92 protein-coding genes, 1 pseudogene and 1 riboswitch (2 of these 94 cut by a window edge) are annotated in these 115343 nt (G+C 73.4%); of the genes and pseudogenes, 36 read left to right on the top strand and 57 right to left on the bottom strand.

Features of this window, described 5'->3' with window-relative positions:
- The 3 genes from aceB to OG553_RS05455 all read left to right on the top strand — a co-directional run.
- A protein-coding gene (gene aceB / locus OG553_RS05445; protein ID WP_405977881.1) for a malate synthase A crosses the window boundary here: on the top strand, positions 1–532 show its final stretch. The gene continues 1088 nt to the left of window position 1, outside the view; 532 of the gene's 1620 nt are visible here — the last part of the coding sequence; its start codon lies beyond the left edge, outside the window; its stop codon occupies positions 530–532.
- A 351-nt stretch (positions 533–883) separates the two neighbouring features.
- Positions 884–2074 carry a GDSL-type esterase/lipase family protein gene (locus tag OG553_RS05450; protein WP_405977882.1) on the top strand — a complete coding sequence of 397 codons (1191 nt, stop codon included), beginning with the start codon at positions 884–886 and terminating at the stop codon, positions 2072–2074.
- Between the two features lie 40 nt (positions 2075–2114).
- Positions 2115–2717: a 3'-5' exoribonuclease domain-containing protein gene (locus tag OG553_RS05455; RefSeq protein ID WP_405977883.1), complete on the top strand. Its 603-nt coding sequence runs from the start codon at positions 2115–2117 to the stop codon at positions 2715–2717.
- A gap of 13 nt (positions 2718–2730) precedes the next feature.
- Here the strand turns inward: OG553_RS05455 and OG553_RS05460 are convergent, their stop codons facing one another.
- Together OG553_RS05460 and OG553_RS05465 are read right to left on the bottom strand one after the other, a co-directional pair.
- Positions 2731–3801, bottom strand: a complete 1071-nt coding sequence (locus tag OG553_RS05460) for a saccharopine dehydrogenase (RefSeq protein ID WP_405977884.1) — start codon at positions 3799–3801, stop codon at positions 2731–2733.
- 132 nt (positions 3802–3933) lie between these two features.
- Positions 3934–5958, bottom strand: a complete 2025-nt coding sequence (locus tag OG553_RS05465; protein ID WP_405977885.1) for an ATP-binding protein — start codon at positions 5956–5958, stop codon at positions 3934–3936.
- Between the two features lie 128 nt (positions 5959–6086).
- On the opposite strand from OG553_RS05465, the gene OG553_RS05470 reads away from it, so the two are divergent.
- Positions 6087–7184, top strand: coding sequence for an Lrp/AsnC family transcriptional regulator (locus OG553_RS05470; RefSeq protein WP_405977886.1), 1098 nt, complete (start codon positions 6087–6089; stop codon positions 7182–7184).
- 157 nt (positions 7185–7341) lie between these two features.
- On the opposite strand, the gene OG553_RS05475 is transcribed toward OG553_RS05470, so the two are convergent.
- The 7 genes from OG553_RS05475 to OG553_RS05505 form a co-directional block, all read right to left on the bottom strand.
- Entirely contained in the window at positions 7342–8733 is a 1392-nt protein-coding gene (locus tag OG553_RS05475; protein ID WP_405977887.1) for a nucleobase:cation symporter-2 family protein, read from the bottom strand.
- A 348-nt stretch (positions 8734–9081) separates the two neighbouring features.
- Positions 9082–10485 (bottom strand): 8-oxoguanine deaminase, encoded by a 1404-nt coding sequence (locus tag OG553_RS05480; protein ID WP_405977888.1) that lies wholly within the window; start codon positions 10483–10485, stop codon positions 9082–9084.
- Between the two features lie 187 nt (positions 10486–10672).
- Positions 10673–11596 (bottom strand): factor-independent urate hydroxylase, encoded by a 924-nt coding sequence (pucL, locus tag OG553_RS05485; RefSeq protein WP_405977889.1) that lies wholly within the window; start codon positions 11594–11596, stop codon positions 10673–10675.
- Position 11597: 1 nt separating this feature from the next.
- Complete coding sequence (gene uraH / locus OG553_RS05490) at positions 11598–11987, bottom strand: hydroxyisourate hydrolase (RefSeq protein WP_007267387.1); 390 nt, start codon at positions 11985–11987, stop codon at positions 11598–11600.
- 2 nt (positions 11988–11989) lie between these two features.
- On the bottom strand, positions 11990–12505 hold the full coding sequence (uraD, locus tag OG553_RS05495; protein WP_405977890.1) for a 2-oxo-4-hydroxy-4-carboxy-5-ureidoimidazoline decarboxylase: 516 nt from the start codon (positions 12503–12505) through the stop codon (positions 11990–11992).
- A gap of 154 nt (positions 12506–12659) precedes the next feature.
- Entirely contained in the window at positions 12660–13055 is a 396-nt protein-coding gene (locus OG553_RS05500) for a helix-turn-helix domain-containing protein (RefSeq protein WP_405977891.1), read from the bottom strand.
- Positions 13052–13303: a hypothetical protein gene (locus tag OG553_RS05505; RefSeq protein ID WP_405977892.1), complete on the bottom strand. Its 252-nt coding sequence runs from the start codon at positions 13301–13303 to the stop codon at positions 13052–13054. Before OG553_RS05505 ends, OG553_RS05500 begins: the two co-directional genes overlap by 4 nt.
- A gap of 125 nt (positions 13304–13428) precedes the next feature.
- Here OG553_RS05505 and OG553_RS05510 point away from each other — a divergent pair, with 125 nt between their 5' ends.
- From OG553_RS05510 to OG553_RS05520, 3 genes are all read left to right on the top strand, one after another.
- A complete protein-coding gene (locus OG553_RS05510) occupies positions 13429–14262 on the top strand; it encodes a TIM barrel protein (protein WP_125598712.1) in 834 nt (277 codons plus the stop codon).
- A gap of 75 nt (positions 14263–14337) precedes the next feature.
- Positions 14338–15228: a 2-hydroxy-3-oxopropionate reductase gene (locus OG553_RS05515; RefSeq protein ID WP_405977893.1), complete on the top strand. Its 891-nt coding sequence runs from the start codon at positions 14338–14340 to the stop codon at positions 15226–15228.
- Between the two features lie 233 nt (positions 15229–15461).
- Entirely contained in the window at positions 15462–16919 is a 1458-nt protein-coding gene (locus OG553_RS05520; protein WP_405982965.1) for a catalase, read from the top strand.
- 347 nt (positions 16920–17266) lie between these two features.
- Here OG553_RS05520 and OG553_RS05525 read toward each other — a convergent pair whose 3' ends face one another.
- Together OG553_RS05525 and gcl are read right to left on the bottom strand one after the other, a co-directional pair.
- Entirely contained in the window at positions 17267–17755 is a 489-nt protein-coding gene (locus tag OG553_RS05525) for a hypothetical protein (protein WP_405977894.1), read from the bottom strand.
- Positions 17756–18311: 556 nt separating this feature from the next.
- Entirely contained in the window at positions 18312–20099 is a 1788-nt protein-coding gene (gene gcl, locus OG553_RS05530) for a glyoxylate carboligase (RefSeq protein WP_405977895.1), read from the bottom strand.
- A 425-nt stretch (positions 20100–20524) separates the two neighbouring features.
- Here gcl and OG553_RS05535 point away from each other — a divergent pair, with 425 nt between their 5' ends.
- A complete protein-coding gene (locus OG553_RS05535; protein WP_405982966.1) occupies positions 20525–21253 on the top strand; it encodes a hypothetical protein in 729 nt (242 codons plus the stop codon).
- A gap of 100 nt (positions 21254–21353) precedes the next feature.
- The gene (locus OG553_RS05540) at positions 21354–21842 is read left to right on the top strand and encodes a glutathione peroxidase (protein ID WP_405977896.1); all 489 of its coding nucleotides are present in this window, start codon (positions 21354–21356) and stop codon (positions 21840–21842) included.
- An 83-nt stretch (positions 21843–21925) separates the two neighbouring features.
- Here OG553_RS05540 and OG553_RS05545 read toward each other — a convergent pair whose 3' ends face one another.
- Both OG553_RS05545 and OG553_RS05550 read right to left on the bottom strand, forming a co-directional pair.
- The gene (locus OG553_RS05545; protein WP_405977897.1) at positions 21926–23605 is read right to left on the bottom strand and encodes an AMP-binding protein; all 1680 of its coding nucleotides are present in this window, start codon (positions 23603–23605) and stop codon (positions 21926–21928) included.
- 45 nt (positions 23606–23650) lie between these two features.
- Positions 23651–24781, bottom strand: a complete 1131-nt coding sequence (locus OG553_RS05550; RefSeq protein WP_405977898.1) for a winged helix DNA-binding domain-containing protein — start codon at positions 24779–24781, stop codon at positions 23651–23653.
- Positions 24782–24868: 87 nt separating this feature from the next.
- Between OG553_RS05550 and OG553_RS05555 the strand changes: the two genes are divergently transcribed.
- Positions 24869–26011: a magnesium and cobalt transport protein CorA gene (locus OG553_RS05555; RefSeq protein ID WP_405977899.1), complete on the top strand. Its 1143-nt coding sequence runs from the start codon at positions 24869–24871 to the stop codon at positions 26009–26011.
- Positions 26012–26090: 79 nt separating this feature from the next.
- Here OG553_RS05555 and OG553_RS05560 read toward each other — a convergent pair whose 3' ends face one another.
- Positions 26091–26447, bottom strand: coding sequence for a DUF4190 domain-containing protein (locus OG553_RS05560; protein ID WP_405977900.1), 357 nt, complete (start codon positions 26445–26447; stop codon positions 26091–26093).
- A 136-nt stretch (positions 26448–26583) separates the two neighbouring features.
- Here OG553_RS05560 and OG553_RS05565 point away from each other — a divergent pair, with 136 nt between their 5' ends.
- Positions 26584–27822, top strand: a complete 1239-nt coding sequence (locus OG553_RS05565) for a sensor histidine kinase (protein ID WP_405977901.1) — start codon at positions 26584–26586, stop codon at positions 27820–27822.
- Positions 27819–28556, top strand: coding sequence for a response regulator (locus OG553_RS05570; RefSeq protein ID WP_405977902.1), 738 nt, complete (start codon positions 27819–27821; stop codon positions 28554–28556). Before OG553_RS05565 ends, OG553_RS05570 begins: the two co-directional genes overlap by 4 nt.
- Positions 28557–28624: 68 nt before the next feature.
- Here OG553_RS05570 and OG553_RS05575 read toward each other — a convergent pair whose 3' ends face one another.
- The 4 genes from OG553_RS05575 to OG553_RS05590 are packed head-to-tail and all read right to left on the bottom strand — an operon-like array spanning position 28625 to position 34410.
- Complete coding sequence (locus OG553_RS05575) at positions 28625–30352, bottom strand: protein kinase domain-containing protein (protein ID WP_405977903.1); 1728 nt, start codon at positions 30350–30352, stop codon at positions 28625–28627.
- Between the two features lie 31 nt (positions 30353–30383).
- Positions 30384–31568 carry an NAD(P)/FAD-dependent oxidoreductase gene (locus OG553_RS05580; RefSeq protein WP_405977904.1) on the bottom strand — a complete coding sequence of 395 codons (1185 nt, stop codon included), beginning with the start codon at positions 31566–31568 and terminating at the stop codon, positions 30384–30386.
- On the bottom strand, positions 31565–32968 hold the full coding sequence (locus OG553_RS05585) for an FAD-dependent oxidoreductase (RefSeq protein WP_405977905.1): 1404 nt from the start codon (positions 32966–32968) through the stop codon (positions 31565–31567). Before OG553_RS05585 ends, OG553_RS05580 begins: the two co-directional genes overlap by 4 nt.
- A complete protein-coding gene (locus OG553_RS05590) occupies positions 32965–34410 on the bottom strand; it encodes an FGGY family carbohydrate kinase (RefSeq protein WP_405977906.1) in 1446 nt (481 codons plus the stop codon). The genes OG553_RS05585 and OG553_RS05590 overlap by 4 nt, the downstream gene beginning before the upstream one ends.
- Positions 34411–34863: 453 nt before the next feature.
- On the opposite strand from OG553_RS05590, the gene OG553_RS05595 reads away from it, so the two are divergent.
- Both OG553_RS05595 and OG553_RS05600 read left to right on the top strand, forming a co-directional pair.
- Entirely contained in the window at positions 34864–35850 is a 987-nt protein-coding gene (locus tag OG553_RS05595; protein WP_405977907.1) for a hypothetical protein, read from the top strand.
- A gap of 241 nt (positions 35851–36091) precedes the next feature.
- A complete protein-coding gene (locus OG553_RS05600) occupies positions 36092–37516 on the top strand; it encodes an amino acid permease (protein WP_405982967.1) in 1425 nt (474 codons plus the stop codon).
- A 42-nt stretch (positions 37517–37558) separates the two neighbouring features.
- Here OG553_RS05600 and OG553_RS05605 read toward each other — a convergent pair whose 3' ends face one another.
- From OG553_RS05605 to OG553_RS05620, 4 genes are all read right to left on the bottom strand, one after another.
- The gene (locus tag OG553_RS05605) at positions 37559–38845 is read right to left on the bottom strand and encodes an NAD(P)/FAD-dependent oxidoreductase (protein WP_405977908.1); all 1287 of its coding nucleotides are present in this window, start codon (positions 38843–38845) and stop codon (positions 37559–37561) included.
- A 197-nt stretch (positions 38846–39042) separates the two neighbouring features.
- Positions 39043–40413 carry an MFS transporter gene (locus tag OG553_RS05610; protein ID WP_405977909.1) on the bottom strand — a complete coding sequence of 457 codons (1371 nt, stop codon included), beginning with the start codon at positions 40411–40413 and terminating at the stop codon, positions 39043–39045.
- A gap of 102 nt (positions 40414–40515) precedes the next feature.
- Positions 40516–40821, bottom strand: coding sequence for a metal-sensitive transcriptional regulator (locus OG553_RS05615; protein WP_405977910.1), 306 nt, complete (start codon positions 40819–40821; stop codon positions 40516–40518).
- 109 nt (positions 40822–40930) lie between these two features.
- Positions 40931–41911: a hypothetical protein gene (locus OG553_RS05620; RefSeq protein WP_405977911.1), complete on the bottom strand. Its 981-nt coding sequence runs from the start codon at positions 41909–41911 to the stop codon at positions 40931–40933.
- A gap of 192 nt (positions 41912–42103) precedes the next feature.
- Here OG553_RS05620 and OG553_RS05625 point away from each other — a divergent pair, with 192 nt between their 5' ends.
- From OG553_RS05625 to OG553_RS05665, 9 genes are all read left to right on the top strand, one after another.
- A complete protein-coding gene (locus tag OG553_RS05625) occupies positions 42104–42394 on the top strand; it encodes a cation transporter (RefSeq protein ID WP_405977912.1) in 291 nt (96 codons plus the stop codon).
- Between the two features lie 95 nt (positions 42395–42489).
- Entirely contained in the window at positions 42490–44748 is a 2259-nt protein-coding gene (locus OG553_RS05630; protein WP_405977913.1) for a heavy metal translocating P-type ATPase, read from the top strand.
- Between the two features lie 9 nt (positions 44749–44757).
- Positions 44758–45039 carry a metal-sensitive transcriptional regulator gene (locus tag OG553_RS05635; protein ID WP_405977914.1) on the top strand — a complete coding sequence of 94 codons (282 nt, stop codon included), beginning with the start codon at positions 44758–44760 and terminating at the stop codon, positions 45037–45039.
- Between the two features lie 159 nt (positions 45040–45198).
- On the top strand, positions 45199–45588 hold the full coding sequence (locus tag OG553_RS05640; RefSeq protein WP_405977915.1) for a BlaI/MecI/CopY family transcriptional regulator: 390 nt from the start codon (positions 45199–45201) through the stop codon (positions 45586–45588).
- Positions 45585–46493 (top strand): M56 family metallopeptidase, encoded by a 909-nt coding sequence (locus OG553_RS05645; RefSeq protein ID WP_405977916.1) that lies wholly within the window; start codon positions 45585–45587, stop codon positions 46491–46493. The genes OG553_RS05640 and OG553_RS05645 overlap by 4 nt, the downstream gene beginning before the upstream one ends.
- Positions 46494–46641: 148 nt before the next feature.
- On the top strand, positions 46642–47121 hold the full coding sequence (locus OG553_RS05650; RefSeq protein WP_405977917.1) for a GNAT family N-acetyltransferase: 480 nt from the start codon (positions 46642–46644) through the stop codon (positions 47119–47121).
- 169 nt (positions 47122–47290) lie between these two features.
- Entirely contained in the window at positions 47291–48172 is an 882-nt protein-coding gene (locus OG553_RS05655; RefSeq protein WP_405977918.1) for an SAM-dependent methyltransferase, read from the top strand.
- Between the two features lie 176 nt (positions 48173–48348).
- Complete coding sequence (locus OG553_RS05660; RefSeq protein WP_405977919.1) at positions 48349–48789, top strand: Fur family transcriptional regulator; 441 nt, start codon at positions 48349–48351, stop codon at positions 48787–48789.
- 226 nt (positions 48790–49015) lie between these two features.
- Positions 49016–50068 (top strand): LuxR C-terminal-related transcriptional regulator, encoded by a 1053-nt coding sequence (locus OG553_RS05665; protein ID WP_405977920.1) that lies wholly within the window; start codon positions 49016–49018, stop codon positions 50066–50068.
- 435 nt (positions 50069–50503) lie between these two features.
- Here the strand turns inward: OG553_RS05665 and mshA are convergent, their stop codons facing one another.
- The 3 genes from mshA to OG553_RS05680 all read right to left on the bottom strand — a co-directional run bounded on the left by mshA (position 50504) and on the right by OG553_RS05680 (position 55614).
- Positions 50504–51820 (bottom strand): D-inositol-3-phosphate glycosyltransferase, encoded by a 1317-nt coding sequence (gene mshA / locus OG553_RS05670; protein WP_405982968.1) that lies wholly within the window; start codon positions 51818–51820, stop codon positions 50504–50506.
- Between the two features lie 204 nt (positions 51821–52024).
- Entirely contained in the window at positions 52025–53596 is a 1572-nt protein-coding gene (locus OG553_RS05675) for a class I tRNA ligase family protein (protein WP_405977921.1), read from the bottom strand.
- Positions 53597–53814: 218 nt separating this feature from the next.
- A complete protein-coding gene (locus tag OG553_RS05680; protein WP_405977922.1) occupies positions 53815–55614 on the bottom strand; it encodes an asparagine synthetase B family protein in 1800 nt (599 codons plus the stop codon).
- Positions 55615–55759: 145 nt separating this feature from the next.
- Here OG553_RS05680 and OG553_RS05685 point away from each other — a divergent pair, with 145 nt between their 5' ends.
- On the top strand, positions 55760–56503 hold the full coding sequence (locus OG553_RS05685) for a PIG-L deacetylase family protein (RefSeq protein WP_405977923.1): 744 nt from the start codon (positions 55760–55762) through the stop codon (positions 56501–56503).
- A 79-nt stretch (positions 56504–56582) separates the two neighbouring features.
- Here OG553_RS05685 and OG553_RS05690 read toward each other — a convergent pair whose 3' ends face one another.
- From OG553_RS05690 to OG553_RS05780, 19 genes are all read right to left on the bottom strand, one after another.
- On the bottom strand, positions 56583–57260 hold the full coding sequence (locus tag OG553_RS05690; protein ID WP_405982969.1) for a maleylpyruvate isomerase family mycothiol-dependent enzyme: 678 nt from the start codon (positions 57258–57260) through the stop codon (positions 56583–56585).
- A 14-nt stretch (positions 57261–57274) separates the two neighbouring features.
- Entirely contained in the window at positions 57275–58681 is a 1407-nt protein-coding gene (ahcY, locus tag OG553_RS05695; protein ID WP_405977924.1) for an adenosylhomocysteinase, read from the bottom strand.
- Between the two features lie 35 nt (positions 58682–58716).
- A complete protein-coding gene (gene metH, locus OG553_RS05700) occupies positions 58717–62172 on the bottom strand; it encodes a methionine synthase (protein ID WP_405977925.1) in 3456 nt (1151 codons plus the stop codon).
- On the bottom strand, positions 62169–63152 hold the full coding sequence (locus tag OG553_RS05705; protein WP_405977926.1) for a carbohydrate kinase family protein: 984 nt from the start codon (positions 63150–63152) through the stop codon (positions 62169–62171). Before OG553_RS05705 ends, metH begins: the two co-directional genes overlap by 4 nt.
- Before the next feature lies 1 nt (position 63153).
- On the bottom strand, positions 63154–64362 hold the full coding sequence (gene metK, locus OG553_RS05710) for a methionine adenosyltransferase (RefSeq protein ID WP_405977927.1): 1209 nt from the start codon (positions 64360–64362) through the stop codon (positions 63154–63156).
- A complete protein-coding gene (gene acpS / locus OG553_RS05715) occupies positions 64359–65129 on the bottom strand; it encodes a holo-ACP synthase (RefSeq protein ID WP_405977928.1) in 771 nt (256 codons plus the stop codon). The genes metK and acpS overlap by 4 nt, the downstream gene beginning before the upstream one ends.
- 1 nt (position 65130) lies before the next feature.
- The gene (locus OG553_RS05720; RefSeq protein WP_405977929.1) at positions 65131–65997 is read right to left on the bottom strand and encodes a hypothetical protein; all 867 of its coding nucleotides are present in this window, start codon (positions 65995–65997) and stop codon (positions 65131–65133) included.
- 32 nt (positions 65998–66029) lie between these two features.
- Complete coding sequence (locus tag OG553_RS05725) at positions 66030–66923, bottom strand: diiron oxygenase (protein WP_405977930.1); 894 nt, start codon at positions 66921–66923, stop codon at positions 66030–66032.
- Between the two features lie 85 nt (positions 66924–67008).
- On the bottom strand, positions 67009–68055 hold the full coding sequence (locus OG553_RS05730; protein WP_405977931.1) for a class I SAM-dependent methyltransferase: 1047 nt from the start codon (positions 68053–68055) through the stop codon (positions 67009–67011).
- Positions 68052–68891, bottom strand: coding sequence for a class I SAM-dependent methyltransferase (locus OG553_RS05735; RefSeq protein ID WP_405977932.1), 840 nt, complete (start codon positions 68889–68891; stop codon positions 68052–68054). Before OG553_RS05735 ends, OG553_RS05730 begins: the two co-directional genes overlap by 4 nt.
- A gap of 36 nt (positions 68892–68927) precedes the next feature.
- Entirely contained in the window at positions 68928–69434 is a 507-nt protein-coding gene (locus OG553_RS05740) for a MaoC family dehydratase (RefSeq protein WP_362469520.1), read from the bottom strand.
- A 102-nt stretch (positions 69435–69536) separates the two neighbouring features.
- Entirely contained in the window at positions 69537–70706 is a 1170-nt protein-coding gene (locus OG553_RS05745) for a trans-sulfuration enzyme family protein (protein ID WP_405977933.1), read from the bottom strand.
- A gap of 180 nt (positions 70707–70886) precedes the next feature.
- Entirely contained in the window at positions 70887–72335 is a 1449-nt protein-coding gene (locus OG553_RS05750) for an MFS transporter (protein WP_405977934.1), read from the bottom strand.
- 211 nt (positions 72336–72546) lie between these two features.
- Positions 72547–74586, bottom strand: a complete 2040-nt coding sequence (fusA, locus tag OG553_RS05755) for an elongation factor G (RefSeq protein ID WP_405977935.1) — start codon at positions 74584–74586, stop codon at positions 72547–72549.
- Positions 74587–74917: 331 nt separating this feature from the next.
- Positions 74918–75658 carry a tyrosine-protein phosphatase gene (locus OG553_RS05760; RefSeq protein ID WP_405977936.1) on the bottom strand — a complete coding sequence of 247 codons (741 nt, stop codon included), beginning with the start codon at positions 75656–75658 and terminating at the stop codon, positions 74918–74920.
- Positions 75659–75704: 46 nt separating this feature from the next.
- On the bottom strand, positions 75705–79769 hold the full coding sequence (locus OG553_RS05765; protein ID WP_405977937.1) for an SAV_2336 N-terminal domain-related protein: 4065 nt from the start codon (positions 79767–79769) through the stop codon (positions 75705–75707).
- Positions 79766–80833 (bottom strand): AAA family ATPase, encoded by a 1068-nt coding sequence (locus OG553_RS05770; RefSeq protein WP_405977938.1) that lies wholly within the window; start codon positions 80831–80833, stop codon positions 79766–79768. The genes OG553_RS05765 and OG553_RS05770 overlap by 4 nt, the downstream gene beginning before the upstream one ends.
- Positions 80834–80885: 52 nt before the next feature.
- Positions 80886–83000: a hypothetical protein gene (locus tag OG553_RS05775; protein ID WP_405977939.1), complete on the bottom strand. Its 2115-nt coding sequence runs from the start codon at positions 82998–83000 to the stop codon at positions 80886–80888.
- The gene (locus OG553_RS05780) at positions 82997–84226 is read right to left on the bottom strand and encodes a hypothetical protein (protein WP_405977940.1); all 1230 of its coding nucleotides are present in this window, start codon (positions 84224–84226) and stop codon (positions 82997–82999) included. Before OG553_RS05780 ends, OG553_RS05775 begins: the two co-directional genes overlap by 4 nt.
- 138 nt (positions 84227–84364) lie before the next feature.
- On the opposite strand from OG553_RS05780, the gene OG553_RS05785 reads away from it, so the two are divergent.
- Positions 84365–84889 (top strand): hypothetical protein, encoded by a 525-nt coding sequence (locus OG553_RS05785; protein WP_405977941.1) that lies wholly within the window; start codon positions 84365–84367, stop codon positions 84887–84889.
- Between the two features lie 39 nt (positions 84890–84928).
- Here the strand turns inward: OG553_RS05785 and OG553_RS05790 are convergent, their stop codons facing one another.
- On the bottom strand, positions 84929–85597 hold the full coding sequence (locus OG553_RS05790) for an O-methyltransferase (RefSeq protein WP_405977942.1): 669 nt from the start codon (positions 85595–85597) through the stop codon (positions 84929–84931).
- A gap of 29 nt (positions 85598–85626) precedes the next feature.
- A complete protein-coding gene (locus OG553_RS05795; RefSeq protein ID WP_405977943.1) occupies positions 85627–86409 on the bottom strand; it encodes a hypothetical protein in 783 nt (260 codons plus the stop codon).
- Between the two features lie 522 nt (positions 86410–86931).
- Here OG553_RS05795 and OG553_RS05800 point away from each other — a divergent pair.
- From OG553_RS05800 to OG553_RS05810, 3 genes are all read left to right on the top strand, one after another.
- The gene (locus OG553_RS05800; RefSeq protein WP_405977944.1) at positions 86932–87153 is read left to right on the top strand and encodes a hypothetical protein; all 222 of its coding nucleotides are present in this window, start codon (positions 86932–86934) and stop codon (positions 87151–87153) included.
- 244 nt (positions 87154–87397) lie between these two features.
- Positions 87398–89656 (top strand): immune inhibitor A domain-containing protein, encoded by a 2259-nt coding sequence (locus tag OG553_RS05805; protein ID WP_405977945.1) that lies wholly within the window; start codon positions 87398–87400, stop codon positions 89654–89656.
- 151 nt (positions 89657–89807) lie between these two features.
- On the top strand, positions 89808–90695 hold the full coding sequence (locus tag OG553_RS05810; protein ID WP_405977946.1) for a trypsin-like serine peptidase: 888 nt from the start codon (positions 89808–89810) through the stop codon (positions 90693–90695).
- Here the strand turns inward: OG553_RS05810 and OG553_RS05815 are convergent, their stop codons facing one another.
- From OG553_RS05815 to OG553_RS05825, 3 genes are all read right to left on the bottom strand, one after another.
- On the bottom strand, positions 90696–92105 hold the full coding sequence (locus tag OG553_RS05815; protein WP_405977947.1) for an NAD(P)/FAD-dependent oxidoreductase: 1410 nt from the start codon (positions 92103–92105) through the stop codon (positions 90696–90698). It lies immediately after the preceding gene.
- Positions 92106–92257: 152 nt separating this feature from the next.
- On the bottom strand, positions 92258–93184 hold the full coding sequence (locus tag OG553_RS05820) for an oxidoreductase (protein WP_405977948.1): 927 nt from the start codon (positions 93182–93184) through the stop codon (positions 92258–92260).
- Positions 93185–93214: 30 nt separating this feature from the next.
- A complete protein-coding gene (locus OG553_RS05825; RefSeq protein WP_405977949.1) occupies positions 93215–94255 on the bottom strand; it encodes an ArsR family transcriptional regulator in 1041 nt (346 codons plus the stop codon).
- A gap of 329 nt (positions 94256–94584) precedes the next feature.
- Here OG553_RS05825 and OG553_RS05830 point away from each other — a divergent pair, with 329 nt between their 5' ends.
- Both OG553_RS05830 and cbiE read left to right on the top strand, forming a co-directional pair.
- Positions 94585–95805 (top strand): MFS transporter, encoded by a 1221-nt coding sequence (locus OG553_RS05830; protein ID WP_405977950.1) that lies wholly within the window; start codon positions 94585–94587, stop codon positions 95803–95805.
- Positions 95802–97052, top strand: a complete 1251-nt coding sequence (cbiE, locus tag OG553_RS05835; RefSeq protein WP_405977951.1) for a precorrin-6y C5,15-methyltransferase (decarboxylating) subunit CbiE — start codon at positions 95802–95804, stop codon at positions 97050–97052. The genes OG553_RS05830 and cbiE overlap by 4 nt, the downstream gene beginning before the upstream one ends.
- Before the next feature lie 50 nt (positions 97053–97102).
- Here the strand turns inward: cbiE and OG553_RS05840 are convergent, their stop codons facing one another.
- The gene (locus OG553_RS05840; protein ID WP_405977952.1) at positions 97103–98308 is read right to left on the bottom strand and encodes an RNA-guided endonuclease InsQ/TnpB family protein; all 1206 of its coding nucleotides are present in this window, start codon (positions 98306–98308) and stop codon (positions 97103–97105) included.
- Positions 98309–98440: 132 nt separating this feature from the next.
- Here OG553_RS05840 and cobM point away from each other — a divergent pair, with 132 nt between their 5' ends.
- The 4 genes from cobM to OG553_RS05860 all read left to right on the top strand — a co-directional run bounded on the left by cobM (position 98441) and on the right by OG553_RS05860 (position 101150).
- Complete coding sequence (gene cobM, locus OG553_RS05845) at positions 98441–99190, top strand: precorrin-4 C(11)-methyltransferase (protein WP_125603409.1); 750 nt, start codon at positions 98441–98443, stop codon at positions 99188–99190.
- A complete protein-coding gene (locus OG553_RS05850; RefSeq protein WP_405977953.1) occupies positions 99180–99995 on the top strand; it encodes a cobalt-precorrin-6A reductase in 816 nt (271 codons plus the stop codon). Before cobM ends, OG553_RS05850 begins: the two co-directional genes overlap by 11 nt.
- A gap of 4 nt (positions 99996–99999) precedes the next feature.
- Entirely contained in the window at positions 100000–100512 is a 513-nt protein-coding gene (locus OG553_RS05855; protein ID WP_405977954.1) for a hypothetical protein, read from the top strand.
- Positions 100513–100796: 284 nt separating this feature from the next.
- Entirely contained in the window at positions 100797–101150 is a 354-nt protein-coding gene (locus OG553_RS05860) for a hypothetical protein (protein WP_405977955.1), read from the top strand.
- A 60-nt stretch (positions 101151–101210) separates the two neighbouring features.
- Here the strand turns inward: OG553_RS05860 and OG553_RS05865 are convergent, their stop codons facing one another.
- From OG553_RS05865 to OG553_RS05875, 3 genes are read right to left on the bottom strand one after another with little or no spacing between them, the layout of a single operon-like run.
- Complete coding sequence (locus tag OG553_RS05865) at positions 101211–102719, bottom strand: precorrin-2 C(20)-methyltransferase (RefSeq protein WP_405977956.1); 1509 nt, start codon at positions 102717–102719, stop codon at positions 101211–101213.
- Positions 102716–103363, bottom strand: a complete 648-nt coding sequence (locus OG553_RS05870; RefSeq protein ID WP_405977957.1) for a precorrin-8X methylmutase — start codon at positions 103361–103363, stop codon at positions 102716–102718. The genes OG553_RS05865 and OG553_RS05870 overlap by 4 nt, the downstream gene beginning before the upstream one ends.
- 4 nt (positions 103364–103367) lie before the next feature.
- The gene (locus OG553_RS05875) at positions 103368–104639 is read right to left on the bottom strand and encodes a cobalamin biosynthesis protein CobG (RefSeq protein ID WP_405982970.1); all 1272 of its coding nucleotides are present in this window, start codon (positions 104637–104639) and stop codon (positions 103368–103370) included.
- Between the two features lie 323 nt (positions 104640–104962).
- Positions 104963–105121: riboswitch (cobalamin riboswitch) on the top strand.
- A 30-nt stretch (positions 105122–105151) separates the two neighbouring features.
- Here OG553_RS05875 and cobN point away from each other — a divergent pair.
- Positions 105152–108772, top strand: coding sequence for a cobaltochelatase subunit CobN (cobN, locus tag OG553_RS05880; RefSeq protein WP_405977958.1), 3621 nt, complete (start codon positions 105152–105154; stop codon positions 108770–108772).
- Between the two features lie 245 nt (positions 108773–109017).
- Positions 109018–111222: pseudogene (locus OG553_RS05885) on the top strand (germacradienol/geosmin synthase); the annotation flags it as partial.
- 5 nt (positions 111223–111227) lie between these two features.
- Here the strand turns inward: OG553_RS05885 and OG553_RS05890 are convergent.
- The 4 genes from OG553_RS05890 to OG553_RS05905 form a co-directional block, all read right to left on the bottom strand.
- A complete protein-coding gene (locus OG553_RS05890) occupies positions 111228–112466 on the bottom strand; it encodes a GNAT family N-acetyltransferase (RefSeq protein ID WP_405977959.1) in 1239 nt (412 codons plus the stop codon).
- A 115-nt stretch (positions 112467–112581) separates the two neighbouring features.
- Complete coding sequence (locus tag OG553_RS05895) at positions 112582–113847, bottom strand: YncE family protein (RefSeq protein ID WP_405977960.1); 1266 nt, start codon at positions 113845–113847, stop codon at positions 112582–112584.
- 115 nt (positions 113848–113962) lie between these two features.
- Positions 113963–115114 carry an XdhC family protein gene (locus OG553_RS05900; RefSeq protein ID WP_405977961.1) on the bottom strand — a complete coding sequence of 384 codons (1152 nt, stop codon included), beginning with the start codon at positions 115112–115114 and terminating at the stop codon, positions 113963–113965.
- 74 nt (positions 115115–115188) lie between these two features.
- A protein-coding gene (locus OG553_RS05905) for an NCS2 family permease (protein WP_405977962.1) crosses the window boundary here: on the bottom strand, positions 115189–115343 show its 3' end. The gene runs 1309 nt beyond the window's last position; only the last 155 of its 1464 coding nucleotides appear in the window; its start codon lies beyond the right edge, outside the window; the stop codon is at positions 115189–115191.

Consider the following 115343-nt stretch of genomic DNA (forward strand, 5'->3'; position numbering starts at 1 on the left):
CGGCTTCGACGGCTCCTGGGTCGCCCACCCCGACCTGGTCCCGATCGCCATGGCGTCCTTCGACGCCGTCCTCGGCGAGAAGCCCAACCAGAAGGACCGCCTCCGCGAGGACGTCTCGGTGGCCCCCGGCGACCTGATCGCGATCGACTCGCTGGACGCCAAGCCCACCTACGAGGGCCTGCGCAACGCGGTCCAGGTCGGCACCCGCTACATCGAGGCCTGGCTGCGCGGCCTCGGCGCCGTCGGCATCTTCGGCCTCATGGAGGACGCCGCCACCGCCGAGATCTCCCGCTCCCAGATCTGGCAGTGGATCAACGCCGGAGTCGTGTTCGAGAACGGCGAGCTCGCCACCGCCGAACTGACCCGCAAGATCGCCGCCGAGGAGCTCGACGCGATCCGCGCCGAGGTCGGCGAGGAGGCCTTCGCGGCCGGGAAGTGGCAGCAGGCGCACGACCTCCTGCTCCAGGTCTCCCTGGACGCCGACTACGCGGACTTCCTCACCCTCCCCGCGTACGACCAGCTGGTCGGCTGACCCATCACCAAGACCCGCACCACCCACTTCGGCTGAATCGCACAGCAGTCGAGCACAGCTCCGCCCCCGAAGCCCCAACGGCACCGGGGGCGGAGCCGTTTCCATGCCCGGAGCGTGCGCACGCGCGAATCCGGACGGCGGCCTTCACTCCCCGCCGCCCCGGCCCCGCACGCCCTCCACGCCCGACCGACCGGTCGGACGTTACTGCATCGTAACGTGACTGTACCTAGCGGTAACAAGCGGGCGCGTGCCACCTTTCCGATGCCACCGGCGCCGGCGGTACCCCCACTTTCCAAGCCACGCACCGAAGTTGTCGGCAACTTCGGCGTGGCCGACCGCAGGAGTTCCGCAGTGATCGGATTCCGAAAGGCCGGCGAGGGCCGGGCCGCCCCCCGTCGTGTGCGACGACTGGCCGGCGCCGGGATGGTACTGCCGCTCGCGGCCGCGCTGCTCGCCGGCGGGGCCGGGACGGCAATGGCCGGGCCCGGGACGGGACCCACCGCCGTGGTGTCCATGGGCGACAGCTACATCTCCGGCGAGGCCGGACGCTGGAAGGGCAACAGCCTGACCAACAGCGGGAGCAGGAACGGCACCGACCGGGCGTGGGTCAGCGGCAGTTCCTACGATCCCGCCAAGGTCTACGGCACCACCGCGGGCGGGTGCCACCGCTCCGACTCGGCCGAGGTGCTGAGCGCCGGCGCCATCGCCGAGACGGCGGTGAACCTGGCCTGCTCCGGGGCCGTTTCGCAGAACGTCTTCCGCGCCTCCAACGGGGGCGTGGCCTACAAGGGCGAGGCTCCGCAGGCCGACCAGCTGGCGGCGGTGGCCGCGAGCCGCAACGTCAAGGTCATCGCGCTGTCCATCGGCGGCAACGACCTCGGCTTCGCCGACATCATCAAGGACTGCGCGTACGACTTCGTCCTGTGGGGCTCGTACTGCTACGACGACCAGCAGGCCGGGGTCGACCAGAAGATCGACGGCGTGATGGCCAACGTCGGCAAGTCGGTCGACGAGATCCGGGCGGTCATGCGCCAGGCCGGGTACACGGACTCCTCGTACCGGATCGTGCTCCAGTCCTACCCGTCCCCGATCCCGCGGGGCGCGGAGAACCGTTACACCCAGAGCGACTGGAGCCGGCTCAACACCGGCGGCTGCCCCTTCTGGAACCGGGACTCCGACTGGGCCCGGGACTCCCTCGTGCCGCAGATCGCGAACCGCCTCAAGGGGGTCGCGGCGGCCAAGGGCGTGCAGTTCCTGGACCTGCGGGACATGCTCCAGGGCCGTGAGGTCTGCGCGAAGGCAAGCAAGCAGGTCAGCTCCACCGTCCCCGCCTCGGGGAAGACCAGCGAGTGGGCGCGCTGGATCGACAACAACGAGTCCCAGGGCCTGATCCAGGAGTCCATGCACCCGAACTACTACGGGCAGCTGGCCGTCGGCCGCTGCCTGGCCCTGGCCGTGGCCCAGTCCGCGGACTCGGCCTCCAGCTGCAAGAACACCGCCGGGGGCGACCACACCGGCATGTTCCTGGCGGCCGCTCCGTAATTCGGAGGAGGACCGCGGGGCGGACTGTCATGATCAGGCCATGGCAGTCCGTCCCGCACGTCCCAGTCTCTACATCTCCGTCGACATCGAGGCCGACGGCCCGATCCCCGGCCCCTATTCGATGATCAGCTTCGGCGCGGCCGTCGCAGGCCGCCAGGACGGGGCCGTGTACACGGCCGCCGACCCGGAGCGGCAGACCTTCTACCGGGAGCTGCGCCCCATCAGCGACCGGTACGTGGAGGCCGCCCTCGCCGTCAGCGGCCTGGACCGCGAACGCCTCCTCCGCGAGGGCGCCGACCCGGCGGCGGCGATGGCGGAGTTCCGGACCTGGGTCCGGGAGGTCTCCGCCGGGGCGCAGCCCGTGATGTGCGGCTACCCCGCCTCCTTCGACTGGACCTTCCTGTACTGGTACCTGATCGAGTTCGGTGACGACAGCCCCTTCGGCCACTCCGGCTGCCTGGACATGAAGACCCTGTACGCGGCCAAGGCCCGGGTCCCGCTGCGCGCGGCCGTGAAGGGCCGGATGCCCCGCGAACTGCGCTCGCAGCGCCGCCACACCCACCACGCGCTGGACGACGCGGTCGAGCAGGCGGAGCTGATGAGCAACCTGATGCTCTGGCAGCCGGACCCCGAAGCCCCTTAGGCCGCGAAGCCCCTCAGGCCGCCTGCTCCGGCCCCTCCAGGGCCGCCAGGGCCGTGGTGAAGGCGGCGCGGCAGCGGAGCCAGTCCGGGTCCGGGGACGGCGCGTGCAGGTCGACGAGCTTGGGCAGGAGGTCCGCCGAGAAGGCGCGGGCCGCCTCGGCCGGGAGGAGGGACGGGAGGTTGTCGATGGCGATCACGTCCACCGGCGGGCCCCCGGCCGGCAGCCGCCGTGCCGGGGCCGTCCAGTCGGTCAGCCGGTCGTAGACGGGGAGCAGGTGCAGCTCCGATCCGGTGTCACAGGTGATGTCGGCGATCACCGAGAGCCGCCGGGGGCCCGGCGCCTCCAGGTCGGCCGGGGTCAGGAAGGGCGGCACCGGCCGGGTGGTGAGCACCGCGTTGACCAGGATGTCGTGGCCGAGCAGCACGGCCCGGTCCAGGTCCCGGGTCGCGGTGCGGTCCCAGCGGGTGACCGGTATCCCGGCGGTGGTCAGCGCGTCGCAGGCACCCCGGCCGCTGCGGCCGCCCGCGCCGATGACCAGTGCCCGCAGCCCGTCGGGGGCCGCCGCGCGCAGCCGGGCGTCGAGCTCCGGCCGGGGCAGCGGGACCAGCGGTGAGGTGAGGGCGCCGCGGGCGTGCAGCGCGGCCAGGGCGGCTCCCGCGTACCCGGCCCAGTAGCCGAAGGCGGCCAGCCTGCGGCCCTGCGCGTCGGCGAGGTACTCCAGGTCGAGCAGGGTCCCGCCGCCCGCCGCGAACCGGCGCAGCAGCTCGGGGGCCTGCGCCTGGCCCTTGTAGGCGTGCCCGAAGTAGACGTGCCGGTGGTGCAGGAGCTCGGGCGTCGGGGGGAGTTCCTTCAGACCGAGGACGTACGCGGACCCGGGCGCGGCCCGCGACCAGGAGCCGGCCGGTGCGGTGCGGCAGCCGGCCGCCTCGTACGCGTCGAGCGGGAAGACCCGGTGGGCGGAATCCTCCACGGTGATCCGTACGCCCTGCCGGACGAGCCGTAAGGCGTCCTCGGGGGTCAGGGGGGCGCGCCGTTCGGTGGGCCGGGTCTCGGTGCGCATCCAGAGCTGCGGTGTTTCGGGCATCGCTTTACCACCTGTCCGGTCGGAAGGGGTGGGCTCATGCGATGTCTTTCCGCGTCCTTGACGCGGTACGCCGGGCGGGTGCCGCAACTCCGGGCCCGGTGGCACCTCGTGCCCCAGCCGGTGACCCGCGGCTCAGAGTTCGGGCAGCAGGTCCCTCAGCGTGCTCCGGCAGCCCTCCTCGTGTGCCGTCCGGTAGGCCTCCGGGCTCATGCAGGCCCGCAGGGTCCGCTCGGCGCGCGGGGGGAGGGCGGCGACCGGGCGGTGGCCGGAGACCGCGCCGAGCAGCCTCGCGGACTCCTCGTAGTGGCCGAGGCCCGCCTCCAGTTCGGCCAGCAGCTCCGCCGAGAGGGCCTGCCCGAGCCGGTCCCCGAGGGCCAGCTGGATCTCCAGGGCGGCCACCAGCCTTGTGCGGGCCAGCGCCGGGCGGTCCTTGCGGCGCTGCACGATCGCCTGGGCGTAGTCGGACCAGGACCGGGCCCACAGGTCGGCGGGGGCGCCCGGTTCGCCGTCCCCGACGGGTACGGCCGCCGGGCCGGTGTGCGCGAGCGCCATCTCCAGGGCGGCCCGCAGCGCCTCGTGTCCCGGCCCGAACTCCGGCTCCGGCGGGAGCTGTCCGAGGGCGTCGCGGAACTCGTCGGCGGCCTCGCCGGGCCGGTCCTGCCACAGGGCCGCGGTGCCCCGGGCGTGCGCCAGGTAGGCCAGCGCGGCGTCCTCGCCCTCCAGTACGGCCGCGGTCCAGGCCTCCACCAGCAGCGGATCGGCGGCCCCGGCCCGGCCGAAGGCGGCGGCCAGCCAGGCCGCCAGGCACAGCGCGCGGGCCGGCCGGGGCTCCGGGTGCAGGGCGAGGGCCCGCTCCAGGTGGCGGCGCCCCTCCGCCTCCAGCCCGCAGGCCGACCAGAGGAACCAGAGGGACACCGCCACCTCCAGCGCCCCCGCCGGCCCGGCCTCCGCGAGCGGGTCCATCGCCCGGCGCAGCTCGGGCAGTTCCCGCAGGGCCAGGGCGCGGGCCTGCGGCTGCGCCCCCGACCGCCACAGCCAGGCCGCCCGTTCGGCGATGACCCGGCACCGCTCGTGGTGGCGGCGCTCGGCCAGTGCCGCTTCGGTGCCGGGGGCGTGGGCCAGCCGCCGGGCCTCGTAGGCCCGTACGGACAGGGGCAGCCGGTAGCGGCCCGGTTCCCCGGGCTCCGCGAGCAGCGCGGGGGCGAGCCGGCGCAGGGCCTCGGCGGCGTCCTCGGGGCCGAGTTCGCCGAAGCCGCAGACCTGGGCGACGGCGGCCTCGTCGAAGGAGCCCGCGAAGACGGACAGCCGGGTCCACAGGAGCCGCTCGCCGGGCGAGGACGGCCGGTGCGCGTGCAGGACGTCGGCGCCGTCGGCCCGGCCCGCTCCCCCGGTGAGGAAGCCGAGCGGGTCGGCGGTCAGCCGGCGCAGCGCCTCGGCCGGGCCGTAGCGGCCGGCCCGTCCGGCGGCCAGCTCCAGCGCGCCGGGGATCCCGTCGAGGGCGCGGCACAGGGCGGCGACGGCGCCGGCGTTGCGGTCGGTGAGTTCGAAGGAGGGGTCGGCTCCGCGCGCCCGCTCCGCGTAGAGGCGTACGGAGGCGTAGCCGGAGACCCCGGCGGCGTCGGCGTCCTCGGCGGCGATGGCGCGAGCGGTGTCCTCGGCGGTGTCGCCGGTGGAGCGGCGACTGGCCGGATCCTGCGGTTCCGGAGGCAGCGGAAGCGGGCCCACAAAGACCTCGACCCCTTTCCGGAGCCCCAGAGTCCGCTGCGAGGTGGCCAGAATTCGCACCCGGGGCAATCGAGCCAGCAGCCTGCCCGCGAGCGCCCCCGCCCGTTCCCCGAGCTGCTCGCAGCCGTCGAGGACCAGCAGTGCCCCGCGGCCTTCGAGCCGCCGCTCAAGCTCCTGCGCCAGGGTGTCCCGCAGCGCTCCGGGCAGACCCGCGAGATCGGCCCACACCACGTCGGCGCCCTCGCTGCGGCGCAGGGTCCGGACCGCCCGAAGGGCGAGCCGCGTCTTGCCTATTCCCGCAGGTCCGACCAGGCTGACCAGGCGTTCCGCGCCGAGCAGGGCAGCGGTGCGCGCGAGCTCGCGCTCCCGCCCCACGAAACTCGACAGTTCGGCCGGCACCGTGTGGCGCAGGCTCGAGCCGAGGTCCCCCACACGTCCTCCTCCCGATCTCCTCAAGGCCCGCTCGACCGCCGGGTGGCGTGCCGGGGCCCACGAGGAGAGATGATCAGCCGAAAGCAGGGTTGACCGGCCGATGGCCGGGAGAACCACCAGGGGAAGGTATGAACTCGGCCATTTCCGCCATCGACGACACCGACCGGGCGCTCGTCCACGCACTCCAGCTCGCCCCCCGCGCGAGCTGGGAGCGCCTGGCCCAGGTCCTCGCCGTGCGTCCCGAGACCCTCGCCCGCCGCTGGGAGCGGCTGACCTCCGCCGGCGACGCCTGGGTCTCCGGCCTCGGGCTGCGCACGGGCAACCAGGCGCCCTGCATGGCGTGGGTCGAGGTGACGTGCGCGGCGGGCGCCGCCCCGGCGGTGGGCGCGGCCCTGACCGGCGACGCCCACACCATGGGCGTGGAGCACACCACGGGCGACCGCGACCTGCTGGCCTTCGTCGCCGTGCCGAACCTGCACATGCTGTACCAGTACCTCTCCTTCCGGGTGCAGCGGATACCGGGGGTGGTCGGCACCCGTTCCTCGATGGTCACGGCCGTGCACGCTTCCCCCGACCGCTGGCGGCTGGACCAGCTGACGCCCGCCCAGGCCGACCTGCTGACCGGGCGCGGCCGCCGCAAGGGGGCCGCGGCCTCCACGGCGCCGGTCGCCCCGATGCCGGAGGAGGACCGGGCGCTGGTGCTGGCGCTGGCCTCGGACGCGCGGCGCAGCGTGGCCTCGCTGGCCCGGGAGTCGGGGATGAGCGAGTCGACCGTACGCCGCCGCCTGGGCCGCCTGGAGGCGGGGCACAGCCTGCGCTACAGCTGCGCGATGGCCTCGGGGCTGACCGGCTGGCCGGTGTCCGCGACGGTGTGGGCGGAGGTGCCCGAGCACGAGGTGGCCGACTGCGCGGCGGTGGCCTCGGGGCTGCGCGAGACCCGGACCTGCATGTCCGTCAGCGGCCGCTGGAACTTCATGATCGGCGCCCGGCTGCGCACCGTGGAGGACCTGTCCCGGTACACCGCCGACCTGACGCGGCGGCTGCCGGGGCTGCGGGTGACCGACACGGTGGTGGCCCTGCACGTGCGCAAGTCGGAGGCGCAGGAGCTGGACCGGACGGGCCGCCGGGTGCGGACGGTCCGGCCGGACATCTGGACGGACACCACGCCGGTGCCCTGGGACGAGGCCCTGCCGTACGGAACGGGCCGCCCGCACGGGACGGCGTGACGGCGCGCGGGGCGCCGAGGGGGGCCGTGCCGCGCGGGGGTACGCCGACGCGGGGTACGCCGACGCGCGGCGGCGCGCACGCCACACCCGCAGTGGGTGACGTACGCGCCGCCGCGCGCGGCGTCCGGTCCCGCCCCGGAGGGCCGGGGCGCCGGACTCAGTGGACGAAGGCGGGCTCCGCCGCGGCTTCCGCGGCCGCGTCGCGCTTCGCCCCGAGGTGGTTGAAGGCCAGGTTGAGCAGGATCGCCACGACGCACCCGGTGCTGATGCCGGAGTCGAGGACGACCAGCAGGTCCTTCGGGAAGGCGTGGTAGAACTCCGGCGCGGCGATCGGGATCAGGCCGATGCCCACCGAGGCGGCGACGATCAGGGCGTTCTCGCCCTTCTCCATGGCCGCGCCCGCCAGGGTCTGGATGCCGCTGGCCGCGACCGAGCCGAAGAGGACCACGCCGGCGCCGCCGAGGACGGGCAGCGGGACCACGCCGATGACGGAGGCGGCCATGGGGCACAGGCCGAGCAGGATCAGGATCCCCCCGCCGGCGGCGACCACGAAGCGGCTGCGCACCTTGGTCATCGCGACGAGCCCGATGTTCTGGGCGAAGGCGCTGCACATGAAGCCGTTGAACAGCGGGCTGAGCGCGCTGCCGAGGGTGTCGGCGCGCAGGCCGCCCTCGATGGTCTTCGCGTCCGCGGGCCGGCCGACGATCTTGCCGAGGGCCAGGATGTCGGCGGTGGACTCGGTCATGCACACCAGCATCACGATGCACATCGAGATGATCGCGGCGACCTGGAACTGCGGGGCGCCGAAGTGGAAGGGGGTCGGGAAGCCGACGACGGAGGCGTTCTTGACGGCGTCGAAGCTGGTCATGCCCAGCGGGAGGGCGATCAGCGTGCCGGCGACCAGGCCCAGCAGGATGGAGATCTGCTGGAGGAAGCCGCGCAGGAACTTCCGCATCACCAGGACGATCGCCAGGGTGAGGGCCGCCATGCCGATGTTCTCCATCGAGCCGTAGTCGGCGGCGGCGCGGTTGCCGCCCTGCGACCAGTTGAAGGCCACGGGGAGCAGTGACACGCCGATCAGGGTGATCACGGTGCCGGTGACCACGGGCGGGAAGAACCGGACGAGTTTGCCGAAGTAGGGGGCGGCTATGAAGCCGACCAGTCCGGCGACGATGATCGCGCCGAAGATGATGGGGATGGCGTCGTCGCCCTCACCCTTGCCGATGGCGATCATCGGGGTCACACCGGCGAAGGAGACGCCGTTGACGAAGGGGAGCTTGGCGCCGATCTTCCAGAACCCGAGGGTCTGGAGGAGGGTGGCGAGCCCTGCGGTGAAGAGCGAGGCGCCCATCAGGAAGGCGGTCTCGGTGGCGGAGAGGCCGACCGCCGGACCGACGATCATGGGCGGGGCGACGACACCCGCGTACATGGCGGCCACGTGCTGGAGACCGCTCGTGAACATCTTCAGCGGAGGCAAGGTCTCGTCGACCGGGTGCTTCTCCTCCGGTACTGCGACTGCATCTTTGCGAAACCTGGGCGTTGCGGCCACGGCTTCCTCCGGTCGGTTAGACACGTCGGCAGGGACGTGGGTGTCATGGAGGTGGTGCAAAAGCGTGCTGGTCCAGCCTGTATGGAGTTGTGGGTGCTGCGACTTCTTGTCCCAAGGGGTGCGGAATCGATTCGCCCAAAATCGGCTCCACGCGGTGGCGGCCCCACCCCGTTAGGGGCTGGGGGTGCCGTGGCGAGCGGTGACCGCTCCCGGGGGCGCCCTCGGATCTCTCCTCGGGCGCTTCCCGGGAACGGCTGCCGCGGACCCCGCTCGGGTCCGCGGCCGCCGGCCGGGGGCCGTCCCCCCCGGCCGGACTTCTGGGGTTCCCCCCAGCGGTCGCTGGGGAGATCAGCCCTGCGCGGAGATCCGCGCCAGGCGCTGGGCCTCCTCGCGGGTGGACACCGCGATGGCGTCCTCGTCCGCGAAGAGCAGCCGGTTGTTCTCGACGATCTGCTTGCCGTTGACGAACGAGGCGGTGACCGGGGCGGCCGCACCGAAGACGAGCGCGGTGACCGGGTCGGCGATCGAGGAGTGCAGGAAGGTGTTCAGGTTCCACAGGACCAGGTCGGCGTTCTTGCCGACCTCCAGCGAACCGATGTTGTCGGCGCGGCCGAGGACCTGGGCACCGCCGTAGGTGCCGAGGCGCAGCGACTGGCGGGCGTTGAGCGCGGCCTCGCGGTGCACCGGGTTCAGACGGTTGATCAGCAGCGCGTTGCGCAGCTCGGTGTGCAGCTCACCGGACTCGTTGGAGGCGGTGCCGTCCACGCCGAGGCCGACCGGGACGCCGGCGGCCAGCATGTCCGGGACGCGGGCGATGCCGGCGGCCAGACGGGCGTTGGAGGACGGGCAGTGCGCGACACCGGTCTTGGTGCGGGCGAACGCGGCGATGTCGGAGTCGTTCATGTGGACGCTGTGCGCCATCCACACGTCCTCGCCGAGCCAGCCGGTCGACTCGAAGTAGTCGGTCGGGCCCATGCCGAAGAGCTCGTGGCAGAACTTCTCCTCCTCGACGGTCTCCGAGCCGTGCGTGTGCATGCGCACGCCCAGGCGGCGGGCCAGCTCGGCGCCCTGCTTCAGCAGCTCGGTGGAGACCGAGAAGGGGGAGCACGGGGCGACCGCGACCTGCGTCATCGAGTCGGCGGAGGCGTCGTGGAACTTCTTGATGGTCGCCTCGGTGTCGGCCAGGGCGCCCTCAAGGGTCTCGACGGCGTGGTCCGGCGGCAGGCCGCCGTCCTTCTCGCTGCGGTCCATGGAACCGCGGGCGAGGGTGAAGCGGACGCCCATCTCGGACGCGGCGCGGATGATCGCGCCGGAGAGGTCGCCGGAGTTCTTGGGGTAGACGTAGTGGTGGTCCATCGCGGTGGTGACACCGCCGCGGGCCATCGCGGCCAGCGAGCCCTGGGCCGCCGTGTACGCCATCTGCTCGTCGATGCGCGCCCACGTCGGGTACAGCGCGACGAGCCAGTTGAAGAGGTTGTGGTCGGTGGCCAGGCCACGCGTGATCCACTGGTAGAAGTGGTGGTGCGTGTTGACCAGACCGGGAGTCACGAGGTGCCCGGTGCCGTCGATCCGGCGGACTACGTTGTCGAGGTTCTCGGGGGCTTTGCCCGCGCCGATGGACTCGATCTTGTTGCCGGCGATGACGATGTGACCCGAGGCGTACTCGGTGTCGTTCGCGTCGACGGTCGCGATCGCACAGTTTTCGATGACGGTGCGCTCTACGGCGCTGTCATGGGCTGCCGATGCTGCCATGGGACTTCCTCGTGCTTTCAGTGGCGGTGCGGGCACGGCAAAACCCAGGGGATTTGAGTGCCGGAGCCGGGGGTCTGACAGCTGACAGTACTGCCGCCCCGTGTGCTGGTCCGGGTGCCGATTCAGGAAGTTGTGGGGGTGTCGCGCCCCGGGGCCACTGCGGAGCCCCGGGACGCGCGCGCCGTGCTCAGAGGTTGGTCATGTCCACGGGAATACGGGCGTCAGCGCCGTCGCGGAGGACCGTCGCCTCGATCAGACCGTACGGGCGGTCCGCGGCGAAGTAGACCTCGTTGTCGTTCTTGAGGCCGAAGGGCTCCAGGTCGACGAGGAAGTGGTGCTTGTTCGGGAGCGAGAAGCGGACCTCGTCGATCTCCGAACGGTGGTTGATGATGCGCGAACCCATCTGGTACAGGGTCTGCTGCAGCGACAGGGAGTAGGTCTCCGCGAAGGCCTGGAGCATGTGCTTCTTGGTCTCGGCGTAGGACTTCTCCCAGTTGGGCATCCGCTGCTCGTCGTCGGTCCAGTTGAACCGCCAGCGGCCCGACACCTGGGTGGCCAGGATGCGGTCGTACGCCTCCTGCAGGGTCGTGTACTTGTCCTTCACGTAACCCCAGAACTCGGAGTTCGTGGAGTTCATGACGATCAGGTCCTTGAGGCCGGAGACGACCTCCCAGTTCTGGCCGTCGTACGTGATCTGGGTGACGCGGGTCTCCATGCCCTTGCGGACGAAGGAGTGGTTGACCTCGTCGGCGCCGATGAACTTGGAGTTCGCGTCCGAGGTGGCGATGCGGTCCCAGCCGTACTCTTCGATCCGGATGCGCGCGCGCTGGATCGGCTCCTGGCTGTTGACGAACCAGCGGGCCAGGTGGATGCCGAACTGCTCGGCGGACTCGATGCCGTACTCCTTGGCGAACGCGTACACCGTGTTCTTGGTGGTGTCCGTCGGGAGGACGTTGGCGTTCGAGCCGGAGTAGTGGACGTCGTCCATGTCGCCGGAGAGGGCGACCGAGACGTTCAGGTCCTTGATGTGGTGGGTGTCGCCGTCCCGCGTGATCTTGACGACGCGGTTCTCTGCCTTGCCGTACTGGTTCTGGCCCAGAATCGTGGCCATGCTAGCTCCCTCGGTAAACGGAGTAGCCGAACGGGTTGAGCAGCAGCGGTACGTGGTAGTGCTCGCCCGGGTTCACCGCGAAGGTGATGGTTACCTCGGGGAAGAACGCACCGCTGTCCCTTACGCGGGGGGCGTCCTGCTGCGCCTCGGCTTGCTTCTTCGAAAAGTACGTCTCGGTCTCGAAGTCGAGACGCACGTGTGTGGTGCCCTCCGGCAGGGCCGGCAGGTCCTTGCAGCGCCCGTCGGCGTCGGTGGCGCTGCCGCCCAGGGCCGCCCACTCGCCGTCGAGGCCCGCGCGGGCCGACAGGGAGATGGCGACGCCCTCGGCGGGACGGCCGATGCTGGTGTCCAGGATGTGGGTGGACACCGACGCGGTGGTCTCGGTGCTCATGGTCACTCTCCTTCTGCGAGTTCGGCGAGGCGGGTCAGGCGGATCCGGTTGATCTTCACGAGCTCGCCGCGGGCGATCTCGCGCTCCTGCTCGGCGGAGTTTTCGATCCGGACCTTGACCGCGTCCCGCATGAACTCACCGGTCGCACCGGTGGCGCAGATGAGGAAGACGTGGCCGAACTTGTCCTGGTAGGCCAGGTTCAGTTCCAGGAGCTCGGTCTTGAGCTCCTCCGAGGCACCGGCCATGCCACGCTGCTCGCGGGCGGAGGTCGGGTCTCCCGGCTTCGGCCGGCCGATCGGCGCGTGGCCTCCCATCGCCTCGCCGAGGTCCTCCGCGGTGAGCTCCGCCATGGCGGACTCGTTGGCGGAGAACAGGGCGTCGACGGTGGTGAAGGGGCGCTGGGCGAGCATCTTGCTCCCCCACGCCGAACTGGCGCACACCTCGTGCAGCTCGGCCGTGGCCGCGCTGTCGTCCAAGGCGTTGAACCGGGTGAGACCCGGGGTCGGACTCGAAGTCACGGTAGGCCTCCGTGGCCTGTTGTTGCTTTGACGGGCTGCGCATAGCTAACGCCCTCGACAACACGGCGTCAACACTTTGTTGAAACTTCCCGTACACAAAAGCCGCCGCCCGGGTGAATTGGGCGGCGGCTCGTCACCTGGAGTGAATCGACCCTCACTCCTGGCTGTTCTGCTTGGCTGTCTTGTTGGGGTTTTCCCGGTTCAAATAGTTGTAGACGGTGAAGCGGCTCACGCCCAGGGCGCCCGCGACCGTCTCCACGCCGTGCCGTACCGAGAAGGCGCCCCGCGCCTCCAGTATGCGCACCACGTCCTGCTTGGCCTTGCGGTCCAGCTGTGCCAACGGTACGCCGTGCCGGCGCTCGAGCGCGGCAAGGATGTGGTCCAGCGAGTCGGACAGCTGGGGCAGGCGCACGGCCAGCAGCTCCCGACCCTCCCACGCGAGCACGACGTCGTCGGGCTCCGCCTGGGCGGGATCCATCATCTCGCCGCCCATCGCGTCCACCAGCGGCTTCACCGCGGCGACGAAGGGGTGGTCGCGGGGCTCGGTCATGCGCCCTCCTCCCCGATCACGTTGACCTGGAGCGAGACGCGCGTCGCGCCGGCCTCCAGGGAGTCGCGCAGCAGCGCGGCCACGGCGGTCAGCACCCGGTCCGAGTCGCCCTCGGCGGTGTTTCCGAACGGGCCGACGTCGACCGCGTCCAGCGCGGCCTTCTGGATGACCTCGCGGGCGGCCACGGCGTGGGCGGGAGCCTCTTCGAGGTCGAAGGGCTCGGTCGTGAACTCAACTCTCAATCGCACGTCGTCAAGCTACCGGGCAGTCCTGAGATTCCGGGAGTCCGCACTTGACAAGTGCGACGCTCGGCTTGCAGTCTTCCATCAAGCAGAATATAACTTCCGCAATACGGAAGGAGCGCACACCCCTCATGGGATACACGGACCAGCGCTTCGATGTGAACCTGTCGATCCTCTTCACGGAACTCCCGCTCCTGGAGCGCCCCGCGGCCGCCGCTGCGGCGGGCTTCACCGCGGTCGAGCTGTGGTGGCCCTGGATCGAAACCCCCACCCCCGCTCAGGAGGAGCTGGACGCCCTCAAGAAGGCTCTTGAGGACGCCGGCACCCAGCTGGTGGGCCTGAACTTCTACGCCGGCCAGCTGCCGGGACCGGACCGCGGTGCGGTATCCGTCCCCGGCGAGGAGTCGGACCGCTTCAACGCCAACATCAACGTGGCGGCCGACTTCGCCGCCTCGGTGGGCTGCAAGGCGCTCAACGCCCTGTACGGCAACCGCGTCGAAGGCGTGGACCCGGCCGTCCAGGACGAGCTGGCCCTGAAGAACCTGGTCGTCGCGGCCCAGGCCGCGGACCGCGTGGGTGCGATCCTCCTGATCGAGACCCTCAACAAGCCCGAGTCGCCGCTCTACCCCCTGGTGAGCGCCCCGGCCGGCATCGAGGTCGTGGACAAGGTGAACGAGGCCACCGGTCTCGGCAACGCCAAGTTCCTCCTCGACCTGTACCACCTGGCGATGAACGATGAGGACCTCTCCGAGGTCATCGAAAAGTACGCCGCCAAGACCGGGCACGTCCAGATCGCGGACAAGCCCGGACGCGGTGCCCCCGGCACCGGCGAGCTGCCCCTCGAGGACCTCCTCGACCAGCTCAAGAAGGCCGGCTACCAGGGCTTTGTCGGCCTGGAGTACAAGGCCGCCGACGCCGCCGCGTCCTTCGACTGGCTGCCGGCCGAGGCCCGCGCCGCCAAGTAAGAGGACAAAGTCCGGGCGATCAGCCAGGCACCTCACGCACTTTTCGTACAAAGCATTAAGAGAAGGACCCTCATCATGAGCAACCTCCCCAAGATCGCCTGGATCGGTCTCGGAATCATGGGCTCCCCCATGGCCGAGAACCTCCTGAAGGCCGGCTACTCGGTCACCGGTTTCACCCTGGAGCAGGACAAGCTGGACCGCCTGGCCGCCGCCGGCGGTACCGCGGCCGGCTCGATCGCCGAGGCCGTGGCGGACGCCGACGTCGTCATCACGATGGTGCCCGCCTCCCCGCAGGTCGAGGCCATCAACTACGGCCCCGCCGGCATCCTGGAGAACGCCAAGTCCGGCGCGCTGATCATCGACATGTCGTCGATCACCCCGCAGACCTCCGTCGACCTGGCGAAGAACGCCGCCGAGAAGGGCATCCGCGTCATCGACGCCCCGGTGTCCGGCGGCGAGGCCGGCGCCATCGAGGCCGTCCTGTCGATCATGGTGGGTGGCGAGCAGGCCGACTTCGACTCGGCCCTGCCGATCCTCGAGACCCTCGGCAAGGTCATCGTCCTGTGCGGCCCGCACGGCTCCGGCCAGACGGTGAAGGCCGCCAACCAGCTCATCGTGGCGGTTAACATCCAGGCGTGCGCCGAGGCCGTCGTCTTCCTCGAGAAGTCCGGCGTGAACCTCCAGGCCGCCCTGGACGTCCTCAACGGCGGTCTGGCCGGCTCCACGGTCCTGACCCGCAAGAAGGACAACTTCCTGAACCGCGACTTCAAGCCCGGTTTCCGGATCGACCTGCACCACAAGGACATGGGCATCGTCACCGACGCCGCCCGCAACGTCGGTGCGGCCCTGCCGGTCGGCGCCGTCGTCGCCCAGCTGGTCGCCTCGCTGCGCGCCCAGGGTGACGGTGGCCTGGACCACTCCGCGCTGCTCCGCGCGGTCGAGCGCCTCTCCGGCGCCCAGGTCTGATCCGCCGCGGCCCGATCCCCCGGGCCGCCCCTCCCCCTCACGGGGGCCTGAGTTTCCGGATGGTGCCGGTGCTGACACCTGTCCTGTCGCGCCCAAGCGCCGGCACCGTCCGGATCACCTCTCCACTCTCTTTCTTTTAAACAAACTGTTGACGTCGCGTTCACGCCGAAATTAGGCTGTTCCGCATGACGGAAGACGATTTCCGTCAGCAGTTCCCCGTACGGAAGGTCACCATGTCGAAGCGCACGCTGACGACCGAGTCCGGCGCCCCGGTCGCCGACAACCAGAACTCCGCCACCGCCGGCGTCGGTGGCCCGCTCCTGATCCAGGACCAGCAGCTCCTGGAGAAGCTCGCCCGCTTCAACCGCGAGCGCATCCCGGAGCGCGTCGTGCACGCCCGCGGCTCTGCCGCGTACGGCTACTTCGAGGTGACGGACGACGTCACCGCGTACACGAGCGCGGCGTTCCTGAACACGGTCGGCAAGAAGACCGAGACCTTCCTGCGCTTCTCCACCGTCGCCGACTCCCTCGGTGGCGCGGACGCCGTCCGCGACCCGCGCGGCTTCGCCCTGAAGTTCTACACCGAAGAGGGCAACTACGACCTCGTCGGCAACAACACCCCGGTGTTCTTCATCAAGGACCCGATCAAGTTCCCCGACTTCATCCACTCCCAGAAGCGCGACCCCTTCACGGGCAAGCAGGAGCCGGACAACGTCTGGGACTTCTGGGCGCACGCCCCCGAGGCCACGCACCAGATCACCTGGCTGATGGGTGACCGCGGCATCCCGGCGTCCTACCGCCACATGAACGGCTACGGCTCCCACACCTACCAGTGGACCAACGCCCAGGGCGAGGCCTTCTTCGTCAAGTACCACTTCAAGACGAACCAGGGCATCCGCTCCCTCTCGGGCGAGCAGGCCGCCGAGCTCGTCGGCAAGGACGCCAACTCGCACCAGACCGACCTGCTCCAGGCGATCGAGCGCGGCGTCAACCCGAGCTGGACCCTCTACGTCCAGATCATGCCGGCCGCCGAGGCCGCGGACTACCGCTTCAACCCGTTCGACCTCACCAAGGTGTGGCCGCACTCGGACTACCCGCTGCAGCGCGTCGGCCGTCTGGTCCTGGACCGGAACCCCGACAACGTCTTCGCCGAGGTCGAGCAGTCCGCGTTCTCCCCGAACAACTTCGTCCCGGGCATCACCGCCTCGCCGGACAAGATGCTCCAGGGCCGCCTGTTCGCGTACGCCGACGCCCAGCGCTACCGCCTCGGTGTGAACCACACCCTGCTGCCGGTCAACGCCCCGAAGGCGACGAAGGCCGACAACTACGGCCGCGACGGCGTCATGGCGCTGCGCAACGGTTCGCGCACCGACAAGAACTACGAGCCCAACTCGTACCAGGGCCCGGCCGAGACCGGCATAGCCCTCGGCGCACCGAAGGCCGTCTCCGGCTACACGGGCACCCACGAGGCCCCGGCCCACACCAAGGACGACGACTTCTTCCAGGCCGGTGAGCTCTACCGCCTGATGTCGGAGGCCGAGAAGCAGCGTCTGGTGGCGAACATCGCCGGCGGCCTGTCTCAGGTCACCCTCGAGGACGTCATCGAGAAGAACCTGGCTCACTTCCACGCCGCCGACGCCGACTACGGCAAGCGCGTCGAGGAGGCCGTCCGCGCCCTGCGCGACGCCTGAGCCCAAAAGCTGCACCGGGGGCCTGACGGGAGGTCAGGCCCCGGGTGCCGAGCCCGCACCGCGGACCCGGATGAGGGGTGGTACGCGGTGGGGGCAGGACGAGGACCGTGGCGGGCGAGCGAGCCAGTGCGGTGGTAATGGGTTCCGAGGCCCGTCTCTTGACCTGAGGGAGACGATGCCGGAGTTCTCGTCGCCCGACCGCCACGGTCCCAGCCACTCCTCTATATGGAGGGGCCACGCACAGGGCCCCCTCTATATAGAGGAGAACCTTCCGACTCCGCCCGGCGGTGCGAACGTCCTGTCGCGCCAGCCTCGCTCCGTCGGGCGGTAACAACCAGAGAGCCGAGTCACGGACGGTCCCGTGACTCGGCTCTTTGCCGTTCCCGGCGGCTCGCCGCGTTGCGGACGCGCCGGGTGCGCCCCTGCTCGGCCAGCAGACCGAGAACGGCGGACGAAGTGACGAGCTCGGCTCCGGCGACGGTCCGCTGGAACCAGTCGGACGCGCTCAACAGTTCCTCGTCACTCCAGGCCTCGTCCAGCACGACGGCCCTGAACAAGATCCACTCACGCAGCCGACGGGCAAGGAAGACCCTCTCCCCCACCACCGCGGCCATCATCGCGGCCCAGGCGGGAAACCCGGGGCCGGTCAGCTGCTCGGCCGCCCGGCGTTCGAGGTGATGGTTCACGGCACTCTCGGCCATGCCCGCGTGTTCGTCACGGAGGACGTCGGCCACCAGCGCGGCCTCCTCCGCCTCCCCGACGCCGTCCAGGGCCGCCAGGTACCGGGCGTACCGCCGGTGCTCGGGCGGCTCGCCGTCCACTTCGAATCCAGCCATGCGCCCATCACACCACTCCCCCCACCGAACGGGCAGCCGTTCGGATCAGCTGCCAGGACCGCCTCGGGCTCGGCCGGCTCTTCGAGCCCGGAGCCCAGACCCTCCGCGTGCAGGGCGCCCTGCGCCTCGTACGGGTATCAGCCCCAGACGGCGGCCAGACGCCACGACCAGAGGAGCGCGTAGCGATCTGACGCGCCCGGGTGCCCCCTACGCCGCTCCGATCGACCTCTCGTGCGGGCAGCCGCACCCCCGGCCCGAAATCCGGTCCATTGAGCGCCCGGATGCCCGGCGGGCCGGCCCCCGGCCCCTCGCCACATCACTGACGGGGCCGCCCCTCCCCCCTCCCGCCCCGTGACCGTTCCTTCGGGGGTTTCCCGGCAGTCTCTCTGAGGCCGCCCAAGGGCATCCGGCCCCCGGCCCCCGCCCCCGCCGGGCCGTCGGCCACCGCCGCACGGAGCCGCGTACGCACCCACCCGCACCCGCACCCCCCAACGCCCAACGGCCCCCACCCCTCCTTCCGGAGGGGCGGGGGCCGCAGGCTGCGTACGGGGTGCGATCAGACCTGGAGGGCCTTGATCGCGGTCGGGGCGTGGCCCGGCTCGGTCGCGAGCTCTTCGAACTCGGTGACGTCGCTCATGTCGACCGTCTTGCTCATCGCGATGTTGGTGACGCGCTCCAGGATGGCCTCGACGACGACCGGGACCTGGAACTCCTGCGCCAGCTTCTTGGCCTCCTCGAAGGCCTCGCCCAGCTTGTCCGGGTCGGTGACGCGGATGGCCTTGACGCCCAGGCCCTCGGCGACCTTGACGTGGTCGACGCCGTAGGCGCCGATCTCCGGGGTGTTGATGTTCTCGAACTCGAGGTTGACCTCGAAGTTGATGCCGAGGCCGCCCTGCGCCTGGCGGATCAGACCCAGGTAGGCGTTGTTCACGAGGACGTGGACGTAGGGGACCTTGTGCTGGGCGGCGACCGCCAGCTCCTCGATCATGAACTGGAAGTCGTAGTCGCCCGAGATCGCGACGATCGGGGTCTCGCGGTCCGCGGTGGCGGCACCGATGGCGGCCGGGATGGTCCAGCCGAGCGGGCCGGCCTGGCCGCAGTTGATCCAGTGGCGCGGCTTGTAGACGTGCAGGAACTGCGCGGCCGCGATCTGGGAGAGGCCGATGGTGGTGACGTAGCGGGTCTCCGGGCCGAACGCCTTGTTCATCTCCTCGTAGACGCGCTGCGGCTTCATGGGGATGTTCTCGAAGTGCGTGCGGCGCTGCAGGGTGGCCTTGCGCTCCTGCGCGGAGGCGGCCCAGGCGGAGAAGTCGGGGAGCTTGCCCTCGGCCTTCCACTCCTTGGCGACCTCGATGAAGAGCTCCAGGGCGACCTTGGCGTCGGAGGCGATGCCGAAGTCGGGGGCGAAGATCTTGCCCAGCTGGGTGGGCTCGATGTCGACGTGGACGAACTTGCGGCCCTTGGTGTAGGCGTCCAGGTTGTAGCCGGTGTGACGGTTGGCCCAGCGGTTGCCGATGCCGATGACCGTGTCCGACTCCAGGAAGGTCGCGTTGCCGTAGCGGTGCGCGGTCTGGACACCGACCATGCCGGCGGCCAGCTCGTGGTCGTCCGGGATGGTGCCCCAGCCCATGAGGGTGGAGATGACCGGGATGCCCGTCAGCTCGGCGAACTCGACCAGCAGGTCGGAGGCGTCGGCGTTGATGATGCCGCCGCCGGCGACGATCAGCGGACGCTCGGCCTCCAGCAGGAAGCCGAGGGCCTTCTCGGCCTGGGCGCGGCTGGCCTGCGGCTTGTAGACCGGCAGCGGGGTGTAGGTCTCGGGGTCGAACTCGATCTCGGTCAGCTGGACGTCGATCGGCAGGTCGATCAGGACCGGGCCCGGACGGCCGGAGCGCATCAGGTGGAAGGCCTGCTGGAAGACGCCGGGGACCTGCGCGGCCTCCAGGACGGTGGTCGCGGCCTTGGTGACGGGCTTGGCGATCGTGGCGATGTCGACGGCCTGGAAGTCCTCCTTGTGGAGCTTCGAGACCGGAGCCTGACCGGTGATGCAGAGGATCGGGATCGAGTCCGCGATGGCGGAGTACAGGCCGGTGATCATGTCGGTGCCGGCCGGGCCCGAGGTACCGATGCAGACGCCGATGTTGCCCGCCTTGGCACGGGTGTAGCCCTCGGCCATGTGCGAGGCGCCCTCGACGTGGCGGGCCAGCGTGTGCGCGATGCCGCCCACGTTCTTGAGCTCGCGGTAGAACGGGTTGATCGCAGCACCGGGCACGCCGAACGCTTGTTCGACACCCTCGAGCTTGAGGATCTCAACTGCGGCAGCGGCGGCTGTCATACGAGGCATCAGGTTCTCCTGCGGGTCTGGCGGTCAGACTTTTTCCGTCATCCGGAATTCTTGTTCTGCTATACGGAACAAGCTAAGGCGCGACTTCCCGCACGTCAAGGCGGCGAGGCACCCCGGAACCCACCAAAAGCCGCATTGCGTTCGGTGAGTTGTACAAATGACCGAGGCCCGGAACCGGATCGGCGTGAATCGGCCGGTCCGCGTCGCCCCGTCGTCGCCGGTGGTGGAGCATGGACCCACGCACGGCGACGGAGGGGGTCCAGGTCATGGCGGAAGCGGTACCGGTGCGCTGTCCTTCGTGCCGGCGCGAGAACGGCTACAGCGTCCCGGTCTACCCCTGCGCCTGCGGGAGCCCGGTCGCGCCGCCGCTGGACCTGGCCGCACCGCCCGTCCCCCTCACGCACCGCAACTGGTCGGAGGCCTGGGTGACGGTGCGCTGCGGGTCCTGCGGTCGGGAGAGCGAGTGGCCGCACCCGGAGGTGGGCTGCGGCTCCTGCGGGATGGTCGTACGCGTACCCGTGCATCCGGTGGAGCAGCCGCCCGGGCACAGCGGGAGCACCGGGCCCGCCGGGGCCGCGGGCGCGCGGGACGGCGTACGGGACGGCGTACGGCAGGACCCGGCAGGGACGGAATCCGGCCACGACACGGGCGGCAAGGGCGGCGGCCCCGGCGAGGGCTGCGCGGGCGGCGGCCCCGGCGCGGCCGGCGCGGGGCCGGGTACGGGCCCGGCGGCCAAGCATTCCGCGGCGTCCCGGCCGCCGATGTCACGGCCGGCGTTCCGGCCCGTGACCATCCGTACCGCCCGGGACGCGGTGGTCACGGCCGCGCTGTACCTGCGCTGGCTCGGCTTCCAGGACGTGCGCCAGCCCGACGCGGTGCCGATCCCCTCGGCGGTGGTGGACCTGCGGGCTCCCGGGGTGGTGGCGCAGGTGGACCCGACCACGGCTCCGGCCGGGCTGCGGGCGGTGGAGTGCGTGTGGCTGAACGGGCTGACGGCCTCGGCGACCAGCGTCTACTTCTCGCTGGCCGGGTACACGGAGGAGGCCCGGGGCCGGGCGGACGACCTGGGGATACCGCTGTTCGTGATGGACCTGACGGGCATGCCGCAGCCGGTCAACGACCCGGCGGACCGGCTGGTGGGAATGGGGGCCTAGGCTCGGAGGCTGTTGATATGCGTATCAACTTCTTTGGATCAGCGTCTTGGGCGTCCCGAACACCACCGCCCCGACGCCCCTTCCCGCCGAGGAGAGCCCGATGAGCCTGTACGACATCCCGCTGACGACCCTGGACGACGAGCCCACCAGCCTGGCGGCCCACCGGGGCAAGGCCATCCTGCTGGTGAACACCGCCTCCCAGTGCGGGCTCACCCCCCAGTACTCGGGACTGGCCCGGCTGCAGTTCAAGTACGAGGAGAAGGGCTTCACCGTCATCGGTGTGCCCTGCAACCAGTTCGGCGGGCAGGAGCCGGGCAACGCGGAGGACATCCAGACCTTCTGCGCGGCCGGCTTCGGCGTGACCTTCCCGATGCTGGAGAAGTCCGAGGTGAACGGTGAGAACCGGCACCCGCTGTACCAGGAGCTGGTGAAGACCCCGGACGCCGAGGGTGAGGCGGGGGACATCCAGTGGAACTTCGAGAAGTTCCTGATCTCCCCCGCCGGCGAGGTCGTCGCGCGCTTCCGCCCGCGCACCGAGCCCGAGGCCCCCGAGGTCATCGCCGCGATCGAGGCGCAGCTGCCGGGCTGAGGCCCGTACGCCGCCGCGCCCGGCGGCGGGCCGCAGGCGCTGACGCCCGTAGGCGCGCAGGCCCTGACGCCCGTACGCCGTCCCTAGCCCAGGTCGGCCTCGTCGTACTCCCCCGCCGAGCCGGCCGCGGTGAGCTCCCTGAGCTCGACCCGGCGGATCTTGCCGGAGACGGTCTTGGGGAGCTCGGCGAACTCGATGCGCCGGATCCGCTTGTACGGGGAGAGGACCGCCCGGGAGTGCTCGAAGAGCGCCCGGGCGGTCTCCTTCCCGGGCTCCCAGCCGGCGGCGAGGGTGATGTACGCCTTCGGCACCGCCAGGCGCAGCTCGTCGGGGGCCGGGACGACGGCCGCCTCGGCCACGGCCTCGTGCTCCAGGAGGGCGCTCTCCAGCTCGAAGGGGCTGATCTTGTAGTCGGAGGCCTTGAAGACGTCGTCGGCCCGGCCCACGTAGGTGAGGTACCCGTCGGCGTCGCGGGAGGCGATGTCGCCGGTGCGGTAGAGCCCGTCCGCCATGGCCTCGGCGGTGCGCTCGGGGTCGTCGCGGTAGCCGGTCATGACGCCGGCGGGGGCGTGGCGCAGGTCCACGCACAGCTCTCCCTCGACGGGGGACTCCTTGCCGGTGACGGCGTCCAGCAGGACGATCTCGTACCCGGGCGCGGGGCGGCCCATGGACCCGGGCTTGACCTCGGCTCCGGGGAAGTTCCCCACCTGGAGGGTGGTCTCGGTCTGGCCGAAGCCGTCGCGGATGGTGATGCCCCAGGCGTCCCGCACCCGCTCGATGACCTCGGGGTTCAGCGGCTCGCCGGCGGCGACGGCCTCGCGCGGGGGCCTGCGCAGCTTGGTGAGGTCGGACTGGATCAGCATCCGCCAGACGGTGGGCGGGGCGCAGAAGGTGGTGACGCCGCCGCGGTCCATCTCGGCCATGAGGCGCTCGGCGTCGAAGCGGGCGTAGTTGTGGACGAAGACGGTCGCGCCGGCGTTCCAGGGGGCGAAGAGGTTGGACCAGGCGTGCTTGGCCCAGCCGGGCGAGGCGATGTTGAGGTGGACGTCGCCGGGGCGCAGCCCGAGCCAGTACATGGTGGAGAGGTGCCCGATGGGGTACGAGGCGTGCGTGTGCTCGACGAGCTTGGGGCTGGCGGTGGTGCCCGAGGTGAAGTAGAGCATCAGGGGGTCGGTGGCGAGGGTGATGCCGTCCGGGGTGAAGTTGCAGTCGGTCGCGTACATGTCCTCCAGCCGCCGCCAGCCGGTGGGGACCTCGGTGCCGGCGGCGATGCGGGTGTAGGTGCCGGGGACCTCGTCGAACTTCTGGGTGTCCTCGGCGCGCGCGATGACGTGGCGTACGTGGCCGCGGTCGACGCGGTCGCGCAGGTCGGCGGGGCCGAGCAGCGGGGTGGCGGGGATGACGACGGCGCGCAGCTTCATGGCGCCGAGCATCACCTCCCACAGCTCTCTCTGGTTGCCGAGCATGACGAGGATCCGGTCGCCGGCGGCGACGCCCTGGGCGCGCAGCCAGTTGGCGGCGGAGTCCGATCGGTTCGCCATCTCACCGAAGGAGACGGAACGAGTGGCCCCGTCCTCCTCGACGATGCGCAGGGCGTCGGCGCCGTTCCCGGTGGCGATGTGGTCGAACCAGTCGAGGGCCCAGTTGAAGCGCTCGGGGCGGGGCCAGGTGAAGCCGGCGTGGGCGGCGTCGTACTTCCCGCGGTGTTCGAGCAGGAAGTCCCGCGCGGCCTGGAAGCTTTCGGTGGCGCTGTTCTCCGTCATGAGAGGCATCGTGCCGCGCCGGGCGGGGCCTCCACCAGGGCGGCGTCAGCCGTGGATTGACCCGAAGCGCACGTCTCCGGGCGCGCCGCCCATCGCGGCGAGCAGGGCTTCGCCCTCGGCGGCGATCTCGTCCTTCCGCGCCGGTGTCTGCGTACCGAAGAGCTCGACGGTCAGCCGGGGCCGTGCGCCGGTGCCACCGGTGCCGCCGGCGTCGTCCATCCGCCAGAGACCGGCGAGGAATCCGTCGACGAGGAGGGTGCAGTGGGCCTGGTTCCCGGTCCAGCTGCGGCCCTTGATCTCCGGCGGGACCACGCGGGAGCGGTCGGCGTGCGACAGCAGCAGGTTGTCGAACTCGGGGAGGAAGCGGGGCGGCGCCGGCGTGTCGGCGTCGGGGCGCGGCGCGTCGGGGAGGTCGAAGAGCTCGACGCCGTTCTCGTCGCGGAAGGTGAGCAGCCGCGGGCGGAGCCGCTCGAAGGCCTCGCGCAGCCGGGTGAGCCCGGCCCAGGTCTGCATGTCCTTGACGGAGGCGGGCCCGAAGGCACCGAGGTAGCGCAGCACGACGTCGTCGATCCCCTCCTCCTCCACCCGTCCGGCGGCATCGCCCACCCAGCACTCCACGGTCGTCAGCCGCACCTGCCCGCTCCGGCCCCACACCCCGCGCGGGGTGACCTGCACGAGCGGCAGCAGGCAGCGGGCGGCGACGGCCAGCGACTGCGGGTCGGCGGCCGGCCACTCCCGCAGCAGTTCCTCGCGGATCTCCCCCATGGTGCGCGGCTCGGCCTCGACGAAGGCCCGGGCCCGGCAGGCGAGCCGCTCCAGGTCCACTCCCACGAGCCCCTTGCGGAAGTAGTTCACCTCCCGGTCCCGGGCGCCCTGCACGAGCGGCCGCAGGACGAGCGCGTCGCGGACGGTGTGAGTATGGATGGTGGACCGCATGGTCACCATCCGCACCACCTTCCGCTCCTCCATCAGCCGGCCCAATGCCTCCGGCCCGAATCCGGCGAGCCGGGCGTGCAGCTGGAAGTACGGGGGCTTCACGTTCTGCGCCTGGAGCCCGAGCAGGTGCGCGACGGCGTCCTCCGGGGACATCTCGGCGCGGCTCAGCAGCAGCTGGCGGGCGAGCGTGGCACGGTTCAGAGCACGGGTGCCGAGTACGGGATGCGTCGTGGAGGCCATACCGCCAACCTATCCCCACTAGCGGACACCCCCTGTCCTAAATCCACACCACCTCCCCCACCCCACCCCACCCGGAGGCTGACCGCGATGTCGTCGGAGCGACCGAACCGCCGCCCCTCCTCGCCTTCGCGGCGCTCGGGCTGGCTCCGCCCACCCGGCCCCGCCGCCACTCCCCCGTCGGCGGCCCCCAGCCCGGCACCCCCGGACCGCGAGAGCGTGATCGACTCCGCCGTCTACCGCGACGGCCGCCGGGTCGCCTCCCCCACCACCCTGGCGGACACCTTCCGCCTGCTGCGCGAGCAGCCGGAGGGCATGGCCTGGATCGGCCTCCACCGCCCCACGGAGTCCCAACTCCACTCCCTGGCAGCCGAATTCAATCTCCACCCGCTCTCCATCGAAGACGCCCTGGAGGCCCACCAGCGCCCCAAGCTGGAGCGCTACGGCGACACCCTCTTCGTGGTCCTGCGCGCGGCCCGCTACCTGGACGCCCTGGAGGAGGTGGACTTCGGCGAGCTCCACATCTTCGTCGGCCCGGACTTCCTGATCACGGTCCGCCACGGAGCCGCCCCGGACCTCACCACCGTCCGCCGCCGCATGGAGGAGACCCCGGACCTCCTCTCCCTCGGCCCCGAGGCCGTCCTGTACGCGATCCTCGACGCGGTGGTGGACGGCTACGCCCCGGTCGTGGCGGGGGTCCAGACGGACATGGACGAGATCGAGACGGAGGTCTTCCGCGGCGACCCGGAGGTCTCGCGCCGCATCTACGAACTCTCCCGTGAAATGGTCGAGTTCCAACGCGCGACCCGCCCCCTGGTCGGCATGCTCCACGGCCTGATGGCGGGCTTCGCCAAGTACGGCACGGACGAGGAACTCCAGCGCTACCTCCGCGACGTGGCCGACCACGTGACCCACACCAGCGAACGCGTAGACGGCTTCCGCCAGGCCCTCACCGACATCCTCACGGTGAACGCCACCCTGGTCTCCCAACAACAGAACGCCGAAATGCGCGCGTTGGCGGAAGCCGGCTTCGAACAGAACGAGGAGATCAAGAAGATCTCCTCGTGGGCCGCCATCCTGTTTGCACCCACCCTGGTCGGGACGATCTACGGCATGAACTTCGAGACCATGCCCGAGTTGAGTTGGAGTTTCGGGTATCCCTTCGCGATCGGCTTGATGGGGATGGTCTGCGTCAGCTTGTACGTGATCTTCAAGCGGAGGGACTGGCTCTGAGAGACCAGTGCACGGGCCCTCGCGGAGGACGTGGGCCTCAGGCGCGTGGGCGGCCGGTTGCCCGGTGAGGGGCGGCCGGTCAGTGGCCGGTGAGTTGTTGGTGGACGCACTGGCGGTACTGGCGGAAGCTGCCGGGGTCGTAGCACTCCTGCGTCTCGTTGGCGTACCAGGTCATGAAGAGGGTGACCAGGATGGACACCGCGATCGCGAGGCACGACGTCACCAGGCCGGTGAGGGACATGCCCCGGCCGGTGCCGGTCCGTTTGGCCTTCCGCAGGGCGGCGACGCCCAGGATCAGGCCTATGACACCGAGCAGGCCGCCGATGAAGACGATCGAGGTGATCCAGCCGATGACCCCGAGCACCATGGCGGCCAGCGCCAGGCCGTTCCTGTGTGCCGTGTGCTGCGGCGGGGTCTCGGTTCCTTGCGTGTTCATCGGCGGTCCTCTCGTCGGCTGTGCGGGACACGATCATGGGTTCGGGGGGCTTGGGTGCGCATCGCGGAAGAAGGGGAAGAAGTGCTCCCTCGATCGGGGGAGGGCGCTGGTGGGACACCGGGTCATACTGGCCAGCGTGATCAGGGCAATGCGGCCGTTTCTGTGCGGCTCCACGTATTCGGGCATGCTGTTCGCCTATGGGGGCGCGCTGGCGAGCCTTCCGCTGCTGCCTTTCGCCCTGCTGCCGGCGCTGGCGTGGCACCCCGCTCCGCAGGGAGCGCGGATCGCCCTGGTCCTGCTGGTCTGGGCAGCACTGGTCGGCGCGGTGGGGCTGGCCCGCCCTGCGCGGCGGGCGTTGATCGTGTCCGCCCGCCGGCTGCTGGGGGTGAGGTTGCCGGATCCCGCGGCGGCTCCCCGGCCCGCGAGTCCGCCCGGCGCCGACCGCTGGCAGACGCCGGTCTGGCTGCTCCTGCACGTGGCGCTGGGGTGGACGGGCGGTCTGGTCAGCGGCGCGCTGCTCTTCGCGGGCCTGGCTCTGCCGGGGGGTTGGACCGGTGTCTGGGCGGGGCTGGATCTGCCCGGCCGGGAGGTGCGGGTGAACGGCGGCTGGCCCAGCTGGGTGCTCGCGCTCGGCTGCGTGCTGCTGGCGGCGGTGGTGTGCGTGGTCGTGACGAACGCCCTGCGGTGGCTGGCCCCACGGCTGCTGGGGCCGTCGTCGGCCGAGCGGCTCGCGCTCGCGGCCGAGCGGGAGCGGGTGCTGGCCGAACGGAACCGGCTCGCCCACGAGTTGCACGACTCGATCGGGCACACGTTGACGGCGGCCACGATCCAGGCGGCGGTGGCGGGCGAGCTGCTCACCGCCGACCCGGTGGCGGCGCGGGCCGCCCTGAGCAGCATCGAGGAGTCGGCCCGGGCCGCGCTGGAGGACCTGGACTACGTGCTGGGCGTGTTGCGCGAGGAGGAGGCGGGGACGGCGCCGACCCGGACCCTGGCCGACCTGCCCGAGCTGCTGAACGGGGTGCGGCACGCGGGAGCGGTGGTGGAGCCGGAGCTGACGGGCGAGCCTGCGCAGATACAGGGGACGCTCTCCCGGGCGGCGTACCGGATCCTGCAGGAGGGGTTGACGAACGCGTTGCGGCACGGGGCGGGCGGCCCGATAGAGGTCCGGGTGGCGGCCACGCCGGACGGGCTGGAGCTCGGTGTGGTCAACCGGACCGGTACGAGCACGGGTACGGGTACCTTCCCGACGTCCGGCCACGGCCTGCCCGGGCTGGCCGAGCGCGTACGGTTGCTGCACGGCGAGTTCGAGGCCGGCCCGGACGGGCCGCAGCACTGGCGGCTGGCGGTCCGGCTGCCGGTACGGTTGTCGGCATGATCGGCTCTGAGACGAGCGAGGCCCACGCCGTCCGCCCCGCCGCTACCGGCACCCCCCTCACCCTCCTGATCGCGGACGACGACGAGGTGACCCGCAGCGGTCTGCGCGTGCTCCTCGCGGCTCAGCCGGGGATCGCGGTGGTCGGCGAGGCCGCCGACGGCGTCGAGGCGGTGGAGCGGGCGCGGCAGCTCCGGCCGGACGTGGTCCTCATGGACGTGCGGATGCCGCGCCGCAACGGGATCGAGGCCACCCGGCAGTTGCTGGCCGAGTCGGCCCGGCCGCCGAAGGTCGTGGTGATCACCACCTTCGAGAACGACGACTACGTCACCACCGCGCTCAGCGCGGGGGCCAGCGGGTTCGTGCTCAAGCGGCTTCCGGTCCGGCAGATCGCGGAAGCCGTGCGGGTGGTGGCGGCCGGGGAGGCGATCCTCTTCCCGGCGGCACTGCGCCGGATGGTCGCCGCCCGCCCTCGGGGCTCCGTCGAGGCACTGCCGAACGCGGCGCTGACGGGCCGCGAGGAGGAGGTGCTGCGGCTGATGGCCACCGGCCGGTCCAACCCGGAGATCGCGAAGGCGCTCACGCTGAGCCTGGAGACGGTGAAGACGCACGTCGGGAACGTCCTGACCAAGCTCGGCGCGCACAACCGGACCCACGCGGTGGTGATCGCGTACGAGTCCGGCCTGGTGGCCCCGGGATTCACCGGCTACGGCGACCCGAGCCGGTCGTCCACTTGACCGGAGTCCGGCGTCGTCGCCCGCGATCCGGGTCGACGAAACGGTCGTGGGCCTCTGCCGCTGACGGCTCAGGGGTGGAGGGGTTCCCGTAGGTCCCACCAGCGGGTGTCCCACTGCCAGCGTCCGGTGGTGTCCCGCTCGGCCCAGGTGTGCACGAGCCGCCCGCCGTCCTCGCCGAGAACGAGTTCGAGGTGGCCGTTGTGGCGTGAAGTGCCGCCGAGGGCCGTGTAGTGGCCCGGTGGGGGTTCGGGGAAGGGGCCGGACACCAGGCCGCCGGGGTGGAGGAGGCAGCGGTGGGTCTCCGTGAGGACCACCAGGCCCTCGTCCGGGAGCGGCACGACGGCGCGTACCGGCGGGTGGTCCTCGGGGAGGGGGCGGCGCCAGCGGGCGGCGCGGAGGCCCGGGCTGTGCCACACGGTGCCCGAGCGGTCGAGGGCGGCCAGGGCGCCGCAGGACACCCCGGGACGCAGGGCCACGAGATCGGCGGGAGCGCCCGGGACGGGTGGCCAGGCCTGCGGCTGCCGGAAGTCCTGGGGGTCGCAGTGGTGGGCGCTTCCGTCCTGGTCGACGGCGTACAGGCGGTGCGCGGTCCACGGCGCGCCGGCGGATGCGATGTCGGTCAGCGCCAGCCGGCCGGGCAGGGGGACGTGCGACCAGGGCGACCAGTCCTCGATCGGCGCGAAGGTCTTCGGGTCGACGGTGAGCCCCCGCCGCCACAGCCGTCCTTCGTGGTCGAGGAGCCACAGGTTCTGCCGGTAGCTCTGCGGGGAGCCGGCCGCGAGTGCGCGCGCCGGCCCCGGGCCGGGTGCGTTCAGCGGGTGCCAGCCGCTCCACTTGTCGACGGTCCAGCCGTGTTCCAGCCCCCGGGCGTCGGCGGCGAAGACCTCCAGGTGCGGCTCCCCGTACGAGGTGACCGTGAACACCGTGCGCGGGAGCGGCCGGGTGGGCGCGGAAGCCGCTCCCGCCGCCAGTTCACGCAGCCGGTTCGCGACGGTGCCCGCGGTGGGCCGGAGCGCGGGCTCGGGCGAGAGCAGCTCCCTCACCAGGTTGAGGGTCCGTGGGTCGGTGTCGGTCGTGGCGAGCGCGGACAGCACCGCGTCCGCCAGTCTCAGGGCTTCCTCCTCCGACACGTGCTCGACGCGTGCGGGCAGTTCACCGAGCAGGCATTCGCCCAGGACCATGCCGAGTGCCCACAGGTCGTCGACCGGCCGTACCTCGCGCCGACCGACCCGTGCCGACCACATCCGTCGCGGCGACATGTACGAGTACGTCCCGCCCAGGTCCAGGGCGGCGGTCTCGCGCAGCACGGAGGTCACGTTGAAGTCGGCGATCTTCCACAGGCCCCGGCAGCGCACGATGTTGCCCGGCTTGACGTCCGCGTGGACGAGGCCGCGGCGGTGTACGTCCTCCAGGGCCCAGGCCACTCCGGCCAGGACGGCTGCCGCTCCGCCGGGAGCGAGCGGGCCCCCGGCGTCGAGATGCTGGTTGAGCGAGCGGTCCCCCAGTTCCATGACCTGCACCAGGCAGCCGCCGTACGGCCCGTCCTCGGCGACGAACGCGTCCACGTACGCCACCGCGTGGGGGCATCCCAGCAGTTGCTCCTGTACCCGGATCTCTTCCAGCGCGCGACGTCGCTGATCGGCGCTCCCCCGGGCGTGGTAGATCTTCACCGCCCGGTGCTCGACGATGCCGTCCATCTGCTGTCTGACCCGTCGGGCCCGCAGGACCCGCGCGGACTGCCCGCTGCCCAGCGGCTTGGATTCGTCGACCAGCCACTCCCCGACCCGGGTCTCCATGGCCGGAGTTTAGCGGTGTCCCGTATGCGCTTCAGGCGATCGTCAGCACCACCGGGCCGCCGTGCGGGTCCACCCGGGTCGTCCAGTGCGGCGGGAGGCGGAGGGAGCGGTGCGGGGGGAGGTGGGTCGGGAAGCGGTGGTGCCAGAGGGGGCGGGTGTCCTGGTGGGCTCGGATCAGGGGGGCCGTCAACGGCTCGTGGGAGCGGAGGAGGAGGGGGTGGGCGGACGGGGTGGGGAGGTGGTTCGGGGTGGTCCAGGCGAGTGGGGGGCGGACCAGGAGCCGGGGGCCCGGGGTGGGCCAGGGGGTGCCGGCGAGGTGGGCGAGGACGGCGGGGGCGGCTGCGGTGCCCTCGGCCGTGGCGGTGGCGGCGGGCTCGATGCCGTGGAGGGCGTTGCCGACGGCGAAGACCCCGGGGGTGGTGGTGCGGAACGAGGGGTCCACGCAGGGGCCCCGGGTGCCGGGGTCCAGGGTGATGCCGCCGCGGCGGGCGAGTTCGTGGTCGGGGATCCAGTCGCCGGTGAAGACGACGGTGTCGCAGGCGATGACCCCGGACCGGCCGTCCCGGTGGCGTACGGCGACGCCCGTGAGCCGGCCCCGGCCGTGCAGGGCGGTGACGGTGGTCCGGGTGAGGAGGGGGACTCCGGGGAGGGAGGTGCCGCGGGGGTGTTCCGTGAGCATCGCCACGGCCCGGGTGCCCGCGCGGCGCAGGGTGCGGGCCGCGTGGCGGGTCACCGGTTCGGCTCCGACCAGTACGGCCCGGCGGCCGACGGGTTGGGCGTACAGGTGGACCGACTGCTGGAGTTCGCCGGTGGTGTAGACGCCGGCCGGGCGGGTGCCCGGGACCAGGCGGGCGCTGCGGGGGCGTTCGCGGGCGCCGGTGGCGAGGACGACGGCCCGGGCGGTGATCCGTTCCAGCCCGGCGGGGCTGGTGGTCTCCAGGGTCAGCGGTCCCGCCCAGCCCGTGGCGGTGACCCCGGTGCGGAGCGCGGCTCCGGCGTCGAGCGCCGCCGCCACCGCGCGCCGTGCGTACTCGGGTCCTGACACCCGGCCGAAGCCGCCGTGGTGGCAGTGGCGGGGGACGCCGCCCGGCTGCTCGTCGCGTTCGAGGACCTCGACCCGGCCGCTGCCCGCACGGGCCGCGCGGGCGGCGAGGGCGAGTCCGGCGGGGCCCGCCCCGATGACGAGTACGTCGACCAGCCGGTCCGTACGGCTCACCGTCGGGGCTCCTTCGACTCGAACAGGGCTCGTACCGCGGCCCCGCAGTGGAAGCCCTGGCAGCGGCCGGCCCGGGCGCGGGTGCGCCGTCGGAGGCCGTCGAGCGAGCCGGGCGGGACCGTCGAGGCGAGCGCGTCGCGGATCTCCCCGCGGGTGACGCGTTCGCAGTGGCAGACGATCCGGCCGTACTCGGGGTCCGCCGCGATCAGTTCCGCGTCGCGGTAGGGGCGGGGGAACGCCTCGCCCAGGTTCGGCATGCGGAGCGGTTCGAGGTCCCGGGGGCCGGTCACGGGCAGGCCGCCCTCGGCCAGGAGGCCGACCACGTGGGACGCGATCGCCATGGAGGCCGTCAGTCCCGTCGAGCGGATGCCGCCCACGGTGACGTACCGCTGCGCGGGGTGGGCGTGGATCGCGTAGTCCTCGGAGCCGGTGGCGGCCCGCAGGCCCGCGTACACGGCGGTGACCTCCTCGTCGAGGAGGGCGGGCAGGATGTGCCGGCCCTTCTCCCGCAGCAGGGCGAGGCCTTCGGCGGTCGATCCGGTGGCGGTCTTGTCGTCGAGGTCCTCGGCGGTGGGACCCAGCATGACCTTGCCGTGGACGGTCGGCGTGACCAGGACCCCCTTGCCGAGCGCGGTCGGCACCGGCAGCAGGACGTGGCGTACGAGGTCCCGTGCGAGATCGTCGAAGACGATCAGCTGGCCGCGCCGGGGCGTCACCGTGAAGTCTGCGTGGCCGAGCAGCCGGTCGATCCCGTCGGCGTGCAGGCCGGCCGCGTTGACCAGGTGGCGGGTGCGCAGCTGTCCGCGCCCGGTGGTCAGCAGGTGCGGGTCCCCGGAAGTGACGGACGTGACCCGGCAGTCGAGGTGCAGGTCGACTCCCGCGCGGACGGCCTGCGTGGCGTACGCGAGGGTCGTCGTCCAGGGGCAGATGACGGATTCGCCGGGTACGTCGAGGGCCCCGAGCACCCCGGGGCCGAGGTGCGGCTCGCGGGCCCGGACCTCCTCGGCCGGGATGACGCGGGCGTCGCGGTAGCCGTTGCGCTCCGCCTTGGCGGCGAGTCCGGGGAGCGCGGCAAGCTGTTCCGCGTCCCAGGCCACGAGGAGCGCCCCGAGCGGTTCCACCGGGATTCCGGTCTCGGCGGCGTACGCGGCGAGCCGGCGGCTGCCGTCGCGGACCAGCCGGGACTCCAGGGAGCCGGGTACGGCGTCGAAGCCGGTGTGCAGGATGGCGGTGTTGGCCTTGGAGGTGCCGTCGCCGACGTCGTCGGAGGCGTCGAGCAGGGCGATCCGCAGCGGGAGCCGGGCCAGTTCGCGGGCGACGGCCGAGCCGACGACGCCGGCGCCGATGACCGTGACGTCGTACGCGTCGCCGGGCAGGGTGCCGCGGGTGGTGACGCTCACGCGGGGGCGTCGAGCAGGGCGGCGACCGCCGTGCGGAAGCGGGCGCGGCGTTCGGCGGCTTCGTCGGCGCCGGCCCTGGGCTCGTAGACGGCGGACGGCTTCCACTCCGGGACGGCCTCGCGGACCGTGAGGGAGGGGTCGAGGCCGAGGCGGGCGACCGCGCCGACGCCGAGGGCGGTGGCGTCCGGCAGTGCCGACACCTCGACCGGGATCCGGAGCAGGTCGGCCTGGGCCTGCATGAGCAGGGCGGACCGGGTGAGCCCGCCGTCGACGCGGAGGGCGGTGAGCGGGGTGCCCAGGTCGGCGGCGGCCGCGTCGGCGAGCTCGGCGACCTGGGCGGCGATGCCGTCGCACAGGGCGTGCACCAGGTGTCCGGCGGTGGTGCCGAGTCCGAGGCCGGTGACGGAGCCCCGCAGGTCGCCCCGCCACCAGGGGGCGGCGAGGCCGGCGAGGGCGGGGACGAAGGTGACGCCGCCGGAGTCCGGGACGCCGGCGCCGACGGTGTCGATGTCCTCGGCGCCGGAGATGACGCCGAGGTCGGTGAGCCAGCGGACGGCGGAGGCGGCCGTGTACACCTGGCCGTCGAGGCAGTAGCTGGTGCGGCCGCCGATCCGCCAGGCCACGCAACCGACGAGTCCGGTGGTGCTGCGGCGCGGCCGGGGCCCGGTCTGGGCCAGCAGGAACGCGCCGGTGCCGTAGGTGCACTTGGCGGTGCCGGGGGTGGTGACGCTCTGGGCGAGCAGGGCGGCCTGCTGGTCGACGAGCAGCCCGGTCAGCGGCAGTTCGGGGCCGAAGGCGGTGGTGGTGCCGACGCGGGCGTCCGCGTCGACGATCCGCGGCAGCGGCTCGCCCGTGAGGCCGAAGGCCCCGAGGGCTTCCTCGGACCAGCCGACGGTGTCGAGGTCGAGGAGCTGGGTGCGGCCGGCGGTCGCGGCGTCGGTGACGAACTCGCCGGTGAGGCGGTGCACGAGCCACGCGTCGCTGGTCGTCACCACGCCCCGCCGGGTCAGGTGGCGGCGTATCCAGGCCATCTTGGGGGCGGCGAAGTACGGGTCGAGGGGCAGTCCGGTGCGCTCCCGCAACAGTTCGGCGTGCGGGGCGAGTTCGGTGCACAGGTCGGCCGCGCGCCGGTCCTGCCAGACGATGGCGTCGGTCAGCGGCTCGCCGCTGACCGGATCCCAGGCGAGTACGGTCTCGCCCTGGTTGGCCAGGCCGACGGCCGCCACGGGTTCACCGGCCGCGGCCAGCGCGGCGCGTCCGGCGTCGACGACGGAGTCCAGCAGCTGGGCCGGGTCCACCTCCACGCGGCCGTCCGGCAGGTGGCGGGGGCGTACGGGGGCGGAGGCCGAGCCGATGATCCCGCGGTCCGGGCACAGGACGAGGGCCTTGGTTCCCGAGGTGCCTTGGTCCACTGCGAGGACCGGGCCGCCCGCCTTCACCACTCACCACTCCGTTCCGTCCCCTGCTGCGTCCCCTGCGCGCGCCGACGGGTCGCCGGTCACGTCCGCGGGTCGTCCGCCGGTCGGAAGCCTCCACCAGCACGGGACGTCCGTCAAGATCCTTCCATGTCCGCCGCCCTCTTGACTGACGGACAATCACATCCCCTGAGTGGCTTGAAACTTGCGATCGAAAAAGTTTCCGGGTGAGATCCGCCGCACCCGCTCTATAGTGATCGCCGATCAACGGGCGGTAACGGCGCCGCCCGTGGCTCGACTGCGGGGGTCCGCCGAACAGTTCGCGCATGGTTCACGCATCCCTGGTGCTGGCCCGACCCCGCGCGGTGCGGCGATCGGACGCCAGACGGACCGACCGTCCCTCCATGCGATCCGAGGACCGATGACCACGATGACCGCAGTACGAGCCGGTTCCGGCCGCACCTCGCCCGGGACGGGGTGATGGCCGGCGGCGATTTCCGGCCCGTCTACCACCCCGCCGGCCTCGACAACGACCTGCGCACCGCCGTCCAGGACCTGCGCACCGGCCGCTGGCTGTCGATGGCGCGGCTGCTGGAGCGCACGGACGGCTGGGGGCTGTGGACCCAGCGCACCCAGGTCCTCGCCGCCGTCGCGGCCGGCTCCGACGTGGTCCAGGCCTGGCGGACCGAGCAGCCGACCAGCATGGCGGCGACGGTGATGCACACCCGGGTCGCCGTCGAGCGTGCCGTCCGCGCCCACCGCGCGGGCCACTCCCGTACGCAGGAGCTGTGGCACGAGGCCTGGCGGTCCTGCCGGACCACGGCCGGTCTCAGCCCCGCCGACCCGGTGCCCTGGGTCTGCCTGCTGGCCCTGGCCCTCCTCGACGAGGACCGCCGGATGGACGAGCACCGGATGCCGCCGCCCGGCCCGATGCTGCCGCCCGGGCCGTGGGGCATCCTCGCGCAGGCCGACGAGCGGGACCCGCACAACCGCGAGGCCTACCACCGGATGCTCCAGTTCGTGTACGCGGGCGCGCCCGGCCCCAGGCCGCGCTCCGAGGCCGTCAACTTCGCCCGCTGGGCCGTCGCCGCCGCCCCGCCCGGGTCCGCCGTCCACCTCCTGCCGCTCTACGTCCACGTCGAGCGCTACCGCCGCGAGGGCGGCCGGGAACGGGCCCTCGACCTGCACTGGGTCGCCGAGGACGCCATCCGCGACGCCGCCCACGCCCTGGACGCCTGGTTCCCGTACGCCGAGCCGGCGCTCGCCTCCCCGCTCGACCTGAACCACCTCGCCCACGCCCTGTGGGGCGCCCACCGGTTCGAGGCGGCGGCCCGGGTCTTCGACGCGATGGGCGGCTACTGGACCACCCTGCCCTGGGCGCACCGGACCCTCGACCCCGCCGACCCGGCACTCGCCGAGGAGGTGTTCCTGCGCGCCAGGTCCCGCAGCCTGGCCGACCGGGACTGACCCCCGTCCTCCTCGCCCCGCCCGTCCCCGGTTCCACGCTCCTCCGCTCCGTTTCCCCGTCCCCCGCTCCGTTTCCCCGTCCCCCGCTCCGTCTCCCCCGTCCCCCGCTCCAACCCCCCTCGGAGGTACCCCCGTGTCGCGCACCACGCCGGCAGCCCGCCCGGACCACAAGGCCCCGCCCCACCAGGACGAGGAGGAACGGCTCAGAGAGCTCGGCTACCAGCCCGTCCTCGCCCGCCGGATGGGCGGCTTCGGCAACTTCGCCATCAGCTTCTCGGTCATATCCGTGCTGTCCGGCTGCATGACCCTGTACGGCTTCGGCCTCGGCACCGGCGGCCCGGCCGTGATGATGTGGGGCTGGGCCGGCGTCGGCCTCTTCGTCCTGTGCGTGGGGCTCGCCCTGGCCGAGGTGACCAGCGCCTACCCCACCTCCGGCGCGCTGTACTACATGGCCGACCGGCTCGGCGGACGCCGCTGGGGCTGGTACACGGGCTGGCTCAACCTGCTCGGTCTGCTCGGCGCCATCGCCGGCATCGACTACGGCGCCGCCCTGTTCACCGGCGCCTTCCTGAACCTCCAGTTCGGCTTCGTGCCCACCCCGGGCTCGACCTTCCTCATCTTCCTGGCCATCCTGCTGCTGCACGCCGTCCTCAACCTCTTCGGCGTCCGCCTCGTCAGCGTGCTCAACTCCATCAGCGTCTGGTGGCACCTGGCCGGCGTCGCCGCGATCGTCGGCGCCCTGGCCTTCGTACCCGACCGCCACCAGTCGGTCTCGTTCGTCTTCACCGAGTTCGTCAACGACACCGGCTGGGCCAACCCGTTCTACGTGGCGGCGATCGGCCTGCTGCTCGCGCAGTACACCTTCTCCGGCTACGACGCCTCCGCGCACCTCTCGGAGGAGACCTCCAACGCCTCCGTTTCCGCCGCCAAGGGGATCGTCCGGGCCATCTGGGTCTCCTGGCTCGCCGGGTTCGCCCTGCTCGCCGGCCTCACCTTCGCCATCCAGGACTACGCGGCCGTCCAGGGCAGCGCCACCGGCGTGCCGCCCGCGCAGATCTTCCTCGACGCCCTCGGTTCCGGCGGTGCCACCGCCCTGCTGCTCGTCGTGATCGTCGCGCAGATCTTCTGCGGCAACGCCGAGGTGGCCGCCGCGAGCCGGATGGTCTTCGCCTTCAGCCGGGACAACGCGCTCCCGGGTTCCTCGCTGTGGCGCAAGGTCAGCGGCCGGACCCAGACCCCCGTCCCGGCCGTGTGGCTCTCGGTCGCGGCCGCCGGCGTCCTCGCGCTGCCCTCGCTGTGGTCCGCCACCGCGTACGGGGCGGTGACCGCCATCAACGTCATCGGCATCACCCCGGCCTACGCCATCCCGATCTACCTGCGGCTGCGGGCCGGCGACCGGTTCCGGCCCGGCCCGTGGAGCCTCGGCCGCTGGGGGAAGCCGGTCGGCTGGACCGCGGTCGTCTGGGTGGCGCTGGTCACCGTGCTGTTCTGCCTGCCGCAGAAGTCCCCGGTGACGATCGACTCGATGAACTACGCGGTGATCGCCCTGGCGGTCGTACTGGTCCTCGCCAGCGCGTGGTGGTACGCCGCCCGGCGCTCGTACGGCACCCCGTCCGCCTACGGCAACGCGCGCGAGCAGGCGGACATCGCGGAGGGCATCGTCTGACCGTACGGTTCCCGCCGGGCGGCGGGCGGCGGTACGGGTGCCTCAGCGGCCGCCGCCCGGGCCCCCGCCCCCGGCCGGCTCGGGCGTCCCGCGGTACCTGGCGTTGACGACCGCCGCCCGGGCCAGCGCCGCGGGGTTCAGGAAGCGCCCCGGACCGATCAGGCGGGACCCGAAGCGGTGCACGTGGCGCGCCATGGCCTCGTCGCGGGCCGCGGCCGCGAACACCAGCCGCTCCACCGGGTTGAACGGACGGGCCTTGGCGTAGTCGACGGCCAGCGCCTGGTGGCCGCGCAGCCGCCGCCGGTGCGTACGGGCGTACGCCGCGAGCGACCGGTCGAGGTCTGCGCGGCCCGCCGCGGCCGGCGCCACCGCCCCTGCCAGCCAGCTCGCGGTTTCCAGGGCCCACCCGCAGCCCACGCCCCACAGGGGATCGCAGGTCATGGCGGCGTCGCCGATGAGCGCGAGGCCCGGAGCGGTCGGCTCGCGGGTGAGGAGCGGGTAGTCGACCGCTCCGATGATCTTGCCGACCCGCTCGGCCGAGTCCACGTCCGGCGCCTCGGGCAGGCCCCGGACGAAGGAGAGGAAACTGCCCTCCAGGTCCTCGCGGAAGGCCGGCAGCCGCTTCTTGTCCGGGAGCACCGCGAGGACGGTCACGCCGTCGTCGTTGGGGAACGCGTACGCCATGTCGGGTTCCAGGAACCAGGCCTGGCCGATCCCCCCGCGCAGGGGGAGGTTGCGGAAGTGCGCGAGGTAGCCGAACCGCGCGTTCTCGTACTGCCTGGTGGGCACCCCGGCGAGCTTGGCCACCGCCGAGTCCTTGCCGTCGGCGCCGACCACCAGCCGGGCCCGGATCTCCCGCTCGCCCCCGGGCGTCCTCGCCCGTACCCCGACGGTCCGGCCGGCTGCCGCGAGCAGCCCGGTCACCTGGTGGCCGAGGAGCAGGTCGACGCCGGGGGTCTCGCCCGCGCGGGCCCTGATCAGCGGGTCGAGGGTGCTGCGCCGGACGTTGTACGCGTACGGCAGCGCGGGCCCCGCGGGGGCGGCCTTCGGCTCGATCCATCCCCAACGGGTGTACCAACGGGCCTCGTTGCGTACGGCTCCGGCCTTCTCCAGGGCGGGGAGGAGGCCGAGTTCGTCCAGCACCGGGTAGGCGTTGGCCGTGATGGAGTGGGTGCACAGCACCTTGTACGCCTCGGGGTCCGAGCGGCGTTCCAGCAATGCGACGCGTACCCCGCGCCGCGCGAGCAGGATCGCCGCGGCGCAGCCGGCGAGGCTGGCTCCGCCGATGACGACGTCGTAGCCGTCTCCCGCGCTATCAGGCTCGGTCATGCGCTGATCGCCCCCTTCGGGGTGTGATGCGGTCGTGGGAGTGGTGCGGGGCCAACTGCAGTCCGGTTACTGGCCGGTTGTCAATGGTTCCGTTCGGAGGGCGATCGTCCGCCGGGCTGGTTGCGGTGCGCCCCGGCCACGGGCCGGCCCGGCCTGGCCCGAAGGGCGCGGGCCAGGCAAGATCCGGAAGAGACGGCCTAGGCGCCCACCGCGTCCAGGCGGCGCAGGCTGGTCCGGCGTTGGAGGAGGGACAGGGCCGCTACGGACGCGCCCAGGACCAGCCAGCCGGGCGGGCCCGCCGCCATGACGGCGCCGGTCAGCAGGGGCGGGCCGACGGCCTTCTGCGCCGAGGAGGAGATGCCTGCCACGCCGAGGTAGGAGGCGCGCGCCCGCGGCGGGGCGAGGGAGACGGCCAGTTCCCAGGAGGACACCGAGCGGACCAGCTCGGCCGCGGTGACCAGGGCGGCGGCGGCCAGCAGGGTCGCGGAGGCGGTCCGGGGGCCGTGCTCAGGAGTGAGGGCGAGGAGGGCGCAGGCGCCGAGCAGGAAGAGTCCGTACCAGGTGACGGCGGCCGCCGCGGAGCGCGGTGCGCGGACCTTCGACGACACGGGGAGCTGGAGGGCGACGACCAGCACGGTGTTGAGCACGAGGAAGGCGGGGACGACGGCGTGCGGCGCGTCGGTGTGGTGGACCAGCCACAGCGGGAGCCCGACGTCGAGGAGGGAGGCGTCCAGGTTCATGGCGGTGTCGAGGAGGACGAAGCGGAGGTAGCCGCGGTCCCGCCAGGGGCCGGCGGCCGCGGCCGGGGCCCCGGCCGTGGGCGGGTCGTCGCCGGGTGCGGGTGCGACCAGGCGGCCGTGGCCGCGGGGTTCCCGCGTACGCCACACCAGGACGGCGGCCGCCAGGAAGGACAGCGCGTTTCCGAGGATGAGGGCCTCGTACGCGCCGCGGGTGCCCACGGCGAGGCCGATGGCGGCGAGGCCCGCACCGACGGCGCAGCCGGCGTTGGCGGCGCTGCGCGACAGGGCCTGGTAGGTGGTGCGCCGTTCGCCGGCCACGCGGGTCGCGAAGAGCATTTCGAGGGTTTTGGCAGCGCGGTCGCCGAGGCAGGTGAGGGCGACGACCGCCAGGAGCGCTTCGAAGCGGGTGACCGCGAGCACCGCGCCGAGGGCGGCCAGGCGCAGCAGGTGGCAGCCGATCAGGAGGGGGCGTACGGGGAACCGGTCGGCGAGGTGGCCGGCGAGGGGCGAGCCCGCGACGCCCGCCACCGCGCCGACGCCGAGCATCAGGCCGAGCCGTCCGGCGTCGAGGCCGACGACGAAGGTGAAGAACAGCACCGAGGAGGCGGCCCAGACGCCGCTTCCGGTGCGGTCGACGAGCTGGGCGAGGAGCATGATCCGGGCGTCGCGGCCGCCGGGCGGCCGCTTCAGCTGTGCGATCAGCCCGCCGGCCCCGGCGCCATCGGTCCCGGCGCCATCGGTCCCAGCGCCGCCGGTCCCGGCACCGCCGGTGCCGTCGGTCCTCTGGTGGTCCGTGTCGCGTCGCCGTGTCGTGCCGAGCCGCCGCATGGCGGGCCTCCGTCTCCCCCGTGAAAACCCCGCGAAAGTATCTCGACATCGAGATACCTCACGGCAGCCTGCCCCCCATCCATCTCGACGTCAAGATATTTCTCAGCGAACCATGCGGGCGACGGCCCGGGAGGCCTCCTCGACCTTCTCGCGCGCCCGGTCGCCGCCCTCGGCGACGGCGTCGGCCACGCAGGAGTGCAGGTGGTCCTCCAGCAGGGTCAGGGCGAAGGACTGCAGCGCCTTGGTGGCGGCGCTGACCTGGGTGAGCACGTCGATGCAGTACGTCCCCTCCTCCACCATGCGCTGCAGGCCGCGCACCTGACCCTCGATGCGGCGCAGCCGCTTGAGGACGTCGTCCTTGTCCGTGCTGTAGGCGGGGCGTGCGGAGTGTGCGGTGTAAGCGGACACGGCGGTCGATCCCTTCCCGTTCTTACGGCTCGTACGTTTCGTACGTCTCGTGCGTCCCTCTCGTCGTGGAGCCCTAGCAACCCCCAGGGGGTATGCCGGGCGGTTGTGCTCAGTGGGAGTGGTCGCCCGACTCCTCCGGCGCCGCGGGGGCGGCCGCGGGCTGCGTGCCGGTGCCGTTGCCGGCGCCCCCCGCGTTGACCGTGAAGGCCGCCGTGCGCACCTTGCCCTCGTGCTGGAAGTCCAGGAAGAGCCGGTACGTGCCCGCGCTCGGGGCGGTCGCGGTGAAGGAGACGTCCGGGCCGGGGCCGCCCTCGTTGGGGTGGACGTGCAGGTAGGCGAGGTCCCCGTCGCGCAGGGCGACGAGGTGGCCGTAGGCGCCCAGGTAGGGCTCCAGGTTGGTGACGGGCTTGCCGTCCTTGCTGACCGTGAGCTTGAGTTCACCCGCCTTGCCGGGGTCGAGGGCGCCGCCCAGGGCGACCTGGTAGCCGTCGACCTCGGCCGTGTTCACGGCCGGGGGCATCGGGGCCGGCGCGTACGCCCCGGGGACCGAGAGGTCCGCGCCGAGGGTGACGTTCTTCGCGCCGGGCGCGGCGGGGGCGAAGTCGGCGAAGGCCTTGTAGGCACCGGCCGCGGGCAGGTCCACGGGCGCCGACCAGGTGCCGTCCCGGTCCCGCACCGGGTGCAGGTGGCGGTAGACCGTCAGGTCGCGCGAGGCCACGATGAAGTGCAGTTCCTTGCCGTGCTCGGTCTTGTAGTCGGTGACCTTGCGGCCCTGCGCGTCCTTGACCGAGAACCGCAGCTCGCCCTGGCCGGCCGCGATCCGCGGGGTGTCCAGGCTCAGCGTGTAGCCGCCCTCGGAGACCTGGAGCCCGCCGGCCGCCGGCCCCTGGGCCGCCGCCTGGTCATGGCCCCCGTGGCCCGCCGACGCGTCGGACCCGCCGGACCCGGCGGACGCCTGCGCCGCGTGCGTCCCGTGCGCCGGCTTGGCCGGCGCGCCCACGGGACCCACTCCGGCACCCACCCCGTAGGCGGTGCCGAAGGTCGCCGCCAGTGCTGCGGCGAAGACGGTGATCTTCACTCCGGTGTTCATGCCTGATCTCCCCTACGACGTACGTACCACTGCCGCATCCAGCGGTTTCATGGACTTCACGATACCCCCCAGGGGTATCAAGTCAAGCTGGAGGAACACTTGCGATGCATACCTCCGGGGGGTATATCTGGAGTCAGGCCGGATACCCCCAGCGGGTATCGGCACGACTGAGGTCCGATCTAGGAGAAACACATGTCTTCCTGCTGCACCCCCGAAGGCACCTGCGGTACGAACGCCGGCGAGACGACCACCTCCGTGGCCGTGGTCGACACCACCGCCACCGTCTACCGCGTGACCGGCATGTCCTGCGGGCACTGCCGCACCGCCATCACCGCCTCCGTCGGCGCGCTCGACGGGGTCGTCTCCGTCGACGTGGACGTCGACGGCGGCGTGGTCACCGTGACCACCGCCGGCGAGCCCGACGACGCCGCGATCGCCGCGGCCGTCGACGACGCCGGCTACGAGCTGGCCGGCCGGGCCTGACGCCCGGACCGTCCCCGACCCACCCGGCCGCCGGGGCCCCGTCCGTCCCACCGGGCCCCGGCCCCCACCCCGCGCTCGAACGAGGAGCAGCACTCATGACCACCATCACTCCCGGCGCCGCCCAGGTCGAGCTCGCCATCGGCGGCATGACCTGCGCCTCGTGCGCGGCACGCATCGAGAAGAAGCTCAACCGCATGGACGGGGTCGAGGCCACCGTCAACTACGCCACGGAGAAGGCCAAGGTCACCTTCGACGCCGACATCTCCGTCGCGGACCTGATCGCCACCGTCGAGGCCACCGGCTACACCGCGCAGGAGCCCAGGCCGCCGCACACCGGCGGCGCCGCCGGCCCCGAGGGCGAGCAGCCCGAGCACGACGAGCTCGCGCCGCTGCGCCAGCGGCTCGTCACCGCGGTCTCCCTCGCGGTGCCCGTCATCGCGATGGCGATGGCCCCGGCCCTCCAGATCGACTACTGGCAGTGGCTCTCCCTGACCCTGACCGCGCCCGTCGTCACGTACGCGGCCTGGCCCTTCCACCGCGCCGCCTGGACCAACGCCAGGCACGGCGCGGCCACCATGGACACCCTGATCTCGGTGGGCACGATCGCCGCGTTCCTGTGGTCGCTGTGGGCCCTGTTCTTCGGCACCGCCGGCACCCCCGGGATGACCCACGCCTTCGAGTTCAGCATCGCCCGCACCGACGGCGCGGGGAACATCTACCTGGAGGCCGCGGCCGGCGTCGTCGCCTTCATCCTGGCGGGCCGGTACTTCGAGGCGAAGTCCAAGCGCAAGGCGGGCGCGGCCCTCAAGGCGCTGCTGGAGCTGGGCGCCAAGGAGGTCACGGTGCTGCGCGGCGGCCGCGAGGTGACCGTGCCGACCGCCGACCTCCAGGTCGGTGACCGCTTCCTGGTCCGCCCCGGCGAGAAGATCGCCACCGACGGCACCGTCGTCGAGGGCTCCTCCGCCGTCGACGCCTCCATGCTCACCGGCGAGTCCGTGCCCGTAGAGGTCTCCGTCGGCGACTCCGTCACCGGCGCCACGCTCAACGCCGGCGGCCGCCTGGTCGTCGAGGCCACCCGGGTCGGCTCCGACACCCAGCTCGCCCGGATGGCCCGGCTGGTCGAGGACGCCCAGAACGGCAAGGCCGCCGCCCAGCGGCTCGCCGACAAGATCTCCGCGGTGTTCGTCCCCGTCGTCATCGGACTGGCCCTGGCCACCCTCGGCTTCTGGCTCGGCACCGGATCGGGCCTCGCGGCCGCCTTCACCGCCGCCGTCGCCGTACTGATCATCGCCTGCCCCTGCGCCCTGGGCCTGGCCACCCCGACCGCCCTCATGGTCGGCACCGGCCGCGGTGCGCAGCTCGGCATCCTGATCAAGGGCCCCGAGGTCCTGGAGAGCACCCGCAAGGTCGACACCATCGTCCTGGACAAGACCGGCACCGTCACCACCGGCCAGATGACCCTGCTGCGCGTCCACACCGCCGAGGGCACCGACGAGGCCGAGGTGCTGCGCCTCGCCGGAGCGCTGGAGCACGCCTCCGAGCACCCCATCGCGCAGGCCGTCGCCGCCGGTGCCGCCGCCCGGGTCGGCGCCCTGCCCGCCCCCGAGGACTTCGCGAACATCCCCGGCCTCGGCGTACAGGGCGTCGTCGAGGGCCACGCCGTCCTCGTCGGCCGCGGCAAGCTGCTCGCCGAGTGGGCGATGGAGCTGCCCGTGCACCTGGAGCGCGCCAAGTCCGAGGCGGAGGCCGCCGGCCGCACCGCGATCGCGGTGGCCTGGGACGGCGAGGCCCGCGCGGTGCTGGAGGTCGCGGACGCGGTCAAGGACACCAGCGCCGAGGCCATCCGGCGGCTGCGCGCCCTCGGCCTCACCCCGATCCTGCTGACCGGTGACAACAAGGCCGTCGCCGAGACGGTGGCCCGCGAGGTCGGCATCGACGAGGTCATCGCCGAGGTCATGCCGCAGGACAAGGTCGACGTCGTCAAGCGGCTCCAGGCCGAGGGCCGCAGCGTCGCGATGGTCGGCGACGGGGTCAACGACGCGGCCGCCCTCGCCCAGGCCGACCTCGGCCTCGCCATGGGCACCGGCACCGACGCGGCCATCGAGGCCGGCGACCTGACCCTCGTACGCGGCGACCTGCGGGCCGCGGCGGACGCCATCCGGCTCGCCCGCAAGACCCTCGGCACCATCCGCTCGAACCTGTTCTGGGCCTTCGCCTACAACGTGGCCGCCCTGCCGCTCGCCGCGGCCGGACTGCTCAACCCGATGATCGCCGGTGCGGCCATGGCCTTCTCCTCGGTCTTCGTCGTCGGCAACAGCCTGCGTCTGCGCGGCTTCCGGGCCGCCGCCAACTGAGGAGCCCCCGTGGCCGGTTACACAGAACACAAGGACGACGTCATCAGACGGCTCCGGCGGATCGAGGGCCAGGTCCGCGGCGTGCAGCGGATGGTCGCCGAGGACGTCTACTGCATCGACGTCCTCACCCAGGTCTCCGCGATCAACGCCGCGCTCCAGTCCTGCGCCGTGACCCTGCTCGACGAACACCTCGCCTGCTGCGTCACCGAGGCCGTCGCCCGGGGCGGGGACGAGGCGAAGGCCAAGGTCGGCGAGGCCACCAAGGCCATCGCCCGCCTGATCCGCACCTGATCCGCATCCGCCCCGCGCCCCGCAGCCCCTCCACCGCACGGTCCGGTGGAGGGGCTGCGGTGTTCCGGCCCCCGCCCCCCGTGTACCGGCCCGGGGTATGCCCCCGCCGCCGGGGCGGGCCGTACGATGAACCGCTCGCGAGGGGGAGGGCCGAGAGGGATGCGCGTACGCCGGCTGGGAGAGCTGGAGGCCGAGATCATGGACCGGGTGTGGCAGTGGGAACGCCCCGCCTCGGTCCGGGAGATCGTGGACGACATAAACCGGGTCCGCAAGGTCGCCTACACCACCGTCATGACCGTGGCGGACATCCTGTACCGCAAGGGCTGGCTGAGCCGCGAGAAATCGGGCCGGGCCTGGATGTACGAGGCGGTGCGCAGCCGCGAGGAGTACACCGCGGCGCTGATGCAGGACGCGCTCGGCGACAGCCAGGACCGCAGGGCCACGCTGCTGCGGTTCGTGGAGCACATGTCCCACGAGGACGTGGAGGCCCTGGACGAGGCCCTGCGCGCCGCCCGCACCGACCGTCCGGCCGACGGGAGCGGCCGGTGAACCACCACGTACTGCCGCCCCTCGGCCTCGCCCTGATCACCGGTCTGGTGCTGCCGTTACTGCTCGTGCGCGCCCGCTGGGCCCAGCAGGTGCCCCGGATGGGGCTGGCCGCCTGGGTGGCCTGCGGCGCCGTCTTCGCGCTGTCCACGGCGATGCTGCCGGCCCAGCTGCTGCTCCCCGCTGAGACCAGCCACCGGCTCGTCGACGCGGTCCTGACCCTGACCCCGCCCTCCCCCGCGCGGCTGGCCGCGGCCTCCGCGCGCGAGGCCCTGGCCGCGGCGGCGGCGCTGGCGGTCCTGGCGGTACCGGGCACCGGTTTCGTGCGCGAGCTGCTGCGGGCGCGCCGGGCCCGTACCCGGCACGCCGAACTGCTGCGCCTGGTAGGCCGGTTCGACCACCGGCTCGGGGCGACCGTACTGGAGGACGCGCGGCCGGCGGTGTACTGCCTGCCGGGGCGTTCGCGGCGGGTCGTGGTGTCCTCGGGGGCCCTGGACGTGCTGACGGAACAGGAGCTGGCCGCGGCGCTCGCCCACGAACGGGCCCACATCGGCGGCCGGCACCACCTGCTGGTCGCGGCGGCGGGAGCGTACTCGGCGGTGTTCCGCCGGCTGCCGCTGGCCCGGATCGGCGGGCGGACGGTGCCGCTGCTGCTGGAGATGGCCGCCGACGACCGGGCGCTGCGCCGGTGTTCCAGCGACGCGCTGGCCACCGCGCTGTACGCGCTGGCCTCGGGGCGGGCGCCGCGCCGGGCGTTCGCGGCGGGCGGCCCGTCGGCGGCGGTGCGGATGCGGCGCATCCTGGGCCCGCGCCGGGCGGGATGCCCGGTGCTGCGCGGGGTGTTGGCGGTGGCCGCGGCGGTGGCGACGGTCGTTCCGCTGGTGATCGTGTGTTGTTGGACGACCTGACGGTGGATTGCCGTCTTCCTCTCGCCGCCCCAACCCGGTTATTTACTAAGCCAATTCGTAGATTTACCGTCGCTCCCGGCCACTCGAATTGCCCGCTATTCTGTGCCCGTGCGGGCTCAGGACCGGTACGGCGAGAGGTGCGGGAAGAATGCTGCTGGCTGACGTGCGGACGGCAGCGCCCGGTGACGCGACGGCGATTTCCCGGGTCCTCGCCGAAGCGATTCGCGACGGCTACGGCGAGGTCCTGGGGGATATCGGGGTCGGCCGGCTGGTGTCGGAACATTGCTCCCTGCCCCGCATAAGAGCGGAAATTGAAATTCCAGGCGGAGCCCCCGCCTGGCTCGGCTGGCTGGTCGCGGCCGACACCGACGGGACCGTCGTGGGGGCCGTCTCGGGGGGCGTGCCGGTCGCCGCAGAGGGCGAGGTCTACGCCCTGTGCGTGGCCCCGGCCCGGCAGCGGGAGGGCGTCGGCACGGCCCTGCTGGAGGCGCTCACCGGCCGGATGCGGGCGCACGGGGCCGCGTACCAGCGGATCACCCTGCCCGTCGAACAGGCCCCGGCGCTCCCCTTCTTCGCCCACCACGGCTTCGGCACGCTCAGCCCGGTCAGGCTCGGCCGCGCCCTCTGACGGGCGCCCTCCTCCAGGGGGCGTGGCAGATCCACGCCATCGCGTGTTCACGCAGCCCGCGGCTCTGGCCCCGGGCCTGCCGCGCAGGACAGGATTTGACCAGCGGCGCGGTCCCGGCGGCACGGGAGCCCCGCCCGGAGGCCTGGACCTGGCGACCCCTGGAGGAGCGATGCACACACCGAGCGGCGTTTCCGCGCCCGTCCTGCCGGTCGCGCCCGTCCCGTACCCGCCGGCCGCGGCGGCCGCGCGCGCGGGGGGCGTCCTGTCCCCCGCCGGGTTCCTGCCCGGACTGGAGTCGACCGCGCCCGCCGACGAGGACTCGCTCTGGCTGCAGGACGCGCTGCTGGGCCCGCACAGCGCCGACATCGTCCGCTACCTGGGCCTCGCGCGGGAGTGCGGCGGCGGCCCGGTCCTGGACCTGGGCTGCGGCGCGGGACGGCTGGCGGTGCCGTTCGCCCGCCAGGGGTTCCGGGTCGAGGCCGTGGACCGGGACGCCGACAGCCTGGAGCGGCTGCGGGCCTGGGGCCGGCGGATCGGGCCGCAGGTGTCGGAGCGGCTGGTCACCACCCGGGCCGACCTGGCGGGGCTGCGGCTGCGGGGCACGTACCGGCTGGCCCTGCTGGCCGGGGCGATGATCTCCGCGGTGCCGCCCCACGCCCGTCCGGGGCTGCTGCGCGAGATCGCCGCGCACCTGGAGCCGGGCGGCGCGCTCGCCCTGGACTTCACGGCGCACCGGCTGCGCGGGCTGTCCGAGGAGCCCTCGCGCACCTGGGCCTTCCAGGTGCCGCGGTTCGACGGGGTCGAGGAGTGGGCGGTGGCCCGCCAGGAGTTCGACCTGGACGGCATGAGCGAGGACATCACGTACCACTGCGTCCGCACGGGGAAGCTGAGCAGCGAGCGGGTGGCCGGGGCCACCCGGAAGTGGATCGTCGACCCGGAGCGGCTCACCGCCGAACTGGACGCGGCGGGCCTGCGCGTGGAGCGCCGGCGCGGGCACCGCGTGGACGAGCGGACGGAGAGCGTCCTGCTCGTCTGCCGGGCCGACGGCTAGACCTCGGCCCGACGGCTAGACCTCGGCCCGACGGCTATGCCTCGGCCCGACGACTGGGCGCCGGCCCCACGGCTGGATGCCGGCCCGACCGCCCCTCCACCGTTCCGCCAGGGCGGGCAAGAGGTACGATGCCCACAAAGGTTTGAGTGGACCAGATCGCGGATGGTGGCGGGGAGATGGCTGTCGTGGAGGAGTCGACCGGCCGCGAGGCGGTGATCCAGCGCCTCCGCGACGTCGGGCTGCGCGTCACCGGCCCCCGTCTGGAAGTGCTGCAGGTGCTGTCGGCGGGCGGCCACATGGACGTCGAGTCCATCACCGCCGCCGCCCGCGAGCGGCTCGGGACCCTGACCAGCCAGGCCGTCTACGAGATGCTGCGGCACTTCCTGGAGACCGGGCTGGCGTCCAAGTTCGACCGCCCCGGCCTGCCGGCCGTCTTCGAGATCGCCGGCCCGCCCCACCAGCACGCGCTCTGCGTGCGCTGCGGACGGGTGGAGAACGTGCTGGCCGAGGTGCCCGAGCCGGCGGGCGAGGCCATCCGCGCGTGGCGGATGGGCGAGGGCGCCGAGGTCACCTTCAAGGGGCTGTGCCCCGACTGCCTGGGCGCGGCGCAGGGCTGACGGCCCGCGCCCGCCCCGCTCTCCCTTCGGCAGCAGGGGAGTTGAACCGCACAAGATCACGCACCTCCCCCGCCGGAGCCCCGCCCGGGCCGGCCTGACGCACAGTCGCGCACCTCAGAGGCGCCTTGTGACGCCCGTCACATCCCGTTCGAGGGGGCGGGAGCCCTCCCATAGGTATGTGCCAAAGTGTGACTGTCGATTCGTAAGATGAGGGGGTCGCTTCGCGATGGCAACGGGCGACGGCAGGGACGGCATCCAGTCCGCCGACAGGGTGCTGGCCTTCTATCAGGAGCTGCGCCTGCGCGGGGTGTCCGACCTGAACGAGGTCTTCCGGGAGCTCGGGCTGGCGCCCGAGGAGTACGAGAAGTGGCGCGCGGAGCTGACTTCCCTCGGCCTGATCGTACCCACCGGCACCACCCACGCCACCCGTGCCGACCTGCAGTCCGGCGCTTGGGAGACGGGGCCCGACGCGGTCACCGTGGTCGACCCCGAGATCGCCCTGCTGCGGATGCTCCAGCGCGAACGCGAGCGGCTGCGCGAGCACCTCGACGAGTCCGACCGGGCGTACAGCGCGCTGGAGAACCTGGTCGGAAGGTTCCTGCGGCCCGGTTCGCTGAACGGCTCCGACGTCGAGGTCGAGATCCTCGACGACTACGGCCGGATCCAGCAGGTGCTGGAGGACATCACGGACGTCATCCGGCACGACCTGACGTCCATGCACGTGACGGCGCTGGTCCGGGAGGTCGCCGACCGGGTCCTCAGCCGCGACCGCCGTCAGATCGACAACGGGGTCCGCATCCGCGCCATCTACCACCAGCGCATCACCACCTCGCCGGAGGCGGTGGAGATGCTGCGCCGCCGGGTCGAGGCCGGGGTGGAGATCCGCCTGTCCCCCGCCGTCCCGATGAACATGATCATCGCGGACCAGCAGTTCGCCGTCCTGCCCGTGCACCCCGACGACCGGGCGGCCGGCGCGATCCTCGCCCGCGGCCCCGCCCTGGTCCGTTCCTATCTCGCGCTGTACGAGCACTGCTGGCACGCGGCCACCCCGTACGGCGACGACGTCGCGCCGGAACTCGGCGGAGACGGGCTGTCCGAACAGCAGCGGGCCGCCCTGAAGATGCTCGCCTCGGGAATGAAGGACGAAAAAGTGGCCCGGAATCTCGGGGTATCCCTGCGGACGGTGAGCCGAATGCTGTCCGAGCTGATGCAGGAAATGGGTGCGTCGAGCCGTTTCGAAGCCGGCGTGCGGGCGCAGCGGCTCGGCTGGCTGGACTGATTTCACGGACCACCGACCGCGCTCCGGTAATTCCGGAGCGCTTTTCCGGTCCTCCTCCAGAATTTTTTCGGAGCTCTTCCCGAGCCTTTCCGGAACAAAAAGGCCCCGCGTCCGCCCGAGGCGGTCGCGGGGCTCCGTCCGGCCGGGATGGCCGGTCCGTTCAGTCCCAGCCGTTGCCGTCCGCGACCGCTGCGGTACAGGACGGACGGGCGGTGGCGGCGTGACGGGCGTTCGCACGGATTCCGGTGGTGTGCACGGCGGACATGATTCCTCCAGGAAGTCAGAATATCGATTCCGTCTCCGCGGATCCGTGCCGCCGGTATTCCGTCGAAGACATCTCCATTCTCATATGGATTCCGCGGCCGGGCCACTTTCCTGTAGCGCGTTTGAGGCGGGTCTGGAGTTCATACAGACGTTACACCTACGCATCTTTGGTCAGCTCAAAAGAGCTGTTAGGGTGGCCTTCCGGCCTTCTCGACCCTCCAGGGGAGAGGCGTCGGCGAGGCAGGAGCGTGCCGCCGCTCCTGCCTCACTCACCGCCGGGCCCCACCGCTCCTCGCGCAGCACGTCCCGGTAGACCTCCAGGGTCCGCCCGGCCGCCGCCCGCCAGCTCATGTTCCGTGCGTGGCGCACCGCCGCCCTCCCCATCTCCGCGGCCTCCGCCGGCCGCCCGGCGAACCAGCGCAGCAGACGGGCGTACTCCACCGGGTCGTTGCCGCGGACCAGCAGTCCCGTCACCCCGTCGCGCACGGCCGTCGGCAGCCCCCCGACGGCCGACGCCAGCACCGGTGTCCCGCACGCCTGGGCCTCCAGCGCGACCAGCCCGAAGGACTCGCTGCGCGAGGGCACCATCAGCACGTCCGCCGCCCGGTACCACTGGGCGAGCTCCGCCTGCGGCACCGGCGGGAAGTGCCGCAGCACGTCCGACACCCCCAGCTCGCGCGCCAGTTCCCAGGCCTCGCCGCGCGGCCCGGCCCCCGAGTCGCCGCCCACCACCGGGACGATGGTCCGGCGGCGCAGCTCCGGGTCCTCCCGCAGCAGTCCGGCGACCGCGCGGACCATCACGTCCGGGCCCTTGAGGGGCTGGATCCGGCCCGCGTACAGGGGGACGAACGCGTCGTCCGGCAGTCCCAGCCGGGCCCGCGCCGCCGCCCGTCCCCGGCCGGGGCCGAAGGTGCGCAGGTCGACCCCCGGCCGGACGGTCTCCGTGCGCCGCTCCTCGGCCCCGTACAGCTCGCGCAACGCCCGCGCCTCGTCGGCGGTGTTGGCGATGAGGCGGTCCGCGGAGCCGACGACCTGGTGCTCGCCGCGGATCCGCAGCTCCGGCTCGGGGGTGTCGCCGTCGGCGAGGGCCCCGTTCTTGACCCGGGCCAGGGTGTGGGCGGTGTGCACCAGCGGGATCCGCCAGCCGGCGGCGGCGATCCGGCCCGCCTGGCCGGAGAGCCAGTAGTGCGAGTGGACCAGGTCGTATCTGCGCTCCTGCTTGAGCAGGGCCAGCGAGAAGGGGACGACCAGGGCCGGCATGTCCTCCTTGGCGAGGGCGGCGCGCGGGCCGGCCTCCAGGTGGTGCACCCGGACGCCGGGGCCGAGGGCGTCCGGGGTGGGGCGGACCTCGCCCCGGCAGCGGGTGAACAGGTCGACCTCGACGCCCTGTTCGGCGAGCGCGCGGGACAGCTGGACCATGTAGACGTTCATGCCGCCCGCGTCCCCGGTGCCGGGCTGGTGCAGCGGCGAGGTGTGGACGCTGAGCATGGCGACGCGCAGGGACACGTGGAGCTCCTACCGGCAGGGGCCGCGCCCGCCCCGCGCCGCCGGGCGACCGGCGCGCGGTCACGCGGCGAAGAAGGGTTTCTGTCGTTTCTTTCGTCTTGCTGTCGTCTTGCTGTCGTGCGGGTGGTGCTGTCGTACGCGTACGTGTACGGCTGCGCGTGCGTGTACGGCTGCGCGTGGGTACGCCTAGAAGCCGAACACCGGTCCCGAGGGCGGGGCCAGCCGGGTGCCCGGGGCGGGCGGGACGAGTGCGGCGGCCGAGACCGGCCCGCCGGGTTCCGCCTTGAGGGCGGCGGCCAGCCGGTCCGCGCCCTCCGGCATCACCGGGCGCGCCCAGGCGCCGAGCGCCCGCGCCACCGCCAGCTGCGCGGCCAGCACCGGGAGGTGGCGGCCGGCTGCGGGGCGGTCGGCCTCGTGCGCGTTGACGTGGCCGAAGTCGGCCGTGGAACGCACCATCTCGTCGAGCAGGGCGACCGCCCTGCGCGGGTCGAACGCGTCCGGCGAGTAGGCCTCGCGCAGGTCCTCCAGCCCGCGCAGCAGCCGGCGTTCGAGCACCTCCCAGCCGGAGCCGCCGGGCAGGGCCGCCGGGGCGAGGCCCGCGCACTCCTCCCGGACGGCGGCGAAGAGCCCGGCGAGCCAGTTGTTCCAGCTCTCGTCGAGCTCCCGGCGGGCGGCGGCGAGCCGGTCCGCGTGGAAGGCCGTGCGGCGGCCGAGCGGGCGGGCCTGGAGGACGTGCCGGCGCAGGGTGTCCGATCCGTACTCGGTGATCAGGTCCAGCGCCCAGGCCTTCTGGCCGGAGCCCCAGACGAGCGCCTCGTCCTCGATGACGTACGCCTCGTTGACGCAGAAGTGCTGCGGCAGCTTGAGCCCCTGGGCGAACAGCAGGACCGGCAGCAGTACGGCGTGGCAGAAGGCGTGGCCGAACCCGCAGAAGTGGACGGCCCGTTCGGGCAGCGGCCGGTCTCCGTGGCCGAAGAGGTGCATGGCGGCCGCCTCGAAGCAGCCGTCGACGCGGTGCTCGGGGAACCCGTCGACGGGGACGGGCAGTCCCCACTCGGCGGGGTGGGACACGGCGATGTCCGGCAGCCCGTCCTCGACGAGGGACTCGCACAGCGCGGCCAGCCGGGGCGGCAGGCCGGTGCCGGCCCAGTACTCGGCGAGGGCCTCCCGGTACGGCTCCAGCGGGATGTACAGCCGCCGGCAGCGCCGGGCCAGGGCCGGGGAGTCGCACAGGGCGCAGCGCGGGTCCAGGAGGTCGCCGCCGTCGTTGGGGCGGGCGCACTCGTGGCACATCCCGCCGTCGCTGGCCGCCGCGCAGTGCGGGCAGGTGCCGGTGACGTGCGCTCCGTGCAGCCAGCGTCCGCAGGGCTCGCAGTAGGGCGTCAGGCGGGTGCGGGCCGCGATGACCCCGTCCGCGTACAGCCGCCGGAACAGCTCCGTCAGCCGGCCCCGGTAGCCCTTGTCCTGGCGGGGGCGCACGATGTGGTCGAACTCGACCCCCGAGCGCAGCCAGTCCGACGTGATCGCGGCGCGGTACCCCTCGGCGACCTCCTCCGGTTTGCGGCCGGCGCGGAGCGCGCGGACGTGCACGGAGCTGGCGTGGTCGGCGGTGCCGGTGGTGAACCGGACGGGTTCGCCCTCGGCCCGCAGGAACCGGGCGAGTACGTCGGCGGCGACGTACGGTCCCGCGAGATGGCCGACGTGCAGTTCGCCGTGGGTGGCCGGCGGGGTCGCGGTGATCCAGACGGGGGTGCTCATGGGACCTCCTTGACGCTGTGGTGCGAAAGACGCAGCGAGGCTCGGAACGGAAGGACAGCGGGTGCCCAGCCAAGACTGACAGAGAAACGAACCGTCCGGTCTGGTATCGGCTTGCGCGTTCGCGCCGTTGCGTGGACACGCCAGCGCGGTGCACCGATGGCGCGTCCACGGCCCGTGCCCGGCCCGTCCGGGGCCCGCCCACGGCCCGTGCCCGGCCGTCAGGCGGCGCAGTCCGCCGGCACCCGCATTCCCCGCACCACCTCGGTCCACAGCTCGTGCGTGGCCAGCGCCCACAGCGCGAGCGCGTCGTGGTCCGACGGCCGCTCCAGCTGACGGGCCAGCAGGGTCCGCACCCGGTCGGGCCGGACCTGGCCGGCCCGCGCCAGCCGCTCCGCCGACAGCAGTTCGCGTACGGGTTCCAGCAGCGGCCCGCCGGGGGTGAGCATCGCGGTGACCGGCAGGGCGAACGGCTGCCCGGGTCTCCTCCGCACGGCCTTGGGCAGCAGTTCCCGGCCCGCGTCGGCCAGCGCCCGCCGGTCCTGGAGCAGGCGCGCCGGCAGGGTCCTCGCGTGCGCGGCCACCGGGGGCCGGCAGAACGGCGTCCGCGCCTCCACGGCCGAGGCCATGCCCAGGTGGTCGAGCCGGCGCAGGTGCCGGGCCGGCAGCCGCCAGCGGCTCTCGAACGCGGCGACCGCGGCGAGCCGGTCACCGCCCGCCGAGCGCAGCTCCCGCTCGACGCGGTCCGCGGCCGAGCCTTCCTCCGCGATGAAGGCCCGGTAGGCGGGCGTGTACAGGTACTCGCGCAGCAGCCGGGGCGCGGCGGCCAGCCCGTCGGTGTAGGCGGCCGCCCAGTCGGCGACGAAGGGGCCCGGGCCCGGCGTGCGGGTGCGCGCGTCGGCGCCGAACAGTTCGTCGGCGCCGTCCCCGGTCAGTGCCACGCTGTAGCCGGCCCGCCGCACGGCCCGGAAGAGGGCGTACGTGCTCAGCGCGGCCGGGTCGGCGTCGGGCTGCCCGAGGTGCCGGGCGGTGAGGGTCAGCAGCGACCCCAGTTCGGCCGGGTCCAGGGCCACCTCGTGGTGGACGGTACGGGCGTACCGGGCCACCGCGCGGGCGTACGCGGCCTCGCCGTCGGGCCACCGGCCCCGGTAGCAGAGGTGGAAGCTGTGCGGGGCGGGCGCCCCCGCCTCCCGGGCGTGCTCGGCGGCCAGGGCGGTGACCAGGCCGGAGGCGAGCCCGCCGCTGGTGAGCGTGCACACCGGCACGTCTGCCCGCGCCAGGCGGCGCACCTCCCGCCGCAGCACGTCCTCGGTGGAGCGGCGGGGCCGCTCGGGGGCGTCCGGGGCCGGGGGCCGGCGCCGCAGCGCGGCCGGCCTGCCCGGGTGCACGACGACCGTCGCGCCGGGCGGCAGGGCGCTGATGCCCTCCAGGGCGGTCCGGGCGGAGATCGGGGTGCGCAGGGCGAGGACGGTGTCGAGGCTGTCCGCGCGGGGCGCCGTACGCACCCCGTCGAAGGCCAGCAGCGCCGGGATCTCGGAGGCGAACCGGAACGCCCCGTCCGCGCCCTGGTGGTAGTGCAGGGGCTTGCCGCCCATGGGGTCCACGGCCAGGACCAGCCGGGGCGCCGCCCGGACGTCGAGGACGGCGACGGCGAACATCCCGTCGAGCCGCCGCGCGAAACCCGTCCCGTACTCGGCGTACAGGGCGGGCAGCAGGGTGCCGTCGCACAGGTCGGGGAACCGGTGCCCGCGGGCGGCGAGTTCGCGCCGCAGCTCGGCGTGGTTGTAGATCTCCCCGCCCAGCACGGCGACGACCCCGGGCAGGTGGGCCAGCCGGTACGGCTGCCGCCCGCCGCGCGGGTCGGTCACCGCGAGCCGGTCGCAGCCGAGCGCCCACCCCGGGCCGCGCAGCACCTGGTGGCCGTCGGGGCCGCCGTGCCGCTGCCGGGCCGAGACGGCCGCCAGTTCGGCCGGGTCGGGCGCGGCCGTACCGGCCGCGAGCGAGCCGAAGATCCTGCCCATGCCGGACGCCTCCGCTTCCCACGCGCGCGTGGTTCCCTCGACGATGTGGAGCAGTGAAGTCTGCGAGTGGCGTAGAGGCGACATGTCGCGAGTACGCCAAAGGAGCCGCCTTGCGGCCGGTGCCCGCGCCCAACAGGCTGATCACATGGAACACTTCGCGACCGATCGCATAGACCGCAGCGCCCCCGAATCCCTGCTGGTCGTGGCCGCGCACCCGGACGACATCGAGTTCTGCGTCAGCGGGACGGTCATGCGGTGGATCGCGCAGGGCACCACCCGGGTGACGTACTGCATCGTCACCGACGGCGGTGCGGGCGGCTACGACGAGCAGCTCCCGCGCCAGGCCATGGGGGACCTGCGCCGCGCCGAACAGGTCCACTCGGCCAAGCGCAGCGGCGTCGACGACGTCCGCTTCCTCGGCTACCCCGACAGCTACGTCGAGGCGAGCGTGGAGCTGCGCCGGGACCTGTGCCGGGTGATCCGGCAGGTCCGGCCGCAGCGTGCCGTCATCCCGAGCCCGGAGATCAACTGGGGCCGGATCGCGGACCTGCATCCCGACCACCGGGCGGTGGGCGACGCCGCGCTGCGGGCCGTCTACCCCGAGGCGCGCAATCCGTTCGCGCACCCCGAGCTCCTCAAGGAGGAGGGCCTGGAGCCGTGGATCGTGCCGGAGCTGTGGCTGATGACCGGGCCGACGCCCAACCAGTACATCGACGTCACCCCCGTGTTCGACCTCAAGGTCGAGGCCCTGCGCATCCATACCTCCCAGACCGCGCACTTCGACGACCTGGCGGGGCTGCTGCGGGAGTGGCTGGGCGAGCACGCCAAGGCGGCGGGGCTGCCCCCGGGCCGGATGGCGGAGGCCTTCCAGGTCGTCAGGATCGAGTGACCGGGGGGGCGGTCGGGCCGGGGCCGGGTCGCGTGCGCCGTGTGGGGCGTACGGGACCCGGCCGTCGTGCTGTCCGGGGTCACCGGTAGATGAGCAGTTCCGCCTCGGCCGCGCCCGCCAGTTCGTAGCGGGTCGCGACCAGGGGGCGGCCGGAGTAGAGGCGGATCAGTGTCGCCGCGTCCCCCCGGAAGCGGGCCGGTGCCCGGCCGGGCACCTCGTTGCCCAGGACCAGCGGGCCACCGGGGGCACCGATGTCGGCGACCAGCCGGGGGGTCTCCCGCTTGCGGCTGACCGTCCGCAGCAGCGGCAGGGCCAGCGGCAGGCTGTCGCCGGCGTACTCCCCGGGCTCCCCGAACGCCGCGCGGACGTCGCCCGCGTGGATCCACTCCCCCAGGGCGACCGCGTCGAGCGTGCCGTCGCCCCCGGCGATGACCGGACCGGCCTCGGTGAGCCCGCGTTCCAGCTCGTCCACGATCCGGGCGACGGGCCAGTCCACGCGCTCGGCCACGTCGGCGGCGTTGGCGGCGGGCAGGAAGACCCCTTCCTCCAGCCGGCCCTCCACGATGCGGATCAGCGCGGCCGCGCAGTGCGCGAGGACGTCCCTGGCGGTCCACCCCGGGCAGGCGGTCCGGAGCCCGTACGCCGCTTCGGGCGTACGCCGCAACAGCGGTACGAGCGCGTCCCGTTCGGTGCGCAGCAGCCGGTCGGGGAGCCAGGGGTCGCGCACGTCGGCGTCGGCTTCCACGGCCGCTTCCACGATGGCCACGGCCGTCAGTAGCGGTAGTGGTCGGGCTTGTACGGGCCCTCGACCTTGACGCCGATGTACGCGGCCTGCTCCGGGCGCAGGGTGGTGAGCTTGACGCCCAGCGCGTCCAGGTGGAGGCGGGCGACCTTCTCGTCGAGGTGCTTGGGGAGCACGTACACGTCGGTCGGGTACTCGGACGGCTTGGTGAAGAGCTCGATCTGGGCCAGGGTCTGGTCCGCGAAGGAGTTCGACATCACGAACGAGGGGTGGCCGGTCGCGTTGCCCAGGTTCAGCAGGCGGCCCTCGGACAGCACGATCAGGATCTTGCCGTCGGGGAACTTCCAGGTGTGGACCTGCGGCTTGACCTCGTCCTTGACGATGCCCTCGATCTTCGCCAGACCGGCCATGTCGATCTCGTTGTCGAAGTGGCCGATGTTGCCCACGATCGCCTGGTGCTTCATCTTGGCCATGTCCGAGGCCATGATGATGTCCTTGTTGCCCGTGGTCGTGATGAAGATGTCCGCGATCTCCACCACGTCGTCCAGCGTGGCCACCTGGTAGCCGTCCATCGCCGCCTGCAGCGCGCAGATCGGGTCGATCTCCGTGACGATGACGCGCGCACCCTGGCCGCGCAGCGACTCCGCACAGCCCTTGCCGACGTCGCCGTAACCGCACACGACCGCGACCTTGCCGCCGATCAGCACGTCGGTCGCGCGGTTGATGCCGTCGATCAGCGAGTGCCGGCAGCCGTACTTGTTGTCGAACTTCGACTTCGTGACGGCGTCGTTCACGTTGATCGCCGGGAACAGGAGGGCGCCGGCCTGGTGCATCTCGTAGAGGCGGTGGACACCGGTGGTGGTCTCCTCCGTCACGCCCCGGATGTCCGACGCCATCTGCGTCCAGTTGAGGGTGGAGCGGCCCAGCAGTTCGAGGACGAAGCCCATCTCCTCGTTGTCGGCGGTCGACGGGTCGGGAACGGCCCCGGCCTTCTCGAACTCGACGCCCTTGTGGACGAGGAGGGTGGCGTCACCACCGTCGTCCAGGATCATGTTCGGGCCGGCGTGGCCGGGCCAGGTCAGCGCCTGCTCCGTGCACCACCAGTACTCCTCCAGCGTCTCGCCCTTCCAGGCGAACACCGGGATCCCGGCGGCCGCGATGGCGGCGGCGGCGTGGTCCTGCGTCGAGTAGATGTTGCAGGACACCCAGCGGACCTCGGCGCCGAGGGCGACGAGGGTCTCGATCAGGACGGCGGTCTGGACCGTCATGTGCAGGGAGCCGGTGATGCGGGCGCCGGCCAGCGGCTGCGCCTCGGCGTACTCCTCGCGGATCGACATGAGACCCGGCATCTCGTGCTCGGCCAGGGTGATCTCCTTGCGGCCGAAAGCGGCAAGGGAAAGGTCCGCGACCTTGAAGTCCGTGAACCCGTCAGACATGGGATGTGCTCCTTGAACTCGTCCGGCGCCGGAGGTCATCGGCGGCCTCCGGCATTGAAGTAGCCGGCCTCGGGGTGGTGGATGACGATGGCGTCGGTGGACTGCTCGGGGTGCAGCTGGAACTCCTCGGAGAGCTGGACGCCGATCCGCTCCGGCCGGAGCAGGTCGGCGATCTTCGCCCGGTCCGCCAGTTCGGGGCAGGCCGGGTAGCCGAGGGAGTAGCGGCAGCCCTGGTACTCGGTGCGGAACATGCCGTCCATGGCTGCCGGGTCGGAGCCCGCGATGCCCAGTTCGGCGCGGACCCGGGCGTGCCAGTACTCGGCGAGGGCTTCGGCGAGCTGGACGGAGAGGCCGTGCAGTTCCAGGTACTCGCGGTAGGAGTCGGACTCGAAGAGCTTGGCCGTGGCCCCGCCGATCCTCGACCCGACGGTGACCACCTGGAAGCCGACGACGTCGATCTCGCCCGAGTCGTCCGGGCGTACGAAGTCGGACAGGCAGAGCCTGCGGCCGCGGCGCTGGCGCGGGAAGGTGAAGCGGGTCCGCTCTCCCCCGTCCTCGTCGAGGACGATCAGGTCCTCGCCCTTGGAGACGCAGGGGAAGTAGCCGTAGACCACGGCCGCTTCCAGGAGCCGCTCGGTGTGCATCCGGTCCAGCCAGCCGCGCAGCCTGGGCCGGCCCTCCGTCTCGATGGAGCCCGCGTCCTTGAGGCCCCACTGGCCCTTGAAGAGCGCCTGCTCGTCGAGCCAGCCCGCGTACTCCTTGAGCTGGATGCCCTTGACGACCCGGGTTCCGAGGAACGGCGGCTCGGGCACCGGGTTGTCGACGGCCACGTCGGAGCGGCCGCCGGTCTCCGGCTCGTGGACTTCGAGGACGGCCGCCCTCGGCGGTACGCGGCGCTGCTTGAGGGGCGGGAGTTCGGCGCCGGGGACTCCGCGCTTGACGGCGATGAGGGCGTCCATCAGCCGCAGGCCCTCGAACGCGTCACGCGCGTAGCGGACCTCGCCCTCGTAGATCTCGTGGAGGTCCTGCTCGACGTAGGCGCGGGTCAGCGCCGCGCCGCCGAGGATCACCGGGTAGTCGGCCGCCAGCTTGCGCTGGTTGAGCTCCTCCAGGTTCTCCTTCATGATCACCGTCGACTTCACCAGGAGCCCGGACATGCCGATCACGTCGGCCTTGTGCTCCTGCGCCGCCTCCAGGATCGCCGACACCGGCTGCTTGATGCCGATGTTCACCACGTTGTAGCCGTTGTTGGTCAAGATGATGTCGACGAGGTTCTTGCCGATGTCGTGGACGTCCCCGCGGACCGTGGCCAGGACGATGGTGCCCTTGCCGTCGGCATCGGTCTTCTCCATGTGCGGCTCCAGGTAGGCCACCGCGGTCTTCATCACCTCGGCGGACTGGAGGACGAACGGGAGCTGCATCTGCCCGGAGCCGAACAGCTCACCGACGACCTTCATGCCCTCCAGGAGGGTGTCGTTGACGATGTCCAGGGCCGGACGGGTTTCGAGGGCCTCGTCGAGGTCGGCCTCCAGGCCGTTCTTCTCCCCGTCGATGATCCGCCGCTGCAGCCGCTCGTCCAGCGGCAGCGCCAGGAGCTCCTCGGCACGGCCGGCCTTCAGCGACTTGGTGTTCACCCCCTCGAACAGGGCCATCAGCTTCTGCAGCGGGTCGTAGTCGCCCTCACGCCGGTCGTAGATCAGATCGAGAGCCGTGTTGACCTGCTCCTCGTCGAACCGGGCGATCGGCAGGATCTTCGACGCGTGCACGATCGCCGAATCCAGACCCGCCTTCACACACTCGTCCAGGAAGACCGAGTTCAGCAGCACGCGGGCCGCCGGGTTCAGCCCGAAGGAGATGTTCGACAGACCCAGCGTCGTCTGCACATCCGGGTGGCGGCGCTTCAGCTCGCGGATCGACTCGATCGTCGCGATCCCGTCCTTGCGGGACTCCTCCTGCCCCGTGCAGATCGTGAACGTCAGGGTGTCGATCAGGATGTCCGACTCCCGGATCCCCCAGTTACCCGTCAGATCCTCGATCAGCCGTTCCGCGATCGCGACCTTGTGCTCGACCGTGCGGGCCTGGCCCTCCTCATCGATCGTCAGCGCGATCAGCGCCGCCCCGTGCTCCTGCGCCAGACGCGTCACCTTCGCGAAACGCGACTCCGGCCCGTCACCGTCCTCGTAGTTGACCGAGTTGATGACCGCACGCCCGCCCAGCTTCTCCAGACCCGCCCGGATCACCGGAACCTCGGTCGAGTCCAGCACGATCGGCAGCGTCGAAGCCGTCGCGAAACGCCCCGCCAGCTCCTGCATGTCCGCGACACCGTCACGGCCCACGTAGTCCACGCACAGGTCCAGCATGTGCGCGCCCTCACGGATCTGGTCCCGCGCCATCTCCACACAGTCGTCCCAGCGCGCGTCCAGCATCGCCTCACGGAACTTCTTCGACCCGTTCGCGTTGGTGCGCTCGCCGATCGCCATGTAGGAGGTGTCCTGCCGGAACGGCACCGTCTGGTACAGCGACGCCGCACCCGGCTCCGGCTGCGGAGTGCGCTCAGTAACCGCCGTACCCCTCACCCGCTCCACGACCTGCCGCAGGTGCTCCGGCGTCGTACCGCAGCAGCCGCCGACGAGGGAGAGGCCGTACTCACGGACGAAGCCCTCCTGCGCGTCCGCCAGCTCCGCCGGTGACAGGGGGTAGTGCGCGCCGTCCTTCGTCAGGACCGGCAGGCCGGCGTTGGGCATGCACGAGAGCGGGATCCGCGAGTGCCGCGCCAGATAGCGCAGGTGCTCGCTCATCTCCGCGGGGCCGGTCGCGCAGTTCAGGCCGATCATGTCGATCCCGAGCGGCTCCAGCGCCGTCAGCGCCGCACCGATCTCCGAACCGAGCAGCATCGTGCCGGTCGCCTCCACGGTGACCTGCACGATCAGCGGGAGGTCCCCCATGCCGCACCAGTCCAGGGCCTGCCGTGCGCCGATGACGGCGGCCTTGGTCTGGAGGAGGTCCTGGGTGGTCTCGACGAGCAGCGCGTCCGCGCCGCCGCGGATCAGGCCCTCGGCGCTCTGCCGGTAGGCCTCGCGCAGCGGGTCGTACGTCACGTGTCCGAGGGTGGGCAGCTTGGTGCCCGGTCCCATGGAGCCCAGCACCCAGCGGGGGCGGCCGTCGAGGGCGGTGTGCGCGTCCGCGGATGCGCGGGCGATGCGGGCTCCGGCCTCGGAGAGTTCGTAGACCTTGTCCTCGATGCCGTATTCGGCGAGCGCGGACAGGTTGCTGCCGAAGGTGTTGGTCTCGACGCAGTCCACGCCGACCGCGAAGTACTCGTCGTGGACCGAGCGGACGATGTCGGGGCGGGTGAGGTTGAGGACCTCGTTGCAGCCCTCCAGGCCGAGGAAGTCGTCGAGCGAGGGGTCGGCGGCCTGGAGCATGGTGCCCATGGCGCCGTCCGCGACGACGACGCGCGTCGCGAGCTCCTCCCACAGTGACCGTCTCATTCCAGGGCCTCCAGGTGTGTGGACAGTTCCGTCACGGCGGCCGGGCCGTACGCGGTGCGGATCCGGGCCAGCAGCGGTTCCCGCTCCAGGCGGTACTCCTGGGTGCCGGTGTGGTCGAGTACGGTCGCGGCGACCGCGCAGCCGAGGCGGGCCGCGTTCCGCTCGGTCAGGCCCCAGGCCGTGCCGGCGAGGAAGCCGGCCCGGAAGGCGTCGCCGACGCCCGTCGGGTCGACGACCTCCGCGACCGGTACGGCGGGCACGGTGAGCGGGTCGCGTCCGGCCGTGCGGATCCGTACGCCGTCCTCGCCGCAGGTGGTGACCCAGGAGCCGACCCGTCGCAGGACCTGCTCCTCGGTGAGTCCGGACCGCTCGCACAGCAGGGCGGACTCGTACTCGTTGGTGAACAGCCGCTGTGCGCCGTCGACCAGTTCCCGCACCTCGTCGCGGTCGAGCCGGGCGAGCTGCTGGGAGGGGTCGGAGGCGAAGGGGATGCCGAGTTCGCGGCAGCCCCGGGTGTGGCGGAGCATGGCCCCGGGGTCGTCCGGGGAGACCAGGACCAGGTCCGGGCGGCCGTTGCGGGCGACGATCTCCCGCAGGTCGATCTCGCGGGCCTCGGCCATCGCGCCCGCGTAGAAGGTCGCGATCTGGTTCTGCTCCCGGTCGGTGGTGCAGACGAAGCGGGCGGTGTGGCGGGTGTCGCTGACCCGTACGGAGTCGGTGTCGACGCCGTGGTCCTTGAGCCACACCCGGTACGGCTCGAAGTCCCCGCCGACCGCGCCCACCAGTGTCGGGCGCAGTCCCAGTACGCCCAGTCCGAAGGCGATGTTCGCCGCCACCCCGCCCCGCCGCACTTCCAGGTCGTCGGCGAGGAACGACAGGGAGACCCGGTCCAGCCGGTCCGCGATGAGCTGGTCCGCGAACCGGCCGGGGAAGGTCATCAGGTGATCGGTCGCGATGGATCCGGTGACAGCGATTCGCATGTCAGACCCCGGCTGCCTTGCGCAGCGCGTGCACCCGGTCGGTGCGCTCCCAGGTGAAGTCCGGGAGCTCGCGGCCGAAGTGGCCGTAGGCGGCGGTCTGGGCGTAGATCGGCCGGAGCAGGTCGAGGTCGCGGACGATCGCGGCCGGGCGGAGGTCGAAGACCTCGGAGACGGCTTCCTGGATCCGCTCGTCGGGCAGGGTGCCGGTGCCGAAGGTCTCGACGAAGAGGCCGACGGGCTCGGCCTTGCCGATGGCGTAGGCGACCTGGACCTCGCAGCGTGCGGCCAGGCCGGCGGCGACCACGTTCTTCGCGACCCAGCGCATGGCGTACGCGGCCGAGCGGTCCACCTTCGACGGGTCCTTGCCGGAGAAGGCGCCGCCGCCGTGGCGGGCCATGCCGCCGTACGTGTCGATGATGATCTTGCGGCCGGTGAGGCCGGCGTCGCCCATCGGGCCGCCGATCTCGAAGCGGCCGGTCGGGTTCACCAGCAGGCGGTAGCCCTCGGTGTCCAGCTTGATGCCGTCCTCGGCGAGCTGCGCGAGCACGTGCTCGACGACGAACTCCCGGATGTCCGGGGTGAGGAGGGAGTCGAGGTCGATGTCGGCGGCGTGCTGGGTGGAGACCACCACGGTGTCGAGGCGGACGGCCTTGGCGCCGTCGTACTCGATGGTGACCTGCGTCTTGCCGTCGGGGCGCAGGTAGGGGATCTTCCCGTCCTTGCGGACCTCGGTGAGGCGGCGCGAGAGCCGGTGCGCGATGTGGATCGGCAGCGGCATCAGTTCGGGCGTCTCGTCCGTGGCGTAGCCGAACATCAGGCCCTGGTCGCCGGCGCCCTGCTTGTCGAGCTCGTCGCCCTCGCCCTCGACGCGCTGCTCGTAGGCGGTGTCGACGCCCTGGGCGATGTCCGGGGACTGGGCTCCGATGGACACCGAGACGCCGCAGGAGGCGCCGTCGAAGCCCTTCTTGGAGGAGTCGTAGCCGATGTCGAGGATGGCTCCGCGGACGAGTTCGGCGATGGGCGCGTACGCGGTCGTGGTGACCTCGCCGGCGATGTGGACCTGGCCGGTGGTGATGAGGGTCTCGACGGCGACGCGGGAGGTGGGGTCCTCGCGCAGGAGCGCGTCGAGGATCGTGTCGCTGATCCGGTCGGCGATCTTGTCGGGGTGGCCCTCGGTGACGGACTCGGAGGTGAACAGCCGCTTGCTCATGCCTGGCCCACCTTGGCGGAGAAGAAGTGGGTGCGGATGGCGTCGAGGGTGCGGATCTCGTCGACTTCCAGGGTCTCCAGCTGGATGGCGCGGCCGCTGTGCTGCTCCAGCAGGAAGACGAACTCGACGAAGGACAGGGAGTCGATCAGCCGGGTCTCGATGAGGTCGAGGTCGCCGGCGATGTCGTCGAGCTCCTCGTGGCGGGCGAGGAGCCAGTTCTTCACGAGCTGCAGACCGTCGGACATGGTGTCTCTCCTTGAAGTGCTGTGTACGGGTGGGGTGGGGGGCGCGGGTTCGGGCTCCGGGGCGGGGCCCGGCGCCGGGAGGGGCTCCGGGACGGCGAGCGGGTCGAGCACGGGGGCGGCGACCGCCACCGCGTAGTCCACGTCGTGGCTGATGGTCACGGTGATCCCGGCGATGCCGGACCGTTCGGCCATCTCGGCCGCGGAGCGGTGGAGTTCGACGAGCGGCCAGCCGCCTTCGGAGCGCCGCACGATGATGTCCCGCCAGGGCAGGAACACGGCGCGGACGCGCAGGGTCTTGAACGCCGCTTCCTTGGCGGCGATCCGCCCGCACAGGCTCAGTACGTCGAGCTTGGCGGAGGTACGGCAGTCGGCGATTTCGCCGGGGGTGAGCATGCGCTGGAAGAAGTCCTCGCCGTAGAGGCGCAGGAGCCGGCGGACACGGGTGACGGACACGATGTCCATGCCGAGGTTCGCCCAGCCCAGGCCGCCCGCCGGCGGGGCGGCGACGGGTCGGGTCGGCACCTCAGATCGCCGGCCCGGCCGCGTTCGCGCGCAGGACCGCGGCGGTCGCCGCACCCCAGCTGCCGTGGCGGCGGGTGAGCGCGGACAGCCAGCGCTCCAGGCCGAAGGCGACGCAGCTGGTGAAGGCGGGGCCGCCGCCGGAGGCGAGGGGGATCTCGCACCGGTCGCCGAAGAAGTTGCGGTGGGTGTTGACCGAGGCGATCGCGAGGTCCTCGTAGAGGAACTCGTGCTTGACCGGGGTCAGGCGCTGGAGGACGGCCTTGGAGCTGCCCTTGTCGAAGAAGGGGTCGCAGGCGGCCTCGCGGCTCAGCGGCAGGTCCAGGGCCTCGGCGAAGGCGTTGATCCGCCGGGTGAAGGTGGCCAGGTGCTGTTCGGCGTGCTCGCGGGTGCCGATGGCGACGATCTCCCGCATGCGGAAGCCGAGCTGGCGGCGCAGTCCCTCGTAGTGGGCCTCCTTGCGGAAGCACCAGCCGACCACGGTGACGAGCTCGTCGTCGGCGGCCGGGCGGCCCTGGTGGTCGATGTAGACGGCGTAACAGGACGCGGAGGGCAGGCCGAGGGCGGCCGGTTCCAGCGCGTCACAGGGGAAGCAGCCGGTGTCGGTGGAGAACTCGCTGGTCTCCCGGACGTCCAGGTTCAGCGGGGCCGCTACGACGGCCTGGTGCGGGAAGTTGTCGTAGTAGTCGAGCCGGGCCAGGTCGGCGGCCGGCAGCAGCGGGGGCATGGTCATCGACCGTGCGCCCGCCTGGACGCCCCAGCTCTCGAACGTGTCGTCGAGCAGTCTCAGCAGGGCGGTGCCCTCGGGGCCGAGCGACGGCAGGCCCCGGGTGTCGGTGGCGGCGGCGGTGGCGGTGGTCATGGCGGTCATGGGGAGTCACCTCTCGGACGGCGGTGGGCCTCTCAGACGACGGGCAGGACGTCGTCCGTGAAGATCCCGGTCTTCAGGAAGAATCCGAGCGGCTTGCGGATGGTCTTGCGCTCGAAGGGCCGGCGGCGCTCGTCGGCGACCAGTGCGTTGCGCAGGCCCACCGGGTCGGCGATGCCGGCGTCGCGGTAGACGTGCGGGTTGTAGAGGGAGTTGAGGCTGTAGACGACGTACCGCTTGAGGTACGCCTCGACCTCGGCGACGCGGGCGGCGGGGACGGCCTCGCGCATGCGGTCGAAGAGCAGCGAGACCAGTTCGCGGCCGAAGGCGATGTGCCGGGACTCGTCCTGGTGGTGGATGCGGTTGACCTCGCGGATGGTGTGGCAGAGGTCCTCGTCCCGCGCCATCCGCGTGTTGTAGTGGTCGACGAGCTCTTCGAAGAACAGGATCCGGGCGAAGACCAGGAAGTTCTCCACCTCCGGCTCCCAGGCGGAGTCGGCGCGCAGGGCGGTGGAGCCGTAGATCTTGTCGCCGTAGCGGCGGCAGAACTCGGCGAAGAACCACATGTGCTCGTTCTCCTCACCGATGAAGTGGTGGAAGAAGTCCGAGGGCACCTCGAAGCCGGGCATGTGGATGCGGCCGACGACCTCGATGAGCAGTTCGCGGATGCCGTGCACGTTGAGGCTGTAGAAGTTGATGCTCTCCCACTTGGAGAGGCGCTGGAGGGTCTCCTCGCCGAGCTCCTCGTAGAAGGGGGTGCCGTAGACGGTGAGCAGCTCGGGGGTCATCCACATGCGGCCCTCGTCGAGCTTCTCGGGCCAGTCGAACTGCTGGTAGGGGTTGTAGTACTCCTCGATGGAGCGGTGGCTGAGCCGTTCCAGGACTTCAAGGAACCGGTCGCTGACCGGCAGGGGGGCGCTGACGCCCATGGTGACTCCTCGGGGTGTGGGGTGGTGCCGGGGCCGCCGGGGCGGCCCCCTCGCTGCGCGGACCCGGTGCGGCGGGCCCCGCGGCCTACGGCCGGACTTCGTAGACGGCGTTGACCGGGGTCTCGGTCGCGCGGCGCCAGCGGGTGAAGCCGGCCTCTTCGGCGATGGCGCGGAAGGCCTTCTCGCCGGAGTGGTTGCCGAGCGCGTGGGGGCCGCGCTGGGCGACCGCGACGGGCAGGCACATGACGGCGGAGAGGGCCATGAACATGCGGGCCGCCGGGGTCTGGGTGTCGACGTCGTCGGGCGAGACGTTCGACTCGACGAGCATCCAGGTGCCGTCCGCGTCCAGGGACTTGTGGACGTGCTGGGCGGCGGATACCGGGTCGCCCATGTCGTGCAGGGCGTTGAAGAAGGTGACGAGGTCGTAGCCGGTGCCGGGGTAGTCGTCGGCGGAGGCGACCTCGAAGACGACGCGGTCGGAGAGCCCGGCCTCGTCGGCGAGCTGGCGGGCGATCGAGATGGCCTCTTCGGAGTAGTCGAAGCCGTGGACGGTCGCCTGCGGGAAGGCCTTCGCGATCAGCAGGGTGGTGTGGCCGACGCCGCAGCCGACGTCGGCGACGGTGCCGCCGGCGGCGAGCTTGCCGGTGACCCCGGTGAGGGCGGGCAGCCATTCGGGGACGAGGCGGTGCTCGTAGGTGGGCTGGAAGAAGCTGCCCATGCCGGTGTCGAGGGCCGGGTCGTGCTCGGCCCAGCCGACGCCGTCGCCGGTGCGGTACGCGTCGACGAGGAGGTCTTCGGTGCCGTAGAGGGCCTTGAGGGCGGTGAAGAACCCGGCGGCGAAGGTGACGGCGGTGGGGTCGGCCAGCACGGGGGCGTGGTCGGCGGGCAGCGTGTACGTGCCGGCGCCCGGGTGGCGCTCGACGTAGCCGGCGCTCAGCTGGGCGTGCAGCCACTCCTCGGCGTAGCGGGTGTTGATCCCGGTGCGCTCGGCGAGCTGGGCGGGGGTCAGCGGGCCGGCCTCGGCCAGCGCCCGGTACAGGCCGAGGCGTTCGCCGAGGGCGACGGTCAGGCCGCGTACGGCGGCTCCGGCGTCGCTGATGACGCGCTGGTGGAAGTCGTTGACGGCGGTCATGCTGCCTTCACCTCGGCGGTCGGGAGGTCACAGGTGAACAGGAAGGAGCGCGGGACGCGGGGGACGCTGCGGGCGGGCACCGGGTAGGGCCAGCGGCCGAAGTCGGCGCCGTCCTCGCCGGGCTGGCGGACCTCGCGGACGTCCCAGCCGCATTCGGCGAGGAGGTCCTCGGGGGTCTCCGTGCCGAAGAGCCACGGGTTCCCGTCCTCTTCGAGGCAGTTGAGGAAGGGCCGGGACAGCGGGTTCTGCAGGGCGGCCTTGCTGATGACGTCGCCGAGCAGGACGGATCCGGGCGCGGAGTGGCCGGCCAGGGTGGAGATGAGGCCGCGTACGGCTTCCTCGGGGAGGAAGAAGAGGAGGCCCTCGACGACCCACAGCACGGGCTGGTCGGCGCGCCAGCCGGCTTCCTCCAGGGGGCCGGTCCAGTCCTGGGTGAGGTCGACGGGGACGGTGACGCGGGTGCGTCCGGCGGGGGCCGGCTCGTCGGCGAGCATCTCGGCCTTGGCCTCCAGGAGGGCGGGCCGGTCGAGTTCGTAGACGGTGACGCCGTCGGGCCACGGGAGCCGGTAGAAGCGGGTGTCCATGCCGGCGGCGAGGAACACGACCTGGCGGATGCCGTGTTCCTGGACGGTGCGGACGATCTGCCGGTCCAGGTAGGTGGTGCGGATGGCGAGGAACGGCACGGTGCCGGCGCCGGCGTAGCGCTCCAGCAGGTCGAAGCCGATGGTGTCGGCGACGGTGCGCGCGTAGGGGTCGGCGAACAGCCGGTCCTCGCGCTCGGTTTCCAGGGCCCGCGCGGCGGCGGTCCACTGGGCGGTGCGGGATACGGCCTCCACGGGAGGCTCCCTTCACTCGGCGGGCGGGGGGAAAGGTCAGGCCAGGGAGCGGACGCGGACGACCGGGTCCTCGGCGGCGGCGGGGTGCGGTGCGTCGCACTCGGCGGGCCGCCGCTCGAAGATGCTGTGCAGGATCATGCTGAAGACGACGTTCCCGTCGGCGTCGGCCAGCGTGCACTTGGGCTGGACGACGCCGGTGCGCGGGTTGAACGGCGAGGGGCGCGAGCCCAGGATCTCGACGCGCGCCGTGAGCACGTCCCCGGGGCGGACGGGCCGCAGGTAGCGGATCTCGTCGACGCCGGGGGAGCCGGTACAGGCGCTGTAGGCGAGGAGCCCGTCGACGTAGCGGCGCATGAACATCGAGGCGCTGTGCCAGCCGCTGGCGATCAGGCCGCCGAACGGGGTCTGGGCGGCGAGCGCCGGATCGGTGTGGAAGGGCTGCGGGTCGAAGCGCCTGCCGAACTCCAGCACCTCCTCCGCCGTGACGGTGACGGTGCCCAGTTCGTGGACGTCGCCGGTCCGGAAGTCCTCGAAGTAGCGCATCACGCGACCCCCTTGACGGAGAGGAGTGGTTTCTCTGGCGTGAACCAATCTACGAATCAGCCGATTATTTTGTCAACCCAAAAGAAGACCACAGTGCCTGTTCTATCGCAGCGCCTGCTCGACGTCCTGCCACAGGTCCTCCGGGTCCTCGATGCCGACCGACATCCGCACCAGGCCCGGACCGATCCCGGCGCTCGCCAACGCCGCTTCGTCCAGCTCCCGGTGGGAGGTGCTGGCAGGGTGGGTGACCAGCGTCTCCACACCGCCCAGCGACAGCGCGAGCCGGGCGAGGCGCACCCCTTCGACGAAGGAGCGGCCCGCCTCGCGGCCGCCGCGCAGGTCGAAGGAGAGCAGCCCGCCGCCGCCGGAGAGCACCTTGCGGGCCATGGCGTACGAGGGGTGCGTTCCCAGCCACGGCCAGTGGACGGCCGCCACCGCGGGGTGGGCCGCCAGCCGCTGCGCCAGCAGGCCGGCGTTGGCGCAGTGCTCGCGCATCCGCAGCGGCAGCGTGGCGATCCCGCGCAGCGTCAGCCAGACGGCGAACGGGTCGGCGCTGGCGCCGAGTTCGACCGTGCGCGGCCACAGCTCCCGGCGCAGGGCGTCGTCCGCGAAGACGGCGGCGCCGCCCAGGACGTCGGAGTGCCCGGCGAGGTACTTGGTGGTGGAGTGGAGCACGATGTCGGCGCCGTGCTCGATCGGCCGGCACAGGACGGGCGAGGCGAGGGAGTTGTCCACGGCGCTGATCACCCCGAGGCGCCGGGCCGCCGCCAGCAGGCCGGGCAGGTCGGGGACCTGGCCGGTGGGGTTGGCTATGGTCTCCAGCACCAGCAGCCGGGTGCGCGGCCCGGCGAGCGCCTCGAACTCCCGCGCGTCGTCACCGCTGATGTGGTCGACCCGTACGCCGTAGCGCTCCTTCAGGTCGCTCAGCGCCGCGTACGTCCCCCCATACAGGCAGCGCTGCGCGATCACCTGGTCGCCGGGGCGCAGCAGGGCCAGCAGGACCCCGCTGATGGCGCCCATCCCGGACGCGAAGGCGATGGCCGAGGCCCCGCCCTCCAGCCCGGCGAGGGTGCGCTCCAGGGCCCGCACGGTGGGGTTGCCCCGGCGGCTGTAGACGTAGTCGCCGTCGGGGCCGGCCATGGCCCGCGCCAGGTCGTCGGCGGAGTCGAAGGCGAAGGCGGAGGACTGGACGAGCGGTACGGACAGCGGCCGGCTCGCGGGGACTTCGAGCTCGTGGGCCACGTGCACCGCGCGGGTGCGGATGTCCTTCATCGAGGGTCTGCCTTTCGGTCGGGTACGGGCGCGGCGCCCTGGTACGGGGTCCTGATACGGGGTCCTGGTAGGGGCTCCGGTGCGGGTTCGGGTGCGTCCGGGTGCGGAAAAAAAGGGGTCGCCCGACGTCCGGGGCGGACGTCGGGCGACCCCTTGGGCGAGTGCGGGCGGTCCCGTCCGTCACACCCCCGCCGTCTCGCTGCGCGACGCGGGGGCGTCGGCGGCGGGAGCGGCGGCCGGGGCGGCGGACTTGTCGCCCTTCATCACGAGCAGGGTGATCACCGCGCCGGCGGCGGCGATGACCGCGGCGCCGATGAAGGCGGCACTGAACCCGTCGGTGAGGGCGGGCAGGTTGCCCAGCTCACCGGCGCCCTGGGTGGTGGCGAGCGCGGTCAGCGCGGCCAGGCCGAGGGCGGATCCCACGTTGTAGGTGGTGTTGACGATGCCGGAGGCGAGGCCGGCCTGCTCCTGCGGGGCACCGGACATCGCGGCGATCATCGCCGGGATGTAGGCGAGCGCCATGCCGAGCGCGGCGACGAGCGAGGCGGGCAGGACGTCGACGAGGAAGGTGCCGGTCGGCTCGACGGCGGCCAGCCAGACCAGCCCGGCGGCGAGGGCGAGCAGACCGGTGACGATCAGCGGCTTGGCCCCGAAGCGGCCCATGAGGCGGGCGGTGATGGCCGTCATGAAGATCATCAGCAGCACGGTCATGGGGAGCAGCGCCGCGCCGGAGGCGAAGGCGCCGTAGTTCAGCACCTGCTGGAGGTACAGGTTGAGGAAGTACCACATCGGGATCCAGGCGGCGCCGAGCAGCGTCATCGCGAGGTTGGCCGAGCCCAGGCGCGGGATCCGCCACACGCTGAGCGGCATGAGCGGCTCGCGGACGGTCTTCTGGACCACGAAGAAGAGGGCGAGCAGGACGGCCGCGCCGACGAGCTCCAGCACGGTGGCGGTGGCGCCCCAGCCGACCTCGGGGGCCCGGACGACGGCGAACACGGCGAGCGCGAGGCCGGCGGTGACGGCGACGGCACCGAGGACGTCGACGGAGCCGCGGCGGGACTGGACGGCGGGCAGCAGCTTGGTCGCGGCGAGGGTCGCGACGCCGATCGGGACGTAGATGATGAAGACCCACGGCCAGCTCACCCATTCGGTGAACACGCCGCCGAGGAACACGCCCGCCGTACCGCCGGCGGGGGCGGCCGCACCGTAGAGGGCCATCGCCTTGCCGAGCTCCTTGGGATTGTGCCCGAAGAGCATCATGAGGAGCGTCATCGCCGAGGGCGCGATCAGCGCGCCGCCGACTCCCTGGACGGCCCGGCCGGCGATCTCCACCGAGGCGGTCTGCGCGGCGGCCGCGAGCACCGAGCCCACGATCATGACCACCCAGCCGGTGGCGAAGATCTTGCGGGCGCCGAACAGGTCGGAGAGCCGCCCGCCGAGCAGCAGTAATCCGCCGAAGACGATGACGTAGGCGTTGAAGACCCACTGGAGCTCGCCCTGGGAAAAGCCCAGGTCCTTCTGCATCTCGGGGAGCGCGACCCCGATGATCGAGGTGTCCATGATGACCATGAACTGAGCGGCGGCAAGCACGCCAAGTGCCCACCAGCGCCGGGGATTGACGGTTGACATTGCCCTGACCCTCCTCTGCCATATACCCCTGGGGGGTACCTTCGCGTAGCAACGTAGCATACCCATGGGGGGTATGTAAGGGCGGTGTCGGAACGCCGGTGGAAAGCGACTCGGGCGGGTGGGAACGGGCTCGGGCGGCGCGGAAACGGCCTCGGGCCCCGTCCCGGCCGAAGCCGGGACGGGGCCCGAGGGTGGTGCGCGCCGCGCCGTACTAGCGGGCGGTCAGGGTCGCCGCCACCGCCGCGGGGACGGGCGCCAGGCCCGCCGGGCGGCTGGTGAAGCCGCCCCGGCCCTGGGTGCGGCCGCGCAGCCGGGACGCGTACCCGAACAGCTCGGCCAGCGGCACCGTCGCCGTGACCACCGTGGTCCCGGCCTGCCCGGCCGAGCCCGTGACCCGGCCGCGGCGGGCGGCGAGGTCCCCGAGGACCGCGCCGACGCCCTCGTCCGGAACGGTCACCGTGACCTCCGCGACCGGCTCCAGCAGCTCCACCCCGCAGGTGCGCAGGGCGTCGCGCAGCGCGAACCGGCCGGCCGCGCGGAACGCCATCTCCGAGGAGTCCTTGGAGTGGGTCGCCCCGTCGGTCAGGACCACCCGCACACCGGTCACCGGATGCCCGCCGAGCGGACCCTCGGCGAGGGCGTCACGGCAGCCCGCCTCCACGGCCCGCGCGTACTCCTGCGGCACCCGGCCGCCGGTGACCGCCGAGCGGAACTCGAAACCGGGCTCCTCCAGCGGCTCCACGTCGAGCACGACGTGCGCGAACTGGCCCGCGCCGCCGTCCTGTTTGACGTGCCGGTACACGAAACCGGTCACCCCGCGCACGACGGTCTCCCGGTAGGAGACCCGCGGCCGGCCCACGACGACCTCCACCCCGTGGAGCCGGCGCACCTTCTCCACCGCCACCTCCAGGTGCAGCTCGCCCAGCCCCGACAGCACGGTCTGCCCGGTCTCCGCATCGGTCCGCACCACCAGGGAGGGGTCCTCCTCGGCGAGCCGGGCCAGCGCGGTGGCCAGCCGCCCGGTGTCCGTACCCCGGCCCGCCTCGACCGCGACCGACACCACCGGGTCCGCCACCACGGGCGGTTCGAGCAGCAGCGGGGCCTCCGGCGCGCACAGGCTGGTGCCCGCCCGCGCCGCCTTCAGCCCGACGACGGCGACGATGTCACCGGCCACCGCCTCCTCCCGCTCCTCGTGCCGGTCGGCCTGCACGCGCAGGATCCGCCCGACGCGTTCGGTCCGGCCCGTGGCCGGGTCCAGTACGGAGTCCCCCTTGCGCAGGGTCCCCGCGTAGACCCGCAGGTAGGTGAGCCGTCCGGTCGTCGTCGCCGTCACCTTGAAGGCGAGCGCCGCCAGCGGCTCCGCCGGGTCGGCGGCCCGCTCCCGCACCGGCGGCATGTCGCCCGGGGCGGGCAGGTACGCCACCACGGCGTCGAGCAGCGGCTCGATGCCCCGGTTGCGGTACGCCGAACCGCAGAGCACGACCACCGCGTCCCCGGCGAGGGTCAGCTCGCGCAGGGCGCGGACCAGCACCGGCTCGCTCAGCGCGCCGCCGTCGCAGAACTCCTCCAGGGCCTCCGCGTGGAGTCCGGCCACCGTCTCCTCCAGCAGCCGGCGCCTGCGCCGGGCCTCCTCCAGCAGCGTCCCGGGGACGGGCAGCGTCTCGTACGAGCCGTCACCCGCGGTCCACAGCAGCGCGCGCATCCGCAGCAGGTCGACGACGCCGGTGAAACCGTCCTCCCGGCCGACCGGCAGCTGCACGACCAGGGGGACCGCGCCGAGCCGCTCCCGGATGGAGGCGACGGCCGTGTCGAGGTCGGCGCCCGCCCGGTCCAGCTTGTTGACGAACGCGATCCTCGGCACGCCGTGCCGGTCCGCCTGCCGCCACACGGACTCGCTCTGCGGCTCGACCCCGGCGACGGCGTCGAAGACCGCGACCGCCCCGTCGAGCACCCGCAGGGAGCGCTCGACCTCGTCGGCGAAGTCCACGTGGCCCGGCGTGTCGATCAGGTTGACCCGGTGGCCGTCCCAGGCGCAGCTGACGGCCGCCGCGAAGATGGTGATGCCGCGGTCGCGTTCCTGGGGGTCGTAGTCGGTGACGGTGGTGCCCTCGTGGACCTCGCCGCGCTTGTGGATGGCGCCGGTGGCGAAGAGGATCCGCTCGGTGACGGTGGTCTTGCCGGCGTCGACGTGGGCGAGGATGCCGAGGTTCCGCACGGCGGTGTTGGTGGTGGTGTGGGGTTCGGTGCGCATGGCCCGGGCCTTTCGGTGCCTGGGGTGGAAGAGGGCGGCGCGATTCCCGGGACGCGAGCGGACCGCCCCGCGGCAGGGCCGGAGGGGTTCCGTCTTCAAGGGTGCGTCACGGGCGTACGGTGACAGCCGCGCGGCTGTTACCGCGCGCTGCGGGACACCGGGATCACGTCGTACCGGCAGGGGGGAACGACGGCGGCGGTGCGGTTCGTACGCATGGCCCGGTTCCCCTTCTCTTCGCTCGGCATCGGCAGGCACCGCCCTGGCGGCGGCGCGCACCGCGACTGTAGGCGGCGCGCGCCGGCCGGGGCACCTGGTTTTTCGGGCGCGGCTCTCAGACGAGCAGCCGCTCCCGCAGCCGGGCCGTGGTCCGCGGGGTGATGCCGACGGCCTCGGCGAGGTACGCGGACGGGGACCCGTAACGGGCCGTCAGGTCGGCGAGGACCAGCTCCATGACGGTGGCCGGGGCGCGGCCGTACGCGGGCCAGCGCATGGTGCGGCCCGGGTGGGCGGAGTGCCAGTCGGCGGTGAGGCGTTCGGTCGCGAGCTCGGTGAGGGCGAAGTCGGCCAGGACCTCCTCCTCGGGCACGTCGAGCAGGGTCAGGACGAGGGCGGCGATCAGGCCGGTGCGGTCCTTGCCGGAGGTGCAGTGGAACACGGCGGGACCGGGGCCTTCGGCGATGAGCTCGACGGCGCGGCGGATCTCGTCCACGCCGTCCTCGGCCACCTCCGCGAAGCGGTCGGCGAGGTAGCGCCAGGGGTCGAGGTCCGGGTCGATCTCGGCCTGGTCGTAGGGCCGGTGCTCGATGCTGAGATTGGCGTACGAGAACCGCTCCGGCTGCGGTATCCGGCCCTTGGCCTCGATCTCCCAGGGGTAGCGCAGGTCGATCACGGTCCGGATCCCGAGCCCGAGGAAGCGGTCCCAGTCGTCGCCGTCCAGCTTCCCGAGGGAGTCGGCCCGGTAGAGGGCCCCCCAGCGGACGGTCCGGCCGTCGGCGGAGCGGTAGCCGCCCATGTCGCGGAAGTTGTGGAGGCGGTCGAAGGGGACGTGTCGGCGGGGATCGGACTGGGTCAACTGTTGCTCCTGGGACCTGGGTTGGCGCTGACCTGGCCAGAATGCCTCAGGCGTCACCGGATTCCGGACGCTCGGGGGAGGTGATCTCCCACACCCCGTCCTCCTCGGTCGCGGTCCAGTCGGCGGGGAGCCGGATCGGGCGGCCGAGGGTGACACCGGTCAGCGAGGCCGGGCCGTGGAAGAGGGCGCCGGTCAGGAACAGGGCCGCCCGGAAGTCGCAGGCCTCGAAGGTGACGGAACCGTCGAAGTGGGCCGCGTCGAAGACGACGCCGCCCCCGAACTCGCCGCGCAGGAAGCGTGCGGGGCCCCGGAAGACGGCTCCGGCGAAGCTGCCGCGCGCCGTCGCCCACTCCGTGTCCTCGTCCGGTCCGGGCTCCGTCCGCGATTCGACCCACCGGAACATGCCCTCGAACACGGCGTGGTCGAAGCTGACCGGCTCCGCGAACACGCTGTTCTTGATCAGGACCGGGCCCCGGAAACGGGCGCGCTCGAAACCCGCCCGCTCCAGGAACGAGGCCGTGTCGAACGCCGCCAGACCGTGGAAAACGGCACTGGCGAAAGAAGCCGGGCCGTCGAAGCGGACCTCGCGGAAGACCGCTTCCCCCTCGCAGACCATGGACGCGAAGTCCGACCCGAGTTCGAGGCGGGCGCCGAGTGCGGAGAGGGGACCCTCGCACACGACGCGGGTGAAGGACACCGGCCCCCGGAAGAGGGACTCTCGAAGCGACGTGCGCCCCTTGAAGACCGCCCGGTCGAAGTCCGCCCTCCCCCGCACCACCACCCCGTCGAACACCGCCTCCTCCTCCATGACGGCGCGCCCGAAGAGGACGCCCTCGTCCCAGGTGCCCCGGGCGAACCGCGCCGCGCCGACGAACACGGCGCGGCCGAAGGAGGCCTCCTCCTCGAATTCGGCTGCTTCGAACACCGCCGCCTTCTCGAAGACGGCGCGGCGGAAGGAGGCCGTACGCGCGAAGAGGGTGCCACCGAAGCCCGCCGCCTCCCTGAAGACGGCCCCGTCGAAGGACGTGTCCCCGCCGAAGGTCGCCGCGGCGAAGCCCGTCAGCCCCTCGAACACGGCACCGGTGAAGTCGGTTTCACCGTTGAAGACGGCATCCGCCGCCGCCCAGTCGTCCTTGAAGCACGCCCTCGTGAAGGCGGACGAGTCCACCACGACCGTCCCGGTCCGCGGATCCCGCAGCGCGTCGAGCAGCCTCCCCAGGAGTCCCCCCTCGAAGGTGGTCCCCCGGAAGTCGACGGACGAGGCGGGCTCCAAGGTGCTCAGGTAGGCGTCCTGCTCGGAGCGCGGCAAATGGGCCAGGCAGGTGTGGCGGCCAGCCACTCCGACACCCATGCACCCCGCAGGGTCCTCCGCCGAGGCTCCGAAGCCGCAGCGGAGCCAGACCGGCTCCCCGAGGCGGTACGTCTCCGCGTCCGCGAGCAGCTCCGCCACCCGGCTGGGGTCGCCTGCGAGGAACCATCCCCCCGGCTCCTCCCGCAGCGGTTTGAGGGAACGCAGGGCGAGCGGGCCGAGGAGCTCGCGCAGTTGCTCGTACAGCGACTGGGACAGGGTGAGCACGAGCCGCAGGGTGTGGTCCGGGCCGCTGGTCCTCACCCACGCGGTCACCGTGCTGCTCTGGAGGAGCCGGTCGGCGACTCCCTCCTCGCCCCCCGCGCCGTGTGCCGCCAGGGCCACGACGAACGGCGGGCCGGGGAGGCGGTCCCGGTCCGTCAGCCGGTGCAGCGCGAGCAGCAGCAGCCCCGCCTCGGCGAAGGCACGGGGTCCGGCCAGGGAGACCCGGACACCCGCCGGCCCGCCTTCCGGCCGGCCCGCGACTTCCGCCTCCGCCATCGCCGCGGACAGGAGGTCGCTCAGCTCCTGGCGCGGAGGGCTTCCGGGGCCGTAGCCCGCCTCACCACCCCGCAGGGCCACCGTCACCCCCGTCCAGTGCTCCCGCTCGCTCAGCGCCTCCCGGAAGCCGTCCTGCGCGAGCAGGGCCTCGGCCGTGAGGAAGACCATCCGGTCGGGGCGGACCGTGTGCACGATGCCGGTCAACCTGCCGCCGCGGGAGACCGGGGCGCCCCGGAAGTGGTGCCAGTCCCCCAGCTCGACGGGGAACCGGAGCAGTTCGCCGTTGCGGGCGCCGCCGGACAGCAGCACGTGGCCGAAGAAGGCGCGCCGGGCGCTGACCTCCTCGAAGCCGTCGACGACGGCCTCCGCGTCCTGGTCCGCCGGCGGCACCTCCCACCCCGGGGGAACGAACCGGCGCGGGTCCGCCAGGTCCGCCTCGCCCTCCAGGAGCAGCACCCGGGGGCTCGCCTCGTCCCACCACACGGGCCGGCACGCGGTCTCCCTGCCGTCCGCGCCCCTCACCCACGCGACGGCGTCCCGGGGCTGTTCCACGTCCCCGACGGTCAGCACCAGCCGGGGGCCCAGCAACGTGCCCACCTCGCGCGGCTCCGCCAGCGGCTCGAAGCGGACCTGGACGACCGCGTCCCGCACCCCGCGCTGCTCGGCGAGCCGGACCTCGAACGGCCGGTCGGCCGGGGGCCGCTGCGCCGCCGGGCGTTCGGCGAACGGCAGGTCACCCTCCGGGACCAGTCGGCGCCCCTCCTCCCCCGTCGTGACCCGGGTCGCGGAGAAGTCCGGGCCCGTGCCCCGGTTGCGGTACATGAACTCCCAGACCCGGCGGCGCACGAGTTCCCGTACGGCGGCGACGTCCCCGCGCAGCTGGGAGCCGAGCAGTACCTCCCGTACCCCCGGCAGGAAGTCGAACTCCGCCTCCTCCGGCCGCTGCCGCCCCTCCCACGGGGCGAAGAGCCCCCCGAGGGCCACCTCCGCCAGGTGCCCGTGCTCGGAGTCGCGCAGCAGGGAGCGGCGTACGAGGGTCATCACGGGCAGCGTGAGCGGTACGGCGGCCAGGTGGGCGGCGAGCTGCTGGGCGGTCGGGGAGGCACTCGCCCGGAACCGTTCGACCGCCTCCAGCGCGGTGGTGTCCCGGCGCGGCGGGGCCGTCCCGGGCGCGGGGGCGGCGTCCAGGCGCAGGCAGGCGAGGCGGCGCCAGCGCCCGTCCCCGGAGACCGTCCGCACGAGCCGGGCCAGGCTGCCGGACGCGAGGCCCACCACCGGGACCACGGGCCCGCCGCCCCGCGCCCGCCGGGTGGCCGGCACCCGCTGCCAGGCGCGGGTGGCGGCGGCGGGCCGGTCGCAGCGCACGGCGAAGGGCACGGGCCGGACGGCGCCCCGGGTCCACAGCCGTTCGGGCAGTACGTTCAGCACGGCCACCGCGTTGTGGGCGCTCCAGTGCCGCAGGACGCGCAGCAGCGGGGCCTCCTGCCAGCCCCCGGCGACGGTGTCGGAGACGAGGAGGATGAGCCGGCGTCCGGCGGGGTCGGCGAGTTCCAGCGGGTTGCGGGGCGGGCCGCCGTGGCCGCGGGCGAGCATCGGGGTGCCGCCGGGGGCGGTGCCGGTGAGCTGCCAGGTGCGGACGTCGCGGAAGACGCCGCTGCGGGTGAACACCCCGCGCAGTTCGGCCACCAGGTCGCTCCACAGGAGCATCGAGGGGTGGGCGTCGACGACGAGGGCCAGGTCGAGCCAGCGGCTTTCGGCGGGGCGCAGGACCGGGGTGGGGACCATCGCCTCGATGCTGCGTTCCACGGTGAGCTGCTCGTCGAGCTCCTCCCCCGGCCCGCCGATGGAGCGGCGTCCGACGGGGCGCAGCGAGCGCATCAGGGCGAGCGGGTCGTCGAGGGACGTGGTGCGGGGCAGCCGCAGCGGTACGCCGCGCCGGGCGTGTGCTTCGGCGCCGGGCGCGGTGGGCGGCGGCTCCGGCCGGGCGCGGCCGGCGGGGAACAGCTGGACGGCCCCGTCGTGGGGCGGGCCGGTGCGGCCGGCGTCGGGGGCGGGGCCGGGATCGGCGGGTGCGGGCGGGGGCTCTTCCGGCTCGGGCGGCGCGGGCCGGTGCCCGTCCCCGTGCCGGGACGGGGCGGCGCCCGGGTCCACGCGGGCGGCGAGCCAGAGGATGTCGGCGATCTCCTCGGGGCCGAGGGCGGTGCGGGGCGCGGCACCGTCCTCGGCGCCCTCGGCGAAGGCGGCGAGCAGCCTCTCGATCACGCGGTGGGCCCGGTGAGGTGCTGCATGACGGTGGCGAGGAAGCGGTCGCGGTCGGCGGGCGCCGACCAGGCCCCGGCCAGGCGCAGTTGGATGGCGTTCAGGAGCTGGTCGGTGGCCAGGTCGCCGTCCTCCGCCCGTTCGAGGAAGCTGCGTACGAGGTCCTGGTACTCGGCGGCGTCCTCGCCGGTGATGTCGACGCCGAGCCGGCCGCGCACGATGCGGGCGAGTTTCCCGGGTCCGGGCGCGTCCAGGTGGAGGCGGACGCAGCGGCGCAGGAAGGCGGGCGGGAAGTCGCGTTCGCCGTTGCTGGTGAGGACGACGACGGGGAAGTGCCTGCACTGCACCCGGCCCTGGGTGACGGCCACTCCGGCGTCGGGGTCGTCGTCGGTGCCGATGGCGACGGTGGGTTCCTCCTTGGCGAGGCGGGCCAGTTCGGGGATGACGAAGCCGCCGTCCTCGAAGACGGTGAGGAGGTCGCCGGGCAGGTCGATGTCGCTCTTGTCGATCTCGTCGATGAGCAGGACGCGCGGCCGGTCCTGCGGGAGGAGGGCGGTGCCGAGCGGGCCCAGGCGCAGGTACCGGGCGATGGAGGGGACCGCGTCCGGGGCCGCGGCGGCGCGGGCGCCGGGGACGCGGACCTGCTCCAGTCCGGCCTCCTGGAGCCGGCCGATGGCGTCGTAGAGGTAGAGGCCGTCGCGCAGCACGGTGCGGCTGGTGATCGGCCAGTGCAGTACGGGGCCCAGGGCCAGATCGGCGGCGATGCCGTAGGCGAGGGTGGACTTGCCGACGCCGGGCTTCCCGGTGATCAGGAGCGGCCGGCGCAGGTGGAGGGCGGTGTTGACCACGTCCAGCTCCGGCTCGTCCGGGACGTAGCCCTCGCCGCGCCTGCGGGTGCGCTCCCAGGCCTCGCCGGCGCAGCCGGGCGGCCCGTAGGCGGGGTCGGGTACGCCGGTGAAGTCCCGCCAGGGCGGCGGCGTTCCGGCTTCCAGCCGGGCGCGGCGCTCCTCGCCGGGGCCCGCGCCCCGGTACAGCCACCAGTCCTTCGCCACTGCCTGTGCCTCCATCGTCTGTTCGCGGGTGGTGAGTTCGTGTCGTGGACGGATCGTCGGCGGCGGGTCAGGTGGCCAGGGAGCGGAGGTCGACCGTGTCGTCGGGATCGTCCCACAGCAACACCAAACGGTCTTCCCCCGGCGGGTCCTGGCCGGCGGCCGCCCGGCGCACTTCGCGCACGCGGGCGGGCAGTGCGAAGACCGCGGGCGCCCCCGGCCCGGCGTCGGGGGCGAGCAGTGCGGGCAGTCCCCCGGCGGCCGTGCCGCCACCGCGCCGCCACACCGCGACCGGGACCCCGCCTTCGAGGACGGCGTCCAGCAGGGCGTCCGTACGGCTGCCGGAGACGTGCCCGAGGACGCAGGCGGGCGCGGGCCGCGCGCCCAGCCGCAGCCCGAGGGCGTCGGTGACGTCCCCGTCCTCGACGAGCCGTACGGCCTCGGGGTGCCGGCCGTCGTGGACGTGGAGCCAGCGCCATTTTTCCCGCCATTCGGGCCCGGTGTCCTCGCGTTCCTGCGGGCAGCGCACCACCACCTCGTGGAGCGCGCCGAGCGGGCGGGTCCGGCCGCCGGGGCCGCGCGGTACGGGCCACTGGTCGAAGTCCGTCTCCAGCAGTTCGTAGGGGACGTGGAACTCGATCCGCCCGATGCCGCCGGACGGCTGCCCGGATCCGGGGGCGCCCTCGGCGAGCCGGCGTACGAGTTCGGCGCGCACGGCGGCCAGTTGGACGGGGCTGCCCTCCGACTCCCATACGTGGCGCGTGCGTTCGCCGCGCAGCCACATGCGTGCCAGCAGGCCGTCCTCGCCGCCGGGCGGGGACTCCAGGCGGACGTGCAGGGTGGCCTTGCGGGCGGGGGGAGGCGGCGGGCGCAGGGCGGGCAGGGCGAGCCGGTCGAGGGTGGCGCGCACCCAGTGGGCGAGGGCCGCGGCCCACTCGGGGTCCTCGGGGCCGCCGCCGGGTCCGCCGCCGGGGCGGGCGGTCCGGTCGGCGAGGAAGTGGACGAAGGGCACGGCGAGCGGCATTCCGGTCCGGCCGCCCTGCCGGTCGTCGAGGTCGGCGACCACGTCGAGGAGGGTGTCGGCGGGCAGCCCGCCGTCGACGGGGGTGGTGCAACCGGCCGCCTTGAAGGCCCAGGCGTAGGCCTCGTACGCGCAGCGCGGCAGGTCGCGGCCCTCGAAGAGCTCGCCGAGGCCGTCCCATCCCGCCTGGTCGAGGCGGGGGGCGCTGGGCAGGGCGGGGGCGGCCGCGGTTCCGGGGCCGCCGGGGCCGCCGGGGCCGCCGGGGCCGCCGGGGCCGCCGGGGCCGCCGGTGAGGGCCGGGAAGTCGGCGGAGTCCGGGTAGTCCAGGAAGGAGTTGCCGTCCCAGTCGCGGTCGACGATGAACTGCGGCACCTGCCAGCCGTCGCCGCGTTCGCGCAGCTGTTGGAACGCGCTGTGGATGCTGCGGGCCGCGACCGGCAGGACGGCGGCCCCCTCCTGCACGGACCGGTCCCCGAGCTCGCCGAGCAGGGCCTCGGTGAAACGGCCCGCGCCCCGTTCGGCGTCGTTCTGCGCGGCCTCGCCCTCGCGGGAGGCGTACAGCCGGAGCTGGCGCCGCCCGGGGACGGTGTGGCCGCCGCCGTAGTCGTGGCTGCCGAAGTTCAGGCTGCCGTCGCGGGGCGCGCCGACGCGGCAGGCGTCCACGAGGGCGGCCTGACGCGGGAACCGGCCGTGCCTGACCAGGTCGGTGCGCCACCAGCGCAGCGCCGAGTCGAGGTTGAGGTGGCGGACGTGGCCCTGGCGGGCGTCGGCGCACGGCAGCATCAGCTCGCCGGCGCGCCCGAGGAAGCCGTGCCCCGCCCAGAAGATCCACAGCAGGTCCCCGTCGCATTGGGGGAGTTCGTCGAGCAGGGCGGTGCGCACGTTCGCCTCGGTCGCGGCCCGGTGCTCGGTGCGCAGCGCGGCCAGGCCCTCGGACGCGGACCAGTCGAGGGTGTCGGGGTCGTCGAGCGGGGACAGCAGCAGCCGGACGTTCGCGGCGGGCACCTCCCCGGGCCCGGTCAGCCAGCGGGCGAAGCGCAGGGCGTCGCGGGCGGGGCCGCGCAGGTTCCACTGGTGGCTGATCTCGTACCGCTCGACCCCGGCGACGAGCGCGAAGGTGCGCCGGGGGTTCACGTCGGGGTGCGGCCGGCCGAGGGCCGTCACCCGATCCCCGCTTCGGTCACCGCCCGTTCGATGCGCTCGTAGAGGGACTTCTGTTTCCAGTAGGCGCTGTGGCTGGCGGGGAACGGCTGCCGGCTGCTGATCTCGTGGTCGGTGACGCGGGGGTCGCCGGGGAAGACGGGTCCGGCGAGGTAGGACAGCACGTCCTGGCGGTCGTACACGTTGAGCCAGCGCGGGAAGCCGTACGGGAGCCGGCTGCCGGGCTCCAGGGCGGTGAGGGCGCCGAGTTCGTGGAGGTACGGGGCCTGCGAGCCTACGGTGACGAGCAGTTCGGCTCCGGGTACGGGCGCGCCGTCGGCGGCGGCCAGCGCGAGCAGGTCCACCAGGGCGATGCCGCCGAGGCTGTGGCCGATCAGTACGGCCGGGCCCGGCCGGGCGGTGATCCGCTCGCGCAGGTACGCGCGCAGTGCGGCGCCCCTGGCCTGGTAGCGCAGGATGTCGCCGAGGGCGGGGGCGGCGCCGGCGGTGAGGGAGCCGCGCCGGGCGTTGAGCAGGGGCTGCGTGGTGACCCGCAGCGCGAGCCGGCCGAGGACCGCGGCGGCCCGGGACCCGGGGACGCGGGCGCCGCCGCCGAGGCGGGTGGTGAGGAGCTCGACGAGCCGGTCCCGTTCGGCGGCGGTGCAGTCGGCGTCGGACCCGGCCTCGGCGAGGGCCGCGGCGGTGACGGACCGGGCGAGGGCGGTGGCCAGCTCGCGGGCCTGCGGTTCGGTGGTGGCGCGGGCGCCGGCGCGGGCCGCTTCGGCGGAGTCGGCGGCGGCCTCCAGAGCGGGCCGGAACCCGGCGGCGAGTCCGGTGCCGTCCAGCAGGGCGCGCAGCTCTCCGGGGCCGTCGGGGAGTCCGGCCCCGGCAAGACGGTGCAGCAGGTCGAGCACCCGCTCGCCGGGGGGCCGTAAGCCGGGCATCGCGAAGGGGTCGGCCTCCCCGCCCTCCCCGTCCCAGCCGGCCTCGGCCAGTACGCGCAGCTCGCACAGCGGGTCGGTCAGCAGCAGCCCCCACTCGGCGGCCTCCTCGCCCCCGTCGGGCCCTTCCGGTGCGCCGGGTACGGAGCGGCCGCCCGCGTCCAGTCCGGCGCCGAACCGCTCGCCCCAGAAGCAGGAGTCGACATCCGCCGCGGGGAACCGTTCCCCGAGGCGCTCCCGCACCAGCCCGAACAGCGCGTCGTGCCGCTCCCGCCGCACCCCCGTACCGTGAACGAACAGAAACCGCATGGCCGCACCGCCCCCTCGTCGCTCTCCCCCGCCCGGCACGATAGCGCCGAGCGGCCGGCCCGGCGTACCGAACGGCACACTGGGCGGTCGGGCCGTGTGCGTCGGGCACGCCGCCGGAGGACTTGACGGAGCGCGTGGGTGGATCTCAACTCGGTTGTCATCGCGGTGGCGGGCGTCGCGGGAACGCTGGGAGGGTCCCTGCTGACCCAGCGGGCCTCGGAGCGGGCCAGGCGCCGGGAGATAGAACTCGTGCGCGCCCAGGACGAGATGCGCGAGAGCCGCTCGCTGCGCCGCACCTGCTACGCCGAACTCAACCGGGAGTCACGGCAGTACGTCACCGCGCTCAGCCGCCACCTGCACGTCATGCGGGAGCGCCCCGTGGAGGACGCCGACCGGGACGCGCTCGAAGAGGCGAAGAGCACGCACCGCGACCGCTACTCCGAGGCGCAGATGATCGCCCCGGACGCGGTGCTCATGACGGCGAGCGCCGTCAACCAGGCCCTCAACCGGGTCTACGGCCAGATCAAGCGCCTGGAACGGGACGCCCCCGAACCGGGCGAGACGCTGGAGACGGCCGCCCGCCACCAGTACGCGCTCTGGGACGAACTGAGGGCGATGCGCACCGCCATGCGCCACGACCTGGGCGTCTCGGACGACGACTGACGCCTGACGGCCGACGCCTGCCGTCCGACGTCCGACCCGTCAGAGCTTGCGCGCGAACAGCAGCCCGTCCGCGACCGGCAGGAGGACCGACTCCACCCGGTCGTCGGCGCGGACGTGGGCGTTGAACTCGCGGACGGCCAGCCCGTTGCCCCGCGCGTCCGGGTCCGCGGCGGCGCCGCCGAAGAGCGCGTTGTCGGCGAGGAGCAGCCCGCCCGGGCGCACGCGGGGCACCAGCTCCTCCCAGTAGGCCAGGTAGCCGTCCTTGTTCGCGTCCAGGAAGACCAGGTCGACGACGGGTTCGGCGGGCAGGGCGCGCAGGGTGTCCAGGGCGGGTGCGAGCCGCAGCTCGATCCGGTCGGCGAGCCCGGCCTCCTTCCAGGCCTCCTGGGCGATCGCGGTCCACTCCTGCGAGACGTCGCAGGTGAGGACCTGTCCGCCGGGGAGCAGGCCGGCGGCCAGGGCGAGGGTGGAGTAGCCGGTGAAGGTGCCGACCTCCACGATCCGGCGGGCGCCGGTCAGCTTCGCGAGGAGGGTGAGCAGGACGCCCTGCTCGTGCGGGATCTGCATCACGGCCCGGTCGCCGAGGGCGCGGGTGCGCTCGACGAGCCGCCGCTGGACCTCGCTCTGCGGCTCGGCCTGGGCGAGCACGTACGCGTACACCTCGGGGGTGAGGGGGACCGTCTTCACTTCTTCGGGCTGCCGGTTCACGGCGTACGTCCTCTCGGGGCCGGTCGGGGTCATTCGGGCTCGGGCGGGGCGAGCCGTGCGGGCAGGGGCTTGCCGACGGCGTCGCGCGGGATCCGCTCCACGAGGCGCACCAGGCGGGGTTCGGCGCCGAGGCCGCGCGCGGCGGCCCGTACGCCGTCCGCCGTCAGGGGGCCGCCTCCGGCGACGAGCACGTCGTACGCCTCCCGGTGCGGCGGCCCGGCGGGCCCGGGGACGCGTACGCAGGCCACGTCCGCGCCGGGGAGCGCGGCGCGCAGCCGGGCGGCGATGGCGCCCAGGTCGTGGCGGACCCCGTTGACGCGTACGAGCTGGGCGCGGCGGCCGAGGCGCAGGAACAGCCGGTCCCCGAGGCGGCGTACCACGTCGTCCATCTCGTGCCGGTCGGGCCGGCTGCCGTCGGGGAGCGCGGCCAGCCGGGGTCCGGTGACGGTGAGCGGGCCTTCCGCGCCGGTGCGGGGCGCGGCGAAGGCGACGTCGTCGAGCAGCGTCCAGGGGCCGGCCGGGTTCCAGCCGGTGCGGTGCGCGACGGACCCGGTCTCGGTGGAGCCGAGGAGCTCGATCAGCACGGCGCGCGGGTCGGCTTCGAACCGGCGGGCCTCCGGGGGGAGTTCGGCTGCGCCGTGCAGGAAGGTGAGCTGCTCGAAGGAGGCGGTCCAGCGGGGGTGCCGGGCCAGGGCGCGGAAGGCGGAGGGGATGGCGACGACGGCGATCCGCCGGGCCGGGACGGCCGGCGGCGGGCAGTCGCCGGCCGGCCAGAACCAGACGGGCAGCCCGGTCACGGCGGGGAGCAGCACGGTCGCGGCGGCCCCGTAGGCGTGCCGGGGAGGAGCGAAGCTGACGATCGCCTCGGGCTCGTGGGGGGCGAGCAGGCGGGCGGTCTGCTCGGCGTCGGCGCGCAGCCGGGCCCCGGTGAAGATCCGCCGTACGGGGTCGCCGGTGGCGGCGTCGGAGGCCTGGAACCCGTACGCCCGGCCGTCGAGCCGCTCCCGCGCGCGGGCCGCCTCGGCGGGCGTGAGCCGGTCCCAAGGCAGGTGCCAGGGCCCCGGCGGCCCGTCGGGGGCGGTGTCGCCGATGCCGGGGCGCTCCAGGGGGCGTCGAGGGGCAGTGCGGGATACGGCGGTTCGAGGGGCATGCGCTCGTCTCCCCCTGTGCGTTCGTTCGGGTTCCGGGGCGGGGGCGGACCGGCGTCCCGGGAGCCCTCAGGGGCACAACGACGCCGCCCGCTCCCGGGACACGGCAGGAGGGAACCCTTCCGCGGCGGGGTCCGTCCTGTCCCCCACAGGAGCACCGCAGGCCGTCGAAGCCGAGGGGGAACCATGCCCGAGAGCACGCCCGAGGACCCGCGCACGGAGAACGTCCAGCACGCCGACGCGGCCGAGTCGGCGTGGATCGGCCCGGGGGCCGCTCCCTCCGACGCGGAGGGGGAGCCCGAGCCGGACTGGATCGGCCCGTCCGCCCGGCCCGCGGACGCGGATGTGGCCGCGGACGGGGACGGGGACGGGGACGGGGACGGGGACGGGGACGGGGACGCCGGCTGATCGGAGCGCAACCGTCCGCCACTCCACCGCAACCGTCCGCCACTCCACCGGAACCGTCCGCCACCCCACCGGGGCCGCCCGTACCTGCGGGCGGCCCCGGCTGCGTTCACAGGCTCAAGCCCCTATCCATCACCTGTGACATGTGAAATATTACCTGCGCTCCGAGCCCCCGACACCGGGCCCCGGCACCGAACTCCCCGAAAGGGCACCTCCGTTGCGCAGAGTCGCCTCGGCGGGAGCGGCCATGTCCCTGGCCGCCCTCGCCCTCCTGCCCACCCCCGCCGCCCTGGCGGCCACCGCGCCCCCGCCCGCACCCGCGCCATCGGCGGGCCACGCCGAACAGGCCGCCGCCGCACCGCCCCTCGCCCCGCTCGAACTCCAGCGGCAGGCCCTGCGCCGCCAGGCCCTGGAGGGCATCGCGGCGGGCGGCTCCGGCGACTTGGCCGCCGCCCGCACGGCGGGCCCCCTCCCCCGCACCGCGAAGATCGGCAGCCAGTACGTCGAACTCGCCCAGCGACGCAAGGACAAGGTCTTCGTCATCCTCGCCGAGTTCGGCGACCGGGCCGACCCCCGCTTCGGCGGCACCCCGGGGCCCCTGCACAACACCATCGGCAAGCCCTCCCCGGACGACAACCACACCCTCTGGCGCAAGGACTTCGACAAGGGCTACTACCAGCAGCAGTTCTTCTCGCCCCAGCCCGGCTCGGCGTCCATGCGCGCCTACTACAACCTCCAGTCCTCCGGCCGCTACGACATCGACGGCAAGGTCACCGACTGGGTCAAGCTCCCCTACAACGAGGCCCGATACGGCACGGACCAGTGCACCGAGCCCGGCCAGTGCCGCACCAACTGGGACCTGGTCCGCGACTCCACCACCGCCTGGTACGAGGCCGAGCGCGCCAAGGGCCGCACCCCCGAGCAGATCAAGGCCGAACTCGCCGAGTACGACGTGTGGGACCGCTACGACGCCGACCGCGACGGGAACTTCGACGAGCCCGACGGCTACCTCGACCACCTGGTCGTCGTCCACGCGGGCAAGGACCAGACCTGGGGCGGCGGCGCCCAGGGCAAGGACGCGATCTGGGCGCACCGCTGGTTCGCGTACTGGAACCAGGCCGGCACCGCCGGACCGGAGGGCAACAAGGCCGGCGGCACCCCCGTCGGCGACACCGGGATCTGGGCCGGCGACTACCTCACCGGCGGCGAGAACAGCGGAGCGGGCCTCTTCTCCCACGAGTTCGGCCACGACCTCGGGCTGCCCGACCTCTACAGCTCCGACGGGGACAACGGCGTCAACTTCTGGTCCCTGATGTCCTCGGCCTCCTACCTGGGCAAGGGCCCCAACACCACGGGGCAGTTCCCCGGAGACCTGGACCCCTGGAGCAAGCTCCAGCTGGGCTGGCTGGACTACACGGAAGCCGACGCGGGCCGCAGGACGCGCGCCACCCTCGGCGTCTCCGGCTACAACACCGAAGACCCCCAGGCCCTCCTGGTCCACCTACCGCCCTCCACCACCCTCACCGAGCTCACCGACCCGTACGAGGGCGCCCGCCAGTGGTGGAGCGGCACCGGCGACTTCATGGACAACACCCTGACCCGCCCCCTGGACCCCTCCGCAGGCCCGGCCACCCTCGACGCGCGCGTCTGGTACGACCTGGAGCAGGACTTCGACTTCCTCACGGCGGAGGCCTCCGCCGACGGCGGCAAGACCTGGACGGCCCTCCCGGGCACCCTGGGCGGCAGCCCCATACCCCCCAAGGGCATCTCGGGCACCTCACGGTCCTGGACCGACCTGACCGTCCCCCTCCCCGCGTCCACCACCCACCTCCGCCTCCGCACCACCTCGGACAGCAACACCCACGGCCGCGGCGTCACCCTCGACGACGTCCGCCTCACGGCGGCCGACGGCCGCACCCTCCTCCAGGACGGCGCCGAACAGGGCGACAACGGCTGGACCCCGCTCAAGTGGTCCCGCACGGAGGGCCGCACCGGCACCACCGAGCACCCCCGCGCCTACTTCGCCGAGAACCGCCGCCACACCGGCTACGGCTCCTTCCTCAAGACCGGCCCCTACAACTTCGCGTCCACCGACCAGCGCGTGGAGTTCTACCCCTACCAGCAGGGCGTCCTGCTCTGGCTCTGGGACACCGCGTACAGCGACAACACCACCAAGGCCCACCCGGGCAACGGCCTCCTCCTCCCGGTCGACGCCCGCCCGGCGCCCCTGCGCTTCCGGGACGGCAGCCTCCTGAACGCCCGCGCCCAGACCTTCGACGCCCCGTTCTCGACCCGCCCGACGGACCGCATCACCCTCCACAAACCGGGCACCTCCCTCACCGTCCCCTCCCAGCCGGGCGTCCGCGTCTTCGACGACCACCGCAACACCTACTGGAACGCCGACCTCCCCCAGCTCGGCGTCAAGGTCCCGGACACGGGCACCCGCATCGAGGTCACGAAGGAATCCCCGACCCGCACCACCCTCCAGCTCACCCCCTCCCCCTGACCACTCCCACACCCGAGCGCCCCGCCGGAACATCCGGCGGGGCGCTCTCGCCCGTAACAGGCCGGGAGCTGTGAGGACGGACACGCTCCGGGCGGGAACCCGGCCCGAGCGGGGAGCGTTGGGCGGGGGTGGCGATCTTTGGGAGTGGGGCATGACCGGCAGGGCCGTGCGGGTGTGTGTGCTGGCCGGGGTCTGTTGTGCGCTCGTGGTCGCCGGGGTGGGGTTCGCGGTGGGGCGGTTCGGGACCGTCGCCGTGGGGGACGCCGAGCGCGGGAGTTACGTGCAGGGCGAGCGGGTGGGTGACGAGACCGCCGCCAAGGCCCTGGAGGGGCTCGTCGAGGGTGGCGGGGAGCGGACGGCGGCGCCGGACGGGGCCGGGTGGAAGGTGTCCGAGCCGCTCGAAGCGGTGGACGTCGAGCCCGAGTCGGCCATCGGGGCGCTGTTCTCGCCCGGGATGGACTGGGACGACGAGCACCATTGTTCCGGGAGCGTCGTGCATTCCGCCGCCGGGGACCTCGTCGTGACCGCCGCGCACTGCGTGTACGCCAACGGGTTCCGGACCAATCTGGCGTTCGTGCCCGGGTACGCGGACGGGAAGGCGCCGTTCGGGGTGTGGGTGCCGACGCGGATCGACGTGGATCCGCGGTGGGTTTCGTCGGCGGATCCGGACTACGACGTGGCGTTCGTCCGGGTGCGCCGGCCAGGGCGTCCCGGGCAGCGGCTGGAGGACGTCACCGGGGCGCACCCCGTCCGGTTCGGGCAGCAACTGCCCTCCCCCGCACGGCTGGTGGGCTACCCCAACGACGCCGAGCAGCCGTTGGGATGCGCCAACACCGCCGTGGCCGCCGGGTCCACGCAGCTGCGGCTGGACTGCGCGGACGTGCCCAACGGGACCAGCGGCGGCCCCGTCCTCACCGCGGCCGGGACCCTGATCGGGGTGATCGGCGGCCGCGATGGAGGCGGGGACGAGGTGACCTCGTACAGCAGTTACTTCGGGGACGGGGTGAGGAAACTGTACGAGCGGGCCGTGCGGGACTAGTCAGGCCGGTCCGTGGTGCGGCGGGTAGGCCGTCGTGGTGCGGGGCGAGGTGGGCAGGCGCCACTTCGACAGGACGCGGAGCATCGTGCCCGGGGCGAGCAGGGTGTTCGGCGGGGTGGAGAGGGAGAGGACGCCGAAGAAGGGCGCCGAGATGGCCGGGTCGGTATTGGCGCCGGCCATGACGCGGGACATGTACGCCTGCAGGACGCGGGTCGCGCGGTCCGGTGGCGGGCCCTCGGTGCCGGGGTAGCGCAGGTCCTCGCTGGTGGCGATCTGCCAGGCGACGTTGGCGGCGGTGACGGTGTGCCGCTGGACGCGGCGCGCCTGTGCCGGGATGTGGGCGGTGGCCAGGCCCCTGATGGCGTCGCCCAGGGCCTGGGCGGTGATGGCGGCCACCGTCATCCCGTGCCCGTAGACGGGGTTGAAGCGGCAGGCCGCGTCGCCGACGACGAGGAGGCCCTCGGGCCAGCGGTCCATCCGCTCGTAGTGGCGCCACTCGTTGGCGGTGGCCCGGAAGCCGGCGGGCGGGGCCAGCGGTTCGGCGTCGCGGATGGCGTCGTAGAGCGCGGGGCTGCGCAGGCTGCGGGCGAAGCCCAGGAACTCGGGGTCCTTGGTGGGCGGGGCGTGCTCCCCGTTGCCGATCAGGGTGACCAGCCAGCGGTCCCCTTCCAGCGGCACCAGCACTCCCCCGCGCGGGCTGTCCGGCCGGCCCTGTACGTACATGCCCTGCCAGCGGCGCTCCGGGTCGTCCAGGGCGGCCTTCGGGATGGCGTACGGGCGGCTGGAGTAGCCGAGGTGGGAGTCGTAGCGCGTGACCGCCGGGGCGGGGTAGCCGAGGGCGGCCAGCCAGGCGGGCGCCTTGGAGGTGCGGCCGGTGGCGTCGACCACGAGCGCGGCGCTGAGGCGGCCGCCGTCGCGCAGGGTCACGCCGGTCACCGAGCGGTTGCCCGGCCCGCCGACGAGCCCGGTCGCGAGCCGGCCGCCGAGCATCCGGATCCGGCCGTCGCGCAGCACGGTGCGGCGCAGCGTCCAGTCGAGGAGTTCCCGGCTGCCGATCAGCATCCCGGCGCCCGGTACGGGCCGGAACCAGTCGGCGGGGCTGAGCCACAGGAAGTCGCGGGGCGATTCCAGCAGGGCCGCGCCGGCCTCCAGCAGCTCGGCGGTGGTGCCGGGCAGCAGCTGCTCCATCAGCTCGACACCGCGCGCCCACAGCACGTGCGCGTGCCGGGCCTGCGGCAGGCCGGGGCGGAACTCCGGCCCGTGCAGGGACAGTTCGTCCCGCTCGACGACGGTGACGCGGGCGAACCGCCTCGCCAGGACCCGTGCCGTCAGCAGCCCGGCCAGGCCGGCCCCGAGGACCACCGCGTGGTCCCCGGGGGATTCTGTGTGGTTGTCCGGAGTGTCGTCCATGGGACGAGTGTCCGGCCGTCGGGGCGGCCCGGGTCAGGCCCCGGCCGGGGCGGACGGTTGCGTACCGGGGCGTGCCGGGGCGCGGACGGGGCGGAGGGGGCGGCCGGGGGCGCGTGCGGGGGCAGCCGGAGGGGGCGGGGCCCGTCGGCGGGCTACGGGGCCGGGTACGTGACGCCGGTGAGCTTCTCGGAGGTGGCCCAGAGCCGCTCGCCGGCCGTGTCGTCGAGGGTCCAGCCGGCCCGCCAGGAACGTACGGGCGCCCCGCGCCAGCCGAGCCTCGGGCCGAAGAACCCGTCCTGCGCGACCCCGGGCGCGGTGGCCGCGTACAGGGTGGGGAGGGCGCCGGAGGCGGCGGGCTGGGCGAGGACGGCGTTGCCGAGGGCCATGACGCGCGAGCCGATGCCGTGGCCCTCCAGGGCGGCGGCCCCCGCGTGGAGGTTGGTGGAGGCGTAGCCGGGGTGCGCGGCGGCGGCGGTGACCGGGGAGCCGGACGCGGTGAGGCGGCGGGCCAGTTCGTGGGTGAAGAGCAGGTTGGCGGTCTTGGAGCGGCCGTAGGCGGTCCAGCGGCGGTAGCCGTTCTCCGCGCTCTCGAAGGGGCCGTCGGGCCGGCCGAGGACGTGGAAGCCGCTCGACACGTTGACGATCCGCGCCCCGGGGGCGGCCGCGAGGAGCCCCGGCAGCAGCAGGCCGGTCAGGGCGAAGTGGCCGAGGTGGTTGACGCCGAACTGGGTCTCGAACCCGTCGGCGGTGCGGCCGTACGGCAGGGCCATCACCCCGGCGTTGTTCACCAGCAGGTCGAGGGTGCGGTGGTCCCTGGTGAAGGCGCGCGCGAACTCGCGCACGGAGTCCAGGGAGGCGAGGTCCAGTTCGGCGAACCCGGCCTGCGCCCCGGGCACCTCGTCCCGCAGCCGCTGCGCCGCCGCCCGGCCGCGGGCGGCGCTGCGGCAGGCCAGGACGACGGTCGCGCCGCACCGGGCGAGTTCCCGGGCGGTGACGTATCCGATGCCGCTGTTGGCGCCGGTGACGACGGCGGTGCGGCCGCTCTGGTCCGGTATGCGGGTGGCGTTCCAGCCGGTCACGACAGCCTCCTCGGGGTGGTCGCGGCCACCCTACTCAGGGGTACCCGCCGCCGACACCAGTACGTCCCCGGCCGCGACCCGGCTGTAGAGCACGCTGCGGCCCGCCCGCCGGCGCAGGACCAGCCCGGCGTCGAGCAGCACCTTCAGCTGCCCGGCCACCGCCCCCAGGCTGTACCCGGTCAGCGCCACCAGCTGCGTCGTGGACTTCGGGCTCTCCAGCAGCACCAGCACCCGCGCCCGTACCGGCCCCAGCAGCCGTACGAGCGCCTGCGGCGCGGCCGGCCCGGGACCCGGCTGGGTGAGCTGGCCCGCGCACGGGTACACCAGCGCGTGCCGGTGCGTACCGGTCCAGGCGACCCAGCCGTGGGCGTGCGTCACCGGTACGAAGACCAGGCCGGCGTCCCCCGACAGCTCGCGCGGCCGCCGCTGCTGGAGGTTGACCCGCAGCCGCCCGCCGCCCAGCCAGGCCATGCCCGGCCGCATCCCCGACAGGGCCGCCGCCCAGCCCTCCCGGCCGAGCTGGCTGGTGCGCACCAGCACGTCGGCCTCCGCGGTCCGGCGGCGCCGCTCCCAGTCGGGGCGTACGGCCTCCTCCCAGACCCACTCCAGCAGTTCGGCCGTCCTCGGGCCGAGGCCGCGCGCCCGGTCGAGGCCCTCGGGGAGCCGACCGGTGGCTGCGCGCAGGTCGGTGCGGACCACCGCGTCCGGGGCGGCGCGGACGGTGACGAGCTCCTCGGCGAAGGCGCGGCCGTCCTGGTGGGCCGGCGGGGTCAGGTACCCGGCGATCCACAGCCGCCCGAGCGCGGCCCGCACCAGGGCGGCGGTGAGGGGCTCGGCGGCCAGGTGGGCCCGGTAGTGCGGCAGCCGGTCCGCGAGCCAGGCCCGCTCGGCGGGGTGGGCGGGGGTGCGGCGCTCCAGGGCCATGAGGGCGGCGGTGGTCTCGGCGAGGGGGGACACGACGAAGCGGCTGCGCGCGAGCGCGTCGGTGTCTATGCGCCACCATCCCATGGGGTACCGCCGCCTCTCGTCGTCCCCGCCCCGGTGCGTGTGCGGGGCTGCTGCCCCGATCATGCCGGGCCCCTGGCCGGGGGGTGCGCTGGGGGCCGGGCCGGGGGGCGCCGCTGCGCGGGGCGGGGTCCCCTACCCGCCCTTCCACCGTTCCCAGGGGCTCCGCCCCTGACCCCGGTCCTCAAACGCCGGACGGGCTATATGGATAGCCCCGCCGGCGTTTGAGGCGCGGGCGCGGTAGCGCCGTGTTTGTAGCCGCGCCGGCGATTGAGGCGAGAACGGTTGAAGGGCGGGGAGGGGCCGGCCCCGCGCAGCGGCAGCGGCCCCGGCCGGGGTTTCGCGTCCCCGCGAAACTCTGGGGGCCAGGGCGCCGCCCGTCGGAGACTCCCGGCATGTCGCGCAGCTACCGCTCCCTCCTCCTCCGCACCCCCGAGTTCGCCCCCTTCTTCCTCGCCGCCTCCCTCCGCGTCGCCGCGTCCACCACCGGCGGTCTCGCCCTCGGGGTGCTGGTCTACGGGCGGACCCGCAGCCCCCTGCTGGCCGCCCTCGCCATGTTCGGCCCCTCCCTCGCGCAGGTGCTCGGCGCGACCCTGCTGATGGCCGCCGCCGACCGGCTGCCCCCGCGGGCCGCGCTCGCGGGGCTCGCCGCGCTCGCCGCCGCCGGGACCGGGCTGCTCGCCGTCCCCGGGCTGCCGCTGTGGGCGGTGTTCGCGGTGCTGCTGGGGCAGGGGCTGGCAGATTCCCTCGCGGGCGGGGTCCGTTACGGGCTGCTCACCGAGATCCTGCCGCCCGGGGACTACCTCCTCGGCCGTTCCCTCCTCGCCGTCGCCGCCGGTGTCACGCAGGTCGCCGGCTTCGCCGCCGGCGGGCTGCTGCTCGGCGCGCTCTCCCCCCGCGGGCTCCTGCTGGTGTCGGCGGGGCTCGGGGCGGCCGCCGCGCTCACGGTCCGCGCGGGGCTGCGCCGCCGTCCGGCCCGGGCCGGGGGCAGGCCGTCGCCGGCCGAGACCTGGCGCGTGAACGCCCTGCTGCTGTCGGATCCGGCCCGCCGGACCCTGTACCTCGCCCTCTGGGTGCCGAACGGGCTGATCGTCGGCTGCGAGTCGCTCTTCGTCCCGTACGACCCCCCGCACGCCGGGCTGCTCTTCGGGTGCGCCGCCGCCGGCATGCTGGCCGGGGACACGGTCGCGGGCCGCTGGCTGCCCGAGCGGCTGCGCGTGCGTCTGGCGGCCCCGCTGCGGCTGCTGCTCGCGCTGCCCTACCTGGTGTTCGCCCTGGAACCGGGGCCGCTCGTCGCGACGGCCGCCGTCACCCTGGCGTCCACCGGCTACGCGGCCGGGCTGCTGATGCAGGAGCGGCTCGTGCCGCTGCTGCCCGAGGGCACGCAGGGGCAGGCGCTCGGGCTGCACTCGGCCGGGATGCTCACGATGCAGGGGGTGTGCGCGGCGCTCGCCGGGGCGGTGGCCCAGTACACCTCGCCGGCGGCCGCGATCACCGGGCTGGCGGCGGCGTCCGTGGTGGTCACCCTGGCACTGGAGCCGGGTCTGCGCCCCGATAGGCTGCGGATCCGTCCGCCGCATTCCCCTTCTCCCGTTCCCCGAGGTACCGCGCAGTGAGCTCCGCAGCACCCCCCGTACCGGTGACGGTCGTCGGCCTCGGCGCCGACGGCTGGGCCGGGCTCACCTCCGGCGCGCGGTCCGCGCTGGCCTCGGCCGAGGTGCTGATCGGCGGCCCCCGGCAGCTGGACCTGCTGCCGGCCGCGGACTGCGCCGGGCTGCGGGTCGCCTGGCCGAGCCCGCTGCGCCCGGCCGTGCCGAAGCTGATGGCCGAGCACGCGGGGCGCCGGATCGCGGTACTGGCCAGCGGGGACCCGATGTTCTACGGGATCGGCCGCGCCCTGTCCGAGGAGCTCGGCCCGGACGCTCTGCGGGTCCACCCGCACCCCTCGTCGGTGTCGTACGCGTGCGCCCGCCTGGGCTGGCCGGTGGAGGACACCGAGGTGGTGACGGTGGTCGGCCGGCCGGTGGCCCGGCTGGCGGCCGCGCTGCACGAGGGCCGGCGGGTGCTGGTGCTCAGCGCCGGAGCGGCGACCCCCGACGAGATCGCCGCTCTGCTTCGAGAGCGGGGCTTCGGCCCGAGCCGGATGCGGGTCCTCGAACAGCTCGGCTCCGAGCGCGAGGACTCGTACGAGGGCACCGCGCGGGACTGGGACCGGGCACCGGGCGACGCCCTCAACGTGGTCGCCGTGGAGTGCCGCCGCGACCCCGCGGCCGGGGTGCCCCGGCTCGGCGCTACCCCCGGCCTGCCCGACGCCGCGTACGAGCACGACGGCCAGCTGACCAAGCGCCACGTGCGCGCCGCGACCCTGTGCGCCCTGGCCCCGGCCCCCGGCGAGCTGCTGTGGGACATCGGCGGCGGCTCCGGTTCGATCGGCATCGAGTGGATGCGCACGCACCCGTCCTGCCGCGCGGTGGCGATCGAGCGGGTCCCGGAGCGGGCCGGGCGGATCACCCGCAACGCCGCCGCGCTCGGCGTGCCCGCGCTGCGCGTGGTCGTCGGCGCGGCCCCGGCCGCCCTGGACGGACTCCCGGCCCCCGACGCGGTGTTCATCGGCGGCGGGCTGACCGCACCGGGGCTGCTGGACGCGGCCTGGGAGGCGCTCGCGCCCGGCGGCCGGCTGGTGGTCAACACGGTCACCCTGGAGTCGGAGGCGGTCCTCGCCGAGCGCTACCGGCGCCACGGCGGCGAGCTCGTGAAGCTGGCCGTCTCCCACGCGGTGCCGGTCGGAGGCTTCACGGGCTGGCGGCAGGCCATGCCGGTCACCCAGTGGTCCGTCACGAAGACACAAGGAGAAGCAGATTGACTTCTCCCCCTCGTAGACGAGGGGGATTCCTGGCTCACTTCGCCTGTCACCTAGCAGGTGGCAGGTCTTACAAGATCAGCACCAGCCGGGTTGAGACCAGCCCGGACGAGCATCACACGGGCGGAGTTCTTGTCCCTGGGGGACACCGCCCCGCACGCGGTGCACGTATACGTTCTCTCGGAAAGGGGTAGCGCGTGCTTGGTTCTCGCTCCGCACCGTGCGCACTCCATGGTGGTGTGCGCGGGATGGACCAGGTACACGGCACGGCCGTGCTTGCGGGCCTGCTCGACCAGCGCCGCCTTGACCGCACCGATCGCGGCGTCGGCCGCCTTGCGGGCCATGCTGGTCTTCGCCAGGAACTTCGGGCGGAAGTCCTCCACCGCGATGTGGTCGAAGTCGCGGACGACGGTCTTGGCCCACTTGCGGCCGGTGTCCTGCCGCTGCCGGGCGATCTTCTTCGACACCTTCGCCGCCGCCCTGCGGGCCTCGCGGTAGCCGGCGGTGTCGGGCCTGTTCTTCGGCGTGGCACGCCGGGCCATCATCCGCTGATAACGGGCAAGCTTCTGCTCGGCGGTCTTGCCGTGCTGGTCGTGGGGCAGGTCGTGGGCGTCGGAGGTGGTGGTGGCGGTCTCGCGCACGCCCCAGTCGATCCCGATCGCCTGGCCGGTCGCGGACAGTGGCACGGTCTCGGCGGCGACGACGAAGCTCGCGTACCAGTGCCCAAGACTGTCCCGGTAGACGCGCACACTGGACGGGGTCGAAGGCAGATCCCGCGACCACACCACCGTCAGCGCGATCCCGTTCGCCAGGTGCAGACGCCCGCTCTTGATCCGGAACCCTCGACGCGTGTACTCCAGCGTCGGCAGCGCCTCACGCTTGCGCTTGATACGCGGCATCCCGGCCCGCTGCCGCCTCGGCAGCCGCGCATTGATGTCCTTCAACGCCTTCGCGCGGGACTTGCCGAAATCCCGGATGATCTGCTGCTGAGGGACACAGGCACCCTCGCGCAGCCACGTCATCGACTGCCGGGCCTCCGTCAGCATCGCGGCGAGCCGCACGGGCCCGCACGTCGCCTTCTCGCCGGTCTCCTTGCTCTGCAGGTGGACCCTGCGGGATATGGCCACGCACTCGTTCCACACCCACCGACACCGCGCCCACTCCCCTTCAAGAGCGGCGAGCGCACCGGATGACACGCGCAGCCGAAACGTGTACCGGGCGTACCCGGCCACCTCCTCGGACCTCGCTGCCGTCGCCATGATCCGAACCTAACAGCCCTCACTGACAACGCCGTTCCGCCCAGAGGACGAACCGGCTTTACCCTGCCCCGCCCCGCAGGGGTTTCACTTCCTCCCTCACCTAGAGGTGGGGGTATCCACGAAAGGACTCAGATGACCGTGTACTTCATCGGCGCGGGCCCCGGCGCCGCCGACCTGATCACGGTGCGCGGTGCCCGGACCCTGGCCGCCGCCCCCGTCTGCCTCTACGCGGGCAGCCTGGTCCCGCGCGAGCTGCTCGCCGAATGCCCGGACGGGGCCCGGCTGGTGGACACCTCGCAGCTGAACCTCGACGAGATCATCGCCGAATGCGTACGGGCCCACGGCGCGGGCCTGGACGTGGCGCGGCTGCACTCGGGCGACCCGTCCATCTTCAGCGCCGTCGCCGAGCAGATGCGGCGCCTCGACGCGGCCGGCATCCCCTACGAAGTGGTTCCGGGCGTACCGGCGTTCGCCGCCGCCGCGGCCGCGCTGAAGCGGGAGCTGACCGTCCCCACCGTCGGCCAGACCGTGATCCTGACCCGGATCGCCCAGCAGGCCACGCCGATGCCGCCCGGCGAGGACCTGGCCACGCTCGGCCGCAGCGGTGCCCTGCTGGTGCTGCACCTGGCCACCCGCTACGTCGACCGGGTCGTGGACGAACTGCTGCCGCACTACGGCGCCGAGTGCCCGGTGGCGGTGGTGGCGATGGCCAGCCGCCCCGACGAGCTGATCCTGCGCGGGACCCTGTCCGACATCGCGGCGCAGGTGAAGGCGGCCGGGCTGGTGCGCACCGCCGTCATCGTGGTGGGCCGGACGCTGGGCGCGGAGCAGTTCCGCGACAGCCACCTGTACTCGCCCGAGCGCGACCGGCATGTCTGCTGAGCCGGCCGCACCGACCGGCGGCCGGCACGTCCTGGTCCTGGGCGGTACGACGGAGGCCCGCCGGCTGGCGGAGGCGCTGGCGCGCAAGACCCCGTACCGGGTGACGACCTCGCTGGCGGGCCGGGTGTCGGCGCCCGTGCTCCCGCCGGGCGAGACCCGGATCGGCGGCTTCGGCGGCGCCGAGGGGCTCGCCGGCTGGATCTCCGGCCACGGCGTCACGCACGTGGTCGACGCCACCCACCCGTTCGCGGAGCGGATGAGCTTCAACGCGGCGCGGGCGCGGGAGCTCACGGGCGTGCCGCTGCTGGCGCTGCGCCGGCCGGGCTGGACGCCGGGACCCGGTGACGACTGGACGTTCGCGGACTCCCTCGCGGACGCGGCCGCCGTGCTGCCCTCGCTCGGCGGCCGGGCGTTCCTGACCACGGGCCGGATGGGGCTGCACGTCTTCGCGCACCTGACCGGCACCTGGTTCCTGGTGCGTTCGGTGGACCCGCCCGCCGCGCCGGTGCCGCCGTGCCTGGAAGTGCTGCTGGCCCGCGGCCCGTTCGGGCTGGCGGAGGAGCGGGAGCTGCTGGCCCGGCACCGGATCGACGTGCTGGTCACCAAGGACAGCGGCGGCGACGCCACGTCCCCCAAGCTCACCGCGGCCCGCGAGGCGGGGATCCCGGTCCTGGTCGTACGCCGGCCCCCGGTCCCGGAACACGTGCCGCGGGCCGCCTCGGTGGAGGCGGTCCTGGACTGGCTCCACCAGGGCCGGGGCGGCCCCCGCCACACCCTCTGGGCTGCACCACACCCTCTAGGCTGAGGGAATGCGGATACGTCACTCCTTCCTCCTGGTCCTCGCGGCCGCGACGCTCGTCACCGGGTGCGGCAGCGGCGGGCGAGGAGCGACGCCCCGGATGTGGGAGCCCGACGACGCCCTCCAGCGGGCCGACAAGGCCCTCGGCGAGGCGGTCGGCGACGGCCGCGTGACGATGCGGGGGACCGGCTTCCTCGCCACCGGCCTGGACAAGACCCTGGAGGCCGCCGGGGAGGTCCCGTACCGCTTCGACATCGCCTGCGACAGCGAGGAGAGCCCCCGGGTCAGGCTCGTGCTGTCGCGCGGGGGCGGCTCCGGGGACCGTTCCTTCGACGTCTCGTGCGGCACGGTCGGCGAGGTCACCCGGCTGAACTTCCCGGCCGGAACGGCGCTCACCGCACACATCGAGCCCACGCCGCAGGACGACTCGCCGCCGGCCGGGGTGCTGTCGTGGCAGCTGCTCACGGTCGACCCGCAGGGCGTCGAGGGCTGCGCGGACGTCCTCTCGGGCTGCTCCGGCTGAGCCGCACGGGGCCGTGCGGAAGCCGTCCCCACCGCCCCGGAACCGGCCCGTCCAGGCGTCTTTCCGGCCGGGTCTTCACTTCCGAAAACGATCGGCGCGGATCCGGACAGAGATCCGGACAGGCGCCTCTTCGTATACCCACTCGCTCCCCGCTGCCGTAGGTTCTGCCCCTGTACCCGCACCCGGCACGCCGAACCACGCCGCAGGGGCCGTCTCCCGACGACCCCTGCGACGGGTTCCGCCGTCATGCCCGGTGATTCCGCACAGCACACGAGAGGGAGCACATGAACAAGCGCGCATTTGCAGTTGTCGCCGCGTCCGTCATCGCGGCGTCCGCGTTCGCCGTCCCGGCCGCGAGTGCCAGTACGAGCGGTGCCACCGGCTGCTGGAGCGCCAACGTCAGCCGGGCCGAGGGCCACGGCTGGGCCCAGGTCTGCGACTCGGGGAACGGGTCCAGCGCCTCGGGCTGGATCCAGGACGACAAGGCCGACGGCCGCTGCCCGTGGATCCGCTTCAAGACGGCGGACGGTTACAGCGTCGGCAGCCCGCGCGTCGGACCCAAGGGGGCCAGGAAGGACTTCAGCCTGGGCACCAGCACGCGCATCGTCAGCTTCAGCGTCGAGTACGACAACTGCTGACGGCCCGGCCGGTGTGCGGCCCCGGGGTTCTCCCCCGGGGCCGCACCCGTGTTCGGCCGCTCACGCGTAGCGGCGCGGCGTCCACGTCACGCGCGAGCCGTCGGGCCGGCGCGTGACCTGGGTCTGCGAGGAGCCGATGAGCAGGATCGTGCGCATGTCCACCTCGGACGGCTCCAGTTCGGCGAGCGTCAGCACCCGCACCGACTGCTCCGGGCCGCCCACGTCCCGTGCCACGACCACCGGCGTCTGCGGGGCGCGCAGCTCCAGCAGCAGGTCCTTGGCCTTGGCGACCTGCCAGGTCCGGCTGCGCGAGCCCGGGTTGTACAGGGCGAGCACCAGGTCGGCGGCGGCGGCCGCGCGCAGCCGCTCCGCGATGACCTCCCACGGCTTGAGCCGGTCGGACAGCGAGATGGTGGCGTAGTCGTGGCCCAGCGGGGCCCCGGCCGCGGCGGCCGCCGCGTTGGCGGCGGTCACGCCCGGCAGCACCCGTACGGGGACGTCCTCGTACGGGGCCTGCCCGGCCACCTCCAGGACGGCGGTGGCCATGGCGAACACCCCGGGGTCGCCGCCGGAGACCACGGCCACCCGCTTGCCGCGCCGGGCGAGGTCGAGGGCGAACTCGGCCCGCTCGGACTCCACCTTGTTGTCGGAGCCGTGCCGCACCTGGCCCGGCTTGACCGGGACCCGGTCCAGGTAGGTGGTGTAGCCGACGAGGACCTCCGCGTCGGCCAGCGCCCGCCGGGTCTCCGGGGTCAGCCACAGCGGCCCCGCGGGGCCGGTGCCGACGACCGCGACCTCGCCGGGGCCGGAGGGCACGCTGCCCGGATTCCCGATCCGGCTGGGCACGACGGCGACGGCGAAGTACGGGACGCTGTCCGGGTCGGTGTCCGCCAGGACCCCGGTCCGCTCCCCCTCCATCGTGGCGCGCTCCACGTAGCGGGCCTCGGCGAGCCGGCCGCTGCCCTCCATCGCCCGCCGGACGGCGGGGAAGGTACGGCCGAGCTTCATCACGACGGCCGAGTCGGTGGCGGCGAGGCGTGCGGTGAGCTCCTCCTCGGGCAGGGTGCCGGGGAGGATCGTCAGCACCTCCTCGCCCTCCACGAGCGGGGTGCCGAGCCGGGCGGCGGCGGCGCTCACGGAGGTGACGCCGGGGATCACCTCGGCCTCGTACCGGTCCGCGAGCCGCTTGTGCATGTGCATGTACGAGCCGTAGAAGAGCGGGTCGCCCTCCGCGAGGACGGCGACGGTGCGGCCGGCGTCCAGGTGGGCGGCCAGCCGGGCGGCGGAGGCCTCGTAGAACTCCTCCATGGCGCCCTGGTAGCCGCCGGGGTGGTCGGTGGTCTCGGTGGTGACCGGATAGACCAGCGGTTCCTCGACGTGGTCGGAGCGCAGGTGCTTCGCGGCGATCGAGCGGGCGATGGAGCGGCCGTGGCGGGCGCTGTGGTAGGCGACGACGTCCGCCTCGGCGATCACCTCGACGGCCCGCAGGGTCATCAGGGAGGGGTCGCCGGGGCCGAGCCCGACACCGTAGAGCTTGCCCCTGGGGTCCTGGTCCTGACGGTCGCTCATTCTTCCTCGCTCGCGATCGCGTTGATCGCGGCGGCCGCGATGGCGCTGCCGCCGCGCCGGCCCCGCACGATCAGGTGGTCGAGGCCGGAGGGGTGGGCGGCGAGGGCGTCCTTGGACTCGGCGGCGCCGATGAAGCCCACGGGCACGCCGATGACGGCGGCGGGGCGCGGCGCGCCCTCCTCGATCATCTCCAGCAGCCGGAACAGGGCGGTCGGCGCGTTGCCGACGGCGATCACGGAGTTCTCCAGCAGGCCCCGGTCGCGCCAGACCTCAAGGGCGGCGGCGCTGCGCGTGGTGCCCATCTTCGCGGCGAGGGCGGGCACGGCCGGGTCGGAGAGGGTGCAGACCACCTCGTTGCCGGCGGGCAGCCGCTTGCGGGTGACGCCGCTTGCGACCATCTGGACGTCGCACAGGATCGGGGCGCCGGCGTGCAGGGCGGCACGGGCCCGCAGGACGACGTCGGGGGTGTAGCCGAGGTCCTGGGGGAGGTCGGTCATGCCACAGGCGTGAATCATGCGCACCGCGACCTGGGCGACCGAGGCGGGCAGCCCGGAGAGGTCCGCCTCGGCGCGGATCGTGGCAAAGGACTGGCGGTAGATCGCGGCGCCGTCCTTCTCGTACTCGAACACGGTGTACTCGCTCATTTCTTCACTGCGATGCGGGTGTTGTGGTGGTGCGTGCGGCCGTGAGGGCGGCCGCCAGGTCTGCGAAGGGGGTGGGCCGGCCGTCGAGTTCGTACCCGTCGGGGGTGGCGACGAGGTCCAGCCAGGCGGTGCCGCGCGGGTGCCCGCACCGTCGGGCGCAGCCGGACCAGTGCACGGGCAGCGCGACCGCGGCACCGTCCTTCGTTACGACGGCACGCGCGTCGGCGCGCACGTCCGCGAGGGACTTGGCGCAACCGGGCTTTCCCGTACAGGCGGTGACGGTCTGCCAGGGTTCACCGGGGCGGGTCACCAGTCCGGCCTCCGCCAGCCGGGCGGCGCCGTCGACGGGCCCCGGGGTCCCCGCGCCCGGCAGGACGACACTGCGCCACGGGGTGACGCGCAGCCCTCCGCCGGCGGCTTCGGCGACCTCGGCCAGCAGCCGCCACTGGGCGGAGCCGAGCCGGCCGAGCGGGGGCAGCACGCACAGCGCGTCGCCGTGCACCCCGGGCCGGGCCGGTTCCGCGTACGGCCACGCCACCTCGGGCAGGCGCTCGGCGCCGACCCCGGCGGCGGCCAGCCGCCGGGCGAACTCCCCGCCGTCCAGGGCGTGTCCGTCGGGCAGCTCGGCGACCCGCCAGGCCCGCGTCCCGGCCGCGTCGGCGGCGTCGAGGAAGTACTCGGCGGCCAGCAGGGCCGCCCGGGGCGCGTCGGCCGCGGCCACCTCCACGGCCCCGGCCGCGGCTCCGAGCCGCACCAGCACCCGGTCACCGCCGCCGAGCAGGGTCACGTCGGGGTCGAGGGCGGCAACGTCCCCGCGCCCGTCGTCGAGGGCGAACAGGAACCGTCCGGACAGGCCCGTCGCGCGGGCGCTGCCGCACAGGAGCCGGTCGAGCTCCCGGACCCGGTCCACGAGGCGGGGCCCGCCCAGCGGGGAGGCCACGACGTTGCGGACCCGCTCGTGTCCGGGCGCGGGCAGTAGCCCGGCGCCGTCGAGCAGCTCGGCGAGGCCGGCGCCGCAGCCGTCGGCGAGGCCGCGCAGCTGGACGTTGCCGCGCGAGGTGAGTTCCAGGTGCCCGTCCCCGAACCGGTCCGCGGCGAGCCCGAGCACGGAGGCCTGGGCGGTGGTGAGCAGCCCGCCGGGGATCCGGACGCGCGCCAGGTACCCGTCGTCGGCGGCATGCAGCCGCAGCGCGCCGGGGCAGGCGTCGCCGCGGTCGCGTATGGCGGGTTTGTCCCGCGATGCGGCGGAGGGGGGCTGGGGCATGGCCGCGAGCATACCCACGATTCCCCACCCCGGACCTGTGTCCGTCACCACCCCAACCAGCGGATCCACCCCGCCCGGCTGCCCCCGCCCCACTACCAGCACCCGGAACACCGGCGCCCCGACCGGACCCGGGCCGCAGCCCCGACGGGGCCCGGCGCCACAGCCCGACGCGGGCCCGGGGCACGGGCCCGGAGCGCGGCCCCGGAGCGGGTCCGGGGCGGAGCCCCGGGGGAAGGGGCGAAGGGCGGGGCGGGGAGCAAGCCGCGCAGCGACACCCCACCCGCCCCAGCGGCACCACCCCGCCCACCCCCACTCCCGGCCAGGGGAAAGGCCCCCTAAGATGACCTTCCGACGGACCGTTCGGCCCGTCATCGCCGAGGACGGCGACATGGGAGGAAGCCCGGTGCGATTCCGGCGCGGTCCCGCCACTGTGAACCCCGCGGAGCGATCGGCCGGGTGAGTCAGGAACTCCCGCCGTCCTCACTGCCCGGGGCGCGGAAACCCCGAGGAAGGCCTGCCGCCGCATGATCCTGCTGCTGTCGACGTCCGACACCGATCTGCTCAGCGCCCGCGCCGCGAACGTCGGCGGCGGCCCCGTGCCGTACCGGTTCGCGAACCCCTCCCGCCTCCCCCTGGACGACCTGCCCGGCATGCTCGACGGGGTCGGGCTGGTCGTCGTACGCCTCCTCGGCGGGCTCCGCGCCTGGCAGGAGGGCCTCGACGTGCTCCTCGCCGCCGGCCAGACCCGCCCGGTGGTCGTGCTGACCGGCGAACAGGCCCCCGACGCGCAGCTGATGGAGGCCTCCACGGTCCCGATCGGCATCGCGGCCGAGGCACACCGCTACCTCGCGCACGGCGGCCCGGCCAACCTCGACCAGCTGGCCCGCTTCCTCTCCGACACCGTGCTCCTCACCGGCCACGGCTTCGAGCCCGCCGCCGCCTCCCCCACCTGGGGCGCCCTGGAGCGGACCCCCGCGCAGGCCTCCGGCCCGCAGGTCGCGGTGCTGTACTACCGCGCGCACCAGATGAGCGGCAACACCTCCTTCGTGCACGCCCTCTGCGACGCCATCGAGGCCAAGGGCGGGCAGCCGCTCCCCCTCTACGTGTCCTCCCTGCGCACCCCGGAGCCGGAGCTCCTCCAGGCCCTGTCCTCCGCCGACGCGATCGTCACCACGGTGCTGGCCGCAGGCGGCACCCGTCCCGCCACCGCCTCCGCCGGCGGGGACGACGAGTCCTGGGACGCGGGCGCGCTGGCCGGGCTGGGCGTGCCGATCCTCCAGGCGCTCTGCCTGACGGGCTCGCGGGGCAACTGGGAGGAGAACGACGAGGGCCTGTCGCCGCTCGACGCCGCCACCCAGGTCGCCGTCCCGGAGTTCGACGGCCGTCTGATCACCGTCCCGTTCTCCTTCAAGGAGATCGACGAGGACGGCCTGCCCGCGTACGTGGCCGACCCCGAGCGGGCCGCCCGCGTCGCCGGCATCGCGGTGCGCCACGCCCGCCTGCGCCACATCGAGCGCCGCGACAAGAAGATCGCCCTCGTCCTGTCCGCGTACCCGACCAAGCACTCCCGCATCGGCAACGCCGTCGGCCTGGACACCCCGGCCAGCGCCGTCGAGCTGCTGCGCACCCTGATCGCGCAGGGCTACGACTTCGGCCCCACGGCGGAGATCCCCGGTCTGGTCTCCGGCGACGGCGACGAGCTGATCCGCGCCCTGATCGAGGCCGGCGGCCACGACCAGGACTGGCTGACCGAGGAGCAGCTGGCCCGCAACCCGGTCCGCATCCCGGCCGCCGACTACCGGCGCTGGTTCGCCGAGCTGCCCGCGGACCTCCGCGAGAGCGTCGAGGAGCACTGGGGCGAGGCCCCGGGCAACATGTTCGTGGACCGTTCCTCGAACCCGGACGGCGACATCGTCCTCGCGGCCCTGCGCCGCGGGAACCTGCTCATCCTCATCCAGCCGCCGCGCGGCTTCGGCGAGAACCCGATCGCGATCTACCACGACCCGGACCTGCCGCCCTCGCACCACTACCTGGCGGCGTACCGCTGGATCCAGGCGGCGGCCGAGGACGGCGGCTTCGGCGCCGACGCGATGATCCACCTCGGCAAGCACGGCAACCTGGAGTGGCTGCCGGGCAAGAACGCGGGCCTCTCGGCGTCCTGCGCCCCGGACGCGGCCCTCGGCGACCTGCCCCTCGTCTACCCGTTCCTGGTGAACGACCCGGGTGAGGGCACGCAGGCCAAGCGCCGCGTGCACGCGACCCTCGTCGACCACCTGGTGCCGCCGATGGCCCGCGCGGAGTCGTACGGCGACATCGCGCGCCTGGAGCAGCACCTGGACGAGTACGCCCAGATCAGCTCCATGGACCCGTCGAAGCTCCCGGCGATCCGCGCCCAGATCTGGACGCTGATCCAGGCGGCGAAGCTCGACCACGACCTGGGCCTGGACGAGCGCCCGGACGACGACGGCTTCGACGACTTCCTGCTGCACGTCGACGGCTGGCTGTGCGAGGTCAAGGACGCCCAGATCCGCGACGGCCTGCACGTCCTCGGCGGCGCCCCGACCGGTGAGGCCCGGGTGAACCTGGTCCTCTCGATCCTCCGAGCCCGTCAGATCTGGGGCGGTACCGCCGCCCTGCCCGGCCTGCGCGAGGCCCTCGGCCTCGACGAGTCGGCGGCGACGCGCACCTCCGCGGACGCGGTCGAGGAGACGGCCCGCGCGCTGGTCCAGGCGATGGAGGACGCGGACTGGTCCCGCGACGCGGTCGCCCCGGTCGCGGCCGGGCACCCCGCCGAGGTCGCCGACGTGCTGGCCTTCGCGGCCGACGAGGTCGTCCCCCGCCTGGCCGGCACCACGGACGAGATCGCCCACGTCGTCCGCGCCCTCGACGGCGGGTTCGTCCCGGCCGGCCCGTCGGGCTCCCCGCTGCGCGGCCTGGTCAACGTCCTCCCGACGGGCCGCAACTTCTACTCGGTCGACCCGAAGGCCGTGCCCTCCCGGCTGGCCTGGGAGACGGGCCAGGCCCTCGCGGACTCGCTCCTCGCCCGCTACCGCGCCGACCACGACGACGAGTGGCCGGCCTCGGTGGGCCTGTCCCTGTGGGGCACGAGCGCGATGCGCACGGCCGGCGACGACGTGGCCGAGGCCCTCGCCCTGCTCGGCGTCCGCCCGGTCTGGGACGAGGCCTCGCGCCGCGTCACCGGCATCGAGGCGATCCCCCCGGCCGAGCTCGGGCGCCCCCGCATCGACGTGACCCTGCGCATCTCGGGCTTCTTCCGCGACGCGTTCCCGCACGTCATCGGCCTCCTGGACGACGCGGTCCGGCTGGCGGCCTCGCTGGACGAGCCCGAGGCGGACAACTACGTCCGGGCGCACGCCCAGGCGGACCTGGCCGTGCACGGCGACGAGCGCAAGGCCACCACCCGCATCTTCGGCTCCCGTCCGGGCACCTACGGGGCGGGCATCCTCCAGCTGATCGACTCCCGCGACTGGCGCACGGACGCCGACCTGGCGGAGGTCTACACGGTCTGGGGCGGCTACGCGTACGGCCGCGGCCTGGAGGGCCGTCCGGCGCGCACCGAGATGGAGACCGCGTACAAGCGCATCACGGTCGCCGCGAAGAACACGGACACCCGCGAGCACGACATCGCCGACTCCGACGACTACTTCCAGTACCACGGCGGCATGGTGGCCACCGTCCGCGCCCTGCGCGGCACGGCTCCCGAGGCGTACATCGGCGACTCCACCCGCCCGGAGACGGTCAAGACCCGCACCCTGGTCGAGGAGACCTCCCGCGTCTTCCGGGCCCGCGTGGTCAACCCCAAGTGGATCGAGGCGATGCGCCGCCACGGCTACAAGGGCGCCTTCGAACTGGCGGCGACGGTCGACTACCTCTTCGGCTACGACGCCACGACGGGCGTGGTCGCGGACTGGATGTACGACAAGCTCACCGAGACGTACGTCCTCGACCCGGCCAACCGCGCCTTCCTGGAAGAGGCCAACCCCTGGGCCCTGCACGGCATCGCGGAACGCCTCCTGGAGGCCGAGTCGCGCGGCATGTGGGAGAAGCCGGACCCGCAGGTCCTGGAGGCCCTGCGCCAGGTCTACCTGGACACGGAGGGCAACCTGGAGGGCGAAGCCGAGTAGGCGGCCCCTCCCCGGCACACCGGACGGCCCGGCCCCGCCCCCCTCGTCGACGGGGGTGCGGGGCCGGGCCGTCCGCCGTTCGGCGCCCCCGAAACCGGCGGGGCCGCCGCCGCACACCAGTCCGACCGTCACCTGAAGCGGTGAACTCCCCCTTGTCCGGGCGACGCCGGGGGTAGGGCAGTGCTGATCTCGTGCGGGGGCCGGAACGCCGTGCCCCCGCACCTTGACGAAAGGCCGGCCCCGCAGTGACGCAGCCGTTCCGACTGCCGGAGTTCTACGTGCCGTACCCGGCGCGGCTAAACCCCCACCTGGAGGAGGCGAGGACCCGCAGCAAGCGGTGGGCCCGGTCCTTCGGGATGCTGGAGGGGTCCGGGGTCTGGGAGGAGTCGGACCTCGACTCGCACGACTACGCGCTGCTGTGCTCGTACACGCACCCCGACTGCGACGCCGACGCGCTGTCCCTGGTCACCGACTGGTACGTGTGGGTCTTCTTCTTCGACGACCACTTCCTGGAGACGTTCAAGCGCTCCCAGGACCGGACCGGCGCCCGCGCCTACCTCGACCGGCTGCCCGCCTTCATGCCGACGGACCCGGCGGAAGGTTTCCCCGAACCCACCAACCCCGTGGAGGCCGGGCTCGCCGACCTGTGGGCGCGTACGGTCCCGGCCATGTCGGCGGACTGGCGGGAACGGTTCTCCCTCTCCACCAAGAACCTGCTCGACGAGTCCATGTGGGAGCTCGCCAACATCGGCATCGGCCGGGTCGCGAACCCCCTCGAATACATCGAGATGCGCCGCAAGGTCGGCGGCGCGCCCTGGTCGGCCGGCCTGGTCGAGTACGTGGCCGCCGAAGTGCCGGCGCGGGTGGCGCACTCGCGGCCGCTGGGCGTCCTGCGCGACGCCTTCTCGGACGCGGTGCACGTCCGGAACGACATCTTCTCCTACCAGCGCGAGGTGGAGGACGAGGGCGAACTCTCCAACGCCGTCCTGGTGCTGGAGACCTTCCTCGGGTGCACCACCCAGCAGGCCGCCGAGATCTCAAACGACCTCGTCACCTCACGCCTCCAGCAGTTCGAGCAGACCGCGCTCACCGAACTCCCCCGCCTCTTCGCCGAACGCGCCCTGACCCCGGGCGAGATCGCCGCCGTGCTCGCCTACACCAAGGGGCTGCAGGACTGGCAGTCCGGCGGCCACGAATGGCACATGGCCTCCAGCCGCTACATGAACGAGGAGGCCGCCGCCCGCCGCCCGGCCCCGTCCCTCCTCCCCTCGGAGCCCGGCACCAGCACCTTCGACCTGCGCTCCGCCTTCACCCGCCGCTCGATGGAACTGCGCCGCCGGTCCTTCGGCCACGTCCCCCACCAGCAGACCGGCCCGCTGCTCCTCCCCGACATCCGCATGCCCTACGAGCTGCGCCTGAGCCCGCACCTGGAGCACGCCCGCGAGGGTTCGCTGTCGTGGTCGCGGCGGATGGGGCTGCTGGAGGCCCAGCCCGGGGACCCGGGGTCCGCGATCTGGGACGAACGGAAGGTGGCCGGGTACGACTTCGCGCTCTGCTCGGCCGCCATCGCCCCCGCCGCGACCGCCGACGAGCTGCTGCTCAGCGCCTGCTGGCTGACCTGGGGGACGTACGCGGACGACTACTACCCCGTGGTGTTCGGGCGGACCGGGGACATCGCGGCCGCCAGGGCGGCCACGGCACGGCTGGTCGCGATGATGCCGCCGGAGGCCGGCGGAGCAGTGCCGGCGCCGGTGACCGTGCTGGAGCGGTCCCTCGCCGACCTGTGGGCGCGCACCGTCCCCGGCATGGGCGCGGCCACCCGCGCCGAGTTCCGGGCGACGATGGTCGAGATGCTGGAGAGCTGGGTGTGGGAGGTGGAGAACCGGTTCCACAGCCGTGTCCCGGACCCGGTGGACTACGCCGAGATGCGCCGGCTCACTTTCGGCTCCCGGATGACCATGTACATGTGCCGCCTGGGGCAGGAGGGACGTGGCATCCCCGACGAGGTCTACCGGTCCGGCACCATCCGGTCGCTGGAGAACGCGGCGGCCGACGCCGGCTGTCTCGTGAACGACATCTTCTCCTACCGCAAGGAGATCGAGTTCGAGGGCGAGGTGCACAACCACGTCCTCGTCACGCGGAACTTCTTCGACATCGGCTACCCCGAGGCCCTGCACATCTGCCACTCCCTGCTGGAGCGGCGCGTCGAGGAGTTCGAGCACATCGCCGCCGACCGGCTGCCCGTGTTCTGCGACGACCGGCGGCTCGACGCCGGGGCGCGGGCCGGGCTCGACGCGTACGTCGGCGGGCTCCGGGACTGGCTTTCCGGGGTCCTGCACTGGCACCGGACGACCCGCCGCTACCGCGACGAGGACCTCCACCAGCCGGCCGACGCCCTGTCCACCGCCGTGCTGGGCAGCGGCTTCGGCATGGCGGCGGCACGGATCCCGGGGCGTCAGAACTCGTCGGACGTGTGCGGCAGCGGGCCGGTGCGCAGCGCCGCGTCGAGGGCGGCCGCCGCGCCGGGCCTGTGCTCGGCGACCAGCCCGGCGGCGACGAGCTCCTCCACCCGGGTCCCGCCCAGGTAGCAGGCGGCCAGCTCCCGTACGTCCAGGGACAGGTCGGGTTCGGCGCGGGCGGTCTCGTACGTCGCCCCGCCGGGCCCGGCCTTGAGGCGGTACCGGCCGGCGTTCGCGGGCAGGCGCACGTCGGACAGTTCGAGTACGAGTTCCACGGGCGCGGCCCACGCCCGCCCGGTCAGCGCCGTCCGTACGTCGACCAGCCGCAGCCACAGCGCCGGGTACTGGGCGGTGACCCTGACCTGGTCCCGGTCGGCGGCGAAGTGCAGCAGCGGGTCGTCCAGGGGGCGGCCCCACGCGGACACCTTGCCGGTGAGGTCGAGGGAGGCCAGGCACTGCCACAGCGCGGCGGCGACGGCCGGGGTCTCGGCCTCCAGTTCGTCGACGCGGACGAGGCCGGGGCTGCGGGCGGGCGGCGCCGCGTCGTCCTCGTGCTTGGTGCGGTAGAGGACGTAGCCCGCCACGGGTTCCCCCGGTTCCCCGAGGGCGATGATCCTGGGCGGGCCGAGTTCCTCGTCCTCCTCGTCCTGTTCGCAGAGCCATTCCCCGGTCCAGCGTTCCGCGCTCCGGCTCGGCCGGCCGGCCCGGGTCCTCCGGGCGGCCTCGTGGAAGGGGGCGATGACGGTGAGGGCCTCTTCCGGGTCGACCAGCCGCAGCGGGCGGGGGTCGGGGGCGATGCGCAGGGCCAGGGGGCGGGTGGAGTCGATCTCGATGGTGGCGCCCTGGGTGGCGGGGCCGTAGCCGAAGCGGCCGTAGATGGCGGCCTCGGAGGCCCACAGGACGGCGAGGGGGCTGCCGTCGGCTCCGGCGCGGCGCAGTTGTTCGTCCATGAGGGCGGTCAGGACGCCCCGGCGGCGGTGGGTGGGGGCGACGGAGACGAAGGTGAGGCCGGGGCAGGTGAGGTCGGTGCCGCCGGGGACGGAGAGGCGGAAGGGGTGGGCGGCCATGAAGCCGACCAGGGCTTCGCCCTCGTAGGCGCCGAGGCGGGCGCAGCGGGTGAGCAGGGAGTGGTGCCGCTCGCGCGTCTCCGGTTCCGGGCGGTCGTGGAAGACCAGGTAGGCGAGCTCCTGAGCGCGGTCGATGTCGGCTTCGGGTACCTCGCGGATGTCCACCATGATCCGGAGACTAATCGGTCATCGCGGACTGCTCACACCATATTGGCCGGATCTGCCCGTCCGGCCGGTCCCGTTGCCGGGTCCGGCCGGTTTCCGGGCCGGTGGCCACGGGCCTTCAGCGGCTGCCGGGGCCGCTCCAGCCGGCCGGGACGTGACCGATTCGTACCCGTTGGGGGTGGTCGCCGACGGGGACGGAGACGCGCTTGGTCCCGGTGGCGAAGTCGATGGCGGTGACCCGGTCGGCGCCGCTCTCGGAGATGACGCAGGCGGTTCCGTCGCCGTTGACGGTGGCCCAGTAGGGCTTGGCGGCGGGGACGAGGGGCCCTTCGGCGAGGGTGGCGCGGTCGACGACGGTCGCGTAGTCGTCCATGGTGCCGGCGACGCAGAGCTTGCTCCCGTCGGGGCTCATGGACATGCCGTGGTGGCGGGAGTCGTTGACCCACTTGGTGCGGTCGGCGGGGGTGGCGGGGTTCTCGGGGAGGGTCTTGACGCGGGTGATGCGGTCGGAGGGGACGTCGTACTCGACGAACCCGTTGAAGAAGGAGACCTGGAAGTAGAGCTTCGACTCGTCGGGGCTGAAGGAGACCGGCCGTACGGCGTCGGAGAGGTCGCCCCGGCCGAAGGCGTCGAGGCGTTCGCGCATGTCGATGACGCGGACGGTGCGGAAGGTCCCGGTGTCGACGACGGTGATCTTCCGGTCGCCCTTGGTCCAGTCGAGCCAGGGCGCGTCGAGGGCGGAGGTGACGTCGCCGATGGCGCTGTTCCAGAGGTGGCGGCCGCCGTCGGTGAAGGTGTTCTCGTGCGGTTTGTCGCCGGTGGTGAAGGATCCGGTCTGCCGGCCGGTGGCGATGTCGAGGACGTGGACGGTGTTCGCGGTGGAGGCGGAGACGGCGACGCGGGTGCCGTCGGGCGAGACGGCCATGTGGTCGGAGCGGTAACCGGCGACCGGGAAGCGCCAGTTGATCCGCCCGGTGCGGAGGTCGATGGAGACGACGTCGGCGAAGCTGGGGCGGGAGACCACGACGGCGGAGCCGTCGGGGGTGGTGTACATGTCGTCGACGAACTGGTCGTGGCCCTCGCCCGCCGTGGCCCGGACGCCGAGGAAGAAGCCGAGCTTGACCGGGTTGAGGTAGATCTCGCGGAGCCGTTCCTCCTTGTCGGGGACGACGTTGACGCGGCCCACGCGGGCGAGGTCGCCGGTGGAGGCGAGGACGTCGGCGGTGCCCTCCCAGTTGTTGCCGACGAAGAGCACCTCGCGCAGGCCGCCGTCCGGCGGGGTCGCGGCCTGCGAGGCGGGGCCGAGGGCGGCGGCGAGGCCCGCGAGCGCCAGGGCGCACGTCAGGCGGAGGGCGCGTGCGGGGGTGTGGCCGGTCCGGGACATCCGCTCAACTCCGATACGGGGAAGCGCTGTTACCGGCCGGTAAAATAGGCGGGACATGCGGAAGGCGCAACCCCCGGGAGGGTCGCGCCTTCATTCAGGTCAGGGGGTCGCCCCTTCAGGCGACCGAGCCGATCCTGCCGATCACCGTGTTCGAGGTGTCGTGGTGGATCGGGATGTGCGCGCCGGTGAGGGCGGCGCCGCTGCCTCCGCGGCGGTTCGCGACGATCTCGGCGGCGATGGACAGGGCGGTCTCCTCCGGGGAGCGGGCGCCGAGGTCCAGACCGATCGGGGAGCGCAGCCGGGCCAGTTCGAGCTCCGTCACGCCGACCTCGCGGAGCCGCTTGTTGCGGTCCTCGTGGGTTCGGCGGGAGCCCATGGCGCCGACGTAGGCGACGGGGAGCTTGAGGGCCAGTTCGAGGAGCGGCACGTCGAACTTGGCGTCGTGGGTGAGGACGCAGAGCACGGTCCGGCCGTCGACCTGGGCGGTCTCCAGGTAGCGGTGCGGCCAGTCGACCACGATCTCGTCGGCCTCGGGGAAACGCTTCTTCGTGGCGAAGACGGGCCGCGCGTCGCACAGCGTCACGTGGTAGCCGAGGAACTTGCCGATCCGCACCAGGGCGGAGGCGAAGTCGATGGCACCGAAGACGATCATCCGCGGGGGCGGGACGCTGGACTCGACCAGGACCTTGAGCGGCTCTCCGCAGAGCCGGCCGTCGGCACCGATCTCCAGCACGCCGGTCCTGCCGGCGTCGAGCATGGCGCGGGCCTCTTCGGCGAGGGTGCGGTCCAGCTCGGGGTGGCCGCCGAAGCCTCCCTCGAAGGAGCCGTCGGGGCCGACCACGAGGGCGCGGCCCATCAGCTCGGCCGGGCCTTCGGCGATCCGGGCCAGCGCGGCGGCCTCGCCCTGCGCGGCGGAACGCAGCGCGGTGGCGAACACCTCCCGCAGGGGGGAGCCCACGGGAACCGGGGTGACCAGGATGTCGATGATCCCGCCGCAGGTCAGACCCACGGCGAAGGCATCGTCGTCGCTGTAGCCGAAGCGCTCCTGGACGGTCTCGCCGTCCTCGATCGCCTGCCGGCACAGCTCGTACACCGCGCCCTCCACGCATCCGCCGGAGACCGAACCGATGGCCGTGCCCTCGCCGTCGACGGCGAGCGCCGCTCCGGGCTGCCGGGGAGCGCTCCCGCCGACCGCCACCACGGTGGCGACGGCGAAGTCACGTCCCTGCTCGACCCACCGGTTCAGTTCTTCGGCGATGTCCAGCATGTGCGGCCTCCTCGGAGAGGTTTCGGATTCCAGTATCGGATGCGTGGAGGGTCAGGCGCCGTCCACGTGACTTACTACTTCACGCCGAGCCACGCCTCGATCGGGTGGAGGGCGAAGAAGACCAGGAAGACACCGGTCAGGACCCACATGAAGGCGCCGATCTCACGGGCCTTGCCCTGCGCGACCTTGATGGCCACGTAGGCGATCACACCGGCGGCGACACCGGGGG

Source organism: Streptomyces sp. NBC_00158, assembly GCF_045160885.1.
Taxonomy (GTDB): Bacteria; Actinomycetota; Actinomycetes; order Streptomycetales; family Streptomycetaceae; genus Streptomyces.

Excerpts from the sequence above, each read along its gene's own strand:
- OG553_RS05455 (WP_405977883.1), top strand. The coding sequence starts at position 2,115 with ATGGCAGTCCGTCCCGCACGTCCCAGTCTCTACATCTCCGTCGACATC.
- OG553_RS05460 (WP_405977884.1), bottom strand. The coding sequence starts at position 3,801 with ATGCCCGAAACACCGCAGCTCTGGATGCGCACCGAGACCCGGCCCACC.
- OG553_RS05470 (WP_405977886.1), top strand. The coding sequence starts at position 6,087 with ATGAACTCGGCCATTTCCGCCATCGACGACACCGACCGGGCGCTCGTC.
- OG553_RS05480 (WP_405977888.1), bottom strand. The coding sequence starts at position 10,485 with ATGGCAGCATCGGCAGCCCATGACAGCGCCGTAGAGCGCACCGTCATC.
- pucL (WP_405977889.1), bottom strand. The coding sequence starts at position 11,596 with ATGGCCACGATTCTGGGCCAGAACCAGTACGGCAAGGCAGAGAACCGC.
- uraH (WP_007267387.1), bottom strand. The coding sequence starts at position 11,987 with ATGAGCACCGAGACCACCGCGTCGGTGTCCACCCACATCCTGGACACC.
- OG553_RS05500 (WP_405977891.1), bottom strand. The coding sequence starts at position 13,055 with ATGACCGAGCCCCGCGACCACCCCTTCGTCGCCGCGGTGAAGCCGCTG.
- OG553_RS05510 (WP_125598712.1), top strand. The coding sequence starts at position 13,429 with ATGGGATACACGGACCAGCGCTTCGATGTGAACCTGTCGATCCTCTTC.
- OG553_RS05515 (WP_405977893.1), top strand. The coding sequence starts at position 14,338 with ATGAGCAACCTCCCCAAGATCGCCTGGATCGGTCTCGGAATCATGGGC.
- OG553_RS05520 (WP_405982965.1), top strand. The coding sequence starts at position 15,462 with ATGTCGAAGCGCACGCTGACGACCGAGTCCGGCGCCCCGGTCGCCGAC.
- OG553_RS05525 (WP_405977894.1), bottom strand. The coding sequence starts at position 17,755 with ATGGCTGGATTCGAAGTGGACGGCGAGCCGCCCGAGCACCGGCGGTAC.
- gcl (WP_405977895.1), bottom strand. The coding sequence starts at position 20,099 with ATGCCTCGTATGACAGCCGCCGCTGCCGCAGTTGAGATCCTCAAGCTC.
- OG553_RS05540 (WP_405977896.1), top strand. The coding sequence starts at position 21,354 with ATGAGCCTGTACGACATCCCGCTGACGACCCTGGACGACGAGCCCACC.
- OG553_RS05545 (WP_405977897.1), bottom strand. The coding sequence starts at position 23,605 with ATGACGGAGAACAGCGCCACCGAAAGCTTCCAGGCCGCGCGGGACTTC.
- OG553_RS05550 (WP_405977898.1), bottom strand. The coding sequence starts at position 24,781 with ATGGCCTCCACGACGCATCCCGTACTCGGCACCCGTGCTCTGAACCGT.
- OG553_RS05555 (WP_405977899.1), top strand. The coding sequence starts at position 24,869 with ATGTCGTCGGAGCGACCGAACCGCCGCCCCTCCTCGCCTTCGCGGCGC.
- OG553_RS05560 (WP_405977900.1), bottom strand. The coding sequence starts at position 26,447 with ATGAACACGCAAGGAACCGAGACCCCGCCGCAGCACACGGCACACAGG.
- OG553_RS05570 (WP_405977902.1), top strand. The coding sequence starts at position 27,819 with ATGATCGGCTCTGAGACGAGCGAGGCCCACGCCGTCCGCCCCGCCGCT.
- OG553_RS05575 (WP_405977903.1), bottom strand. The coding sequence starts at position 30,352 with ATGGAGACCCGGGTCGGGGAGTGGCTGGTCGACGAATCCAAGCCGCTG.
- OG553_RS05595 (WP_405977907.1), top strand. The coding sequence starts at position 34,864 with ATGGCCGGCGGCGATTTCCGGCCCGTCTACCACCCCGCCGGCCTCGAC.
- OG553_RS05600 (WP_405982967.1), top strand. The coding sequence starts at position 36,092 with ATGGGCGGCTTCGGCAACTTCGCCATCAGCTTCTCGGTCATATCCGTG.
- OG553_RS05605 (WP_405977908.1), bottom strand. The coding sequence starts at position 38,845 with ATGACCGAGCCTGATAGCGCGGGAGACGGCTACGACGTCGTCATCGGC.
- OG553_RS05610 (WP_405977909.1), bottom strand. The coding sequence starts at position 40,413 with ATGCGGCGGCTCGGCACGACACGGCGACGCGACACGGACCACCAGAGG.
- OG553_RS05620 (WP_405977911.1), bottom strand. The coding sequence starts at position 41,911 with ATGAACACCGGAGTGAAGATCACCGTCTTCGCCGCAGCACTGGCGGCG.
- OG553_RS05625 (WP_405977912.1), top strand. The coding sequence starts at position 42,104 with ATGTCTTCCTGCTGCACCCCCGAAGGCACCTGCGGTACGAACGCCGGC.
- OG553_RS05630 (WP_405977913.1), top strand. The coding sequence starts at position 42,490 with ATGACCACCATCACTCCCGGCGCCGCCCAGGTCGAGCTCGCCATCGGC.
- OG553_RS05640 (WP_405977915.1), top strand. The coding sequence starts at position 45,199 with ATGCGCGTACGCCGGCTGGGAGAGCTGGAGGCCGAGATCATGGACCGG.
- OG553_RS05650 (WP_405977917.1), top strand. The coding sequence starts at position 46,642 with ATGCTGCTGGCTGACGTGCGGACGGCAGCGCCCGGTGACGCGACGGCG.
- OG553_RS05655 (WP_405977918.1), top strand. The coding sequence starts at position 47,291 with ATGCACACACCGAGCGGCGTTTCCGCGCCCGTCCTGCCGGTCGCGCCC.
- OG553_RS05660 (WP_405977919.1), top strand. The coding sequence starts at position 48,349 with ATGGCTGTCGTGGAGGAGTCGACCGGCCGCGAGGCGGTGATCCAGCGC.
- OG553_RS05665 (WP_405977920.1), top strand. The coding sequence starts at position 49,016 with ATGGCAACGGGCGACGGCAGGGACGGCATCCAGTCCGCCGACAGGGTG.
- mshA (WP_405982968.1), bottom strand. The coding sequence starts at position 51,820 with ATGCTCAGCGTCCACACCTCGCCGCTGCACCAGCCCGGCACCGGGGAC.
- OG553_RS05675 (WP_405977921.1), bottom strand. The coding sequence starts at position 53,596 with ATGAGCACCCCCGTCTGGATCACCGCGACCCCGCCGGCCACCCACGGC.
- OG553_RS05680 (WP_405977922.1), bottom strand. The coding sequence starts at position 55,614 with ATGGGCAGGATCTTCGGCTCGCTCGCGGCCGGTACGGCCGCGCCCGAC.
- OG553_RS05685 (WP_405977923.1), top strand. The coding sequence starts at position 55,760 with ATGGAACACTTCGCGACCGATCGCATAGACCGCAGCGCCCCCGAATCC.
- ahcY (WP_405977924.1), bottom strand. The coding sequence starts at position 58,681 with ATGTCTGACGGGTTCACGGACTTCAAGGTCGCGGACCTTTCCCTTGCC.
- metH (WP_405977925.1), bottom strand. The coding sequence starts at position 62,172 with ATGAGACGGTCACTGTGGGAGGAGCTCGCGACGCGCGTCGTCGTCGCG.
- OG553_RS05705 (WP_405977926.1), bottom strand. The coding sequence starts at position 63,152 with ATGCGAATCGCTGTCACCGGATCCATCGCGACCGATCACCTGATGACC.
- metK (WP_405977927.1), bottom strand. The coding sequence starts at position 64,362 with ATGAGCAAGCGGCTGTTCACCTCCGAGTCCGTCACCGAGGGCCACCCC.
- OG553_RS05720 (WP_405977929.1), bottom strand. The coding sequence starts at position 65,997 with ATGACCGCCATGACCACCGCCACCGCCGCCGCCACCGACACCCGGGGC.
- OG553_RS05725 (WP_405977930.1), bottom strand. The coding sequence starts at position 66,923 with ATGGGCGTCAGCGCCCCCCTGCCGGTCAGCGACCGGTTCCTTGAAGTC.
- OG553_RS05730 (WP_405977931.1), bottom strand. The coding sequence starts at position 68,055 with ATGACCGCCGTCAACGACTTCCACCAGCGCGTCATCAGCGACGCCGGA.
- OG553_RS05740 (WP_362469520.1), bottom strand. The coding sequence starts at position 69,434 with ATGCGCTACTTCGAGGACTTCCGGACCGGCGACGTCCACGAACTGGGC.
- OG553_RS05745 (WP_405977933.1), bottom strand. The coding sequence starts at position 70,706 with ATGAAGGACATCCGCACCCGCGCGGTGCACGTGGCCCACGAGCTCGAA.
- OG553_RS05750 (WP_405977934.1), bottom strand. The coding sequence starts at position 72,335 with ATGTCAACCGTCAATCCCCGGCGCTGGTGGGCACTTGGCGTGCTTGCC.
- fusA (WP_405977935.1), bottom strand. The coding sequence starts at position 74,586 with ATGCGCACCGAACCCCACACCACCACCAACACCGCCGTGCGGAACCTC.
- OG553_RS05770 (WP_405977938.1), bottom strand. The coding sequence starts at position 80,833 with ATGGAGGCACAGGCAGTGGCGAAGGACTGGTGGCTGTACCGGGGCGCG.
- OG553_RS05780 (WP_405977940.1), bottom strand. The coding sequence starts at position 84,226 with ATGCGGTTTCTGTTCGTTCACGGTACGGGGGTGCGGCGGGAGCGGCAC.
- OG553_RS05800 (WP_405977944.1), top strand. The coding sequence starts at position 86,932 with ATGCCCGAGAGCACGCCCGAGGACCCGCGCACGGAGAACGTCCAGCAC.
- OG553_RS05805 (WP_405977945.1), top strand. The coding sequence starts at position 87,398 with ATGTCCCTGGCCGCCCTCGCCCTCCTGCCCACCCCCGCCGCCCTGGCG.
- OG553_RS05810 (WP_405977946.1), top strand. The coding sequence starts at position 89,808 with ATGACCGGCAGGGCCGTGCGGGTGTGTGTGCTGGCCGGGGTCTGTTGT.
- OG553_RS05815 (WP_405977947.1), bottom strand. The coding sequence starts at position 92,105 with ATGGACGACACTCCGGACAACCACACAGAATCCCCCGGGGACCACGCG.
- OG553_RS05825 (WP_405977949.1), bottom strand. The coding sequence starts at position 94,255 with ATGATCGGGGCAGCAGCCCCGCACACGCACCGGGGCGGGGACGACGAG.
- OG553_RS05830 (WP_405977950.1), top strand. The coding sequence starts at position 94,585 with ATGTCGCGCAGCTACCGCTCCCTCCTCCTCCGCACCCCCGAGTTCGCC.
- OG553_RS05840 (WP_405977952.1), bottom strand. The coding sequence starts at position 98,308 with ATGGCGACGGCAGCGAGGTCCGAGGAGGTGGCCGGGTACGCCCGGTAC.
- cobM (WP_125603409.1), top strand. The coding sequence starts at position 98,441 with ATGACCGTGTACTTCATCGGCGCGGGCCCCGGCGCCGCCGACCTGATC.
- OG553_RS05850 (WP_405977953.1), top strand. The coding sequence starts at position 99,180 with ATGTCTGCTGAGCCGGCCGCACCGACCGGCGGCCGGCACGTCCTGGTC.
- OG553_RS05855 (WP_405977954.1), top strand. The coding sequence starts at position 100,000 with ATGCGGATACGTCACTCCTTCCTCCTGGTCCTCGCGGCCGCGACGCTC.
- OG553_RS05860 (WP_405977955.1), top strand. The coding sequence starts at position 100,797 with ATGAACAAGCGCGCATTTGCAGTTGTCGCCGCGTCCGTCATCGCGGCG.
- OG553_RS05865 (WP_405977956.1), bottom strand. The coding sequence starts at position 102,719 with ATGAGCGACCGTCAGGACCAGGACCCCAGGGGCAAGCTCTACGGTGTC.
- OG553_RS05870 (WP_405977957.1), bottom strand. The coding sequence starts at position 103,363 with ATGAGCGAGTACACCGTGTTCGAGTACGAGAAGGACGGCGCCGCGATC.
- OG553_RS05875 (WP_405982970.1), bottom strand. The coding sequence starts at position 104,639 with ATGCTCGCGGCCATGCCCCAGCCCCCCTCCGCCGCATCGCGGGACAAA.
- cobN (WP_405977958.1), top strand. The coding sequence starts at position 105,152 with ATGATCCTGCTGCTGTCGACGTCCGACACCGATCTGCTCAGCGCCCGC.
- OG553_RS05890 (WP_405977959.1), bottom strand. The coding sequence starts at position 112,466 with ATGGTGGACATCCGCGAGGTACCCGAAGCCGACATCGACCGCGCTCAG.
- OG553_RS05895 (WP_405977960.1), bottom strand. The coding sequence starts at position 113,847 with ATGTCCCGGACCGGCCACACCCCCGCACGCGCCCTCCGCCTGACGTGC.
- OG553_RS05900 (WP_405977961.1), bottom strand. The coding sequence starts at position 115,114 with ATGCTGGACATCGCCGAAGAACTGAACCGGTGGGTCGAGCAGGGACGT.